Source organism: Candidatus Sulfotelmatobacter sp. (assembly GCA_035504415.1).
Taxonomy (GTDB): Bacteria; Vulcanimicrobiota; Vulcanimicrobiia; order Vulcanimicrobiales; family Vulcanimicrobiaceae; genus Vulcanimicrobium.
On the sequence record DATJRY010000007.1, the window covers coordinates 1 to 114114 of the forward strand.

Genomic DNA, 114114 nt, shown 5'->3' on the forward strand with positions numbered 1-114114 from the left:
CGCGTCCGCTTCGCGGGGACGCTGCCCCGCGAGCGGCTCCCCGACGTCTACGCCTCGGCCGACGCCTTCGTCTTCCCCTCGACGACCGAGACGCAGGGTCTGGTCCTCGCCGAAGCGCTCGCCGCCGGCCTCCCGGTCGTCGCCGCCGACAGCGAGGCCTCGCGCGACGTGCTGGCCGGCGCCGGGCGGATCGCCGCCGCCGACCCCGCCGCCTTCGCCGCGGCGTTGCAGGCCGCGATCGCGTGCGGACGCGATCAGAGTGCCGTACATTTGGCATTCTCGCGGTTTACCGTCGGGATGCACGCGCGGCGAATTCTCGCCCTCTACCGGGAGGTGCTCGGCGCGCGGGCAGCTTGACTCGAACACATGTTCGATATAGGATGAACGCACGAGCCATGACGCAGCAGAAGATCCGCCACCGTTCCGCCGACGTCGCCGTCGGCTACGCCGTGACCCCGGCGGGCCGGGGGATCGCCTACGCGACGATCGCGACCGGAACCGGGCGGACCCTCGCCAAGGTGCCGTTCGGGGCGGTCCCGCTGGGCGCGCTCGACGGGCGGGAGTTCGGCTACGCGGCGCTGACCGCCGTCGCCGGCTACCTGCGGACCAACGGCTTCACCCGCGTGCGGATCCGGCTGGGCGACGGGCGCACCGTCGACGACCTGGCCGCCCGAACCAGCGTCCCGCCCGCCCTGACGATGGCGTACGTCAAGGCACGCTGCGCACTGCACGGCTTCGCGCTCGCGCGCGTCGAACGGGCGGAACCGGTTGAAACGAACGAGCTCGAAGCGCGCGCCCGCGCCGACATCGCCCAGCGCCCCGCCGCCGCCGCCTGAGCTCGCCCTCGGCCGGCGGGTGGGTCGCGACGACCTGCCCCTGGAGATCATCGCGCTCTCGCGCGCGCTGATCGGCCTGCTGCTGGTCCGTGTCTACGAGGGTGAGCCGCTGGTCGGGCGGATCGTCGAGACCGAAGCGTACATGCCCGGCGATCCGGCCTCGCACGCGTTTCGCGGGCGAACCGCGCGCAACGGCACGATGTTCGGCGACGCGCTGCACGCCTACGTCTACTTCATCTACGGCGTGAACTGGTGCCTCAACGTGACGGCCGAAGCGCCCGGAATCGCGGCGGCCGCGCTGATCCGCGCCGCCGAGCCGGTGGCGGGGGTGTCGCGCATGCGCGCGCTGCGCGGGCGGCCCGACCTGCGCGACCGCGATCTGGCGCGCGGGCCGGGCAACCTCTGCCGGGCGATGGCGATCGGCCCCGAGTTCGACGGCGTCGACTTGGCGGACGACCCGCTGTTGCGGCTCTACGACGACGGCGTGCGCCCCGAGATCGGGACCAGCGTTCGCATCGGTTTGACCCACGGTGCCGACCGGCCGCTCCGCTTCTACGCGCGCGGCAACCCGAGCGTCAGTGGACGGCGCGCCTTGTCGCCATGAGGTCGGGTGTGGTAGACTCCGAGCGTCGCGCGGTCCCGCATCGCGTCGGCCTTCCCGTTCCTCTCGCGCCTCGCGACGACGCGCAGCCCCGGCAGCCTCGCCGGTAGGACACCGTCCCGCGGAGCGCTCGTCTCCCCGAGGGAGCAGTTCGCTGCAGTTCGACAACCGACCCCAGAACAACGGCCGCCCCGAAGGCGGAGGTCGTCGCCGTCGCTCGCGACGCAATCGACAGCGCTACAACGACGGCGGTCCCGCGCCGGCGCAGAGCGACGTCTTCACCCAACCCGAGTTTCCGCAGCCCGTCGGGCCGCCGCTGCTCTCCGCCGAGCAGCTCGCCGAGATGAGCAAAGCCGAGCTCAACGAGCTGGCCAAGACCTTCGAGATCGAGAACCCGACCAAGATCAAGAAGGACGACCTCGTCGCGCAGATCCTCGAGATCCAAGCGCAGCGCAGCGGCCTGGAGAAGGCCAACGGCGTCCTCGACGTCCTGCCCGAAGGCTACGGGTTCTTGCGCCGCGAGGGCTATCTGGTCGGCACGGACGACATCTACATCTCGCAGTCGCAGATCCGCCGCTTCGAGCTGCGCCGCGGCGATCTGGTCGCCGGCCAAGTGCGCCGGCCCAAAGAGAACGAGAAGTACTACGGCATCGTCAAGGTCGAGACGATCAACGGCCGTTCGCCCGAAGCGATCCAGAACCGGCCGGTGTTCGAGCAGCTCGGCGCCGAGCCACCGGAGCACCGCTTCACGCTCGAGACGCGCGGCGACCTGACGACGCGAGCCATCGATTTGTTCGCACCGCTCGGCAAGGGACAGCGCGCGCTGCTGCTGGCGCCTCCGCGCACGAACGAGAGCGCGCTGTTGGCGCGGATCGCGCGCGCCTTGGGCACCAACGCGCCCGACGCGCACGTCATCGTGCTGTTGGTCGACGAACGGCCCGAAGCGGTCACGCACCTGCAACGCTCGCTCGACGTCGAAGTCGTCGCGACGACGTTCGAGGATCATCCGGACAGCCACGTCACGACCGCCGAGCTCGTCTTCGAGCGCGCCAAGCGGCTGGCGGAGCTCGGCGGCGACGCCGTCGTGCTGATCTCCTCGTTCACACGCCTGGTCCGCGCGTACGCGGCCGGCGCGCACTCCAAAGGCAACCTCGACGCCGCGGCCCTGACCCGGCCCAAGCGCCTGTTCGGCGCGGCGCGCGCGATCGAGGGCGGCGGTTCGCTGACCGTGCTGGCCGCGATCGGGAACGGCAGCTCGCCGTTCGACGCGCTGCTGATCGACGAGTTCGCGCCGGCCGCCAACGCCGAGCTGGTGCTGGCGCGCGAGCTGGCCGAAGCGCGGGCCTATCCGCCGATCGACCTGCTGCGCAGCGGCAACGTCTACGAAGAGCAGCTGCTCAGCGAGATCGCGTGCCACAAGATCGGCGATCTGCGCCGCGCGCTGGCCGGCGTGCCGACGGTCGAAGCCTCGGAGCGGATCTACGCGGCGTTGGCTCGGACGCAGACGAACGACGAGTTCATCACCGCGTTCGATCTGAAGAAGGTCTGAGGCTCCAGAAGTTCCTCGCGGCGGCCGGCATCGCGTCGCGCCGCCGCGCGGAAGAGCTGATCGTGGCCGGCCGCGTGCGCGTCGACGGCGCGCTCGTGCGCGAGCTCGGCACGCAGGTCGGCGAGGACGCGCGGGTCGAGGTCGACGGCAAGCCGGTGCGCGTCAGCGAGACGCGCACCTACCGCGTCGTGCACAAGCCGGTCGGCGTCGTCACGACGTTGCGCGACCCCGAAGGCCGGCGCACGATCGCCGAGCTGGTGCGCGGCGCCGGGGTGACCGCCCGCGTCGTTCCGGTCGGCCGGCTCGACTACGACACCAGCGGCGTCCTGTTGGTCACCGACGACGGCGCGCTCGCGCACGTCCTGACCCATCCGCGGTTCGGCGTCGAGAAGACGTACCGCGCGACGGTACGCGGCCGGCTCGAGCCGGGCGACGTCGAGAAGGTCTTGCAGGGCGTGCGGCTCGAGGAGGGCCGCGCCGCGCCGGCCCAGGTGCGCGTGGTCGCCGTGCGCCGTGACGTCTCGCTGGTCGACCTCACGCTGCACGAGGGCCGCAACCGTCAAGTGCGGCGCATGTTCGAGACCCTCGGACATCCGGTGCTCGCGCTCACGCGGCTGCGCTTCGGGCCGATCGCGCTGGGCGCGCTGCCGGTCGGCGGGGTCCGCCCGCTCAGCGAGCGGGAGCTCGCGGCGCTGCGTCGCATCGTGGCGGATGCACATACGGACGCGACGCCGGCCCGGACCTGAGCGCCGATGATGCTGCGCGGGATTCGCGGGGCGACGACGGTCGCGCGGGACGAGCCCGCGCTCATCCTCGACGCGACCGAGCGCTTGTTGCGCACGATCGTCGACCGCAACCGGTTCGTCCCCGAGGACGTCGGTTCGGCGCTGTTCACGGTCACGCCGGACTTGGTCTCCGAGTTTCCGGCCGCGGCGGCGCGCCGGATGGGCTGGACGCTGGTGCCGCTGCTCAACTTCACCGAGATCGGCGTCCCCGGCCGGCTGCAGCGCTGCATTCGGGTCATGGTGCACGTCAATACCGAGCTGCGCCAGGACGAGATCGTGCACGTCTACCTCGAGGGAGCGGTCGTGTTGCGCCCCGACTTGGTCAGCCCCGGCGATTCGGAACGGGCCTGACGCGGAAAAAGGTGGCGGACGCGAAGCGGGCCAATCGCCTGCGGTCACCCCTGCGCGTCGCGCCGGCGCTCGCCCGCTCGCGGACCCGCTCCGCCGATCGCCCTGCCGGCGACGCGATGCTCCAGCAACTCACGAGGTAGGATGCTCCGTACGTCATGCCCGCTCGCCTTGGCCGTGTTCGCGACGGCGCTCGCGGCCAGTCCGCTCAGCGCGCTCGCGCAGACCGCGACGTTCTACGTTCCGCCCAAGATCGTCAAGCAAGGAACGGCGTCGAGTGCGATCGCCGGGTCGGGCAAGGTCGAAGTGAAGGTGTTCGTTCACAAGAACGGCTCCGTCGGCAACGTCCAAATCATCAAATCCTCGAATCCCGGCGACAACGCCGCCGCGACCGAGATCGCCAAATCGGCGAGCTACCGCGCCGCGACGCGCGACGGAAAACCAAGTGACGCGTTCTACACCTACGTGCTGACGTTCAACGGCAAGTCGGTCGCGCTCGACGTCTCCGGCGAAGAGGCGATCAACAAGACCGCGACCAGCGGCGAGATGACGAGCATCAACGCGGAGATGGGGAGCGCCAACTACGCCAAGGCGAAGTCGGACTTGCAGGCCTATCTCAACACGCACGCCGGCGATCGCCAAGCCGAGACGCTGCTGGGCGCGGCCAACTTCTACCTCAACGACTTCACCGACGCGGCGGCGGCCTTCGATCAAGCCGGCACCGTGCCGCCGACCTTCGTCGCCGTCGCATACAACTCGTACGCCGGCGCCAGCGACGCTGCGATCAAAGACAAGCAGTACGACGCGGCCGTCGCCGATGCGGGACACGCCGCCGCGCTGCAGCCGCAAAACCCGGTGCCGTACTTCTACCGCGGCACCGCCGAGACGTACGAGAAGAAGTACGCCGATGCGATCGCCGACCTCGAGAAGGCGAAGTCGCTCGAGAACGCGCAGACGCCGCCCGCGACGGTGAACACGATCGACACCGCGCTGGTGCAGGTCTATCTGGCGGGCGGCCAGGTCGACAAAGGGGTGGCGCTCGCGCAGCAGCTGCGCCAACGCGACCCCGGCAACACCCAGGTCGTCACGATCCTGATCAATCACTACGCCGCCGCGGCCAACGAGGCGTCGCAAGCCGGCAACGTCGCCGCAGCGGTCGACGACTACGAGAAGGCCGCCCAGCTCGACACCGCGCACGCCGCGGCGTACTACGTCGGCGCCGCCAGCGTGCTGGGTAATGCAGCCAAGACGAAGGACGACTTCAAGAAGGCCTTCGTCGAGGCGCAGAAGGCCGTCGCGGCCGCTCCGAGCGATGCGGGCGCCAACTACACGGCCGGCGTGTTGGCGGCGAACGCGGGCGACACGGCCTCTGCCACGACGTATCTTCAGAAGGCCAAGGCAAACGTGGGAACCGACGCCTCGCTGGCGGCCAAGATCGACACGGCCTTGAAGAAGATCGGACACTAGTAGGAATGCGCGCCGGGACCGCCAATTCTCCGTACCCGCGCCGGGAGCGACGCCCCGCCGTCTTTCTTATTGCTCCGGCAGCGGCCCCACCGGATTCGATGACCGGCAATCACCCCTCGACGTCTCGGAGGCGTTAGCGGACCTCGTGAATTTCTCAGAATTCTTCAACTTCATCGTCGCGGGCGGCTTCGCGATGTGGGTGCTGCTCTTGCTCTCGGTGGTCGCAGTCGCGATCGTGATCGAGCGGCTGCTCTTCTTCGCGAGCCAGCACTCGGACTCGAAGGGCCTGCTCAAGCAGATCGGCCAGAGAATCGCCGCCGACGACCTGTCGGGCGCGATCAAGATCTGCAAGCAGAACAAGGGCATGCTCCCGAAGATCCTCGAGTTCGGCTTGCAGCGCGGTGAGAAGAACCGCGCCGACATCACCGACGCGCTGTCGATCGCGCTGATGGAGAACCTGAACTCGCTCGAGCGCAACCTCGGCGTCATCGGTACGATCGCCGTCATCGCGCCGTTCGTCGGTCTGTTCGGTACCGTGCTCGGTATCATCCGCGCCTTCCAAGACATCGCCCTCAAGGGCAACTCGACCCCGGCCGTCGTCGCGGCGGGCGTCTCGGAAGCGCTGATCACGACCGCCGCCGGTCTGTTCGTCGCCGTCGTCTCGGTGGTGTTCTTCAACTACTTCAAGACGCGGATCAAGGCGTACAACCAGGAGATGATCGTCGCCTCGAACCAGCTCGCCGAGATGCTGCACTTCCACAACACCGGTGCGGCGATCCCGACCGACCTGTACCAGCCGGCGAAGTAGGGTCTAGGCTGAACCTCCGGACCGAAGGACTCGACTCATGAGCATGGTCTCCTCCCAACAGGACGATCAGGTGATGGCCGAGATCAACATCACGCCGTTCACGGACGTGCTGCTGGTCCTGCTCATCATCTTCATGATCCTGGCCGCCCTGGTCGCGCCGCCCGGCTTCGAGAAGCAGCTGCCCAACAGCGACAACAGCCCCCCGACGCATCAGGCCAAGAAGTCTGACGACATCGAGGTGCTGGTCAACGAGAAGGGCACGATCTTCGTCGATGGCAAGAAGTCGGACGACGTACACATCTACGGCGACATGCAAGCCGTCGAGAAGGCCAAGGGCAACAAGCACGTCTCGCTGACCGCCGACGTGAAGGCGCCGTACGGCACCATCATCCGCATCCTCGACGCCGCGAAGATCGCCGGTCTGAACGACGTCGGCTTCGTCACCTCGTAGTCCCGCAGAAGGAACCCCGCTCACGTGGCCGTTTCCACCGGACAAGGCGAAGAAGAAGTGATGTCGACGATCAACATCACGCCGTTCACGGACGTGCTGTTGGTCTTGCTCATCATCTTCATCATCCTCGCCTCGGTCGTCAAAGAGCCGAAGCTCCCCGACGCCTATAACAAAGAGAAGGTCCATCCGTCGCAGATCGTCGTGCTGGTCGACGACAAGAACCACGTCCAGATCGGCTCCAACATCGTCGACGAGATGCAGGCCAAAGAGCAGTTCGCGGAACTGGTCAAGGCGACGGGCAGCGGTCTGAAGACGGTCATCATCAAGGCGGACCCGCACGCCAGTTTCGGCACGATCCTGCGCGTCATGGACGCCGCGAAGTCGGCCCACCTGGATACCTTCGGCCTTGCCAACCACGTGCAAGGAACGCCGCAAGGACAATCGGGCGGCTAAATGGCGACGACACCGACTCCCCCCAAGCCTACGCCGCCGCCTTCGACGGCAGACCGGGCCAAGAACTTCTTGGCCTACGGGTTCGTCATCTCGGTCATCCTGCATCTGTTGATCGGGCCGTTCATTCAGTTCCACAACACGCAGACGGAAGAAGAAGCGCCGCAAAAGGTGACGGTCGTGCGCGTTCCCACGCCGCCGCCGACGCCGCCGCCGACGCCCAAGCCGACGCCGACGCCCAAACCGACGCCGCCGCCCAAGGTGACGCCGGTGCCGCAGACGCCCGCGCCGCAGCAGCCCAGGATCAAGATCAACACGCTCAAGACCGAGTCGCACAGCGGCGGTCCGAGCGAGGCCGCCAACAAGTACACGACGGGGAACACCCAAGGCATCCCGCAGGGCCAAGGCACCGCGGCGCCGGTCAACGCGCCGGCGGCCACGCCCGCGCCCCCGCCGCCGACCCCGACGCCGGTCCCCACGCCGACGCCGCTGGCGTGCGCGCACCCCAACGTGGCCGCGACGACGATTCGCGCGGTCGAGCCCGACATGCCGCCGATCGCGGCGCAGCAGGGCATCTCCGGCACCGTGCAGGTGCAGGTCTCGCTCGACGACCACAGCCGCGTCACCAGCGTCAAGGTCTACAGCTCGCCCAGCGCGCTGCTCAACAACGCGGCGCTCAGCGCGGCCCGCCAGTCGACGTTCCAAACCGACGTCAAAGACTGCAAGCCGGTCGCCGCCGACTACCTCTTCAGCGTCACCTTCGACAGCCAATAGAGGCTTGGGCGCTCTTGACGAGCGCCCAAGCTGTCGCGTTCGCGGCCTGCGGCCGCGAGCCGCATACGTCGACGAACGGGGTCCGTTGCGGACCCTGTTTGCTTTCTACAGGACGCCGAGGTCGCGGAGTTTGTACATCGTGTCGATGTAGCCGAGCAGGTCTTGGTCCTGCGCGTCGGTGCGATCGGTGAACTCGACGCCGGTTCGGTACTTGCCCAGCGCGGCATCGAAGCGGCACCAGCGCACGGCGCCGCGCAAGCGCAGCGGCGGGCGCGGCTCGCCGCGGAGCTCCAGCTCGAGCTGTAACTCCTGTCCGGCCGGGAGTTCCGTGTCGGAAAGCATCGCCAGGCCGCCCAAGCCGAGGTCGTACGTCTCGGTATGAGCCGCGGCGAACTCGTCGCCGATCGTAAACGAGACCAAGAGGGGAGCGTCGTTGAGCCGGCGGTGCGAGCGTGCTTCACTCACGCGCCGCGCCTTCACGAGCGAGCGGGAAAGCTCCCCCTGCGTGCGAACGGACGCGGTCGTGACGTTCGTGCAAGCGATGCTCCTTGCGGTGCTGCAGGGCGTCAGTGAGCTCTTCCCGATCAGCAGTCTGGGCCACACGGTACTCGTACCGGCTCTGCTCCGCTGGCCGGTCGACGAGGGCTCCGACGCGTTTCTCGCGTTCGTCGTCGCGCTGCACCTGGGGACCGCGCTCGCCTTGCTGGTCTTCTACCGTGGCGATTGGGTGGCGCTGGCGCGCGGCTTCGTCGCCTCGATCGTGCGCGGCCGCGTCGGCGACGATCCCAACGAACGGATCGCTTGGCTCCTGGTCGCCGGGACGATCCCGGTCGCGGTCCTGGGCGTGCTGTTCGAGTCCGCCGTCAAGCGTTTGTTCGCCTCGCCGATCCCGGTGGCGTGCTTCCTGATCGCCAACGGGCTGCTGATGCTGCTCGGCGAGGCCCTTCGCCGCCGCCAGCACGCCGGTGCCGCCGGGCACGCCTACCGCGAGCTGGACCGGCTCCCGCCGCGCGACGGCGTCGCAATCGGCCTGGCGCAGTCGCTGGCGTTGCTGCCGGGGATCTCGCGCTCGGGCTCGGCGATCGTCGCCGGGCTCTTGTGCGATCTGCGCCACGCGGCCGCGGCGCGCTACTCGTTCTTGCTGGCGACGCCGGTGATCTTCGCGGCGAGCGTCCTCGAGCTGCCCAAGCTGTTGGTGCCGGAGGCTCGGCCGGTCCTCGTCGAATCGGTCGCGGGCGCGGTTCTGGCCGGCCTGACCGCCTACGCGTCGGTGGCCTTCCTGACGCGCTGGTTCCGCCACAACGATCTCGCGCCGTTCGCCTGGTACTGTATCCTCGCCGGCGCGCTCGCGCTCGTCCTCTTCACCACGAAAGTCATCGCATGAAGCAGATCGCTCTGATCCTGGCCGTCATCTTCCTGGTCGTCGCCGTCCTGTACTGGACCGGCATCGTCTTGCCGCACCACGTCAAGCACGGCATCCTGGCCTTCGTGCTGGCGCTGCTGTGCCTGGTCTGGTACCGCTTCCAGACCGCGAGCGCGGCTCGTTAACGCGAGCCGATGATGTAGATCTCGTCCTCGTCGGGCGAGACGACTTCGACGTTGGGGCGGTGCGCGGCGACGATGCGTTCGAAGCGCTGCGCTTCGCGCGCGTGCGCCTGCACGATCACGAACGGCGCGCTCTCGGCCGCGATCAGCACTTCGCCGACGGCGCGATCGTAGCTGGCGTCGTCGTTGACCTTGCCGCCGAAGACGGTATCGCGGTAGAGCCGCTCGACGTTCAGGTACGGATCGCCCTGCCACCAGGCTTCCCACATCCACACGCGCGCGTCGATGCGCTTGGCGCCGCTGCGTCCGGGCGGCGCGAAGTAGACCGCGTCCGTGCGCACCGCGCCGAGCGTGGCGTGGAAGTCGCCTCGCCGCACGGTGTTGCGCTTGCCGTTCTCGACCACCCAGCGTTCGGTCTCGCGGATGTAGTGCCAGGCCAGCTCGCTGGGCGGCACGTCGACGAGATCGTCGGGATACTTCGACTTGAGCAGCCAGTGACAGAGCACGTGCCACAGGCCGACGACGGCCAGGCCGGTTTGGCCGTCGCTGCGCAGGCCGTGCACGTTGGCGTGCCACACGCCCAGATACCGGCACTGGTCCTCGCTGAAGAAGACGCCGTCCCACGCGCGGAAGAGCTCGGTCGGGTAGATGCGCCCCGGCAGCATCTCGACGACTTCGGCGACTTCGCTGTCGCGCAAAATCGTGAAGTCGTTGACGACCAGTCCTTCGCCGGCGCGCACGAACCACTCGAGCAGATCGCCGCCGTGGACCGCGATGCCGTGGCGCTTGAGCGCGTTGAGGTGCATCGGCATCCCCATGAAGGGGTCGATCAGGCTGCGGATGCCGCGCGACTGGCACAGGTCGAGCAGTCGGCTCCCGGAGACGCGTCGGGTGCGAGCGGGGAGATCGATCACGTCGGTGCTCCCAGAAAGGCCAGATACGCGCGCGCGACGGCGGGGTGGAACTGCGTCCCGGAGGCGGCGGCGATGCGGCGGGGGGCGTCGATCGGCGGCAGCGACTCGACCGCGATAGCGAGCCCCAGGATGCCGGCCAGCGGCTCGACGCCGCCGTCTTCGTACCAGGCGGCCGAGGACGCCAGGTGGGCCGCGTCGTCGGCGTAGCCGGGCGCCGCGGCGGCGATCGCCGCGGCGCGCTTCGCCTCGAGGATGCGGTGCTCGCGCGCGAAGCGCGAGAGCGGGTCGAAATCGTCGTGGCCGGCGTCCGCCGCCGCCCGGCCGAGCGAGAGCAGCCGCGCCGTGCGGACCGCCTGGCTCACGTCCAGGTCGAGCCGCTGCGCCAGCGTCTGCGCCAGCTGGGCGCGGCGCTCGCTGCGACCGCGCGTGCGCGAGTCGCGGGCGTCCAGCCGCACGCACAGCTCCTCGAGCAGCAGCCCCTCCTCGAGCGGGGCCAGCTCGGGCAGCAGCGGCTCGCTCCAGTCCACCCGCGCGCCGATGTACTCGCGGAATTGGCGAACCAACTCGACGCGGAAGCGGCGGCCGCTCTCGCCGATGATCGCGTAGAGTGCCTCGGCCGGCTGGCGCGGCTCGCGCGGGTCCTCGATCGCGTCCAGGAAGGCGTGGGCGATGCCGAGCGCCGCCGCCTCGGTGGGGACGCCGTCCCAGCGCAGGCCGTCGGGGATGCCGGTTCCGTCGTCGTACTCGCGGTGCCAGCGGATCGTATCGGCCGCGCGGGCAGGCAGGCCGGGGATGCTGTCGACGAAGCGCGCGCCCAACAGCGGTGCGTCGGCCTCGGCGAGGCCCCGCAGCCGTTCGCTGGCCTCGGGCGGGACGACCACCCCGAGCAGGCCGACGTCGGCCAGCGCGCCGGCGACCCAAGCGGCCGCCACGCCGTCGGTGTCGACGCCGCGGTGCGCCGCGAAGCGCGACGCCAGTGACGCGCGCCGCAGCCCGAATCCCAGCGGGCGTCCGGCCAATGCGTCGCCGACGGCGCTGTAAAGGCCGAGCACGCCGTCAGTGGCAGTGGTCATCGCGAACGGACCGTCGCTGGAACAGGAACCGTCATCCTTGTCGTTCCACGTTCACCGCACCGTGCTGAAACCCTCACCTGCGAGCGATCCCGGGATTCGCGAGGGCTTCGTGGGCACGATCGGCCGAACGCCGCTGATCGCGATCCCGAAGCTTTCGGCGGCGCTGGGCCGCACCGTCCTGGGCAAGGCGGAGTTCCTCAATCCCGGCGGTTCGGTCAAAGACCGCGCCGCGCTCGGGATCATCAGCGACTTCGAAGCGCGCGGCGCGCTGCGTCCCGGCGGCGTCGTCGTCGAGGGGACCGCGGGGAATACCGGGATCGGGCTTGCGTTGGTGGGCAACGCACGCGGCTACCGCACGATCATCGTCATGCCCGACGATCAGGCGCCCGAGAAGTACGGACTGCTGCGCACGTTCGGCGCCGAGCTGCACGTCGTCGAGGCCGTGCCGTTCGCGAACGAGCAGAACTACTATCACGTCGCGCGCCGGATCGCGGAGTCGACGCCGGGCGCGGTGTGGGCCAACCAGTTCGAGAACACCGCCAACCGCGACGCGCACGAGCGCACCACCGGCCCCGAGATCCTCGCCCAGACCGGCGGCCGGCTCGACGCGTTCGTCGCCGCCGCGGGAACGGGCGGTACGATCGCGGGCGTGAGCCGCGCCCTCAAAGCCGCCGATCCGTCGATCCGCACCGTGCTCGCCGATCCGTACGGTTCGTCGCTCTACGCGTACGTGAAGACGGGGCAGCTGGCCAGCGAGGGTGACTCGGTCGCCGAGGGGATCGGCATCAAACGGCTGGTGGCGAACTTCGACGGCGCGCCGGTCGACGACGCGGTGCGCGTCGACGACCGCACGATGGTCGCGATGGCGCACTGGCTCCTGCGCGAGGAAGGCCTGTTCGTCGGCGGCTCGGCGGCGCTGAACGTCGCCGCCGCCGCGCGCTACGCGCGCACGCTGCCGGCCGGGAGCCGCGTCGTGACGGTTCTGTGCGACGGCGGCGACCGCTACCGCTCGCGCCTGTACGACGACGCCTGGCTGGCCGAGAACGACCTCACCGTCCAACCCAACGGCCTGGACTTCTTGTGAGCAAACAGCTCTCGCACGTGCGGGCGGACGGGTCGCTCACGATGGTGGACGTCGGGGCGAAGCCGGCGACGGAGCGTGCGGCGCGCGCCGTGGCGCTGGTGTCGATGTCGGCGGACGCGGCGAACGCGCTGCGCAGCGCGACGTTGGCGAAAGGCGACGCGTTCGCGGCGGCGCAGCTGGCGGGGATCATGGCGGCCAAACGCACCGACGAGCTGATCCCGCTCGCGCATCCGCTCGCGATCGGCGCCGTCGACGTGTCGTTCGCGTGGGACGACGCGACGACGCTGCGCATCGAGACGCGCGCCGCCACCGTCGGGCCCACCGGCGTCGAGATGGAAGCGATGGTCGCGGCCAGCGTCGCCGCGCTGACGATCTACGACATGTGCAAGGCCGTCGACAAGGGCATCACGATCCAAGGGGTGCGGTTGCTGGAGAAGAGCGGCGGCAAGTCGGGGACGTGGCGCGCGTGAGCGAGCGCGAACACCCGGTCGCCGTGATCGTGCTCTCCGACCGCGCCGCGGCCGGCACGCGTCCCGACGCGTGCTTGCCGGTCGTGCGCGAGGCGTTGGCCGACACGCCGCTGCGCATCGACGACGAGCGCGTCATGCCGGACGACGCGGCCGCGCTGCAAGCGGCGCTGATCGAGCTGTGCGACGGGCCGACGCGGCTCGTCCTCACCTCGGGCGGCACCGGCGTGGGGCCGCGCGATCGCACGCCGCAAGCGACCGCCGCCGTGCTCGACTACGAGGTGCCCGGGATCGGCGAGGCGATGCGCGCGCGCTCGCTGCAGGTCACGCCGGGCGCGATGCTCTCGCGCGCGCTGGCCGGGGTGCGCAACCGTTCGCTGATCGTCAACCTGCCGGGCAGCCCGAAGGCGGTGCGCGAGACGCTGGCGGCGATTCTGCCGGCGCTCCCGCACGCGCTCGACCTGCTCGCCGGCGACGAAGCCGACCGTCATCCGACCGGGTTGCACGCAGAGTGACCTTCCAGGCGGCGCAGTCCTATCTGCTGGGGCTGATCAACGAGAACGCGTCGGGCCGGATGCCGAACCGGCTCGAGCGTTTCCGCGCGTTCTTGGCGGAACTGGGCGATCCGCAGGACCGCTATCCGACCGTGCACGTCGCCGGGACCAGCGGCAAGGGCTCGACCTCGACGATGCTGGCCGCCGCTCTGCAGGCTTCGGGCAAGCGCACCGGCTTGCACACCAAGCCGCACCTGGAGAGCGTGACCGAGCGCGCGCGCATCGACGGCGTCGCGATCTCGGAAGAAGCGTTCGGCGATCTGGTCGGCGAGCTGCGCGACGCGGCGATGCGCATCGCCTACGAGCACGGCAGCCCGAGCTACTACGAGATGCTGCTGGCGCTGGCGTTTCTGTGGTTTGCGCGCCAAGAGGTCGACGTGGCGGTGATCGAAGCCGGCGTCGGCGGCCGCCTCGACGGTACCAACGTGCTCACGCCGCAGGTCTCGATCATCACCAACGTCGGGCTCGACCACGTCGAGATCCTCGGCTCGACGCTCGAAGAGATCGCTCGCGACAAGGCCGGGATCGCCAAGCCCGGCATCCCGCTGATCAGCGACGTCGCGCGCGGGCCCGCCCGCGAGCAGATCGAGCGCATCTGCGTGCAGGTCGGCGCGCCCTTCGTCTCGGTCGCCGACTCGGTCGTCGTCGAGGCGCGCGGCGACGAGCGCTACGGACAGTCGTTCGCGCTGACGACGCCGGTCGATCGCTACGAGATCGCGCTGCCGGTGCTGGGCGACTTCCAGCAGCGCAACGCCGCGACCGCGGTGCGCGCCCTCGAGCACCTCCCGCCGTCGCTCCGGCCCTCGCGCGAGGCGATCGAGGCCGGCCTCTCGCGCACCGTCATCCCGGGCCGGATGGAGTTCTTCCCCTCGCATCCGGGCGTCGTCTTCGACATCGCGCACAACGCCGACAAAGCCGCCGGGCTGGCGCACGCGCTGACGCGGACGTTTCCCGACCGCCGCTTCACCTTCGTCATCGCGATCGGCGAGTCGAAGGACGCCATCGAGGTGATCCGCCCGTTCGTCGAGCTGGGCGGATCGTTCATCTTCACCAGCTTCTCGGTCCCCGGCCGGCACGCGTCGCGGCCGCAGCGCTTGGCCTCGATGGCCGACGAGCTGGGCGCATGGGGGCGCGCGATCGCCGACCCGGTCGAGGCGTTCGCGGTGGCGCGGCGCAACGCCGAGGCCGACGACGTCATCGTCGTCACCGGCTCGACGTTCGTCGTCGCGACGCTGCGCAGCTGGTGGGTCGCCAACGTCCTCTCCAATGTCTAGGCTCACCGCCGAGTCCGCGCGCGGCGCGCTGCGCGTGCGCGGACGCGTCTTGCCGTGGGGCGCGCGCACCTACGTCATGGCGATCCTCAACGTCTCGCCCGACTCGTTCTCGGGTGACGGGGACCCCGATCCCGCCGCCGCGGCCGAACGGGGGCTGGGTGCGCTGGCCGAGGGCGCCGACATCCTCGACGTCGGGGCCGAGTCGACGCGGCCCGGACACCGTCCCATCGACGAGCGGGTGGAGCGCGCGCGCTTGCTGCCCGCGTTGGCGGCGATCCGCGCCGCGGCGCCGGACGCGATCGTCTCCGTCGACACCTTCAAAGCCGACGTCTTCCGTGACGCGAGCGCGGCCGGCGGCGACGTGCTCAACTCGATCTGGGGCGCGCCGCCGGCGCTGGTCGAGGCGGCGGCCGAGCACGGTGCCCCGATCGTGGTCATGCACAACAAAGCCGTCGCGGTCTACGAGCGCGACGTCGTCGACGAGGTGCTGGCCTTCCTCGAGGCGGCCGCGACGCGGTGCGTGCGCGCGGGCCTGCCCCCCGAGCACGTGATCCTCGACCCCGGGATCGGCTTCGGCAAGCTGCCCGAACACAATCTCGCCGTGCTGCGCGCGCTGCCGCGGCTGGTCGGGCTGGGGTTCCCGACGCTGATCGGTACCTCGCGCAAGTCGACCATCGGCAAGCTGACCGGTCGCGCGGTCGACGCGCGCGAGTTCGGCACGGCCGCGACGGTCGCGCTCGCGATCGCGGCCGGCGTCGACGTCGTGCGCGTCCACGACGTCGGCGGCCAACGCGACGCGGTGCGCGTCGCCGACGCGATCGTGCGCGGTTGGCGGCCCGAGGGCTGGACCGAGAAGCTGCCGTGAGCCTCGACACGATCGAGCTGCGCGGCATTCGCGCGTGGGGCCGCCACGGCGCGAACCCCGGCGAGCAGGACGTCGCGCAGCCGATCGACGTCGAGCTCGCCTTCGAGCTCGATCTGCGCGCGGCGCGGGCGAGCGACGCGCTCGGCGACACGGTCAGCTACGCGGACGTCCAGGCGCTGGTGGTCGGCATCGTCGCGCGCGAGCGCTTCGCGCTGCTCGAACGCCTCGGCGAGGCGATCCTGACCGCGCTGCTGCGCGATCCTCGCATCGTCCGCGCTCGCGTGACGTTGGCCAAGCCGGGTCTGCTCGCGGGCGCGACGCCGGCCGTCACCCTGCACGCCGCGCGGTGACGACTTCCCGCGCCGCGATCGGACTCGGCTCCAACCTCGGCGATTCGCTCGCGATCGTACGCGCGGCGCTCGGGCGGTTGGCGGACGTCGGTCAGGTCGTCGCGCGCTCGGCGCTCTATCACAGCGCTCCCTGGGGTGTGACCGATCAGCCGCCGTTCGTCAACGCCGCCGCGCTGGTCGACACGGCGCTCGCGCCGCACGATCTGTTGGCGGCCCTCCAGCGGATCGAAGCCGAAGCCGGCCGGGTGCGGACGTATCGGTGGGGCCCGCGCGTGCTGGACCTCGACATCCTGACCTACGGCGAGCTCGCGGTCGACGCGCCCGACCTGGTCATCCCGCACCCGCGGCTGGCCGAGCGCGCCTTCGTGCTCGTCCCGCTGGCCGAGATCGACGCTCGCTTCGTCGCACTACGCGATGCGCTGCCGCCCGGAGAGCGCGCACAGGTCGTCGAAGTCGCCCCGCAATGAGACGCCTGGCCGCCGCCGCGCTCGCGTTCGCCTGGGCCTGCGCCGTGCTGCCGTCGGCGGCACGGGCGGACGCGTTCTCGCCCGTCTCGGTCGGCGTCCACCTCAGCACGATCGGCGACGGGATCACGCTCGAGAAGCCGTTTCTGTACGACTTCAGCCTGCGCGTCGAGACCAACTGGCTGAGCACCTCGCAGCAGACGACCTACACGAACACGGGGTTCACCACGACCTCACGGTTCCGCAACGTCGCGGTGCTGGGCGACTTCCGCCCCTACGGCGGACGCTGGCGGATCAGCGGCGGCTTGACCTTCGGCAGCGACGAGGTCGACAACGTCGCGCGCTTGGGCGCGCCGACCGCGCAGGTCGGCAACGACGTCTATCCCGTCAGCGGGATCGGCAACTTGACCTCACGGGTCTCCTTCAGCCGACCCGGCGTCTATCTGGGCGTGGGGACCGGGACCGGGTTGATCCGCGGGCTCGCGCTGACGGTCGACGGGGGCTTGCTGCTGCGCAACGGTTTCGCCACCGCGAATGCCACCGGTCCGCTGGCCGCCGATCCGGCGTTCCGTGCCGACCTGAGCGTGCTCAGCGGCCAACTGCGCACGCGCGTGATCACGCCCGTCGCCTCGGTCGGCCTCGTTTACCGTCCGTAGCGGCGTCGCCGATCCGCCTCAGCTGCGGGAGGCGACGACGGGCTCGTAGACTTTGCGCGCGATGAACAGGTCGAGCAGCTCGCGGTCGATCTTGCCGCGGTCGGCGAACTCTTTGACGAGGATGTCGAGCGCGCGCTCGACGGTGATCGCGGGCTTGTAGGGCCGATCGTTGGCGGTCAGCGCGTCGAAGACGTCGCTGATCGTGAGCAGCCGCACCTGCGGCGCGATCTCGCTGCCGCGCAGTCCGCGCGGATAACCGGTGCCGTCGAGGTGCTCGTGATGCCCGTAGGCCAGCTCGGCGACGTTGCGCCAGGGCGTGCGCATCCACGGGATCTCGCGCAAGAAGTAGAACGATTGGGTGACGTGCTGCTCCATCGCGCGCCGCTCGTCGACCGAGAGCGAGCCGCGCGGAATGCGCAGGAACGCCAGCTCCGCCTCGTCGAGCAGCGGCTTCTCGCCGTCGAGCTCGCGATAGGTCATGCGGGCGAGGGCGTCGAGGACGTCGCCGATCTCGGCGGCGACGACGCGCGGCTCGTTGGCGCCCTCGACCGACGCCAGCAGCTCGCGCAGCTGCGCGCGGCGGTGCTCGTCGGTCGTCTGCTCGATCGCCAGCAAGAAGCGCAGGCGGATCGTGTCGAGCCGCCCGTCGGGCAGCTTCTTGGCCTTCCCGAAGATGTACTCGGGGACGGCGACCTTGCCGAAGTCGTGCAAGAGCGCGGCGTAGCGCATCTCACGCAGCTGGTCGGCGTCGAAGTGCAGGGCCGAGAGCGTGCCGCTGGCGACCGCGTTGATCGCCTCGGCTTGCAGCACCGTCAGCTCGGCGACCCGTTCGGAGTGGCCCTGGGTCGACTTGTCGCGCACCTCGATCGCCTTGACCGACGCCCGGACGAATTGCTCGAAGAGGTCCTGGATGCCGTCGAGCAGCGCCTTGTTCTCGAGCGCGACGCCGGCCTGCGAGGCCAGCGAGCGCAAGACGCGCTCGTCGCGGTCGGTGAACGGCTCGACGACCGCTTCGGTGTGCGCGGGCGACTCGAGCACGACCTCGAACGCCGGCTTGCGGTTGAGCAGCATGATGACGCCGACGATGGTGTTCTCGTGGTCGCGCATCGGCACGGCCAGCACGGACTTGGTGCGATAACCGTTGGCGCGGTCGAAGCTCGGGTTGAACTTGTACTCGGCGTTCTCGGGAATCGTGTACGCGTCGTCGACGCGGACGGTCTCGCCGCTGATCGCGACGTAGCCGGAGATCGAGGTTCGCGAGAGCGGCAGCACGGCGCCCAGATACGTTCCGCGGTCGTGCGGGCCGGTCTGCGCGACCGCGAAACGCAGCACGCGCTCGCCGTCGTCGCCGTCTTCGAGCAGGTAGAGCGAGCCGGAGTCGGCGTGGGTGAGCTCGCGCGCGCTGCGCACGATCGTGCTCTCGAGCTTGACGATGTCGCGCTCGGCCGAGAGTGCCAGACCGATCCGCAGCAGGTGGTCGGCCTCGCCGTGCAGCGCCTGGATCTCGCCGTGCGCCGCCAGCCGCGCGGCGGCTGCGCGCACGGTCGCCACCAGCGCCGCTCCGTCCGGCGGGCTGGTCACCCAGCCCCCGACGTCGGCGCACTCGGCCAGCCACGGCGCGCGGCTGGGTGACTCGGCCAGCACGACGGTGGTCGCGTTCTGGGTGCGGGCGATCAGGGCGAGGGCGCGCTCGACCGCCGGACGCGCCCCCAGCCGCAGCAGCCGGCCCTCGTCGACCAGGTAGACGACGGCCCGGCCGGCGTGCTCGCCGGCGTACGGAAAGGGCGCCGCGCGGTGGACGATCCCGGCGGCGTCGAGGGCGGAGGCGGCCGGCGCCGGCAATGCCAGCCCTTCGGGGTACACGAGGGCCAGCGAGGGAGCGCCTACGATGGTAGACGGAATGAGCACGGACCTCCTCGGTGAGTACTTAGACGCGAGCGCGAATCGCCCCCGGGGGCGGGCCTGCCGGGGCGTCGAACTGCGGGCCGGATGACCGATGACGTGATCGCCACGCGCGCTCGCGCCCTGGCGGGTGCGCTGACGGAGAGCGGGTTCGCCCGGCTGCGGATCCGTGACGGTGAAACTGAGATCGAGCTGCGCCGCTCGGTCCGCGGTGCCGTGGCCGTGGCGCCGGCGGCGGGCGAGGCGCCGGCGAACGGCGCCCCCGCTCCGGCCGAGCGCCGGGCCGACGTCGTCGCCAGCGACGTCGTCGGCGTGGTCCGCTTCCTACGGCCGCCGGTGACCGAAGGCCAGGAGCTCGACACCGACCGCGAGCTGGCCTACGTCGAGACGCTCGGCATCCGTAACCCCGTCCGCTCCCGCGGCACCGGCCGCATCGCCGCCGTCCTGGTCAACGACGGCCAACCCGTCGAGTACGGCCAACCCCTCTTCACGGTAGAACGGTGACAGAAAGCAGCATGATGTTGCGCGCGCCCTCGGGGCACGTTGAACGTACGGACGTGGTGAGCGCGCGCGGTCCATGGGGGCCCCGCGCGCGAAGCGCGTGGGGGGCGCGGAGCCGGGGGCGGAGCGCCGTTTAACTATGTTCAAGAAAGTTCTCATCGCCAATCGTGGCGAGATCGCGCTTCGCATCAACCGCGCTTGCCATGAGTTGGGCGTGGCGACGGTCGCGATCTTCTCCGAAGCCGATCGCAACTCGCTGCACGTGCGCTATGCCGACGAGGCGTTCTGCGTCGGGCCCGGCCCCGTCGTGCGCTCGTATCTCAACGTTCCCAACATCATCAGTGCGGCCTTGATCAGCGGCTGCGACGCAATCCATCCCGGCTACGGTTTCCTGGCCGAGAACGCGCGCTTCGCCGAGATCGCGGCCGACCACGGCCTGACGTTCATCGGGCCCAAGCCCGGCGTCATCGCGGCGATGGGCGACAAGGCGACGGCGCGCCGCATCATGCGCGAGGCCGGCGTTCCGACGACGCCCGGCAGCGACATCGTCGCGTCGGTCGACGAGGCCCGCGGGATCGCCGACGGAATCGGCTACCCGATCCTGCTCAAGGCCACCGCCGGCGGCGGGGGCAAGGGAATGCGCGAGGTCCACCGGCCGGAGGACCTCGCGACCGCCTTCGCGACCGCGCAAGCCGAGGCGGAGGCGTCGTTCAAAGACGGGCGCATGTACGTCGAGAAGCTGATCGTCAATCCGCGCCACATCGAGGTGCAGGTGCTGGCCGACGAGCACGGCGGCGTCGTCCACCTCGGCGAGCGCGACTGTTCGGTGCAGAAGCCCTCGCACCAGAAGCTGATCGAAGAGGCGCCCGCGCCGGACTTCGATCCGGCGCTGCGCGACCGGCTGCACGACATCGCGACGACCGCGACGCGCGCGGTCGGGTACTCGAACGCGGGAACGCTCGAGTTCCTGGTCAGCGGCGAGCAGATCTACTTCATGGAGATGAACACGCGCATCCAGGTCGAGCACCCGGTGACCGAGCTGGTCTACGGCGTCGACTTGGTCAAGGAGCAGGTGCGCATCGCGGCCGGCGAGCCGCTGGGTTTCTCGCAGGACGACATGCACCCGCACGGTCACGCGATCGAAGTGCGCGTCAACGCTGAGGATCCCGACCATAACTTCGCGCCGGCCGCCGGCACGCTGACGACGGTCGTGTTCCCCGGCGGCCCCGGCATTCGCGTCGACACGCACGTCTACGGCGGCGCGCTGGTCCCGCCGTTCTACGACTCGATGCTGGCCAAGATCGTCGCGGTCGGGCGCACGCGCGAGTCGGCGATCCTGCGGATGGAACGCGCGCTGGGCGAAACGCGTATCGAAGGGGTGAAGACCACCGTCGAGTTCTGCCGCGAGGTGCTGGCCGATCCGGAGTTCCGCGCCGGCGGCATCGGCGTGGGTTGGCTGCCGGCCTACCTCACGCGGAGGGCGCAACCGGTCTGATCATGGCCGCCACCTTCTCCCGCCGGCATGCCCGCGAGCTGGCCTTGCAGGCTCTGTACGGCACCGAGATCGGGAAGCGCCAGCCCGACGAGATGCTGACCGAGACGCTGGCGCGCACCGATTCCTCGGAGATCCGCGCCTTCGTGCGCGACTTGGTGCTCGGAACGCTCGAGCACGCGCACGAGTCGGACGCGCTGGTCGCGCCGCTGCTCGAAGGGTGGACCCTCGACCGGCTGCCGACCATCGATCGCATCGTGCTGCGCACGGCCGCCTTCGAGCTGACGCACCGCAAGGAGACCGAGCCGGCCGTCGTCCTCAACGAGGCCGTCGAGCTGGCCAAGAAGTTCTCGACCGAGGACTCCGGCCGCTACGTCAACGGCGTGCTGGCGCGGCTGCTCGAACGGACGTCGGCGACCCCGTGAGCCGAGCCGTCGCGCGACCGCGTGCCCCGGCGCGCCGCCGCAAGCGCGGCGGCCCCGTCAACGCGATGGGGATCCTCAAGACGCTGGGGATCATCGCGCTCTTCGTCGTGCTGCTGTTCGCCGGCATCGTGGCCGGGATCGTCGCCTCGTACTCGCGCAACCTGCCCGACATCAACCGGATGGCGGACTATCAGCCCTCGCGCTCGACCCGCGTCTACGCGCGCAACGGCCTGCTGTTGGCCAACCTGTACCGCGAGAACCGCATCTACGTCACGATCGACCGGGTACCGATCCGCGTGCGCGATGCGTTCATCGCGACCGAGGACGCGCATTTCTACCAGCACCACGGCGTCGATTTCGGCGGGATCATGCGCGCCGCCATCGCCGACTGGCGCCATCAGCAGTTCCAAGGCGCCTCGACGATCACGCAGCAGCTGGCGCGCGGATTGTTCCTGAGCAACGAGGTCTCGTTCTCGCGCAAGATCCAGGAAGCGCTGCTGGCGATCGAGATCGAGCGCTACTACACCAAGGACGAGATCCTCGAGCGCTACCTCAACCTGATCTACTTCGGCTCTGGCGCGTACGGCGTCGATGCCGCGGCGCACACGTATTTCGGCACCGACGTCGGGCGGCTCACGCTGGCGCAAGCGGCGATCTTGGCCGGTCTGCCCGCGGCGCCGTCGGACTACTCGCCGTACGTCGACATGACGCGCGCCAAGGAACGCCAGCGCCACGTGCTCGACCGCATGGTCGACGCCGGCTTCATCACCCAGGCGCAGGCCGACGTGGCGTATCGCGCGCCGCTGGGGCTGATCGGCGAACGCCCGCAGGGCTTGCAGTCGTACCGCTATCCGTACTTCACGACCTACGTCACGCATCTGCTCGAAGGACAGTTCGGCACCCAGGCGACGTTCGAGAGCGGGCTGCAGGTCTACACGACGCTCGATCCGGCCATGCAGCAGGCGGCGGAGGCGGCGGTGTCGTGGGGCATTCGGCAAGCCGCCGCGGAGGGGATCAACGCGCACCAAGGTGCGCTGGTCGCGCTCAAACCGTCGACCGGCGAGATCTTGGCGATGGTCGGCGGGGCGACGCCGTTCTCGGTGACCAATCAGTTCAACCGCGCCTGGCAGGCGCGCCGGCAGCCCGGCTCGTCGTTCAAGATCTACGAGTACACCGCCGAGATCGACGCCGGCCATCCGCCGACGACGATCGTCGACGACTCGCCGATCAGCTTCCCGATGGGGAACGGCACGCGCTGGGCGCCGATGGACGACGACGATCGCTTCGACGGGCCGATGACGCTGCGCACGGCGCTGGCGCAGTCGCGCAACGTCGTCGCGGTCAAGATCGCACAGGACCTGGGGATCGATCGCGTCATCGAGTACGCCAAGCGGATGGGCGTCACCGCGCCGCTCGAGCCGAACCTCTCGCTGGCGCTGGGTTCGTCGGGCGTCTCCCCGCTCGATCAGGCGACCGGCTACGCGACGCTGGCGAACCAAGGCGTGCACATCACGCCCTCGCCGATCCGCATCGTGCGCGACGCGCTCGGCACGCCGGTTCTCGACAACACCTACCCCGAGCAGACCGAGGTCGTCAGCGCCGGCGTCGCCTACGTGATGACCTCGATGCTGGAGTCGGTCATCACCTCGGGGACCGGCTATCCGAACGCCGACATCGGCCGCCCCGCCGCCGGCAAGACCGGCACCACCTCGAGCTTCCGCGACGCGTGGTTCGTCGGGTACACGCCCGACTTGGTCGCGGCGGTGTGGATCGGCAACGACAACTACGCGCGCATGAACGAGTCGTACGGCGGCAACGTGCCGGCACGCATCTGGGCGCGCTTCATGAAAGCCGCGCTGGCGCACACGCCCAAGCACGACTTCACCTTCCCCGGCGGCGAGGTCAAGAAAGTTCGCATGTGCGGCACCGGCAAGGTCGAGGTGTTCCTGACCGGGACCGAGCCGCCCGACATGTGCACGCTCCCGCTCGAGCCGAGCAAAGCGTCGGCGGTGCCGAGTGCGGCACGGCCGGCGGCGATTCCGACCGTCGCGCCGGTGCGTGCCGCGCCGGTACCGCCCGCCGCGGTCGCCCCGGCCGCGCCGACGACCGATACCGTCACCGACGGTCAGAACTCGGTGCCGATCGGCCCCGCCGACGCGACGCCGCCGCCGTGATCTCGCCGCGCGACTGGTCGACCGTGCGGGTCGTCGGCGTGGCGCGCTTGGCGAACTACCTCAAGCGCAAGCTCGAAGCGGACGCGAATCTCGCGCAGCTCGGCGTGCGCGGCGAGATCACCAACCTGCGCGTGCAGACCACCGGCGGCTGGAACTTCGACGTCAAGGACCGCGACGCGGTGCTGGCGTGCTTCGCCTTCGCCGGCGACGCCGCCACCTTTCCCGAAGCGCGCAACGGCGACGCGGTCGTCGTCTACGGCCGCATCTCGAGCTACGAGCGCGCCAGCAAGTATCAGCTGGTCGCGCGCCACCTCGAGCACGAGGGCGTCGGCGCGCTGCACGCGCGGGTCGAAGAGCTGCGCAAGAAGCTCGAGGCCGAGGGGCTGTTCCGGGCCGAGCGCAAGCGCCCGCTGCCGCGCTACCCGTTCCGCGTCGTGCTGGTCGGCTCGCGCACCGGCGACGGCACGCGCGACTTCCTCACCCAGGCCCGCGCGCGCGCGCCGCAGGTGACGGTCGAGCTGGCCGAGACCGCGGTGCAGGGTGACGTCGCGACCCAGATCGTCGCCGCGCTGCGCGCCGCCGCCGCGCGCAAACCGGATCTGATCGTGCTCGCGCGCGGCGGCGGCTCGTTCGAAGACCTGTTCGTGTTCAACGACGAGCGGGTGGTGCGCGCGATCGTCGCCTCGCCGATTCCGGTCGTGACCGCGATCGGCCACGAGTCGAACACCTCGCTGGCCGACTACGCGGCCGATCACCAGGCCCCGACGCCCTCGACCGCGGCTCAGACGGTGCTGCCGCGGCGCGACGATCTGCTGCGCGAGCTGCGCCGTGACCGCGAACGATTGACCGCCGCGCTGCGAACGAAGATCGTGCGCGCGCGCACGACGCTCGAGCGGATCGAGCACCGCACGCCGCTGGCCGATCCGGCGCTGCTGCTGGCCGGCCGCCGGCAACGACTCGACGCCGCCGCGGCCGCGTTGCGCAGCGGGTTGCGAACCGGGCTGCACGCGCGTCGCGCGCGCCTGGTCGCCGTGGAACGTGCGTTCCTGCGCCGCTCGCCCGACGCGCTGCTTGCGGCGCGGCGCGCGCGGCTGGGCGAGCTGCGGGCGCGGCTGGCCCGCGACTTCGTCGCCGCCCGCCGAGCCCGGCGCGACGCCCACGCGCTGCGCCTGGACGACGCGTTTCGGCGGATCGTGGAGCGGGCCGGCCGGCGGGTCGCGGTGGCGGCCGCGCAGCTGGGCGGAGCCGACCCGCGCGCGTTGCTGCGCCGGGGTTACGCCATCGTCGCGCGCGCCGACGGCCACGTCTTGCTCGACCCGGCCGACGCGCCGAGCGGGACGCGCCTGCGCGTCCAGCTCGCTCGCGGAGAGCTGGCCGCCCGCGTCGAATCGGAGATCACGGATGCCGGAGAACAAATCGGCCTCTTTTGAGGCCTCCCTCGCTCGTCTCGGCGAGATCGTGACCGACCTCGAACGCGAAGGCGTCGAGCTCGAACGCGCGGTCGCGCTGTTCGACGAAGGCCGCGCCTTGGTGGCGCAGTGCGAGAAGATGCTCGTGGCCGCCGAAGAGCGCCTGCGCCAAACCGCGGTCCCCGACACCGCCCCGGCCGCCGAAGAACCGCTCGAAGAAGAAGAGATTCCGTTCTAGCGTTCTAGCGTTCTAGTGTTGTCTCACAGTAAGTGCCGAATTTCGGCCACTTAGTGTGAAATGCGGTACTTCTCGTGAAATGGGTGCCGCAGCAGTCGAAAGCCCGCAGAAAACGCCGCGCAAACGCGCGGCGTTTTCTGCATCCCGAACGTAAGAACGGCGCCCAACGCATTTTCTTAGCGCGTTTCGCGTTTCACGATAACTCGCCGCCATTTCACAAGAAGTCGTCGACCATTTCACAGTAACCCGTCGACGAGCGCACCGAGCGTTGATAGAGCGTCAAAAAAGAAGCCTCGGATTGCCTCCGAGGCTTTCTCTTTTTGCTGCGGTCGGAGTGCCGCGCCAGACCGCAACCTTGATCAGAGGCTCGAGCGGCGAGGGGAGGAGGCTTGAAGACGATGGCATCCTGCAGGGAGGCTGCCCGCGCGGCAGCGGACTCAACGTCCGGGTCCTCACCCTCTCGACGCGTTCCCCGCGAAAATGGAACTAGAGGAACCTGTTGCGGGCCTACGTCCAGACCTCGCCGGACATCGCTGTATCGGTCCGACGCGCTTTCGAGAAGATCGGGGCCGAGCGGCCCCGGGGGAAGGCGCATTTGATACGGCGCGGACTTTGGCTGTATGATCGAGCCATCCGCTCACGTCAGACGTACAGTGAGCATTCCCGAGCGGAGAAGAATGCCGACGCCAATGAACTCGACAAAGCGAATCAAAAGTAGTCACGCAATGGATATTCTGCGTGCCTTTATTGTCGCGCAATCACTACTGGTAATGTCGGTACCGGCTGGCGCTGCATCGGTACCGGCTTACGACGACGTACAAAATGCACTTGCCCTCGTTCTCTCCAGCCAGGGCTCAGGAACGGCTTTCTGTATCAAGTCAAACGATCACGAATCCGTACTCATAACCAATCGTCACGTCGTGGGAACCGATACAAATGTCCAATTGATTATCCAAGGGACAACGAACAGGAACCTATACGCACGCGTGGCCCGCGTCGGGACCGGTTCCCTCGACGCAGCAGTGCTCGTAGTTGATTTTCCGAACATCCCACATCTAAACCTATCGAATACTCCGCCGGACCCCGGTACCGCCATCGGCGTCGCGGGCTACCCAAGGACACAACTAAAATTCGCGCTAATGAGGCTTGGCCTATCGCCATCCGTTCATGCTGGCGTGGTGAGCGCTTTGGTCGCAGGCGGCTATTACCTCGAGTTTGATGCGCAAGTCGAGCCCGGCAATAGTGGTGGCCCTCTCTTCGATGCAGACACCGGCCTCGTTTATGGCTTGGTCACGTACAAGGTCGGGGATCGCGAAGCGAATCTGGCGATTGATGCGCCAGATCTAGCGGCGTTTCTGCAAAACGCAGGAGCATCCGAGGCCTACGTCCCTACCTCTCCGGCACCGCGCGAAACACAGACCGCTCTGGAGCCAGCACCGACGCCGGCCAGCAACGCCTCTCATGATACTTACGTGCCCTACGTTGACGGCTGGCATGCAGCGTTCTCTTGCAGCGACGGCTCCCGTCAGACGATCACAATGCGCTCCTTCCCGTTTTGGGGCTGGCCATCTGCCATGCAAGTTCATTACGCAAGAACAGAGACAAACGGAAGGTCAGCAGATTCCGAAAGCCTCGAGGCGGATGACGGTGCTGGCAATGCTATACTGCTCGGCGTTTTTGTGGCGAAAAAACTCGTACCAACAACACCCGTCGTGGTTGTACCCATTGATCCCTCCGCGACTTTCACCAGCACGTCGCCGTTTGGTACGATTAGGATCTATGCCGGAGAGGAAGACTTCGACGCCGGGAACGGTCAATACCCCAAAGCCCACACCTTTCGCGATACCAAGGCGGATGGCACGCCGATAGATGACCTTGTTTTTGCTCGAAATGTAGGCCTTGTCGCGATGTTCTTCCCGTCCAGCGAAGCACAGCACCATGTCGCTTGTCTGCGCATTCAGCAATGACAAGCCAACAACGCGGATGAATCGAGGAGCCGAGAGGTATGGCTGACATACTATGCCTTGACACAGAGCCAGAAACGATCGCGGCACTCAAGGACGCGGGGCATACGGTCTTTCCGGCGTTGTTTGGCTATCGCAACGGGGTTCGATCCCTCCAGCGCGCGCCGCAGGATTTCGATCTAATCGTCTGCGATCTTCGAAAGCCAGCGTGCTTCGATAGCACGCGATGGGGGATGACGGGCAACAGCAACTTCAACTGCACCATCATTCCGGGCGATCAGTTGAATTGGGACTCTCGACTAGCCGCAATCAACGGCGCACCACCAACGCGAGAGGTCGTTCATCGTCTCATCTACGAAACTCAAATCGAGCGAATGAGCGCACCGAGCGCATTCGGGCCGAACGATATACGGCAAGCCATCGCCCTCGCGGGCATTCCCGCCATCATCTTCCTGAATCCGGAATGGGTATTGCGAACGGGAGGCCACGTATTCCCCGCGTTTGTAGGACTCGGATGGGCGACAGGGATGACGGAAGCACGCAAGTTCTCGGTGCTCAATCCGCTCGCAGCTCTGATCTCGTCATGGGATCCTCCACTCGCTATCACCAATCCGATACGCTGCATGCTAAGGAGCGGCCCGGAGATTCCCCTGCGAGCGCGGCAGGGCGATTACTTAGAAGCGCAGTCCATTGTCGTTGACCGCGTCGATTCGGCGCTGGGACAACTCGTCCGTTGCGGCAAAGGCCTCGTGTGGATGATCCCGGCGACGGACGACAACGCCGCGGCGGCGTGTCACTTCGCCGACGACCTCGAGGCCATATCCCGAGGTCCGGCGAGCGCCACACCAGATCGCCCGGCAGAGGATACAACGTCAGCAGGGCAAAGATGGGACCTGTTCATTAACCATGCTTCGGAGGACAAGCAGTTCACCGATCAACTCTACGATGCGCTCAAAGCGGAAGGCGTAGAGGTCTGGTATGACAAGTCCGTCGTCAAGATGGGCGACAGCCTGCGCCAAAAAATCGAGGAAGGGCTCGCGCGGTCACGGTTTGGCGTTGTTGTTCTCAGTCCGAGCTTCCTCAACAAACGGTGGGCTCAGGCTGAACTCAGCGCTCTGTTCGGAATGCAGATGGCAGACGGACGTCCCCGCATACTGCCGATCTGGCACAACATTGACCGAGACGAGGTCGCCCGGTCTTTTCCGCTGCTTCTGGACTTCATGGCATCGCCGTCAGAGCTGGGGCTGGACCAGAACGTGAAAGATATTTTAGCGGCGATAGACTGGCCCTACGGCCGCGTAGCGGTGGTATAGAACAGCATGCAGCACGAGTTAGTCAGGTTCAAGAAAGAAGTCGACTGCGCCAAGTGCGGTATGCGGCTCGCGGAGCGCGGCACGATTCTGCCCGTCCTAGACGGCGACGATCAACCCATCGTGGCTCAGAGCAGCGGCGGATACTCGATGGACGAACTGCAAGAGCGGTACCGCATGGCGTGCGACTGCGGAGAGACGACTCTGTTTCGAACGACAGACGACGCCGTCCCGATCTTCGGTGAACCGAGTGGTCCACCGACGATTAAAGTGCACCGGGTGAGGTGACCCGTCGGAGACGAAGCATTCGGGATGGCTGCTAGGGATGGCCGGTCAAGATGTTGGCGACGATCGAAGCGAGGATCGAGAGGGCGAACGAGAGCACGAGGCGGACGGCGTCCTTGGGCTTGTTATTCATGGTGCTTCTATCATTAACGCTCCGCTCTCCTCAGAGCGCGGTGATTTTCTGAGTCCACGGAGACTTTTGAGGAGATTTCATGGCGGCACCTAGACGGCGCGCGATGGCCGCCGAAGAAGCGGCGGCCTTTCGGGCCTTCCTTCGCGAAGGACTGAGCCAATATCAGACGACGCCGGCGAGGGTCGGTCGGCGGTTCAGGAAGACCCCGACAGCACAGGATCTGCACGCGGTCCGGATCGGCATTCAAAGCGATCACAATCCATTGCGCAATGCGGGCTATCGCACGGCCGCGCAAATCGGGAAGTTGGTTGAGAATTCTCTCGGCCGAGCTGTGCCGGTGGCGACTGCACGCCTTGCCCTTCATGCACTCGAAACTTCCGCAGTCGCGGCGAGCTGGCGTAGAGTCCACGGCTGGGACGCGGACAGGTGGTACGCACGGCTGATCGAGCATCGAAAGGCGACGACTTGGGCCGACTATCCCGAATGGCCCAAAGAGCAAGAAGACCCGCTACTGCGAGCCACTGCGGCTATCCATCCGAACTCCGTCGACATCATCGCGCAAGCCGTCGTTCGCGATCTCTACAACCGCAAGATTCTCAGAGGGCCCCAGAGGCGGGAAGCGGAGCGAATCATTGCTGCCGGTCTCCGAGAGCGACAGTGGCCATGGCTCAAGGGCTTCACCGACTGGCTGCGCATGGGAGGCTCGATGTTCGCGGTCGACGTCGTGGAAGAAAACCATAAGAGCGTTCCCGAGGGCGCGGACTTCCGTCAGGCGACGATTCGGCTGCGGCGGAGGGACGGAGAGCCTGTCGGCCGTCCCGCAACGCACCACGAATTCGTCGAGGGGCTTCTCGGCGATCAGATTCTTCGAAGCGAATCTCAACGAAGAGCAGCCACTCGCCCTCGAACGGGGTCTAAGAGGTAAAGGCCGGCCTATGACGGCGGCTCACCATGCCCGAGGCATTTCTATGGACGACGAAGTCACGTTCGAGTATCTCATCGCGCCCGTCCCGACCCTAGTCCGTAAAGACGGTAAGGGGTTCACGAGTCAGACGACCCGCGTCCGATTTAGGCTGAATCCCGAAGCCAGGGCTTGGGCTCAGGCCTGTCTTGGGACCGGAAAGAAGATCCCGAGGCCGGACAGTAGCGAGATCGAGCGAATCGCGTACTGGCCTCTGGACCACGAGACAGCCATCCTCGAAATCGAACACCGGGCCCTCGACGACGAGTGTCGGCAACTCAGCTATCTGCACCGGTCTGCAGTTGGGGCGGAGGTCTTCGTTTCCCGGGAGTTCCAGGAACAGCCGGAATTCGTGAACAGTAGCGATTTTGACCGCACCGAACCACCGACCTGGCTCGACTTGTCGGGCTGCTAGAGAGCGAGGCAAAAATACAGTATGAAGCCCCACATTGTGAAATGCAGGCGCCCCTGGTCTCAAATTGTGAAATTGACCCCTGACTGTGAGTCAACCCCGTTCTAGCCGTTAGCCGAGCATTTCGGCTTTCACGGAATCGCAACGCGCGATGGCGACGGTGTTGGAGCGGCTGCATGCGCGGCTCGGGACGTTGAGGAAGCGGTCTTCGATCGCACTTCTGCGGACGCTCGTGCCCGCCCTCGGTGAACTCCTCGGCCCAAGGCGCGGCCGGTCCTGGAATGTCACGCATCAAAGAGGTTAGAGGTCGTGGGGTGAGGGCAGCATTAGAGTAGTGCACATTGAAGCCGTGCAGGGTCGCCGTTTGCGCAGGAGGCAGCGCCGCTATGGTGCCTCTTCCACGCCCATCATCGTTCGCATCAAGAGTGGTTGGAGCCGCAATGTCCGAAATCCAAAGCTTTGAAGGCCTAGAAGAGCGCGTTCGCACGACGATTGCGCTAGGTGAAGGACACTTTACCGAATTCAAGAGCGCGCTTCATGGGCCGCCAGAACAAAAGAAGAAGCGCCCGATTAGCGCAATCAGCCATGACATAGCTGAAGCACTAGTCGCGTTTGGGAACAGCGATGGTGGGTCGATTATTATCGGAGTCGAAGATAATCGCGACATAACGGGCCTGCCCGGATTTGCCGAGGACGAAATAGCCGTTCTTCGTCGGGCACCGGTCGAGGGAGTGCTCGCATCTTCGCCGCTTCAAAATGTCCGGGCGGACATGATTAGGATTGACGGCAAGAACGTTTTGTATTTTTCGATCCTTAAGGGGACAGACTTTATTTATCAAACGGCTGATGGCCGAGCTATGAAGAGACGAGAACTTGCGACAATTCCCATTGCCGCAAGCGCGCTTCGCTTTGAGCAACTCGAAATCGCCTCGCGTGAATTTGACCGCGCCTTCGTCGACGGCGCAACAATCCACGATCTCCAAGAGTCGCTCGTCGAGGAGGCTGGATCGAAGCTTCAGGCCGGGATGACTCCTTGGCGGTTCTTGCAGCATTATGGCCTTGCCGAATACTCAAACACTGGGCTACGCCTGCGTCGTGCTGCGCTATTGTTATTCGCAAAGGACATCAATCGCTGGCATCCGCGCTCGCAAATCCGAATTGTTCGCGTTGGTGGAACCGAGCTGCGGTTAGGGGCCGAATACAATGCGATGCCGGATAAGGTCGTTTCGGGTAACATTATAGAGCTCATTCGAGCTTCCTGGGACTCCCTACGCGAATACCTCGTTGTTATGCGGTTGACCCCAGAGGGTACGTTTCAGCCTTCGGCTATCTATCCAGACGCCGCCTGTCAGGAAGCTCTCATCAATGCGGTGGCCCACCGCGATTATGCTCAAGAGGGGCGTGGAATTGAGATCTTTATCTTCCACGACCGGATCGAGATCAAGAGCCCGGGAGCGCTTCTTTCGACGGTGCAGTTAGATGTTCTTCGGTCTGCAAAGGGCATTCACGAAAGTCGAAACACCTTTGTAGCCAAGACGCTCAAACTTCTTGGCTACATGCAGGAGTTGGGAGAGGGCGTGCGCCGCATATTTTCGCTAATGAGCAATAATGAGTTGGCACCGCCAATACTTGAAACAACCGAAACGACGTTCTCAGTAACCTTAAACAACAAGCCCGTGTATTCGGACGACGAACTCCTGTGGCTAGATCGCTACAAGTCCTATGAGCTTTCTCGCGAGGAAAAAGCGGTGTTGCTGCTGGCTCGCGGCGGCCGACTGCTTACCACTAACGAGATCATGCGTGCAGTCGGCTTCACGGATACGTCAGATTTCACTAGTCTTATGAGCCGCTTGGGAAAGCTTGGACTGATTAGATCGGCTCTGAAACAAGCGGCAAGTCGAATTTATAAAGCTGAAAAGGAATATAAATCGCAGGGACGTGCCTCGCTTCGCCATGATGGACAATCTGACTGGAGGATCCGTCGGTCAGCCACGGCCAAGTCCAACGGGGCCAGTGGATACAGTACACCCTGCTAAGCGTAGGCGGCACTAGCGGCGTCCCTCTTGACGTTATCTCGCAATACACGCAGTCGAAAAAGTCTCACGATGCAGGCGTCGACGTGGGCAGTCCCGTGCGCGACCGCGTCAGCCCGTAAGCGGCTCGATTTGGGTACTTACTGTGAAATGCGCAACACCAGACCGGACTTAATGTGAAATTGCCCCTTTGCAGTGAGACAACCCCGTTCTAGCGTCGTCTCGTCGGAAAACAAGAAACCCGGACAGCGCCTCGGCTGCCACGGTGAGCTACGGCGTTAGCAACACCGCCAGTGGATTGCCGACGCCGGTGGAGACGATTGTCGGCGCTCCCGTATACGGCGGCGCGTACTCCGTCACCGTGCTGTTGCCGTAGTTCGCCACGAAGAGATCGTCGGCGCCATCCAATATCAAGGCCGCGGGCGTGTTCACGCCGGTGGAGATCGTCGTCGGGCTCCCCGTATACGGCGGCGCGTACTCCGTCACCGTGTTGCGGCCGTAGTTGGCGACGAAGAGATCGCCGGTGCCGTCCAACGTCACGGCATAGGGCGTGTTCACGCCGTTGGAGATCGTCGTCGGGCTCCCCGAATACGGAGGCGCGTACTCCGTTACCGTGTTGTTGCCGTTGTTTGCGACGAAGAGATCGCCGGCAGTGTCCAACGCCAGGGCGAACGGACCATTCACGCCGTTGGAGATCGTCGTCGGCGTCCCCGTATACGGGGGCGCGTACTCCGCCACCGAGCCGTTACCGGGGCCCAAGTCCGCGACGAAGAGATCGCCGCTGCCGTCGAACGTCACGGCAAAGGGTTCCACGCTGGCGGAGATCGTCGTTGGCGTCCCCGTGTACGGCGGCGTGTACTCCGTCACCGTGTTGTTGCTTCCGTTCGCGACGAAGAGATCGCCGGCCGCGTTCGACGCCAAGGACTGCGGACCGACCACGCCGCTGGAGATCGTCGTCGGCGTCCCGGTATACGGCGATGCGTACTCCGTCACCCTGGAGTTGCCTACGTCTGCGATGAAGAGATCGCCGGCGCCGTTCAACGCCAAGGCGTCGGGAAGGTCCACGCCGCTGGAAGTCGTCGTCGGGGTCCCGGTATACGGCGGCGCGTACTCCGTCACGGTGCTGACGCCTTGGTTCGCAACGAAAAGGGTCTGCACGTCGTTCTCCACGCTGAACGTCGCGCTGCAGACCGCCCCGGAGAGCGAGCAGGTACTGTCCCCGTAAGCGGCCGTCAGCGAGAACACCTCGCTCGACCCGTTCGTCCCGGGTGGCGTCAGCGTCACCGTGTTCGGGCTCGTCGTCGTCGGGTTCGCGATGGTGAACCCGCTCCCGCTCAGCGACGCAACGGTGAACGTTGGCGAGCCGGGACCCACGATCACGTTCCCGTCCGCATCGAGTGCTTCCACGAGTAACGGCCGCGCCGTGATCCCGTAGAGCCTGAAGCCCGCGCTCTGCGTCCCGTGCACCGCGAGCGCGCCGCTGCCCACGTGCAGCGCCGCAGGGATGCCCGAGAGAACGAGCGCGACCGTGTTCGTCTGCCCCTGGGCGATCGTGAAGTCGACGAGCTGCCCCGCGGAGAGCTCGTTCCCGGTCGCGTTCGCTCCGTCGTAGGTCGAGATCGACGCGCTGTACGAGCCCGGATCCAGCGGGAGCGTCAGCGTGCACAGCGTCGAGGCCAGCGTCGAGCTGCAGCCGGTCGAGGTCGTCGTCAGCCCGACGGTTTCGCTCACCACGCTCGTCCCACCGGGGTCCGTCACGACGTTCACGGTCGCGCTCACCGTCGCCGGCGATAGGTAGCGCGGCATTCGTCGCGCGCTCGCCGTTCCGGTCGCCTTCGGGATCGCTATCGTGAAGCGCACTGCGCCGCGCGCGTGCCCCGCCGGCTGCGCCTCCCCGGAAGGCACCGCGCCGCCGCGGCCGCCGCAGCCTGCCAGGAGCACCGCGACGACCACCGCGCGTGAGGACGAGGACGCGAACCGCATGGGCGCTGCTCCCCTCGAGAGTAGGCGTCCTCTCGCCGTTCGTTACGTCCCCCTTGACGACCTCGACGGACCCGCGCTGATCGCAACGCGCAGCACGCCCAGTGGGGTCATCCTCAACACCTACCGGCCTGCCGGCCCTCTTCCAACGACGTGAGGGACCGAAGAGAGAGATGGGAGTCGTCGATGAGCGTACACGTCGGGCAGAAGAGCTACGAGATGCCTCCGCACGAGGGGTTCACCCTCACGTACTTTCTCACCGTCGCCGACGTCGAACGATCGGCCCGCTACTACGAAAAGGTCTTCGGCGGCCGCATTCTGAGCCTGGGCGACAGCAAGGGCGCCTCCGGGCACATTCAGATCGCGAACGCCTGGCTCATCGTCAACGTCGGGGGCGGGCCCACGCCGGACAAGCCGACGGTAACGCTCAGCGTCCCGGCCGCTCCGGACGAGGTCAGCAGCTTCATGAATATCCGCGTCGCGGACATTCACGCGTGCTACGAGCTCTGGAAGAGCCGCGGGGCCGAGTTCATCACCGAGCCGATTCCCAAGTACGGCGAGATTCGCTGCTACATCCGCGATCCCGACGGTTACATCATCGAGGTCGGGCAGAGCACGGACGCGAGCGCTTCTTAAGCTCGTCTTCCTGTGGGCCGGGCGAACGGGCTTGCTAGAATCGGGCGGCCATGACTACCGACGATAGCGACGTTCGCCTCGCGCTCAGTCGCCGTGCGCTGCTCGCCGCCGCCGGGGTGACCCTCGCCGCGACGGCACTCGTCGGCCCTGCGCCCCTGGTCGGCGGTGCGTAACGCCGCGCACGCGTACGGCTTCGCTGCCTTCCGGCTCGCCCCGGGCTCGCGGCCGGGTGGGCCGACGACCCTCACCGTCACCTACTACGACGTCGTCGGTACGGCGGGCCGGCTGGCACCGTTCGAGAGCTTCACGCTGCGGCGCCCTCGGCGCGATTAGTACCGAAGCCTGCCGCGCTTCGCATTTCCCCCCAATTTCGGCGGATATGGACGAGGGCGGACAAACAGGGCAGGCGTGCGTCGGGTCACATGGAGAAGGCAGGTTCCCGGCGGCACGACCGTCGAGGCTGTATCCTGCCTTCAGGAAGTCTTGACGATTTGCTAGTCAGATAGGTCCGGCGAACGCGGGAATCGCGGCGCGGTGCTTCAGCATCGCGCTTACCTTCTGCTCTCGCAAACTTCTCAGTCGCAAGGAGCCAGTCAACGTCATGCGGAGATTCTTTGCCCTGGCCACGATCCTCGCGCTGAGCGCGTGCGGAGGCGGTGGCGGCGGCACCAGCGTGCCGAGCAATCCCGGCGGGACCGCGCCGACGCCGACTCCTGTGCCGACGACGGGGACGCAGTCGACCTACTCGCGGCCGACGTTCACCATCACGATCCCGTCCACGCCGAGCGCGAACGCGAAGAAGAATCCAGCCTTCGTTTCGTCGGGAGCGCTGTCGGTCTCGATCGCGCTCACCAGCGACTCCGCCGGAATCGGGGTTGGCTTGCTCGCCCCCAACCCGGCCGTCACCAACGTCAACGGCTCGACCGGCATCAATTGCAACACGGGCTGCACCGTCAGTGGACCGCCCTCGCCGCCCGGCACCGACGGCTACACGATCACGCTCTACACCCTGGCGAACGCCGGCGGCACCGCGCTCGACACGGGCTCGCAGAGCTACGCGATCGCCGAAGGCTCGAGCAACGCCGAGTCGATGATCCTCGAGGGTATTCCGGCCACGTTGTCGTTCACCGTGCTGCCGACGACCTGGAGCGCAGGGACGGCGAACGGCGGCGGCGCCGGTCTGACGGTTTCCGTTACCGCGGCCGACGCGCTCGGCAACACGATCACCGGCACCTATGTGAACGCCGTCACGCTGACCGATCCCGATACCAACGGCGACGGGACGCGTGTGGTCGCGGCGAGCTGCCCCGGTACCTACCCGACCGGTAACACGGCGATCAGCGCGACGACCGCGACCTTCACCGGAAGCTCGTCGACGGCAGTGTTCTGTTACGGCGGTTTGGCCGAGAACCCGGTCACCCTAACCGCGACGGCGAGCGGTGCAACGAGCGGGACGCGCAGCTTCTCGCCGATCCTGAACCTGCCGGTGTCGGGCACGACGACCGGAGCGTTCGTCGGAACGGATGCGCAGCTCGAGGCGACGAGCGGAACCGGTTCGACGGGCACGATCGCCTGGACCGAGAGCGGCTGGACGAACGCGCCGTACAACCAGACGCTCGCGGTCGACAGCGCGGCCGTGACGTGCAGCCCCGGCGGTCCGCTCAGCACCTTCGCCACCGTCTCGCCGGCCTTCTCGAGCAACACGACGGTCTTCACGGTAACCTCGGCCAGCCCGTACACGCCGGGCAAGTGCACCGTGCCGGTCTACGACGGCGTGACCGGGACGAACGCGTACACGCCGCCGACGTTCTCGGCCTCGTACACATCCTCGGGCTTCACCGTCGACGCCCACAACCGCCACTGACGGTTCGCGCGCAATACCGTCGCGATCGGGCGACGGTATTGCGACGGTCGTCACGGTATGGTAGTGCCGAACTCTCCCCGGAATCCCAAGGAGCTCACCCACGATGCGGAAGTACCTGGCGCTGGCAACGGTCCTCGCGCTGACAGCCTGCGGTGGCGGCGGCGGCGGAAATACGCCGGTTCCCGGTGGCGGCGGCGGTGGACAGCCGACGATCGCGCCGTCGACGGCGCCGTCGTCGACGCCAACCGCGGCGCCCTCGTCGAAGTACGCGACGCCGACCTTCTACATCACGATTCCCAAACGCGCAGCGGCCAAGAAGAACGGGAAGACCCCGCTGGACATCTCGTCCTCGGTAGAGTCGATCAAGATCACGCTGAACACCGTGAACGGGAACCCGCCTGGGAGCATCACGGGCAATCCGGCAGTGGCGAACAAGAATAGCTCGAACTGCGGCAGCGGTTGCACGCTCACCGGTCCGCCTTCGCCGTTCGGCAGTGATTCGTTCACCTTGACGACGTACGACCAGCAGAACGGTGTCGGCAACCAGCTCGACATCGCGACCCAGACCTTCACGATCGTGCAAGGAACGAACAACGCCGAAACGGTGACCCTGCAAGGGATTCCCGTGACGATCACGGTCACCGGGGTCCCGGCACCGGGTGTGGACGCGAGCACGTCGACGGCCGTGGGCGGCCCGAGCAGCGGCGGCATCGCGGTCTCGGAACTCGACGCAGACGGCAACGCGATCACCGGCACCTACATGGAACCGGTGACGTTGGCCGATCCCGATGCGACGCAGTACGGCTCCTACCTCACCACCGGGACCTGTCCGGCAACGAAAACGGGGTATTCGTCGCCCACAGCCGCCGCCACGTCGCTGACGTTCACCTCCGATAGCAGTGCCGGAAACTTCTGCTACGGCGGCATCGGCGAGAATCCCCAGACGCTCACCGGCAGCGCGACCGGAGCGTATACCGTGACCAGCGGTACGGCGAGCTTCCAACCCGTCCTCGCGGTGCCGGTGGAGCTGTCCGGCTCGGCAACGCCGACCGGCGTCGCCACCGACGGCGGCGGCATCGCGCTCTTCGCCACGACCGGGCTCGGAAGCACCGGCAGCATCACGTACACGGAGGCGGGCTGGACCGACGCTCCCTACGGACAGGCGCTCGACGCGTTCGCCAACCTGGCGTGCGCGCCCCCCGGCGGCAGCTTCTCGAACTACGCCACCGTCGCCGGCGCCGCGAACGGCACCAGCGGTACCGTCTTCACGGTCACCGCGGTCGGGTCGCCGACCGCCGGCGCCTGCCCGCTGACGATCAGCGACGCGCTCCTGAGCAACACGACCGACAGCAACGGTCTGGGCGACGGTGTGCCGCTCGTCGAGCTCGACACCTCGTACACGAGCTCGTCGTTCAGCGTGAACGGCAAGACCCGCAAGCACTGAGCCCGGCTCTGCCGCGCTGCGGATGAACGAACGCCGCCCCGGTTTCCGGGGCGACGTTCTTCGTTCCGGGGGCTGCGGCGTGTGCGGATCAGGCCGCGGGCGCTTGCGTCCAGGACGCGGCCGTCGTCGATGCGCGCCAGGTGGCCATCGCGGTGAGCGCGAGGAGCAGCGTCGCGGTGCCGAGCGCGGCGACGGCGCTCACCCGCAGCACCAGCAGCGCGCCGACGAACGCACCCAGGCACATCGAGACGATCCCGGTTATCCGCCGCCAGGGTGAGGGACCATGGCCGCCGGCGAGTGGCGAGTCGGCCACCAGCCCGGTGAACGACATCGTGACGACGGTGGTGGTTAGGTCGGGGACGCCGATGCGGCGCGCGGTGGCGTTCTGCACGCCCATCGCGAGCGCCATGATCACGGTGACCAGGTAGCGCACCGCGTCCAACGCGGGATCGAGCGCGGCGACGCACGTCGCGAGCGCGACCAGCCCGCATTGCACGGACGTCGCCGCGAAGAGAAGCCGCCCGCGATGCGCGCCGTGCCGCACGATCAGTCGTCCGGCGACGACCGCGCCGAGCGCGAAGCACAGCATCGCCAGGATCGAGCCGATCGCGGAGATCCCGGGCGCGCCGGCGGCCGCGAAGCCGAGGAAGACGACGTTGCCGGTCATGTTGGCGACGAAGACGTGACCGAGCCGTAAGAAGCTGACCGCGTCGACGATCCCGCTGACGACGGTGAGCGCAACCAGGAACGCCGGCAGCGGCCCGTGACGCGCGTCGTTGAACATCACGTCCTCCTTCGTGGGCTAGGCGTTTCAGCGGCCCGGCGGCGGTGCCTGCCGCCGGCCGGAACGCGCCCGCGCGAGCAACATCGTGCGCACCGCGACGACCACGCGTTCCGCTGCCGGACGGCGGTAGGCGAACGCCGGATCCGGATCGGCTTCGGGCACGACCATCGTCGCGTTGGCTTCGAAGATCAGCGCGCGGCCCTCGCCGTCGATGCCGAAGTCGATCCCGCCGTAGTCGAGCCCGAGCTCCGAGCGGACGCGCTCGAGCGCCGCCATGACGCGTGGCCCGAGTACGCCCGGCATGTCGGCCAGGAACGCGGCTTCCTGCGCGCGATGGGCGGGCACGTCGGCCATCTCGGCACTGAAGTAGTGCAGGTTCCACTGCCGGCCCAGTGCGAGGTGCAGCGGGTGGAGCACCCCGTCGGCGATCATCACGCGGTACTTGCGCACGAGCCCGTCGGCAGCGCGCGCATCGAGAAACGAGAGCGCCAGCAGCCCGTCTCCCGGTAGCGTATCCAACAGGGTCGGGAGCTCGCCGAGGGCGTCGACCCGCACGAAGTGCCGGCCGCCGTGAAAGCCCGGCGCGCGTAAGAGAAACGGCACCTCCAAACCGTGCGCGCGCAGCGTCGCCGCCACCGTCGGCGCCGCGAGCTGTGCGCGCGTCAACGGCACGATTCTCGGGGTGCGCACGTCCGGGATGCCGCCCAAGCGGCGTGCGACGGCGGTGCGCGTCGTCGCGAGCACGGCCTGCGGCGGGTTGACGATCGGCGCGCTCGTCGCGCGCAACAACAGCCCGGCGGCGTCGAGCTGGCGCGCGCAGACGTCCGCTTCACCGATCACGTTGAAGACGACGTCGTGCGGCGGCAACGCGACGGCCGGATCGTAGTGTTCGACCACCACAACCGAGGTCGCGAAGAGCCGGTCGTCGAGCAAGCGCGTCGTGACGATGTTCCCGTCGGCGGCTGTGCCCAGCAGCAACAGCCGCGTCGGCGCGCCTGCTCCCCGGTACCGCAGCTCCGTCAGCGGCCGGTGGGCCAGGCCGAGCGCACGGTGCCGGCGCGCCGCAGCGTCCTCGCCGAGCCGTTCGAGCACCGTGGCCAAGCCGTGGTGCGCGAGCGCGAGGCGCGGCTCCGCACGCAGCGCCGCCTCGTAATGCGCGCGTGCCGACGCCAGCTCGCCGCGCCGCGCCAGCGTGAAGGCGAGGTTGGCGTGTGAGCTCGCGTCGTCCGGGTGGCACGCCGCGGCGTGCGCGAACACCGACTCGGCGGCCTCGCGATCGCCGCTGCCGAGCAGCAGCACGCCGAACGCGTTCATCGCGCGGACGTGCGCGGGCTCGAGCGCCAAGACCTCGCCATACGCGCGCAGGGCGTCGTCTTCGCGCCCGAGCGCCTCGATGCAGCGCGCCCGGTCGAAGCGCAGCGTGACGTCGTTCGGTGCGCTCGCCAGGCGGATCTCGATCGCGTTGAGCGCCAGCATCAGCGCGATCCGTTCGTCGGCGCCCGACATCGTCAGTCCTCGCCGCGTCGCTCGTGCACGAAGCCGAGGTACGCTTCGTAGAGCGTCGTCATGCTGGTCGGCAGCGTGCGATAGTAGTAGGTGCTCGAGATCATCGGCATGTCGTGCGCCGCGAGCACCGGCCGGCGTTCGCGCGCGAACGCGGCCAGCGCCTGCGCGACCGGCTTCTCGGTACCGTCGGCGCGCACGATCCCGCTCGTCGCACCGGCGCGGTCGCACCACTCCCACCACAGCGCGCCCAACCGGCCGTCGGCGTGCAGCCGCTCGAGTACCTGCGTGCACCAGATCGCCTGCACGTTGTCGGTGAGGCCGGCCGCGCTCAGGCCGGTCACGAAGACCGGCTGGTTCGCGAAGCCCGCCGTCAGCATGGCCAGGAACGGCACCGCTTCGGGGTCGAGGCTGCCGCGCGCCGCCGGCACGTCGGCGCCCGAGCCCTGCATCGAGGCGAACGCGAACGGCGCGCACAACGAGTCGAAGCGCACGCGCCGGTCAGCGGTCAAATCGCCGGCGAAGGTCCCGGCGGTCGCGCCGATCGACGAGCTGTCGCGCAGCGTCTCGCTCAGGCGGCGGCTCCACGCCGCCACGTCGCGCTCGGAGACCGGGACGCTGCCGTGGCCGCCGGTCGAGATCGAGCCGCGCCGCGGTGCGGAGACGTCGGTGAATCGGTGACCGATGTCCCAGGCGCGCACGGCCGGGTGGGCGCGCACCCGCTCGCCGGCGAGCCGCGCGAAGCGCAGCTGCTCGTCGAGCAGCGTGCCGGTGTAGAGGTCGCGGCCGCGCGCCCACGGCGGGAGCAGCAACGCGCCGTCCATCGCGCCGCAGAAGAGCGTCGGAATGGTGCGCAGCCCGGCCTCGCCGGCCAGGTCGACGAAGGTCGCGAATCGCGCCAGCATCGTCGCGTCCGGCGCACCCGGCTGCGGTTGGAAGTCGTCCCACCGCACGAAGAAGCGCAGCGTGTTCAAGCCGAGCGCCGCGACGTGCGCCAGCTCGTCACGCAGCGCGGCGGCGTCGAACTCGCGCCACAGCGCGAGCCCGGTGCCGCGCGGCCAGTAGTCGACGCCGACCGCGAAGCGCGGCGCTACGTCAGCTTGCCGGTCGTCTTTTCGAGCTCGTCCCAGCCCTTGGGGTCGTTCTGATCGCGCCACTGCTTGTAGAGTCCGGCCGCGCGGATCGTCTGCGCGAACGGCTCGGGATTGGGGCGGTTGAAGGCCATCCCGTCCTTGGCCAGCTCGGCTTGCAGGCTGACCTCTTGCGCGGCCATCATCTTCGACGCGCTCTGCGCGGCGGCGTCGAGCTCGCGGTCGAGCAGGTCTTGGACGTTCTTGGGCAGCCGCTGCCACGTGTCGGCGTTGGCGAAGAGCAGATAGGCCAAGCCGATGTGGTTGGTCATCGAGCAGTACTTCACTTGTTCGTAGAACTTGAAGTTGCGGACCGTCGGCAGCGGGACCTCGATTCCGTCGACCAAATGCGTCTGCAGCGAGGTGTAGACCTCGGAGAGGTTGATCGGCGTCGGCGTCGCGCCCAGCGCGCGGAAGGTGGCGACGTCGATCGGGCCGGCCGGGACGCGGAACTTGATCCCCGTCATGTCGGCCGGTTTGTCGATCGGGCGCACGCGGTTCTGCATCTCGAAGAAGCCGCCGTAGAACGCGGTGGAGAACTTGCGGATGCCGACCTTCGCGCCGGCGGCGCCGATGTACGCGCCCAGCGGACCGTCGCACGCGCTGCGATACTGCTCCGCCGAACGAAACGCGAACGGAATGCTCAGCAGCGTCGCCGAGGGGATCACCGAGCCGAGGATGTTGTTGCCGATCTGCAGCAGCGCGATCGCTCCGCTGCGCAGCTGCGTGATCATGCCGGTGTCGGTGCCGAGCACGCTGTTGCCCTGCAGGTTGATGGCGACCTGACCGCCGGACTGATCCTGGATGCGCTTGATAGCCTCGGCCGTCGCGACGTTCATCGGGTGCGTCGGCGTCTGGTCGTTGCCGATCGTGAGGGTGAACTGCGCGGCCTCGCCGGGCCAGCGCAGGATCCCGATCGAGGCGAACGCGCCGGCCGCGGCGCCGCCGGCGAGGATACGTGCGCGAGAGAGCTTCACCGCGCGGCCTTGGCCCGCCGTACGAGGCGGTCCTCCTGGGGAGCACGAAGCCGCTGCGTCGATGGGCTCCCCTAGTCGCGCGCGGGACGCCGCGTGATCGTGTCGCGTGAACGTCCAACCGACGCGCGCCGGCTCGACGCCGTCGTCGCCGCCGAGACCGGATTGACCCGCTCGCAAGCCCGCGGGCTGATCCTGGCCGGCCGCGTCCGCGTCGACGAAGCGCCCGCCACGAAGCCGGGTGCCAACGTACGTCCCGGCGCGCAGGTCGCCGTCGAAGCGGCGCCGCGTTTCGTCAGCCGCGGCGGCGACAAGCTCGAAGGCGCCTTGACGGCGTTCGACCTCGACCCGAGCGGCCTGGAAGCGCTCGACGTCGGCGCGTCGACCGGCGGCTTCACCGACGTGCTCTTGCAGCGCGGGGCGCGCCACGTGACCGCGCTCGACGTCGGTTACGGTCAGCTGGCCTGGTCGCTGCGCACCGACCCGCGCGTCACCGTCGTCGAACGGACCAACTTTCGCACCCTGGCCGACGACGCGTTTCCGGGCGGCTTCGACCTGATCGTGATCGACGCGTCCTTCATCTCGCTGCGCACGATCGTCGCGCGTGCCGTCGCGTACCTGCGCGCCGGCGGCGCGATCGTCGCGTTGGTGAAGCCGCAGTTCGAGGCCGGCCGGGCGCGGCTCGGCGGCGGCGGGGTCGTGCGCGACCCGGCCGTCCACGCGGCCGTGCTGCGCGAAGTGCGCGACGCGATCCAGGCGTTGGGCCTGCACGTGGTCGCCGCGATCCGCTCGCCGCTGCGCGGACCGTCCGGCAACGTCGAGTTCTTCTACGAGCTGCGTCGCGACGGAACCGACGTCGACGACGCGCGCCTGGACGCGCTCGTGGCCGAGGCACACGCACCGTGAAGTCCGTGGCACTCTACGTGAATACCGAGCGGCCGAAGGCGCATGAGACGGCGCTGCGGGTGACGCAGATCGCGCGCGCGCACGGCGTGGCGGTCGGGCTGTGCGGCGCCGAAGGCGACGGGCTCGACTTCATCGAGGACCGGTGCGACCTCGACGTCGCCGATCTGTTGATCACCGTGGGCGGCGACGGGACGCTGCTGCGCGGGACGCGCATGGTCCACGAGCGCGGGATTCCGATCTTGGGCGTCAACACCGGGCGGCTCGGCTTCCTGACCGAGGTCGAAGCGAACGAGGACGGCTTCACCGCGCTGGCGCGCGTCTTCGAGGGCGACGTCGCCTACGACGAGCGGGTCGCGCTGCACGCGCAGGTCGCCGGGCAGCACGAGGTCAGCTTCGCGCTCAACGAGGTCGTCATCCGGCGTACCGCGCAGGCGCGGTTGGCGCCCTACGGCCTGGTGCTCGACGGCGAGCTGGTCGCGCGCTTGCCGGCCGACGGCGTGATGGTCGCGACGCCGACCGGCTCGACGGCGTACTGGCTGAGCGTCGGCGGCCCGATCATCCACCCCGCCGTCGACGCGCTCGGGATCGCGGCGCTGCTGCCGCACACGCTGTTCGCGCGCCCGCTGCTGGTCCCCAGCGATGCGACGATCGAGATCACCTGCGACGGCGAGCTGACCAGCGCCAACCTCGAGACGGACGGCGTCGTCGCGGCGGACTTGCACGCCGGCGACCGGGTGCTGATCCGCCGCGCCGCGATGCCGGTGCGCTTCGCGCGCGTTCGTTCGGGCGCGTTCTTCGAGCGCCTCGAGCAGAAGCTGCAATGGGGCGTCCCGATCAAATCGCGGTGAGCGCGGCATGAGCGCGCTGCTGCGGCTGACGCTCGAAGACGTCGGCTTGATCGCGCGCGCCGAGATCGCGTTCGGCGCCGGCCTGACGGTGATCACCGGCGAGACCGGCTCGGGCAAGACGATGCTGCTCAACGGCCTGGGCCTGGCGCTGGGGGACCGCGCCGAGAGCGACGTCGTGCGCGCCGGCGCGCAGCGGGCGCGTGCGACGCTCGAGATCGTGCCCGACGCGGCGCTGCGCGCGCGCTTGGCCGAAGCCGGCTTCACCCTGGCCGCCGACGACGACCTGATCGTGCAGCGCGAAGTGCTGGCGGCGGGCCGCTCCCAGGCGCGCATCAACGGCACGCCCGCGGCGGCCAGTCAAGTGCGCGAGCTGATCGGCGAGCTGGTCGACGTCGTCTCGCAGCACGAGGCGCAGCGGCTGCTCGGCCAGGCGTTCGCGCTCGACCTGCTCGATCGCTTCGCCGGTGAAGCCGCGCTGGCGGCGCGCGCGCAGGTGGCTCGTTCCTACGACGCGCTGCGCGCGGCGCGCGCCCGCGCCGACGCGCTGCGCGACGCGGACGGCCGCGCGCTGGCGCGCGCCGAGTTCGCGCGCTTCGCGATCGCGGAGATCGACGCGGCGCGTATCGAGGACGAGGGCGAAGACGAGCGGCTGCGCGAGCGGCGCGACCTGTTGGCCAACGCCGAGCGGGTCGTCGCGGGCCTGGCGATCGCCGGCGCGGCCCTCGAGGACGAGCGCGGCGCGGTCGACGCGCTGGGCGCGGCCGAGACCGCGCTGGCCGGGCTGGGACGCGTCGGCGCGCGTTTCGCCGCGCTGGCCGAAGCGGCGGCGGCGTTGCAGTCGGAGGTCAACGAGTTGGCGGCCCGGATCGCGCACGAGCGCGACGCGGTCGAGCTCGATCCCGCCGAGCTGGAGACGATCGGCGCGCGGCTCGACGCGCTGGACCGCCTCAAACGCAAGTACGGCGGCACGCTGGCCGCGGTGCGAGAGCAGCGCGACGCGCTGGCGGCCGAGATCGCCGACGTCGACGAGCGCGACGAGCGGCTCGCCGCAGCCGAGCGCGACGCCGCGGCGCTGGCGGGCGAGCTCGACGCGCGCGCGGCCGAGCTGAGCGCGGCGCGGCGGGCCGCGGCGCAGACGATCGCGAGCGCGGTCGACGCCGAGCTGGCCGCGTTGGCGATGCCGGCCGCGCGCCTGCGCGTCGCGCTCGAACCGGCGCCCGCGATCGGTCCGGGCGGTGCCGAGCGTGCCGAGCTGCGCTTCGCCGCCAACCCCGGCGAACCGGAACGGCCGCTGGCGCGGGTGGCATCGGGCGGCGAGCTCTCGCGCGTCCTGCTCGCGCTGATCGTCGTGTTGGCGGATCGCCGTCCGCGCACCGCGCTCGTGTTCGACGAGATCGACGCCGGCATCGGCGGCGCGACCGCCTCCGCCGTCGGCGCGCGGTTGGCGCGCTTGGCCGAGGACGGGCAGGTGCTGTGCGTGACGCACTTGGCGCAGATCGCCGCCGTGGGCGCCGACCACGTCGCCCTGCGCAAGAGCACCGCGCACGGGACGACCGCGATCACCGCCGTCGCGCTCGACGACGCGGCGCGGCGCGCCGAGATCGCACGAATGCTGGCCGGTGTGGAGCACGGGGTCGCGCTCGACCACGCGGCCGAGCTGCTGGCCGCGCGCCGCCGCTGACGGAGATCGCGCGTACCGGGGCGTAGTCCCGTCTCACCAATGGTCGAGCGACACTTCGCCAGCGACAACAACGCCGGCGCCCATCCCGAGATCCTGGCCGCGCTGGCCGCGTGCAACGCGGGCCACGTGAGCGCCTACGGCGACGACCCGTATACCGAGCGTGCCCAGGCCGCGTTCCACGCGCTGCTCGGCGATCAGGCGCGCGTCTTCTTCGCGTTCAACGGCAGCGGCGCGAACGTGGTGACGCTGGCCGCCGCGCTGCAGCCGTGGCAAGCCGTCATCTGTCCCGCCGGCGCGCACGTCGCGGTCGACGAGTGCGGCGCGTTTGAGCGTTTCCAGGGCGCCAAGCTGATCGACGTTCCGGTCGAGAACGGCAAACTGACGCCCGACGACGTGTTGCGCCAGCTGCACGGGATCGGCGACCAGCATCACGTGCAGCCGGCCGCGATCTCGATCTCGCAGAGCACCGAGGTCGGCACCGTCTACACGCTCGAGGAGCTGCGTGCGCTCGGTGAGGTCTGCCGCGCGCACGGTCTATTCTTTCACCTCGACGGCGCCCGCATCGCCAACGCCGTCGCCGCGCTGGGCTGCGACGTGCGCGCGATGCTGGTCGACACCGGCGTCGACGCCTGCACCTTCGGCGGGACGAAGAACGGCCTGGTGTTCGGCGAGGCCGTCGTCTTTCCGCGCGGTCACGCCGCCGCCGACAACTTCAAATACACTCGTAAGTCGGGCTTGCAGCTACCCTCGAAGATGCGCTACGTCGCGGCGCAGTTCGAGGCGCTGCTGCGCGAGGGACTGTGGCTGCGCAGCGCCGCGCACGCCAACGCGATGGCGAGGCTGCTGGCCGAGCGGCTGCGCGACCTCGACGACGTCGTGCGCTTCGCCTATCCGGTCGAGGCCAACGGCCTGTTTCCGATCTTGCCGCGCGCGGCGATCGCGCCGCTGCAGGCCGAGCGCCGCTTCTACGTCTGGGACGAGGCGCGCGACGTCGTGCGCTGGATGACCTCCTGGGACACCACGCCCGAGGACGTGCACGCGTTCGCCGACGCCGTCTGGCGCATCGCCCCGCGCCCCAAAGCGATTACGACCGCGTAGCCGCTAGTGCGCCGGGAGGCGATGGATCTTGAGGACGTTGGTCCCGCCGGCGCCGACCGGCATGCCGCTGGTGATCGCGATCGTCTCGCCCGGCGCGGCGTGGCCTTCGGCGACCACCCGCGCTTCGGCGATCTCGATCAGCGTCTCGATGTAGCGATAGGTCTGCACGACGACCGAGTCGACGCCCCACACGACGGCCATCTTGCGCGCGACGTCCTCGAGCGGCGTGAGCGCGAGGATCTTCGCCTGCGGGCGGAACGAGGAGATGTGGCGCGCCGTGTTGCCGGTCGTCGTCCCGGTGACGACCAGCCGCAGCCCGAGCGCGTCGGCCGAGCGTACCGCGGCCTCGGCGATCGACATCCCGATGTCCTCGTCGGTGTCGACCTTGCCGCCGTCGATCGAACGGCGCTCGCGCAAGTCCTGGAAGGGATACTTCGACTCGACCTGCATGGCGATGGTGGCCATCGTGCGCACCGCCTCGAGCGGGTAGAGCCCGCGCGCGCTCTCGCCCGAGAGCATGACCGCGTCGGTCCCGTCGAGGATCGCGTTGGCGACGTCGGTGACCTCGGCGCGCGTCGGCCGGGCCGCGGAGATCATCGACTCGAGCATCTGGGTGGCGGTCACGACCGGCTTCGAGGCGCGGTTGGAGCGCGCGATCAGATCCTTCTGCACCAGCGGCACGTCTTCGAGCGGGATCTCGATGCCGAGGTCACCGCGCGCGACCATGATCCCGTCGGCGACGGTGAGGATGTCGTCGATGTGATCGAGCGCCTCGTGCTTCTCGATCTTGGCCATCACCGGGATCGACATTCCGGCCTCGCCGATGTGCGACTTGACGCGCCAGACGTCTTGGGCGGTGCGCACGAACGAGACCGCGACCCAGTCGACGCCCTGCGCGATGCCGAAATCGAGGTGCTCGAGATCGCGGTCGGTGACGGCGTCGAGCTCGAGCGTGCCGTCGGGATAGTTGATGCCCTGTTTCTCGCGCAGCTCGCCGCCGGTCTCGACGATGGTGTGGACGTGCGCGCCGTCGACGGCTTGCACGCGCAGCGCGATCGAGCCGTCGGCCAAGTAGATGCGCTTGCCGATCTCGACGTCGCGCGCCAAGCCGGCGTAGCTGACCGAGACGTGCTCGGCGTCGCCGCCGACGGCGTCGGTACAGAGCACGAACGGCGCGCCTTGCTCGAGCCGCACCGAGCTGGTGCCGTTCGAGAACGTCCCGGTGCGCACTTTGGGACCCGGCAAGTCTTGCAGGATCGCGACGTGGAGCCCGAGCTCTTTGGCGACGCGGCGCACGTCGGCGATCGTCTGCGCGTGCTCTTCGTGGGTGCCGTGCGAGAAGTTGAGTCGAGCGACGTTGACGCCGGCCAAGAAGAGCGAGCGCAGCATCGCCGGATCGCGTGACGCCGGGCCCAGCGTCGCGACGATCTTGGTGCGTTTCGGAGGCGGCTGCACGGCGCGCGGACTTCCGCGACCCCTGTGCTGGTCCTGCGGTATGGGAGAAAGCTCCGCGCTCACACTCCGAGCGAGCAGATCGCTTGCCAGGATGGAGTGCGTGCGGCGCGGGGGAAGTAGCCAGCCGCCGTGTCGGAAGAACGCCCGGAGGCCGACGCACATATCGACCGCCCGTCGCGGCGTCGCGATCTGCTCGCGCTCGGCATCTCGTGCATCCTGCACGCGCTGGCGCTGTTCGTCGGCTTGCTGCTGGCCGTCATCCCGCTGAACGAGAGCGCGTCGCCCGAAGGCGACGTCAACGCCGACATCATCGTCCAAGAGCAAGCGGCCGCGGCGCCGGCGCCGATCAGCTCGCCGGCCCCCGCGCTCGCGGCCAGCGTCGCGCCCGCGCCGGTCGTGACGCCGCCGCCGCCGCGTCCGACCGTTCCGCCGCCGGTGCCGCAGCCGCGCCGCATCGCGGTGCTGCGCCCGCGGCCGGCGCCGCCCCGACCCCGGCCGCCCGCCGCTCGCCGCCCCGAGCTGTCGGTCCAGCGCCCGTCGGCCCCGCCGCAGCCGACCGCGCCGCCCGAACTACCGACGCAGGCCCCGCAGGTCGCGGTCAGCGCACCGCCGGCACCGACCGCGCCGCCGACCGTCGCGGTCGTGGCGATCGCGACGCCGGCGCCCACGCCGTTGCCGACCCGCGTCCCGACGGTGGCGCCGACCGAGCTTCCGACCCGCCCGCCGACGCTGCCGCCGACCGCGCCGCCGACGCCCGCCCCGACGCCGCGTCCGGTGCCGACCGCGCCGCCGGCGACGGCGCGCCCGACCGCGCCGCCGACCCGCACCCCGACCCTGCGCCCGCAGCCGGCCAGTCCCGTCCCGACCGTCGTCCCCGCGACGGCCCGCCCGACGGCGGTCCCGGCCACCGCCCCGCCCGCGACCGCGGCGCCGGCGCCGCCGCATCCGACCGCGGTCGCCGTCGCGAGCGCAGCCCCCGTCGCGCCGCCGACCCGGGCCCCCGCCACCGTCGCGCACGTCCCGGCGCCCGCCAGCGCTCCGCCGGGGACCCCGCGCCCGGCCGCCAGCGGGCCGCCGGCCTCGCCGCGTCCGGCCGGCTCGACCGGCCCGCGTCCGGGTGGCCCCAAGCCGGGTGCCGGCGCGCAGCCAGGCCACGGCGCCGGCTCGCCGCGCCCGGTCCGGGCGGTGACGGCACCCGCCGCACCCGGCACGACGGTCGCGGCGAACCCGGCACCGGCACCGACCGGCAACGACGCCAACGCCAAGCTGAACGCCAAGCTCCGTTCGCTGCTTCCCAGCGGCCCGGTCGACACGATGCACGCCTACGCCGGGACCACCCCCACCAGCGCCGAGGCCAAGACCGTCATTCCGATCCCGGCGCCGATCCTGGCGGCGACCTTCGCCATCATCCGCATCGTGCGCAGCTACTGGCAGCCGGCCAGCCTGACGTACGTCTACGGGCCCCCGCACAAGAATCTGCTCGGCCAGACCGTCTGCCGGGGCTATCGGATCGTCCACCACCCGCTGCCCCCGCCGCCGGCCTATCACGACCCCAACGGAAAGGGGGCGGAGTTCCCCAGCGGCGCTCCCGACCTCAAGCCGGAGATCGACGACCCGGTCGAGGTGCCGTGCAGCGGCCCGAACGTGGTCCGGGTGACGCCGGGCTCGCTCGCGACGCCGCTCCCGCTCGACCCCTAGCCTTGCGGGAATTGCGCCGGCGTCGTATGATGGCGGACGGAAGTTGAACGCTGGAAGCGTGGGCATCGCCCGCGCTTCCCTGCTGTTCAGGGGTCTGAAACAAGCAAGCATGGGCGAGAAAACGAACGGCGCGGAACGACCGGCGCATGCCACCGACGGCATCGCGCTCGATGCCGCTTTTGCGCAGGTCGTCGACCAGCTCCAGCACGAGCCCGCGTTCGCGGGCGTCGAGTTCGTCTCGTCGGCGGCCCGTCGCCACGGCCGCCGGACCGCGCTGCACTTGACGGTCGACCGCGAGGGCGGCGTCGACGTCGTGACCTGTGAGCGGATCGCTGCGCGCGTCAACGACGCACTCGACGCGTTTCCCGATCCGTACACGCTCGAAGTCGAGTCGGCCGGGCTGAACCGTCCGCTGATCAAGCCGGCCGACTACGAGCGCTTCAGCGGACGCGACGTCAAGGTCGTCACCACCCTGGCGATCAAGAACGCCAAGACGCACCGCGGGCGCCTGGACGGCGTGCGCGGCAGCAACGTGATCCTTTCCCGAGCGGACGGCGAGCTGCCGATTCCGCTGGCCGTCATCAAGTCGGCCAACCTGGAGTACGACGTTCGCGCCGACCTCCAGCGCGCCAAGAACCGAGAGAAACACCGATGAACGCAGAGATGATCGCGGCGCTCCGCGAGATCGAGAACGAGCGCAACATCAGCTTCGAGTCGTTGCTCGAAGCGCTGGAGGCCGCGCTGATCTCCGCCTACAAGCGGAATTTCGGCGGTGAAGCCAACGCGATCGTGACCATCGATCGCCAGAGCGGGGACTATCAGGTCTATCACCGCCGCACCGTCGTGCCCGACGGCGAGGTGACCGATCCGAAGCTCGAGATCGCGAAGAGCGAGGCCGGCGCGCGCTACGAGCCGGGCGACTTCTACGACGAAGTCGTCACGCCGCGCGACTTCGGCCGCATCGCCGCGCAGACGGCCAAGCAGGTCATCGTCCAGCGCATCCGCGAGGCCGAGCGCGACACCGTCTACAACACGTACTCCGCCAAGCTGCACGACATCGTGCTGGGCACCGTCCAGCGCTACGAGCAGCGCAACATGTACGTGCTGCTCGACGATCGCAAGACCGAAGCGCTGCTGCCGTTCTCGGAACAGGTTCCGCGCGAGAACTACCGCATCAACGACCGCATCCGGGCCTACGTGCTCGACGTGCGCAAGACCAACAAGGGTCCGCTGGTCGTCCTCTCGCGCGCGGCCGAAGGGCTCGTGCAGCGGCTGATCGAGTTCCAGGTCCCCGAGATCCAGGACGACATCGTGGAGATCATGGCGATCGCTCGCGAGCCGGGCGCGCGCACCAAGGTCGCGGTCACCTCACGGCGCCCGGAAGTCGATCCGGTCGGCGCGTGTCTGGGGCCGAAGTCCACCCGCATCGCCAACGTCTCCGACGAGCTGCGCGGTGAGAAGATCGACGTCATCCGCTGGGCGCCCGACCTGCCGACCTTCATCGCCAACGCCTTGGCGCCGGCCAAGGTACTCGGCGTCGAGCTGTACGAGGAGGAAGGGATCGCGCTGGTCGTCGTCCCCGACCACCAGCTTTCGCTGGCGATCGGCCGCGAGGGGCAGAACGTCCGCCTGGCCGCCCGCTTGAGCGGGTGGCGGCTCGACATCACCAGCGACTCCGAGGCGGCCGAGGCGCGCGAGCGTTACGCGGCCGAGCGGGAGGCCCGTGCCGCCACGGCGGCGGCCGCCACCGCCGAGCCCGAGGAGGAGCTGCTGCCGGTCGAGGGCACCGAGGTCGAGGCCGAGGCCGACGAGGAGGAAGGCGCGGTCGACCAGGACGAGCTGCTGCGCCGGCTCGAGGAGTTCAAGCGGGAGATGTTCACGAACGAATGAGCCCGCAGCGCACCTGCGTGGGCTGCCGGCGGGTTCTGGATCAGGCGGCCCTGCGGCGTTTCGTGCGGAGCGAGGGCCGCTGGATCGCCGACCGCGGTCCGCGCGCCGCGGGGCGCGGCGCATACCTGTGCTCGCGCGCGTGCGCGGAACGCGTCGCAAAGAACAAACGTTTTCCGGGGTTCAGTGTCGAAGCTCTGCTACAATGGTGACTCCGGAACGCGGAGACGTCGGAATGATATAAGGGCGGTGGCGTCCTCGTGGCGCCCTAATCTAGAAGGATTGCATGGCAACCGGTAAGGTCAGAATTTTCGAGCTCGCCAAAGAGCTCGGCATGACGTCGAAGGACCTCGTCGCGCTCTTCGGGCGACTGGGTCTGGAGGCGAAGAACCAACTCAGCGTCGTCGAGCCGAAGGTCGCCGACCTGCTCCGCGCACAGCTCAAGGGGGCGAAAGCCGCTCCCAAGCCGGCTGCCGCGCCGGCCGCCGCCGCGTCGCCCGCGCCCGCTGCGGCCGTCTCCGCCCCGGCGGCCGCGCCGAAGGTCGCCGCGGCGCCGCCCGTCGCGCCGACCCCGCTCGCCGCGGACGCGTCGGATGAGGCCCTCGCGCCCGCCGCCAAGCCGGCCGCGAAGGCCAAGGCCACCGCGAAGCCTGCTAGGGCCGCCGCCGAGAGCCCGGCCGTCGCCGTGACGGCCGAGCCGGTCGCTGCCGTCGAGCCGTCGCCGGTCGCGGCGGTGCCCGAAGCGCCGCCCGAACCGCCGCCAGCGTCCGTCCCGGCCGCCCAACCCGCCCCCGAGCCGACCCCGGTCCCGCAGCTGCGGCCGGTCCCGCCGCCGGCGCCCGCGCGCCGTCCGGCCGCGCCGCAGCCCGGCCCGGCGACCCCGCAGCAGCCCGCCGCGCGTGCCGGCCAGCCGCCGTCCGCCGGCGCGCAGCGCCCCGGCGTCGCCCCGCGTCCCGGTCAGCCGGGCCCGTTGCCGCCCCGTCGCCCGCTGGCACCCAACGAGCCGGTGCCGACCCTGCGTCCGGTCCCCTCCGGTCAGTCGTCGATCCGGCCGCCGCAGCGCCCGCCGCAGCGGCCGCTCAACCCGCCGGCCGCCGGCGGCAACGGCCAGATCCCGGGCCGTCCCGGCGTCGCGCCGCGACCCGGCCAAGGTGGCCCCGGTCAGTACCAGCAGCCGCGCCCGGGCGCTCCCGGCACGCCCGGCGGTCCCGTCCCCGGTCGCCGTCCGGTCGGCAACGGCCCCTTCCGCCCGATCCCGGGCGCCCAAGCACCGGGCCCGCGTCCGTTCGGCCCGCGCCCCGGCGGCGGCGGTCCCCCGCTCACCCCGCAAGGCCCCAATCCGTCCACCGGTGCGCCCGGGGGACGCCCTGCCGCGCGCCGCGGCAGCCGCGAGGATCTCGAGGCCAAGAAGCAGCGCGAACAGGAGATGCTGCTCGAGAAGCGCCAGCGCAAGGGCGGTCCGCGTCTGGACCGCGACGGGCAGCCGGTGCAGAAGCTCGAGTCGATCGAGATCCCGGACGTGCTCACGGTGCAAGAGCTGGCGACCTCGATGATCGTCCCGGCCGCGGACGTCATCCGCGAGCTCATCCGCATGGGCACGATGGCGACGATCAACCAGAACATCAGCTCCGATCAGGCCATCGCGGTCGCGCGCAAGTTCGGGTTCAACGCGATCGTCAAGGAAGCCGGCGAGGAAGTCGTCGTCGAGCAGGAAGAGGACAAGCCGGAGATGCTGCAGCCGCGGCCGCCGGTCGTCACCGTCCTCGGCCACGTCGACCACGGCAAGACCTCGCTGCTCGACAAGATCCGCTCCGCGTCGGTCGCGGCCGGTGAAGCCGGCGGCATCACGCAGAAGATCGGCGCGTACACCGTCTCGCAGAACGGGCGCGAGATCACCTTCATCGACACCCCGGGCCACGAAGCGTTCACGGCGATGCGCGCGCGTGGCGCCAAGGTTACCGACGTCGCGATCCTGGTCGTGGCCGCCGACGACGGCGTCATGCCGCAGACGAAGGAAGCGATCTCGCACATCAAGGCCGCCGGCGTGCCGATCGTCGTCGCCATCAACAAGATGGACAAGGAAGACGCCCAGCCCGACCGCGTCAAGCAGCAGCTCACCGACGAAGGCCTCCAGCCGGTCGAGTGGGGCGGCAAGATCGAGATGGTCCCGGTCTCGGCGCGCACCGGCAACAACATCGATCAGCTGCTCGAGACCGTGCTGCTCGAAGCCGACTTGCGGGAGCTCAAAGCCAACCCGCACCGGCGCGCCGCCGGCGTCGTCATCGAGTCCGCGCTCGACCGCGGTCGCGGTGCGGTCGCGACGGTGCTCGTGCAAAACGGCACGCTGCGCGTCGGTGACGTCGTCGTCGTCGGACCGACCTACGGGAAGATCCGCGCGCTGATCGACGACAAGGGCAAGCAGACGAAGAAGGCCGGTCCCTCGATCCCGGTCGAGATCATGGGCCTGGGCGAAGTCCCGTCCGCCGGCGACACGCTGATGGTCGTCTCCGACGAGAAGTCGGCGCGCGAAGCGGCCGCCAAACGCTCCACCAAGCGTCGCGACGTCCGCATGGCGGTCTCCACCGGCGGCGCGCGCGTCTCGCTCGAGACGTTCATGTCGATGCCGGCCGACGGCGGCCGCAAGACCCTCAACCTCGTGCTCAAGGCCGACGGCCAAGGCTCGGTCGAGGCGTTGCGTGCTCGCGTCGAAGGCCTCTCGACGGCCGAGGTCGACGTCCGCGTCATCCTCGCCGGCGTGGGCGGCATCACCGAGAACGACGTCAACCTCGCTTCGGCGTCGAGCGCGGTGCTGATCGGCTTCAACATTCGTCCCGACGAAGCGGTCAAACGCCTCGCCGAGTCGGAGCAGGTCGACCTGCGCTTCTACCAGGTCATCTACGACGTCGAGAACGACCTCAAGAAGGCCATGGTCGGGATGCTGGCGCCGAAGTTCCGCGAGATCGTGCTCGGTCGCGCGGAAGTGCGCGAGATCTTCAAGGTCTCGAAGGTCGGGACGATCGCCGGTTGCTACGTGCAGTCCGGCAAGATCACGCGCAACGCCAAGGTCCGCGTCCTGCGCGATGCCGCCGTCGTGTTCGACGGGGAGATCGAGTCGCTGCGGCGCTTTAAGGACGACGTTCGCGAGGTTGCCGAAAACTTCGAGTGCGGCATCCAGGTGGCGAAGTTCGGCGACCTCAAGAACGGGGACGTCATCGAGGCGTGGACCTCGGAGCTCGTCGCGCCGGAGTTGCAGCCGGCGTAATGTCCGCGCGAGTGGCGGGCCGGCGCGGGGGCGACGTGCTCCCGCGGGGGACGTCCGCGTTTTCCCATCCCTGGGAAAACGCTACTCCCGCACGGCTCGCTCTCGCCCTCCGGGCTTCGCTCGCCGCTGCGAGGCCCCCGCGGGAGCACGTCGCCCCCGCGCCGGCCTGGCACGATCGGGGTCATACGTGATGGCACGTGCGGGCGTCGTCGACAACGTCGAGTTGCCGGCGGAGTACGAGCGGCTGTTGTTGCCTTCGTGGACGCGTGAGGGCGCGGAGCGCGAGCGCCGCGAGCTCGCCGCGCAGCGTCGGCGTCTGTATGTTGGGATTGCGGGCGCCGCCGGTTGGCCGATCGTTGCGGGCGCGTTGGCGCTGTATTTTCACCAGACGTACGAGCACGCGTTCTCTGCGCTGCACCTCTGGGTGGGAGTCGTTGTGCTGATCGTCAGCGCAGGCGCGTGGAGCTTTACGCGCTGGCGCAAGCGGCTGGCGGGGCCTCGCTGGTATGAGCGTGGCGCGGGGCAAGGGAACAAGGCGACATGAAGCAGCAGCGGCAGGCGCGGATCGATCATGAGATTCAGCGGGCGCTCGCCAAGATCATCAGCGAGGACCTCAAGGATCCGCGGCTGGGATTCGTGACGGTCGTGCGGTGCGAGATCACCCAGGACATGAAGCACTGCAAGGTGTTCGTGTCGATCATCGGCGATCGGCACGTCGCGCGGCAGACGATGGATGCGCTCACGTCGGCGTCGCGGTTCTTGCGCGGGGAGCTGGGGAACGCGATCGACCTTCGGTATACGCCGGAGCTGACGTTCGTCGAGGACCGGACGACGGAGAAGGCGATCGCGCTGCACAAGACGCTCGAGCGCGCCGCGAAGGTGATCGATGAGTAGTACCGCCGGGACGGTGGCTATCTCGAACACCACCGAACAGGTCGTCGCGGAGCTGCGGCGGCGTTCGTCGTTCGTGTTCGTCTCCCACGTGAAGCCCGACGGCGACACGCTTGGAGCGGGGCTCGCGCTCGGACTGGCGCTCAAGCAGCTGGGCAAGCGGATCGGGTACTTTCAGCAGGATCCGGTGCCGCGGAATCTGCGCTTTCTGCCGGATTCGCAGTTCGTGACGCGCGAGGTGCCGGCGGATTTGCCGGCCGACACGCTGTGGGTCTTCTGCGACATGAGCGACTTCACGCGGGCCGGCGAGTTCTTGCCGGCGATCGCGCGGGCGAACATGCTCGACATCGACCATCACCTGGGCAACTCGCACTTCGGCGCGCTCAACTACGTCATCCCGACCGAGGCTTCGACCGGGACCTGCGTGCTGCGGCTGCTGCACGCGCTCGAGGTCGAGATCACGCCGGACATCGCGACCTGCATCCTGACCACGATCATGACCGACACCGGCGCGTTCATGCACACCAACACGACGGCCGACGTGCTGCGGATGTCGGCGGAGATGATCGAGCTGGGGGCGGACAAGCCGCTCATCACCGAGGAGATCTTCGCCAACAAGCGCTTCGCGGCGACCAAGCTGCTCGGGATGGCGCTCGAGCGCGCCGTGCTCGAGCAAGACGGGCGCTACTGCTGGACGTACGTCGACCAGGCGATGCTGACGGCGGCGCACGCCGACGGCGAGGACACGGAAGAGATCGTGCAGCACCTGCGCGCCGTCGAGGGCGTCGAGGCGGCCGCGCTGTTCAAGGACTACGACGGCGCGGTGCGGGTCAGCTTGCGGTCGAGCGGTCGGATCAACGTCCAGGCGGCGGCGGTGACGCTGGGCGGCGGCGGACACTTCATGGCGTCGGGGCTCACCTACGAGGGCGCTTTGCCCGCCGCCATCGACGGCGTGCGCGCGGCGCTGAAAGCGCAGGGTTTGTGACGCGCTGCGCGCGCTGAGCGCACGACGTGCTCGGGTTCGTCAACTTGTTCAAGCCGGCGGGGCCGACGTCGACGCAGTTCGGCGCGCGGCTGCGGCGGCTGTACCGCGACTCGGCGGAAAAGCTCGCCATCGGGCACCTCGGCACGCTCGATCCGCAGGCCTCCGGCGTGCTGCCGATCGCGCTGGGCAAAGCGACGCGGCTGCTGCCGCTCATTCGCGACCGGCGCAAGGCGTACGTCTGCGCGCTGGTGCTCGGGCGGGCGACGACGACCGGCGACGCGACCGGCGAGACGCTGGTCGAGCGCGACGTGCCGCCCGATCTCGACGCGCGGCTGGTCGCGGCGCTCCCGCGATTCACCGGGACGATCGCGCAGATTCCGCCGATGTACTCGGCGCTCAAACGCGACGGTAAGCGGCTCTACGACCTCGCGCGAGCGGGTCAGAGCGTCGAGCGGCCGCCCCGCAACGTGACGCTCTACGCGTTGCAGCTGCTGGGGCGCGAGGGCGACGTCGTCCGCTTGCGCGTCGCGTGCAGCGAGGGGACGTACATTCGCACCTTGTGCGAAGACCTGGCCGCCGCGTGCGGCACGGTTGGGCACATGGGCGCGCTGCTGCGCGAGGCGTCGGGACCGTTCGTCCTCTCCGAGAGCCGGCTGCTCGAGGAGGTCGAGAGCGATCCGGCCGCCGCCCTGGTCTCGCCAGAACGCGTGATCCCGCTGCCCACCGTCGTGCTGGACGGGCGCCAGGCGGCGGACTTTCGGGCCGGACGCGTCGTGCCGCTCGAACAGCTGCCGGCCGAGACGCACGTCTTCGTGCGCGACGGCGCGCGCACGCTGGTCGGCGTCGGCGAGACGGTCGGTGCGCTGCTCGCGCCGCGCAAGGTGTTCGTGTGAGCCCGGCGGAGAAGCAGCCGGCGTGAAGATCCATCACACGCTGCCCGAGCGCGCGCCCGAGCGCGCGCGCGTCGTCGCGGTCGGCTTCTTCGACGGCTTCCATCTCGGCCATCGCGCGATCGTCCGCGAGGCGCTGCGCGAGCGGCGCGCGGGCGAACGCAGCGCGGTACTGACGTTCCGCGAGCACCCCTCGGCCTTCTTGCGGCCCGGTCAGGAGCCGCCGATGATCGCGACGCTCGAAGAGCGTGTCAACGCCTTCGCGCGCGCCGGCGTCGACGAAGCGTACGTGCTGGACTTCGACGCCTCGATCGCCTCGCTCACGCCGGCGCAGTTCCTGGACGACGTGCTGGTGGGGCGCATCGGCGCCCGCGCCATGGTGACCGGTGCCGGCTTTCGCTTCGGCAACAAACGCGCCGGTGACGTCCCGTTCGCGCACGCGCACATGGCCGCGAACGGGCGGCTCGCGATCGGCGTAACCAACACGCTGCTCGACGGCGAGCGCGTCTCCTCGACGCGCATTCGGGCCGCGATCCAGGCCGCCGACCTCGAGACCGCGGACCGGCTGCTGGGCGCGTCGTACACGCTGCGCGGCGCGGTCGCCTTCGGCGCCGGGCGCGGTCACGATCTCGGCTTCCCGACCGCCAACGTCGGCGTGCCGGCCAACAAGTTGTTGCCGCCCGACGGCGTCTATCGCATCACCGGGCGGCACGACGGCCGCGACTACCCGGGGCTGGTGTCGATCGGCACCAACCCGACCTTCGCGGGCACGGGCCGCACCGTCGAGGCGTGGCTGCTCGACTTCAACGGCTCGCTCTACGGCGAGGAGCTGGCCTTGCGCGACCTGCGCTTCGTGCGCGGCCAGCGGCGCTTCGACTCCGTCGACGACCTGGTCGCGCAGATGCGCGAAGACGCCTCGGGCGTCAAGTTCCCGACCGTCGTCTGAGCAGGCGAAGCCCGGCCTTCATCGCCCGTCGATTCGAGCCGGCTCGGGCCAGGGGCCTGCTCGGTCCGACGGCGCAACGCGTTCGCCCGGCGCGGCGTTGTTACGAACGTGCACGTCCGTCGTTTTCTCGGTACCGCGCTGGCCGCGGCCGTCTCGTTTGCTCCCCTCGCCGCGCTCGCGGTGCCCCCGAGTGGGCAGCCCGCGCCCGCCTTCAGCGTGCCGACGCCGCAGGGGAAGAAGCTCGATCTGAGCACCCTGAAGGGCAAGCCCGTCTACCTCAACTTCTTCGCCTCGTGGTGCGGGCCGTGCAACGAGGAGGCGCCATCGATCGCCGACTTGCGCGCGAAGTACGCCAAGAGCGGCGTGCAGTTCGTCGGTATCGACGAGCTCGACGGGAACGGCCAAGGCGCGGCCTTCGAGAAGAAGTATCACGATCCGTACGGCCTGGTCGGCATCGACGACTCGGGCGCGGTCGGCCACAGCTACGGCGCGATCGCGATGCCCGTGCACGTCTTCATCGACCGCAAGGGCAACGTCGTCTACGCCCGTATGGGCGAGATGAACGCGGGCGAGATCGAAGCGCAGATCAAGAACGCGCTGAAGTAGCGCACAGGTCGATGGCGGCCTTGGCGTCCATCTTCGCGTTGAGCCACAGACCGGCCAGGTCTTCCTTTTGCGCGTTGGCGAGCAGATCGTTCGCGCGGCGCGTATCGGGACTGCGTTTGGCGGTGCAGGCGGCGACGGCGCCGCGCGCTTGCGCGACCATCGCGTCGGCGTCGATCTGCGCCATGCTGTTGGCCGGATAGGTGTCGACGCGCGGGTGCTCGTTCGGCACCAGCGGGGCGATGGTCGGGATCGCCGTGGTCTGCGGCGTGTTGGCTTGAATCATCGCGCGGATCGCCGAGGCTTGCGCGCCGTTGAGATCGCCGCTGCCGTAGCGCTGCAGGGCGACGGAGTAGTTCAGCGTGGCGGCCGACGCCGCTTGCGGGTTGGTCGCGGCGGCGCGCGCGATCGACATCATCGCGTTGAAGAGCAGCGTCGCGGTCGAGTTCGTCCCCGGCTGCGGCTGCGGCACGCGCGGGCCGATCGGCACCTGCGCGCCGGCGACGGCGGGCATCGCCAAGGCCAACAGCAACGCGGCGACGGGGCGTCTCATGGTCTCCTTGTACCCTGCAATCAGGCGGCTTCCACCGTGACGGCGGTTCCGTCGTAGTCGACGCGGGCCGTTTGGCCGCCGCCCAGGCGGCCGCGCAGGATGGCCTCGGAGAGCGGGGTCGTGACGTGGCGGGCGATCGTCCGCGCGACGTAACGCGCGCCGCTGCCCTGCGCCATGCTCTCGTCGGCCAGGAAACACCGCGCCGGCTCGGAGAGGTCGAGCCGCATCGCGTGCGCGCCGACCCGATCCGCCAACTGCGCGATCTGCAGCTCGACGATCCGCTCGATCTGCGGGCGGCCCAGCTCGGCGAAGAAGATCAGCTCGTCGATGCGGTCGAGCAGCTCGGGGCGCAACGTTCCCTCGACCTCGTCGCGATCCAGGTTCGACGTGAGCACGACGATCGCGTGGCGGAAGTCGATCGTGCGGCCCTTGGCGTCGGTGACGCGGCCGTCGTCGAGGATCTGCAGCAGGATCGCGGCGACGTCGGGGTGCGCTTTCTCGATCTCGTCGAACAGCACCACCGAATAGGGCCGGCGGCGGATCGGCTCGGTCAGCTGGCCCGCCTCCTCGTGGCCCTGATAGCCGGGCGGCGCGCCCAGCAGCCGCGAGATCGTGTGCGCTTCGGTGTACTCGGAGAGATCGAGGCGCACCAGCGCGTCGTCGGTGCCGAACAGCGCGTGCGCCAGCGCGCGCGCCAGCTCGGTCTTGCCGACGCCGCTGGGCCCGACGAACAAGAAGCCGCCGACCGGTTTGCGCGGGTCCTTGAGGCCGGCGCGCGCGCGTCGAATCGCTTCGGCGACCGCGCGCACCGCTTGGCCTTGCCCGACCACGCGCGCTTCGAGCGCGCCTTCGAGCGCCAGCAGGCCGGCGCGCTGCGCGTCGGTGATCGTCCCTTGCGGGATGCCGGTCCAGCGCGAGACGACGGCCGCGACCCGCTCGACGTCGACGCGCGCCTCGCCGCGCATCGACGCGCCGGCCGCGGCCTCGTCGACGACGTCGATCGCCTTGTCGGGCAGATAGCGGTCGGCGATGTAGCGCGCGGAGAGGGCGGCCGCCGCTTCGAGCGCGTCGTCGTCGATGCGCACGCCGTGGTGCGCGGCGTACTTGGGCCGCAGGCCGCGCAGGATCGTCACCGTCTGTTCAATGGTCGGCTCGTCGACCTGCACCGGCTGGAAGCGCCGTTCCAGCGCGGCGTCGGACTCGACGTACTTGCGGTACTCGTCGAACGTCGTCGCGCCGATGCACTGCAGCTCGCCGCGCGCCAGCTCCGGCTTGATCATCGAGCTCAGATCGAGCGAACCTTCGGCGGCGCCGGCGCCGACCAGCGTGTGCAGCTCGTCGATGAACAGGATCACCTCGCGGCCCGCGCGCTTGACCTCGTCGATGATCTTCTTGACGCGGCCTTCGAACTCGCCGCGATATTTCGTGCCGGCCACCAGCGGACCGAGCGAGAGCGCCAGCACGCGCTTCTCGCGCAGCGCGCTCGGTACGTCGTTGCGCGCGATGCGCTGGGCGAGCCCTTCGACGATCGCCGTCTTACCCACGCCCGGCTCGCCGATCAGCACCGGATTGTTCTTGCTGCGCCGGGCGAGGATCGAGACGACGCGCTCGACCTCGTCGTCGCGTCCGATGACCGGGTCGAGCTCGTTGCGCCGCGCCGCTTCGGTTAGGTCGCGCGAGTACTGGGCCAGCGTCGAGGGACCGGTGAAGACGCGGCCCAGGTCGCGCAGGGTCGGATTGGGCGCGGCCGGCTCGCCCTTCTCGCCCGCGTTGCCGCGGCGGTTGACCGAGTCGATCGCGAAGGCGGCGCCGCCGACCAATGCGGCGGCGGCCGCGGCCGCCCCGAGGATCGCCAGCGGCGTGCGGCGGCGCCGCTTGGCGCAGTCCGCGCAGACCTCGGCCTCGACCCAGCGCCCACCCCGCATGGCGTAGTCGTGGACGCTGGCCGGTTTCTGCCGGCAGACCTCACAAGTGGCGGTCATCGCACCGTACCTACCCGGCCGGTCGCGGCCCGGTTTCGAGCGCCTACGGGGCGATGCGGTAGACGACCGTGACCGTCTGGCGGATCGAGAGGCTGCCGGGCTGGACGTTGGTCGGCACGTTGGCCTGATACGTGTCCGCCATCCGGAACGCGATCGGCTGCGGTTGATAGAAGACCGGCTGGCTGCCGATGGAGGCGATCCCCGTCAGCCGTACGTGGGCAGCCGCCGCGATCGCTTCGGCCTGGGCGGCCGCGTCGGCGACCGCGGCGGCTTGCGCGGTGCGTTCGACCGTCCGTTCGTCGCGGACGGTGAAGGCGACACCGTCGACGTTCGTGACGCCGGCCGCGACGCCGGCGTCGATCAGCGCGCCGACCTGGTTGACGTCGTCGGTCGTGGCCGAGACGTTGCGGGTCACCACGAAGCCGTAACGCTCGCCGGACTGCGGATTCGGCACGGGCGGGCGCGGCTGGAAGGTGATCCCGAACGAGAGCGTACGCAGGCTGGGGCCGCGGACGCCGAGCGCGTCGAGCTTCGCCGCGAGCGCCGCGTAGGCGGCGTTGTTGGCCGAGGTCGCGGCGGCCGCGCGATCGTCGTTGGTGATGATGCCGAAGGTGACGATCGCCCGGTCGGGGGCGCGTTCGACGACGCCGACGCCCGTCACCGAGAGCGTCGGCGCCGGCGGCGGCTCGGCCGCCGGGGCGGCGGCCGGCAGCGCGACGGCGAGCGCCAACGCCGGAACGGCCACGTGTGCGATGCGTGGGAAGCGTTTCATGTTCACCTCAACGGAGCGGGCAGGCGCCTCGTGCCCGTTTCGGGGCCGGGGTGCGGGGAATCCTAAGGAGCACCGGCGCCGATCCAAGCGCCACGAAACTCGAGGAGAAAGGCTACCGCGTCATCATGAGTATCTTGAGCTGGTTGGTCGTCGGCCTGATCGCGGGGTTGCTCGCGAAATGGGTGGTGCCCGGCGAAGGGCCGGGGGGCATCCTGGGCGACATCGTCGTGGGCATCATCGGTGGGTTCATCGGCGGTTGGCTCTTCAACATGTTCGGCCATACCGGGCTGACCGGGATCAACATCTGGAGCATCGTCGTGGCCTTCGTCGGGGCCGTCATCCTGCTGTTCATCCTGCGCGCGATCAGCGGCCGCCGGGCGACCTACTGACCGCGACACCCCTTCCCGCGGCAGGCGCCGCCCGGGCTTCCGGCGCGGCGCCTGCTGCTTTTGTCGGTAGGAGCCGTCCCCCCGGCCGCGCAACCCCTTCGCCCCATGGCGTACGTCATCACCGAACCCTGCATCGGCACCAAGGACAAGTCGTGTGTGGACGTCTGTCCGGTCGATTGCATTCACGGCGATGACGAGGACACGCAGCTGTTCATCGACCCGGAAGTCTGCATCGATTGCGGCGCCTGCGTCTCCGCCTGCCCGGTCGAGGCGATCTATGCCGATTCCGACGTCCCCGAGAAGTGGAAGAACTTCATCGAAGTCAACGCGGAGTGGTACAAGAAGTAGCCCTTTGAGGCGCGCGTGCGCCGCACGGTCGCCCGCGAGCTGATGGACGAGCCCGTCGACGACGTCGACGAGCTCGCCGGGAACCTGCGCGACATCGCGTTCGCGAACCGCCGCTTGGGCGGAGTTGCGCCGGTGCTGCGCGCGTTGCGTGCGCTCGGCGCGCGCAGCGTGCTCGACGTCGGCTCGGGCCTGGCCGACATCCCGCTCGCGGTCGCGCGGGACGCGCGCGAGCGCGGCACTCAGATTCACCTCACGTGTCTGGACCACAGTGAGCAGATGCTCGCGCTGGCCCGAGAGCGCTGCGATCACCACCCGGATCTGACCTTCGTGCGCGCCGAGGGCACGCAACTGCCGTTCGGCGCAGGCTCGTTCGACGTCGTGCTGTGCACGCTGGCGCTGCATCATTTCGACGGCACGGCCGCGCACGCGCTGCTGCGCGAGCTGCGCCGCGTCGCGCGGGTGACGCCGCTGGTCTGCGATCTGCGCCGCTCGCCGGTGGCGCTGGCAGCGACGTGGCTGTGGTCGCGCACGTCGCGCAACCGCCTGACCCGGCACGATGCGCCGCTCTCGGTGCGCCGCGCCTACACGCCCGGCGAAGCGCTGGCGCTGGCGCGCGCGGCGGGCTGGACGACGCCGGTGGTGCGGCGCGAGCCGTTCTTTCGCATGACGCTGGCGGACGCGCGATGAGCGACGAGGTGGTCGTGGTCGGGGCCGGCCCGGCCGGCAGCGCGACGGCGTTGCTGCTGGCGCGGGCGGGCGCGCGCGTGCGCGTCCTGGAGCGCGCGCAGTTTCCGCGCCGCAAGGTGTGCGGCGAGTACCTCAACGCCGGCGCGCTGGCGGCGCTCGACCGGCTGGGCGTCGGCGAGGCGGCCCGCGCCGCCGGCGCGCCGCTGCACGGCGTGCGGCTCGTCGCGCCCGGCGCCGCGCCGGTCGCGCTGCGGTTCGCGCAGCCGGCACTGGCGTGCGCGCGCGATCGCTTGGACGCGCTGCTGCTCGACGCCGCACGCGCGGCCGGCGCGCAGGTCGAACGCGCGCGCGTCGACGAGCTGCTGCACGCGGACGGCCGCTGTGCGGGCGTGCGCGCGCGCGACGAACGCGGCGAGGTCGTCGAGCGCCGGGCGCGGATCGTCGTCGGCGCCGACGGGACCGGCTCGCTGGTCGCGCGCCGGTTGGGCCTCGCGCGGCCGTCGCGCCGCGGCGCACGCTGGGCGGTCGGCGGTCACTACGCCGGCTTCGGCGCGCTGGACGGGTGCGTCGAGATGTACGTCGGCGGCGGCGCGTACTTCGCGCTCAACCCGCTCGACGCCGATGCGGCCAACGTGATGGTGGTCGTACCGCGGAACCGGCTGGCCCGGTGGGCCGACGACCTCGACGCCGGCGTCGGCGCCGCCGCCGCGGCGCTGGCGCACGGCGCGCGCTCCTTCGCCGGCACCACGCGGCTCGGCGCCCGGGTGAGCGTCGGCCCGCTGGCGCACGACGTGCGCGCGGTCGCCGCGCCGGGCGCGCTTCTGGCGGGCGACGCGGCCGGATTCCTGGACCCGTTCACCGGACAAGGCGTCGCGCTGGCGCTGCTCGACGCGGAGCGCGCGGCCGAGACGGCGCTGCGCGCGTTGCGCGCGCCGGCGGACGAGCCGCGTGCGTTCGCCGCCTACGATCGCGACCGGCGCGCGGACCGGCGCCGGCGACGCGGCCTGTGCCGCGCGGTCGCGCTGCTGGTCGACGTGCCGCCGCTCGCGCGGCGCGCCTCGGCGCGGCTGGCGCGTTCGCCCGAGTTGGGCGCGGCGCTGCTCGACGCGCTGGCGGGGACCCTCGCTCCGCGGCGCGCGTTCGGGCCGGGCGTGCTCGTGCGACTGCTGGCATGATCGTCACCCGTACCGCGATCGAGATCGCGGCCTCGCCCGCGGCGATCTTCGCGCTGGCTTCGGCGACCGAACGGTGGCCCGCGATCCTGCCGCACTACCGCTACGTGCGGGTGATCGAGCAGCTCGGCTCGAGCCGGCTGGTCGCGATGGGCGCGCGCCACGACGGCATCCCGATCGGCTGGGTGGCGCGCCAGACGAACGACGCGAGCACGCCGCACATCGCCTTCCATCACCTGCGCGGGTGGACGCGCGGGATGGACGTCGAGTGGATCTTCGAGCCGCACGGCGACCGCACGCGGGTGACGATCGAGCATCGCCTGGCCTTCCGCTTTCCGTTCGCGGCCGACTGGCTCGGCAAGCACGTCGTCTGCGACTACTTCGTCGACGGCGTCGCGAACAAGACGCTGGCGACGATCAAACGTCTGGCCGAGCAGGGCGCGTGACCGCCGCGCATCGGGTCGCGGTGACGGGCCTGGGCGTGGTGACGCCGCTCGGCATCGGGATCGACGCGTTCTGGTCGAGCGTACTGGCCGAACGGGTCGCGGTCGCGCCGTTGACGCGCTTTCCGACCGACGGCTACCGGTCGGCGATCGCGGCGCAGATCGACGACTTCGCGCCCGACGATTTCCTGAGCACCAAGCGCATCCGTTGGACCGACCGCTTCGCGCAGCTGGCGATCGCGGCCGCGCGGCTGGCCCTCTCCGACGCCGCGTTCGATCCGGCGCGCGCGCCCGGCGAGGTCGCGGTTTCGCTGGGCTCGGCGCTCGGCGGCCTAGCCTACGCCGACGAGCAGCACGACATCTTTCGCGCGCAGGGCTTGGACGCCGTCAAGCCGCTGCTGGCGCTCTCGGTGTTCGGCGGTTCGGCGCCGTGCAACGTCGCGCTCGAGTTCGACCTGCGCGGGCCGGTGCTGGCCAACGGCAACTCGTGCGCGGCCGGCGCCGTCGCGATCGGCGAAGCGTTCCGCGCGATCGCGCGCGGCGACGTGCGCGCCGCGCTCGCCGGCGGGGTCGAGGCGCCGCTCTCGCCGCTCGTGTTCGGCGCCTTCACCGTCATCCGCGCGATGTCGACCAACAACGCTGATCCGGCCGGTGCGAGCCGGCCGTTCGATCGCGCGCGCGACGGCTTCGTCATGGCCGAAGGCGCCGGCGTGCTCGTGCTCGAGCGGCTCGACGACGCGCTCGCGCGCGGGGCGCGCGTCTACGCCGAGATCGCCGGCTACGGGTTGACCAACGACGCCTACCACATGTCGGCGCCGCGGCCCGACGGCTCGGCCAACCTGCGCGCGATGCGCGGTGCGCTCGACGAAGCGGGGCTGACGCCGAACGAGCTCGACGTCGTCAACGCGCACGGCAGCGCGACCGTGCTCGGCGACGCGTGCGAGGCGCTGGCGGTGCGCGCGCTGCTCGGCGAGCGCGCGGCGAGCGTGCCGGTGACGGCGACGAAGGGACAGCACGCGCACGCGCTCGGCGCGACCGGTGCCTGGGAAGCGGCGCTGGCCTGCCGCACGATCGAGCGGGGCGTGATCCCGCGCAGCGTCAACGCCGACGATCTCGACCCGGACTGCGGCCTGGCCGTCACGCGCACGCGCCTCGAGCGCCCGGTACGCAGCGTGCTCTCGAGCTCGGCCGGATTCGGCGGCATCAACGCGGCGTTGGTCCTGCGTGCGCTCTGACCGGCGCGGCGCCGAGCCGCCGGTGCTCGCGCGCGCGGTGGTCAAGGAGTACGGCAGCGGGACGGAGATCGTGCGCGCGCTCGACGGCGTCTCGCTGGCGGTCGAGCGCGGCGAGATGGTCGCGCTCGTCGGTCCCAGCGGGTGCGGAAAGACCACGTTGCTCAACCTGATCGGCTGCATCGACGTGCCGAGCAGCGGCGAGGTGCTGGTCGAAGGCGCCTCGACGCTGGCGCTCGGCGACGACGCGCTGACGGCGCTGCGCCGCGAGCGGATCGGCACCGTCTTCCAATTCTTCAACCTGCTACCGGCGATGCGGATCGCCGACAACGTCGGGCTGCCGCTGGCGCTGCAGCGCGTCGAGCGCGCCGAGATCGCCACCCGCGTGCGTGCCGCGTTGGCGCAGGTCGGCTTGAGCGAGAAGGCGCACGCGTTCCCGGCCGATCTCTCCGGCGGTCAGCTGCAGCGCGCCGCGATCGCGCGCGCGATCGTGCACCGCCCGGCGATCGTGCTGGCGGACGAGCCGACCGGAAACCTCGACTCGCAGACCGGCGCCGGCGTGCTGGCGCTGCTGCGCGCGCTGGCCGACGGCGGCGAGACGATCGTGCTGGCCACGCACAGCGCCGAGGCGGCGGCGATCTGCGACCGCACGATCGCGATGCGCGACGGCCGCTTGGCGTGAGCGCGTTGCCGCTGCTGCGCGCGCTGGTGCTCGGGCCGTGGCGCGCGGACCGGCTGCGCTCGCTGGTCACGCTGGTCGCGGTGGCGCTGGCGGTCGCGATCGGGCTGGCGATCGATCTGGCCGACGCGACGGCGATCGCCTCGTTCGCCTCGAGCGTCGACGTCGTCTCGAACCACGTCACGCTGCAGGTGCTCGGCATCGGCAGCGGCTTCGACGAGCGCGCGCTGCTGCGCGTGCAGGCCGTCCCCGGCGTCGAGCTCGCCGCGCCCGCGATCGAGGACACGCTGACGGTCGGCGTGCGGCGCGGCGATCCGTTCGGGGGCGAGGTGCTGCGCGTGCTGGGCGTCGATCTGCTGCGCCCGTTGCCGGGCGTCGCGCCCCCGCCGCAGGCGACGCCGGGATCGCCGGGCGCGACGGCCGTCGATCCGTGGGTGCTGGTGAACGGCCATGGCGCCCTGGTGTCGGCGGCGTTGGCGGCACGCCATCGCTGGCGCGTCGGCCAGACGATCCACGCGCTCGCCGCCGATCGCGCCGTCGTGCTGCGGCTGGCGGGGATCGTGCCCAGCGGCAGCGTGCGGATCGACTCGAGCGTCGTGTTCGTCGACGTCGCGACCGCGCAAGAGGTGTTCGGCAAGATCGGCCTGCTCGACCGGATCGACTGCGTGGTCGCGCCGGCGCGCCTGGCCGCCGTGCAGCGCGCGCTCGAGGCCGTCGTTCCGGCGGGCGCGCGCGTCGTGCGGCCGGCGACGCGCACGCGCGAGATCGAGCGCATGCTGCAGAGCTTCCGCCTCAATCTCGAAGCGCTGGCGTGGATCGCGCTCTTGGTCGGGATGTACCTGGTCTACAACGCGGTCGCGATCTCGGTCGTGCAGCGGCGCGCCGAGATCGGCACGGTGCGCGCGCTCGGCGCGAGCCGCGCGGCCGTGTTCCGCACCTTCGTGGCCGAAGGTGCGCTGCTGGGCGGCGCCGGCTCGCTGGCCGGGCTCGCGCTGGGCGCCGCGCTCGCGACGCTGGCCGTCGGCGCCGTCTCGCGCACCGTCGACTCGCTCTACGTCGCCTCGCACGCCGACCGTGTGCTGTTCACGCCGGGGCCGTTCGTCCTCGCGTTCGCGCTGGGCGTGCTGGCGTCGGTCGTCGCGGCCGCAGTGCCGGCGCTGGACGGCGCCGCGACGCCGCCCGCGATCGCGATGCGCGCGCGGGGCTTTGAGCGCCCGCGGCGGGGGATCGCGCGCCGGGCGACGCTCGTCGCGTTGGGCTGCTTCGGGCTGGCGGCAGCGTGCGCGCGCGTCCCGGCGCTCGACGGCGTGCCGGTGTTCGGCTACGCGGCGGGGCTGCTGCTGATCGCGGGCGGCTCGCTGCTGGCGCCGGCCGGCGTCCTGCTGCTCGCGCGCGCCGGACGCGCGCTCAGCGCGCGCCGTCCGATCGTCGCGCTGGCCGCCGCCAACGTCGGCGGCGCGCCGTTGCGGGTCGCCGTCGCGGTCGCCTCGTTGGCGATCGCGATCGCGATGATGGTCGCGGTCGGCGTCCTGGTCGCCTCGTTCCGCACCACCGTCGTCGCCTGGGCGAACGAGACGCTGCGCGCCGACTTGTTCGTGCGCCCGCTGGCGCTCGGCGACGCTTCGACCGACGCGCGCTTCTCGGCGGGCGTCGTGCGCGCGATCGCGCGCGTTCCGGGCGTCGCATCCGTCTCGACCTTCCGCGCGGTCACGATTCCCTACGGCGGACGGTTGACGACGCTGGGCGCGACGGATCTGGCCCAGCTCGGCCGCAGCGGGCCCCAGCTGCGGCTGCTGGGCGGTGCCCGAGCCGCGCAGCTGGCACGCGCCGTTCCCGGCACGCGCGACGTGCTGATCTCCGAGCCGTTCGCGTCGAAGTTCGGCGTGGGGACCGGGGACCGCATCGCGCTGCCGACGCCGTCGGGCGTCACGTCGTTCACGGTGGCGGCCGTCTACAACGACTACTCGTCGGACGGCGGGGTGGTGCTGCTCGACCGGCGCACCTTCGTGCGGCTCTTTCACGACGACGCCGTCAACTCGATCGCGATCGACGCGTCGCCGGGCGTCGACCTGGACCACTTGCGCACCGCCGTCTACCGGGCGGTCGCGCCGCATCGCGTGCTGGTCGAAACGAACCGCGAGCTGCGCGCGCTGGTCGTGCAGGTCTTCGACCGCACCTTCGCCATCACGTACGCGCTGGACGTCATCGCGATCGCGATCGCCGTGCTGGGCGTCGTCTCGACGCTGTTCGCGCTGGTGCTCGAGCGCCGCCGTGAGTTCGGCATCCTGCGCTATCTGGGGCTCTCGACCGGCGGCGTGCGCGCGACGGTCCTGACCGAAGCGGCCGGCGTCGGTCTACTCGGCGCGGGGCTGGGCGTCGGGCTCGGTTTCGTCCTGTCGCTGCTGCTGATCTTCGTCATCAACCGTCAGGCCTTCGGCTGGCTGATCGAGCTGCACGTGCCGTGGGCGTTCTTGGGCGAGACGGTGCTGCTGGTGCTGGCCGCGGCGGTGCTGGCCGGCCTCGCGCCGGCGCGGATCGCCGCGCGCATCCGCACCGCCGACGCGGTGCGCGGCGAATGATCCGGCTGACGGCGCTGTTCTTGGCCGCGCTCGGTTTCGCGAACGCGCGGCTGCCGTGGCACTTCGTCTTTCCGCGCGATCACGCGGCGCACGTCGCGTACCAGAGCGAGTGGTGGTATTTCACCGGCCACCTGGCGACGCGTGAGGGCCGGCGTTTCGGCTACGAGCTGACGTTCTTCCGCTACGGCCTGCGTCCCGGCGATCCGACGCCGGCGCCGGGTCAATCGCGTTGGCGCGGCAACCAGCTCTATCCGGCGCATCTGGCGCTGACCGACGAGCGCGGACGGCGCTTCGTCTACGACGAGGTGCTCGCGCGCGAAGCGCTGGGGATGGGCCGTGCTTCGACGCGCGCGCTCGACGTCGCCGTCGACGACTGGACGCTGCGCGGCGACGGCCCGTTCCGGTTGCACGCGCGCGGCGCGGGGTTGACGCTCGACCTCGTCCAGAGCGCCGAGAAGCCGCCCGCGATCCACGGCCGGAACGGCGTCTCGCTCAAGGGGGCGTGCGCGACCTGTGCCTCGCACTACTACTCGCTCACGCGGCTGCGCACGCGCGGCACGCTCGTCTACGACGGCGTGCGCAGCGCCGTCGGCGGCCTCTCGTGGATGGATCACGAGTTCGGCTCCGACGAGCTGCAGCCCGACGAAGCCGGTTGGGATTGGTTCGCGATCCAGCTCGACGACCGCCGCGAGATCATGGACTACCGGCTGCGCCGCCGCGACGGGACCGCCGTGCCCGAGTCGAGCGGCTCGCTGGTCGACGCGCGCGGGCGCGTGCATCCGCTCGCACTGGCCGACGTCGCGGTCGGCGCGACCGGGCGCTGGACCAGCCCGCATACGCACGGCGTCTATCCCAGCGGGTGGCGCGTGCGCGTTCCACGCGCGCGGCTCGACCTCGTGCTGACGCCGGTGCTGGCGGATCAGGAGCTGGCCGACGGCGCGGGCGGTGTCGCGTATTGGGAAGGCGACGTCGACGTGTACGATGCGGCGAGCGGACGGCATCTCGGCGTCGGGTACGTCGAGCTGACGGGCTACGCCGGCGCGCTCGCTCTGTAGCAGGCCGTACCCTCGCCCATCTACGCCTACGAGTCGACGTTCTGGGAACCGCTCTTCGCGTCGACCGGCTGTTGCAGTAAGGGTCATCGCGAGAGGGCACCGAAGCCGTCTCGCGATGACGCTTCGCGAAGCGAACGCGCAAGGGTTCATGCACCGCGAGCGCACGCGCTACCGGGCCGGAACCAGCCCGCTGCTCGGCCTCGTGCTCGAGCCGGCGGCGGGCGAGGGCGCGATCGTCGACGTCGCCGACATCGCCGAGCTGCACGCCGTCACGTTCGCGCCCAGCCGGGCGGCGACGATCGGCGCGTTCGCGGCGCCCGCAGCGTTGGCCGACGCGCCGCACCTGTGCCCAGCGGACTTGTCCGCCGCCGGCATTCGCATGCGGCTGGCGCTGCACGACGCGCGCGTCACCGTCTACGGACTCGGTCGCACGCGCACGGTCCCGGTCGACGGACTGACGCTGGCGCCGTACGAGCTGCCGGCGGTGATCGAGGTTCCGGCGCCCAAGCCCGGCCTGGGCGTCGCGGAACGCCGGATCGTGCAGCGCGAAGGCGGCCACGCGATCGCGCTCGGCGTCACCGTCGCGCTGCGCGTCTCGCTGCTGGGCCGGTTCGAGAACGTGCGCATCCTGGTCGACGTCGGCGGCGAGGTGCGACGCGCCGCCGACGCCGAGAAGGCGCTCGAGAAGCAGCGCGTCGAGCGCGATCGCTTCCCCGAGGTCGCGCGGATGGGTGCGAACGCCGTGCCGGGCGCCGACGCGCGCGCCAGCGCGATCCAGCGCGCGGTCGTGCCGCTGACGATGGCCGCGCTGCGCGACGCCTTCGCCGAAGCGCGCGCCGGCGCCTAAATGTGTTCGACGGTGCGGATCTCGGGGACGTCCTCGCGGACGACCGCTTCGATCCCGCCTTTGAGCGTCGCGTTCGAGGCGGGACAGCCGCCGCAAGCTCCGATCATCTGCACGTATGCGACGTCTTCCTTGATGTCGATGAGCCAGACGTCGCCGCCGTCGCGGCGGATCGCCGGCCGAATCCGGTCCAGGGCCGCTTCGACGCGGTCCTGGACCGAGAGGGTCGTCATTCAGTCACCGTAGTTCTTGAGCAGCTCGTGCATGCGGCCGGACATCGCGACCGCGTCGTCCCAGTGGCGCTGCCACATGTTCCGACCGAAGATCAAGCCGACGCAGCCGGCCTCCATCGCCAGGTGCGCCTTCTCGATGGTCGCGTCGTCGCCGAGCTTCGAGCCGCCCGACACGAGCACCAGCGTGCGGCCCGCCGACTTCACGACCTTGCGCAAGCCGTCGAGCTCGCTCATCGTCAGCGTGTTGTACGGCTTGGGCGCCGCGGGCGCGGCCTCTTCGGCGTTCGGCACGTTGAGCTTGACGATGTCGGCGCCGATCTCGCAGGCGACGCGCGCCGCGTAGTCGACCGCGTAGAGCGAGTCCTGACCGCCTTTGGCCTTGATCGCCGAGCCGCGCGGATACGACCACACGATCAGCGGCATGCCGTACTTCTCGCACTCGCGGCGCACCTCGTTGGCCTGCGCGATGTCGATGTCTTGCGACGGCGAGCCGACGTAGAGCGTGTAGCCGACGGCGCTCGCGCCCAGCCGCACCGCGTCCTCGACGCTCGAGGTCATCGACGAGAACGACTCGTCGTCGGGCGGCACGTTGGTCTTCCCGTTGACCTTGAGCACCAGCGGCACTTTGCCGGCGTAGGCTTTGTGATACTTCTCCGCCAGGCCGATGTGGTAGGCGATGCCGGAGAAGTTGCCCGCGACGGCCAGCCGCAGCACCCAGTCGGTGTCGATCGCGTCGGGGTTGTCGAAGAAGTCGACCGGACCGTGCTCGAGCCCTTGGTCGATCGGCAACAGCATCAGCGTCCCGTTGGCCGGGCCGTGCTGGTACATCATCGAGTACAGCCGCGCGCGCTTCCCGGTCGAGAGGTTGAGGTCGTCGAACGTCGGGCGGCGGATCGAAGCGAGCATGTCGTGCGGTTCCCCTTGGTAATCGAGTGCGTCGGCCGCACCGCTTCGCGCGGCCGGACTCCCGTCCATTGTGCCCCGCCGGCCCGGCGCGCGCAACGACGCCGGTCGCCGCCGCCGGGCGCTCAGCGGGCCCCGGCGGTCAGCCCGAAGGCCAGCGCCAGCCCGCTCGCCGTGGTCGCGTAGAAGGCCACCCCGCCCAGCGCGACGCGCGCCGGCCGCCAGTCGCCGCGCGCGCACAGGACCAGGCCGACCGCGCAGGCCAGCGCCGGCAAGCCGAGGGCCGCGACGGCCGGCGAGCCGCCGGCGCGCACCAGCGCCCACGCGGTCGCCAGGACGGCGCCCGCCAGGACCAGCGGCAGTCGAACGAAGGTCGTCGCCGGCCCCCAGCGGACGACCCAGGTCCGCTTCCCGCCACCGGCGTCCTCGCCGCAGTCGGGCAGCTCGACGCACAGCATCATCGCCACCATCGCCAGCAGGGGGCCGGTCAGCACCGGCAGCAGCACCGGGTCGAGCCGGCCGGCGAAGGCGGCATCGGCCGCCGCCGGCACCAGGCCGGCCACGACCAGCGCGGCGTCCACCTCGCCCAGGCCACGCGCGGCCAACCGCAGCGGCGGCGCTGAGTAGAGCCACCCCCCGGCCAGGATCGCCGCGCCGAGCACCGCGACCAGCGGGTCGCCCACCAGCGCGAAGCGGGCCGCCGCCAGCGCGCCCAGGGCCGCGCACGCGAGGGCCGCGCGCAGGGCGACCACCGGCGCGAGCGCGCCGCCGGCCGCGACGACGCCGCTGCCGCCCGACCAGGCGGTTCGGCGCGCGCCCGCGTCGGTCTCGCGGTCGAAGTAGTCGTTCGCGTAGTGGACCATCAGGTGGAACGCGCTGACCATCGCCTGGACCCACAGATAGGTCGCGAGCGTGACGGCATGGCCGCTCCACGCCGCCACGGCCGCGCCCAGACCGACGCCGGCGATGCCACCGAAGAGAAAGAGCGGGCGCGAGAGGCGGACGAACGCGATCAACGCGCGGGCGGATCGGGCGAAGCCCGAACGCGACGGCTTCGGCGCAGCCGAAGCCACTAGAAGAGTGCGGCGAAGAGGGCTTCGTCGTCGTCGGGTGCGGCGTTCGGCGTCGTCAGCAGCTTCTCGCCGGTGAAGACCGAGTTCGCGCCGGCCATGAACGCCAGCGCCTGTATCCCCGCGCCCAGCTCCTTGCGGCCGGCCGACAAACGCACGCGCGCGCGCGGCATCGCGATGCGCGCGACCGCGACCGCGCGGACGACTTCGAACCCGTCGACCGCCGGCCGGCCGCCCAGCGGCGTGCCCGCGACGCTGACCAGCGCGTTGATGGGCACGCTCTCGGGGTGCGGGTCGCGGCGCGCCAAGACGCCGAGCATCGCGACCCGGTCGGCGCGCGTCTCGCCCATTCCGACGATGCCGCCGCAGCACACGCCGATCCCGGCCGCCTCGACCGCGTCGAGCGTGCGCAGCCGGTCCTCGTAGGTCCGCGTGTGGATGATCCGCGGATAGAAGTCGGGGCCGCTGTCGAGGTTGTGGTTGTACGCGGTCAAGCCGGCCTCGGCCAGCGCGCGCGCCTGGTGCGGCTCGAGCATCCCCAGCGTGACGCAGGCTTCCATCCCCAACGCGCGCACCCCGCGAACCATCGCCAGGACCGCGTCGAACTGCGGGCCGTCCTTGACGCTGCGCCAGGCCGCGCCCATGCAGAAACGCGACGCGCCGTCGTCTTTCGCCGCGCGGGCCGCGGCCAGCACGACCTCGACGTCGAGCAGCGCTTCGGCCTGCACGCCGGTCGCGTAGCGTGCCGACTGCGGGCAGTACGCGCAGTCCTCGGGGCAGCCGCCGGTCTTGACGCTCAGCAGCGTCGCGCGCTGCACGTCGGCCGGATCGTGGCACGCGCGGTGCACGCCAGCAGCGCGGTAGACCAAGTCGAGCAACGGCAGGTCGGCGAGTGCTTGCAGCTCCGCGTCGGTCCAATCGTGACGGATCGGCGCGGGGTGCGGACGGAGCTCGGTGCTGGCGGGCATCGTGCCCGAGCTTCGCGGGGGAGCGCGGACGACCTTGACGGAAGGGCGGCGCGTGAGCAAGCACGTCGGCGTGGTCGGTATCGGTGCGATGGGCGAGCCGATGGCGGCATCGCTCCTGCGCGCGGGGTTCGCGGTCAGCGTGTGCGCGCATCGCAATCGCGAGCCGCTCGCGCGGCTGGTCGCGCTCGGCGCGAGCGACGGCGGCGATCCGGCCGGCGTCGCCGCCGCGAGCGAGGTCGTCGTCACGTGCGTACCGGACGCGCCGCAGGTCGACGAGACGCTGTTCGGCGAGCGCGGGGTCCTCGCCGGTGCCAAGCGCGGGACGCTGGTCATCGACATGTCGACCATCTCGCCGGTCGCGACGCGCGCCTTCGACGAGCGCCTGCGCGCGGCCGGACTGCGCTTCGTCGACGCGCCGGTTTCCGGCGGTCCGGCGCGCGCGACCACCGGCACGCTGACCATCATGGTCGGCGCGTCCGACGCCGATTTCGCCGACGCCGAACCGGTGCTGCGCGGGATGGGAACACCCAACCACCTGGGCCCCGTCGGCATGGGCGAGGTCGTCAAGCTCGTCAACCAGATCATCATCTCGAACGTGATGATCGCCAACGTCGAAGCGTTCGTGTTCGCGGCCAAGGCCGGCGCCGACGTGCAGAAGGTGCGCGAGGTGATCCTGACCGCGACGGGCCAGAACTACCTGCTGCAGAACTGGTTGCCGCAGAGCTGGCTGGCCGGTTCGCTCAAGCCGGGCTTCATGCTCGACCTGCTGCGCAAGGACCTCGCCGCCGCGCTCGACTCGGCCCGCGCGCTGGGTACGACCATGCCGGCCTCCGCGCTCGCCTATCAGCTCTACACCGCGAGCTCGGGTGAAGGGCACGGGCGCGACGACTACTCGAGCGTCGCCACCATCTACGAGCGCGCGGCCGGCGTACGGGTCGCGCAGCCGGCCGAAGCTCCCGTCTAGTCGCGTCGTTTCGAGCGCTCCGATGCTCTTCGGTGCCATCGACGTCGGCACGAACTCGATCCACCTGATCGTCGTCGAGCTCGACGCCGCGTTCGACACCTCGCGCGTGGTCTACAAAGCGCGCGAGATGGTGCGGCTGGGCAGCGACGACGCGCTGGTCAGCGGCCGGCTCTCGCGCAAGGCGATGGAGCGCGGGGTCGAAGCGATCGCGCGCTTCGTCGAAGCGGCGCACGTCCGCGGTGCCGAGCGCATTCGCGCGGTCGCGACGTCGGCCGTGCGCGAGACCGAGAACGGCGAGGAGTTCCGGGCGCTGGTCGAGGCGCGCACCGGCGTTCCGCTGGAGATCCTCGACGGCGACGAGGAGGCGCGGCTCATTCACTTGGGCGTCGCCAGCGGCTTCCCGATCTACGACCGCGTCGCGTGCATCGTCGACATCGGCGGCGGTTCGACCGAGCTGGTCGTCGCCGACGGCGAGCGTCCGTATCTGGTCGACTCGGTCAAGCTCGGCAGCCTGCGTCTGTACGACGCGTTCTTGCGCGGGCGCAGCGATCCGCTGCGCGCGGCGCAGCGATTGGACGCGTACGTCGCGGACGTCGTCGGCCCGGTCGCCGAGCGCGTGCGGCACTACCAGCTCGATCTCGCGCTGGGGACGTCCGGCACCATCATGGGGCTGGCCTCGCTCGACGCGGCGGCGCGGGGCCTAGCGATCAAACGCGTTCACGGCTACACGCTGCGGCGCTCGCGTCTGGAGGCGCTGCAGCGGCTGATGCTGCCGATGAGCGAAGCCGAGCGGCGGCGCATGCCGGGGATGAACCCGCGCCGCGCCGACATCATCGTCGCCGGCAACGCGGTGCTGATCGGCGTTCTGCAGCTGCTGGGCCGCGAGGAGCTCATCGTCTGCGAGCGCGCGCTGCGCGACGGCGTCGTGGTCGACTTGGCGCGCCGCGACCGCGAGCTGGCGGACCGGCTCGGCGACGCGCGCGCGCGCCGGCTGGCCGCGGTCGAACGGATGGCCTCGCGCTACGAGCATTTGGGCGGCCATCAACGGCTGGTGGCGCGCCTGGCGCTCGAGCTGTTCGAACGGCTGGCGCCGCTGCACGGGTTGGCACCACCGGACCGCGACCTGTTGTGGGCCGCGGCGATGCTGCACGGGATCGGACGCTTCATCGCCGAGAGCGGGCATCACAAGCACGCCGCCTACCTGATCCGCAACACGCCGCTCGAGGGCTGGCGTGACGAAGAGCTGCAGCTGGTGGCGTTGATCGCGCGCTATTACCGCAAGTCGATGCCCAAGCCGACGCACCCGGAGTTCATGGCCCTCGCGCCGACGGACCGCCGCCGGGTCGAGATGCTGGCCTCCCTGCTGCGGATCGCCGACGCCCTGGACGTCCGGCATCTGGGCGTGGTGACGGAAGTCGCAGCCGTCCAGCAGATCGGCCGGGTCGTCATCGCGGCGCAGGCCGACGGCGACGTGGCGGGCGAAGTGAGCAAAGCGATGGAGAGAGCCGACTTGTTCGAGCGGACCTTTGGCGTCCGCATCGCCGTCGAGGCGCTCGAAGGGGCTCGCGCATGACCGCCTTGCTGGCACCGCGGAAGAAGATTCTCCTGGTCGACGACGAGGCCGCGATCGTCCATTCCCTGCGCTACAACCTCGAGAAGAACGGCTACGCGGTGACGACTGCCGGCGACGGCCGGACCGCGATCGCGTTGGCGCAGTCCGAGCACCCCGACCTGGTCGTGCTCGACATCATGCTCCCGCTGCTCGACGGAATCGAGGCTTGCAAGGAGATCCGCAAGACGTCGACCGTGCCGATCATCATGCTCACCGCGAAGGACCAAGAGTTCGACAAGGTCCTCGCGCTCGAGCTCGGCGCCGACGACTACGTCACCAAGCCATTCTCGCTGGGCGAGATCATGGCGCGCATCAAGGCGCGGCTGCGCCGCGTCGAGGTCGACGCCGACGAGCGCGACGAGTCGATCACCGCCGGCACGATCACCATTGACCCGGCACGGCAACGGCTGGTCGTGCGCGAGCACGAGGTCGCGCTGGCGCCGAAAGAGTTCCGGCTGCTGCACGTGCTGATGGAGAACCGCGGCCGGATCGTCACCCGCCAGATGCTGCTCGAGAAGGTCTGGGGCTACGACTTCGAGGGCGAGCACCAGACGATCAGCGTCCACATCCGCTGGCTGCGCGAGAAGATCGAGATCGACCCCAACAATCCGCGGCACATCATCACCGTGCGCAGCCGCGGCTACATGTTCAAGGAGTGATCGGCGTCGACGTCGTCGCCGGCCTGATCGGAGCGCTCGCCGGCGCCGCCGTCACCATCCTCGCGGGGCGCGCGCTGGGCCGCCGCAGCGAGCCGCAGCGCGCGCCGCAAGCGCACGACGTACAGGACGGTGAGCCCGCGGTGCGCCTGGTGCGGGTGCTGCCGTTTCCCGCCTTCCTGGCCGATCCGCGCGGGCGGGTGCGCGTTTTCAACGCCGCCGCCGGCGAGCTGTTCGGCGTCGATCCCGAGCGCGCGGTCGGCCGCGCGCTGATCGAGGTCATCCCCTCGGTGCTGCTCGAGCGCATGCTGCACGCCGCGCTGCTCGGCGAGACGCGCACGCGCGACGTCGCCTTCGGCAGCGGCGCGCGCGAGCGGTTCGTCGCCGTCACCGTGCAGCCGTACGAGGGCGGCGCGATGGCGATCGCGACCGACCGGACCGCGCTGATCGCCGCCGAACGCGTGCGGCACGAGTTCATCAGCGACGTCTCGCACGAGCTGCGCACGCCGCTCTCGGCGATGAAGCTGATGCTCGAGACGGTCCTGTTGGCCGACGACGACGCCGAAGCGCGGGCGCTGTTCTTGCCGCAGATCGCCGACGAGGTCGAGCGGATGGTGCGGCTGGTCGAAGATCTGCTCGAGCTGGCGCGTTCGGAGTCGGGAACGGTCCCGCTGCGGCGCGAGCGCTTCGACTTGGGCGAGATCGCGACCAGCGCGCTCAACACCTTCACCCAGCGTGCCGACGCGCTCGAAGTCGAGCTGGACCTGGACGCCCCCGAACGCGTCGAGGTCGAGGCCGATCGCGGGCGCCTGATCCAAGTCGCGATGAACCTGGTCGACAACGCACTGCGCCATACGCCCGCGCTGGGCAAGGTCACGGTCGAAGTCACGCGCGCGGGCGAGCACGCGCTGCTGATCGTGCGCGATACCGGCGCGGGGATCCCGTACGCGGACCTGCCGCGCATCTTCGAGCGCTTCTACGTCGTCGACCGCTCGCGTTCGCGCGAACGGGGCGGGACGGGCCTGGGACTGTCGATCGCCCGCAACCTGGTCGAGGCCCACGGAGGAACCCTGACGGCCGAGTCGATCTATGGTCACGGAGCGACCTTCACCATGCGTTTACCGTCCGGCGGAGCAGCCGAGCCGAGCATTAAGGCGCCTTAATATTACCTTAAGGTCGGCTTACGATGGGCTTGGGACGATGCGTCTGGGCCACTCGTAAGCCAGTCGGCCCTCGTCCTCATGCCTAGCCATCGGAGGTTCATTCACGTGAAGCGGAACGCTGCGCTCGCAGCACTGCTCGTTGGTTGCTCGGCCGCCGCGCTCGCCGCGCCGGCGTTCGCCGCGACCAACATCACCATCGCCGGTTCGACGGCGCTCTTGCCGCTCGTCAAAGACGCCTCGGAGGCGTACCAGAAGGCGCATCCCGACGTGCAGATCAGCGTTTCGGGCGGCGGTTCCGGCACGGGGATCAATCAGGTCGCGGCCAAGGCGATCGACATCGGCGACTCGGACATCCAGGCTCCCGGCCATCCCGAGCTGCACGACAACCGCGTCGCGGTCATCGGCTTCGCCGTCGTGACGAACCCCGACGTCAAGATCAAGAACCTGAGCAAGGCGCAGCTGCAGGCCATCTTCTCGGGCAAAGCCACCACCTGGAAGCAGTTCGGCGGTCCGGACGAAAAGATCGTCGTCATCAACCGTCCGCGCAACTCGGGGACGCGCGCGGTCTTCACCAAGACCATCATGGGCTCGACGCCGGTCAACGAGAGCGGTTTGGTCGAGGACGCGACGGGAACGGTCGTCAGCGTCGTCAAGACGACGCCGGGCGCCATCTCGTACGCCGCGTTCAGCGGCACGCGCAACTCGGGGCTGAACGAGCTGTCGATCGACGGCGTGGCGCCGACCGACGACAACATTCGCTCCGGCAAGTACCCGGACTGGTCGTACGAGCACATGTTCACCCAGGGTGAGCCGACCGGCGAGATCGCCAAGTTCATCGATTTCGTGGCGAGCTCGAAGGATCTCGTCGAGAAGGACGGATTCATCCTCATCGGCTCGATGAAGGTCAAAGAAACCGACCGCTGATCGGTTTCGCAACCTGAAGGCTTCGGAAGGGCGGCCGGCGCAGTCGCCCTTCCGGTCTTTCTTCCGGAGCAACGTCGCCGCGTGATCGCCGTCCAAGCCCGCCGCTCGCATCGCACCGAGCGCATCGCCGTCATCGGCCTGCGTCTCGCTGCCGGCTTCGTCATCATCGCGATGGCGGCACTCCTGCTGTACCTCGCGTGGGAGGGGACGAAGACGTTCTACGTCGACAAGTTCCCGCTCTGGAAGTTCCTGTTCACGACCTCGTTCGACCCGGACAACAAGCAGGTCGGTGCCGGCGTCTTCATCGTCGGCACGATCACGGTCACGCTGTTCGCGATCTTGGTCGGCGGCCCGTTCGGCATCGCGGTCGGCGTGTTTCTCTCCGAGATCGCGCCGCGGCGGATGACCCAAGTTCTCAAGCCCGCCATCGAAGTGATGGTCGGGATTCCGTCGGTCGTCTACGGCTGGCTGGGCCTCACGCTGCTGGTGCCGCTGATCCGCACCCGCACCAGCTCGCCGAGCGGCTTCGGGCTGGCGGCGGCGGGCATCGTGCTCGCGATCATGATCTTGCCGACCGTCATCACGCTGAGCGAGGACGCGTTTCGCTCGCTGCCGGGTTCGTTGAAGGAAGGCTCGCTCGCACTGGGGGCGACCCGCTTCCAGACGATCGTGCGCGTGCTGCTGCCCAGCGCGTCGAGCGGTCTGGCGGTCGCGCTGATCCTGGGCATCGCACGCGCGATCGGTGAGACGCTGGCGATCCAGATGGTGATCGGGAACGCGACGCAGCTGCCGCTGGGGATCTTCTCGCCGACGGCCGCGCTGACGACCGAGATCGTCACCGACATGCCCGGCGCCACCGAGGGCACGCTGCTCGAGCACGCGCTGTTCTCGATGGCGTTCCTGCTGCTGCTGATCGCGATGCTGTTGATCGTGTTCGTACGGCTGGCCCTGCGGAAGCGCACCTGATGGCCGCCGTCACGACGATCGCGCCGCGCAGCGTCTCCGCGACCGGCAGCGTCCGCAACCGGCGCATCGCCGACATGACCGCGACGGTCGTGCTGTGGGTGATGGCATCGAGCATCATCGTGATGCTGGCCGCTTTCATCATCTACATGGTCTATCTGGGGTGGAGCGCGCTGACGCCCTCGTTCATCTTCGGCGTGCCGCAAGAGACCACGGCCGGCGGCGGCATCGGGCCCGAGATCTACAACTCGTTCTACATCCTGATCCTCACGCTGGTCTTCACCGTGCCGATCGCCGTCGCTGCCGGCATCTACTTGCAGGAGTACTCGCAGCCCGGACGCTTCCGCGGCGTCGTGCAGTTCAGTGCCGAGTCGCTGGCGACGATCCCATCGGTCGTGATGGGGCTCTTCGGCCTGTTGGTGTTCGTCTATCTCTTCAAGTGGCACTTCACGGCGCTCGGCGGCGCGCTGACGCTGACGCTCTTGAACCTGCCGGCGCTCATGCGCGTCACGCAGGAAGCGCTCTCGAGCGTCCCCGACACGCTGCGCGAGGCGTCGATGGGGATGGGCGGGACGAAGTGGCAGACGATCACGCGAGTCGTCTTGCCGAGCGCGATCGGTCGCATGACGACCGGCGTCGTCTTGATCGCCGGCCGCATCTTCGGCGAGACCGCGGCCTTGATCTTCACCGCCGGGCTGAGCGTGCCGTACAACAACCCGTACAGCCTGAGCCCGTGGCGCCCCGCCGAAACCCTCGCCGTTCACTTGTGGTACTCACACTCCGAGTCGATCGTCCCCGATGTCGCGCGCATCGGCAACGGCTCCGCGCTCGTGCTGCTGATCATGGTGCTCTTGTTCAACCTCTCGGCGCGCATCGTCGGGCGCCAGCTGACCAAACGATTCACCGGGAGAGCGGAATGATCGAGATGACCGAATCGGCTGCCGCGACCACCAACAAGCTCGTCGCCTCGGACGTGGACGTCTACTACGGCAACTTCCGGGCCATCAAGAGCGCGTCGCTGGCGATGAAGGCGCAGAAGGTCACCGCCCTGATCGGACCGTCCGGCTGCGGCAAATCGACCTTCCTGCGCGCGCTCGACCGCATGCACGATCTCACGCCCGGCGCCCGCGTCGAAGGCCAGATCCTGCTCGACGGCGAGGACATCTACGGCCCCGACGCCGATCCGGTCGTCATCCGCCATCGCATCGGAATGGTCTTCCAGCGCCCCAACCCGTTCCCCAAGACGATTTTCGAGAACGTCATCTACGGCCCGCGCATCCACGGCGAGCGCAATCGCACCAAGCTGCAGGAGATCGCCGAGCACGCGCTGCGCGGCGCGGCGTTGTGGGACGAGGTGAAGGATCGCATGCAGCGTTCGGCGCTCGACCTTTCCGGCGGTCAACAGCAGCGTCTGTGCATCGCCCGCGCGATCGCGCTCAACCCCGAAGTGCTGCTGATGGACGAGCCGGCCTCGGCGCTCGACCCGATCGCGACCTCCAAGATCGAAGACCTGATCGGCGAGCTCAAGGAGCACTATACCGTCGTCATCGTCACGCACTCGATGCAGCAAGCGGCACGCATCTCCGACGACACCGCGTTCTTCCACCTGGGTGAGATCGTCGAGGTCGGGCCGACCAGCCGGATCTTCACCCACCCCAAGGAAAAGCGCACCGAGGACTACATCACCGGCCGCTTCGGGTGATCCGCAGGCGCCGCTGAGCGGGCGGCGCGAAGATCGGCGGGATGACCGTTCCGACCACTGCCGAGCGCCCGGGCGCGACGTCGGCGATCCCCGCGACCATGCGCGCGCTGCGCAAGACGACCGCCGCCGCCGGCTTCAGCCTCGAGCACGTCCCCGTCCCCGCGATCGGGCCGACCGACGTCCTGATCCGCGTCGGCACGGTCGGCTTGTGCGGCACCGACCTGCACATCTACGGCTGGGACCATTGGGCCAAGCGGCGGGTCAAGCTGGGAACGACGATCGGTCACGAGTTCATGGGCACGGTCGCGGCGGTCGGCAGCGCGGTGACCGCCTTCGCGGTCGGCGACCGCGTCTCGGCCGAAGGCCACCTCGCCTGCGGGATCTGCTCGCTCTGCCGCACCGGTCAGGCCCACATCTGCGAACACGTGCAGATCATCGGCGTCGACACCGACGGCGCGTTCGCGGACTACATCCGCATGCCGGAGTCGAACGTGTGGAAGCTCGACCCGTCGATCCCCGACAGTTGGGCGGCCGTCTTCGATCCGCTCGGCAACGCCGTCCACACGGTCATGGCGGCCGACGTCTCGGTGAAGTCGGTCGTCATCACCGGCGTCGGCTCGATCGGGTTGATGGCGATTCCGGTCGCGCGGGCCGCCGGCGCGGCGAAGGTCTTCGCGATCGACGTCAACCCGCAGAAGCTCGAGCTGGCCAAGCGCGTCGGCGCCGACGCGACGTTCTCGGCGACGATGCCGGGCCTGGTCGAGGAGATCGTCGCGCGTACCGGCGGCGACGGCGTCGACGTGCTGCTCGAGATGTCGGGCTCGGGTTCGGCGATCGACAACGGTTTGGCGATGGTCCGCAACGGCGGCGTGGCCGCGTTGCTGGGCATCCCGTCCGACGACGTCGAGATCAACCTGGCCGAGCGCATCATCTTCAAAGGGCTGACGGTGCTCGGCATCAACGGCCGCAAGATGTTCGAGACCTGGTATCAGACGCAGGCGCTGGTGACCAGCGGCCGGGTCGATCTGGGGCCGATCATCACCCACGAGCTGGACTTCGAGGACTACGACCGTGCCTTCGGCCTGATGCGCAGCGGTGAGGCGGCCAAGATCGTTCTCAGGCTGTAGCGGTATTGGTGTCTGCGTGACCTTGCCCGAGGCCTTGGCCGATTTTCACGCGCGAGCGGCCGCGCGTGATCGCGAGGCCGCGGTTCGCGCAGCCGAGACGATCCGGGCAGACTGGCCCGAGGAGGCCCGCGCCCTCGACCTCGTCGGCGCCGCGCTGTTCGCGTTGGGTGCGACGGACGCGGCGCTGGCCTGCGTCGATCAAGCCTGCCGCTCGCCCCAGGCACATGCCGGCCATCACACGCGCCGCGCCATCCTCTACCGCCAGGTCGGCAACCTCGACGAGGCGCTGGGCTCGGCCCGCACCGCGGCCGCGATCGCGCCGGGCGAGGCGCCGTTGCAGGCCCAATTGGCGCAGCTCTTGACCGCGACCGGCGCGTTCGAAGAGGCGGCGGCGGCGTACGAGGCGGCGATCGAGGCCGACCCCGCGCTGCCGGCAGCGCGCGTCGGCGCGGCACTGCTGCTGATGACGCTCGGCCGCCACGAGCGGGCGTTGGCGCACGCGCGGCGCGCGCTCGAGCTCGACGACAACCTCCCCGCCGCGGCCTCGCTGGTCGCGATGATCGAAGGCGTCTTGCACGGCCCCGATCGTGCGGTGGCGCTGTTGGCCGACGTCGCCGCGCGTCACCCGGGCGACGTGACCGCGAACGTCGCGTACGCGCGCAGCTTGCTCAAGGTCGAGCGCTTCGCCGACGCGCTCGCGGTGGCCGAGCGGGCTGTCGCGATCGCGCCACGCGAACACGTGCCGCTCGAGCTGCTGGCGGTCTGCCAGCAGTCCCTCGGCCGGCATGAAGACGCGTTGGCGACCTTGGCGCACGCGCAAGCGCTCGCGCCGCGAGCCGCCAGCCTGGCCGCCAAGCGGGGCGCCGTTCTCGTCGAGCTGGGCCGCATCGCGGAGGCGGCCGTCGCATACGACCAAGCACTCGCGCTCGAGCCGGACAACGCCGCGGCCTGGTACGGCCGGGCCGATCTCTCCGTCGTCCTCGGTGACGAGGAGATCGCCGCGATGGAGCGGGCGCTGGCGACCTCGCCGCGCCTGCGCGCGTACGACGACCGGCTCGCCATGCACTTCGCGATCGCGCGCTCCGCGTTGCGGCTCGGCGACGAAGAGCGCGCGTTCGGCCACTTCGCGGAAGGCAACCGCATGAAGCGCTCGACGTTGCGCTACGACGTGGCCAACGACGAGCGCGTCATGCGCGAGATCGCGGCGACCGTCACGCCGGCATTTCTCGCCAGCCAGCACTCGCGCGAGCGCTCCGAGGTGCCGATGTTCGTGGTCGGTATGCCACGCTCGGGGACGACGCTGGTCGAGCAGATCTTGGGCGCGCACCCGGCGGTGCATCCTGCCGGCGAGCTGACGGCGCTGCCGAACGCCATCGCCGGACTGTTGGCGATGCCCGAGCCGCGCGAGCTCGCCACGGCCGCCCGCGCCTATCTGGACACGATCCGGCCGTTGGCGCCGCACGCGCAGCGCATCGTCGACAAGCTGCCGGCGAACTTCTTGCGGGCCGGCGTCATCCACGCGATGCTGCCGGGCGCGCGCATCGTGCACGTGCGGCGCGCGCCGCTCGACACCTGTCTGTCGTGCTACACGACGTTGTTCGAAGGGCGCCAAGATTTCAGCTACGATCTGGTCGAGCTGGGACGGTTCTACCGCGGTTACGATCAGCTGATGGAACATTGGCGCGCCGTGCTGCCGCCCGAGCGCTTCTTCGAGATCGACTACGAGACGATCGTCGAGGATCTCGAGGGTTCGGCCCGCGCGCTGGTCGCGTTCGCCGGCTTGCCGTGGGACGCGGCCTCGCTGCGTTTCAACGAGGTCGTGCGACCGATCCGCACCGCGAGCAAAACGCAGGTGCGCCGGCCGATCTATCGCAGCAGCATCGGCCGCGGCGAGCGGCTGCGCTCCTATCTGGAGCCGCTGATCGCCGTGCTCGAGGGCTGACCGTTCAGGTCTGCAGGACGCGCAGGTCGACGCGCACGAGCTCTTTCACGTGCGCGATCGGGACGTGTTCGAGCGCCAGCGTTCGCTCGCCGGCGCGCGCCACCAGGTCGTACATCCCCGGTCGCACGCCGTTGAGCACGAAGGCACCGATCTTGTCGGTGCGGGTCGTGTAGGCGGTGCGGCCGTCGCTCGAGTTGACGTGGATCGAAACGTTGCCGAGCGTCTGCCCGACCCGGTCGCGGACGTAGCCGGCGATGGCCGTCGAGGGCTCGCCTTCGAGCGTCTGTCCCTCGCCGGGGATCAGGCCGCGCAGGATGTCTTGCCGGTACCCGCCCAGGATGCCGATGCCGCGCACCGAGAGCGAGAGGTAGTGCCGCGCCGAGATCACCAGGTCGTAGACACCCTCCGGCAGCTGCGCGGTGAAGACGCCCTCCTCGTCGGTCGTGTGGACGGAGACCCGCTCGGCGCGCGAGATGCAGGTCACCCGGGCGCCGGCGAGCGGGATGCTCGAACGGCGGTCCAGGAGCGTGCAGTGCAGCAGTCCGAAGGTGGTGTCCACCTCAACCTCATCGGCCCGGACGCGCCCTGAGTTGACATTTCCATGGAGTCTTGATGAACGCCGCCTTCGAAGCCCGCCTCACCGCCGACCTGGACGCGCTGCGCGCCGCCGGAACGTATAAGACCCTGCGCCACCTCACCGGCCCGATGGGGGCGGAAGTCCACATGGAAGAGGCCGGCGACGTCATCGTCCTCTCCTCGAACAACTACCTGGGCCTGGCGGATCATCCCGACGTCGTCGCCGCCGGGATCGCGGGCTTGCGGCAGTACGGCGCCGGGACCGCGTCGGTGCGTTTCATCTGCGGCACCTTCGACGTCCACCGCCGGCTCGAAGACGCGGTCGCACGCCTGGTGCGCACGGAGGCGGCGCTCTCCTACGTCTCGTGCTGGACCGCCAACGAAGGGCTGATCCCGACGATCGCCACCGCCGGCAACACGATCATCAGCGACGAGCTCAACCACGCCTCGATCATCGACGGCTGCCGGCTGGCCGGCGCGAAGCGCACGCGCTACAAGCACGGCGACATGGCGGACCTCGAGCGCCAACTGCAGGCGGCCGAGGGGACCGCGTTCGTCATCACCGACGGCGTGTTCTCGATGGAGGGCTCGATCGCGAAGCTGCCCGAGATCGTCGCGCTGGCCAAACGCTACGGCGCGGTGACGATCGTCGACGACTCGCACGGCACCGGCGTCATGGGCGCGAGCGGCCGCGGGACGATCGAGCACTTCGGCCTCGAAGGAGAGGTCGACGTCGTCACCGGCACGCTCGGCAAAGCCCTGGGCGGCGCGGCGGGCGGCTTCGTCGCCGGCTCGCGTGCGCTGATCGACACGCTGGTGCAGCGCTCCCGCACGCAGCTGTTCTCGAACGCGTTGCCGGCGACGGTGGCGTCGAGCGCGCTGGCGGCGATCGAGCTGCTGGAACGCTCGCCCGAGCTGGTCGAACGGCAGCGCGAGAACACGCGCTACTTCCGCGCCGGCCTGACCCGACTCGGCTTCACCCCGCTCGACGGCCCCAGCGCGATCGTGCCGATCATCGTCGGCGACACCGCGTTCGCGATCGCGATGAGCGACCGGCTGTTGCAGGAGGGCGTCTTCGTCACGGGCTTCGGCTTCCCGGTCGTCCCGGAGGGGACGGCGCGCGTGCGCGTGCAGATGTCGAGCGCGCATACCCGTCCCGAGCTCGACCGGGCGCTGGCCGCGTTCGAGAAGGTCGGCACCGAGCTGGGCGTCATCGGACCCGCCGCCGCGCGCCGATGACGCTGCCCGATCGGCTGCGGCTGCCGCTGCGTTTCGCGCCCGAGGCGCTGGCGGCCGATGCGCGCGCGTTCGGCGCGGAGCGCTGGGAGCGCCACTTCAACACCGGCGTCTACGAGGGTGATTGGAGCGGCATCGCGCTGCGCTCGACCGGCGGCGCGGTCTCGCTCTACTCCGATCCGGCCGCCGGCGCCGGCGGCTTCCGCGACACGCCCGCGCTCGACGAGGCGCCCGCGCTGCGGGCGGCGCTGGCCGCGTTCGCCGCGCCGCTGACCTCGGCGCGGCTGCTGCGGCTGGGCGCGGGGGCGCGCATTCGCGAGCACCGCGACTACAACATCGGCCCCGACTTCGGCGAGGTCAGGGTGCACGTTCCGATCGTCACCGGTCCCGGCGTCGAGTTTCTGCTGGGCGGTCGTCCGCTGCACATGCGGCCGGGCGAAGCCTGGTACGTCGACGTCACGCAGCCGCACCAGGTCTGGAATCCCGGACCGGATGCGCGCATCCACCTGGTCGTCGATTGCGTCCTCGACGACGGCCTGCGCGCGCTGTTGGCGCGGGCCGCCGCGCAACCCGCCTCCGCCTAGCCCCGAGGCGAACGGCAGCGGGTTGCGAACGCGTTCGCCCGTTGTCGTATCGGGACGGCGCGGCATGTTGCGTTCGCCCGGTGCGCCCGCGCCGGCGCCACGATAGGCTGCTCCCATGAAACGCGCACCGCTTCGCGCGGCGTCGCTGGCAGCGATCGCCGCGCTCGTTCCGCTCGGCGCCTTCGCCGTTACCAAGCCGTTCGCCGGCCCGACGGGGTGGGATCACGTCGTCGCCGCGACGGCCACGCCCCAAACGCCACGCGCGCAGGAGATCTGGAAGAAGAGCGACGGCGAGACGCTGGTCTATCTCGAGGATCAGGGCTTGACCTACGACGACGTCATCGGGCTGATCCACAAGAACATCACCGACAACGCGATCCACGCCAGCGTCGATCGGGACCGGACGTGCGACGCGCGCCGCGCGCACGAGGTCGAGATGACGCTCGGGACGACGGTCGTGCACCAGATCGTCGTCGACGACGCGCCCGGCGTCACCAAGCTGACCTACATGCACGCGCAAGGCGCGGCGACCTCGCCCGAAGTTCTCGCGACGCTGACGGCCTACTGCGGCGGCTAACCGACCCGTCGGCGTCCAAGGGGGATCGGTACGGCGCGTCCAACAGCCTGCCGCCGATGTCCAGCGCGGAGTTCGCCCGTTTTCGCACCCGCGTCCTCACCGATGTCGCGTTGCGCGAGGCGTTCTGGGCGGAGCCGAACCTCGACGCGTTCGTCGCTCTGGCCCTGCGGCTCGGCGGCGCCCAGGGATTCACGTTCTCGGCGAACGACGTGCACGCGGCGCTGGCCGGCGAGCGCGGGTCGGAGGACCTGCTGCCGCCCGAACGCGCGGAGTTGCTCGACGGGTTCGTTCCCACCGCCGTGCAGTGGCGCCGCGGGGCGGGCGTGGTCGAGTGGTGCCGCTTCGACACGCGACGCTTCGTCGAGCCGTTCTTCGACCAGACGATCCGCGCGGCGCAGCGGCACCCGTTCAATCGTGCCTTCACGCCGCGCACGTCGCTCGACGACCTGGTCGCGCGCAGCGCGCGGCGGCCCGGCGTGCCACCCGCAGGTTTCGTGTTCCACGTCTCGCGCTGCGGCTCGACGCTGGTCGCGCAAACGTTCGCGGCGCTCGCGCGGCTGCTCGTCCTCTCCGAACCGACGCCGCTCGACACGATCGTGCGCGCGCACGAGCAGCTCCCGGAGCTGGACCGGCCTCTCCAAGTGGCGTGGCTGCGCGCGATGCTCGCCGCGCTCACGCAGCGGCGCGGCGCCGAGCAGCAGGCGATCGTCAAGCTCGACGCGTGGCACGCCTCGTATCTCCCGCTGATCGAAGCGGCGTTTCCGGGCGTCCCGTGGGTGTTTCTGGTGCGTGAGCCGCTCGAGGTGCTGGTCTCGCACCGCCGGCAAGTCAGCTGGATGATGGCGGCCCTCAACGCGCCCTCACTGCTGGGCTGCACGCCGCAGGAGGCCGTCCTCATGCAGCCCGACGAGTACCGCGCGCAAGTGTTGGGGCGCATTCTGTCCGCGATGGTCGAGCACGGCGCGGCGGACCGAACGATCGACTACCGCGCGCTGCCGGACGCGATCTGGGACGAGCTGGCGCCGCGCTTCGGGCTCGCGCTCTCCGCCGCCGAACGCGCGCTGCTGTACGAGACCGCGAAACGCGACGCCAAGACGCCCGTGCGTTCGTTCGTCGCGGACGCCGAGGAGAAGCGCGGCGCGACCGACGCGGTGCTCGAGGACTGCGTCGAGCGATGGATGGCTCGGCCTTACGCCTCGCTCATGCCAGTGCGGCCAGCGCCTGGGCCATGCTCGTCGTGACGGTGAGCTTCTCGGCGATGTCGAGGGCGGCGAAGACGCGCGTGAGCGGCCCCTCCTCTTCGATCAGCACGGCGAGGGGCGCGCGCTGGCGCCGACGGAGGAGCAGGAGCTCGGTCAGGAAGATCGCGTCGACGCCCGACGCGGCGCGCAGGTCGAGCAACGTGGGCCGCCCGGGCGGCGTGGCCTCGAACGCGGCCCGGAACTCCGGGTACCGCGCGATGTCCAGGTAACCGGCCAGCTCGATGACGTGAACCGCGCGCTCCATCTGCCTCCGCGTGTAAAGTTCGGTACGTGGTCGTACCAACAGACGGTTCGTTGCTCCTCGTACCGCGCGGATGAGATTTTGTGAAGGACGGGAGGGGCGGGTCGCTCGCTTGACGAGAGTTTCTGCGCGTGAGCCGCGTGCTGCGTATGCCGCCCGAAGGTAGGAGGCTGACCGGAAACCGCTTCGTCGACGCGTTGCCGCGCGAGGCGGCCGACCAGATCGGCCGTATGGCGAATTTGCGCGTCTACGGTGAGGGAGCCGAGCTCGGCACCGCCGGTGCGCGGATCGCCGAAGTCTGCTTTCCCATCGCGGGGGCCATTGCACACATCGAAGAGATGTACGACGGCGAGACGCTCGAGGTCCTGACGGTCGGGAGCCAGGGCGTTAGCCAGTTCGAGCTCATTCTGGGCGAGCCGCGCGCGCAGTACCGCCGCATCGCGCCGGTCCCGGTCTCCGCCTTCGTGCTCAGCGCGCACACCATGCTCGACTTGGCCGAGCGCTGGCCCGAGGTCCGCGCGCTCGCCGCTCGCTACGCGGTCGCGGTCATCCGTGCCGCGGGTCTGGCCGGCGCGTGCGCTCGGCACGACCGCATCGAAGCGCGACTAGCCGGTTGGCTGCTCGGCGTGCACGACTATGCGCAGACGCCGGCGCTCTCGATCACGCACGACCGCATCGCGGCACTGCTCGGCGTGCGACGGGCCGGGATCACCGACGCCTTCTCGGCGCTCACGCGTGCGGGCGCGGTGCGGGTCGCGCGGCAGCACATCACGATCGCCGATCTCGCGGTGCTGGAGCGCTTCGCCTGTGGCTGCCGCCGCGAGGCCAAGGCCGCGCTCGACGCGGTGTACGAGGACGTCGCGGTTCAGAACGAACGCGGCATCCCCAACACGTGCTGGCCGATGTAGGAGAGGATCAGGTTGTTCGCAACCGGCGCGGTGATGTAGAGCCGCGTCTCGCGGAATTTGCGCTCGACGTCGTATTCCTCGGCGAAGCCATAGCCGCCGTGGGCGTCGAGGGCCGCGTTGGCGGCCTGCCATGAGGCCTCCGAGGCCAGCAGCTTCGCGGTGTTGGCCTCGCCGCCGCACGGACGACCGGCGTCGAACAGCGCGGCCGCCTGGCGGCGCACCAGATCCGCGGCCAGCAGGGCCGCGTGCGCGCGCGCGAGCGGGAACTGCACGCCCTGGTTCTGACCGATCGGGCGGCCGAAGACGACGCGTTCGCCGACGTACTTCACCGCACGCTCGATGAAGAACGTCCCGTCGCCGACGCACTCGGCGGCGATCAGGATACGTTCGGCGTTCATGCCGTCGAGGATGTAGCGAAAGCCGCGTCCTTCCTCGCCGATCAGGTTCTCGGCCGGCACTTCGAGGTCGCGAAAGAAGACCTCGTTCGTCTCGTGGTTCATCATGGTGCGGATCGGGCGCACGTCGATCGTTCCCGGCGGCGCGCTGCGCAGATCGACCAGCAGCGTCGAGAGCCCGAACGTCTTGCCCCCGGGACCCGGCGGCGAGGTGCGCGCGAGCAGCAGCATGAGGTCGCTGTGCTGCACGCGCGAGGTCCAGACTTTCTGCCCGTTGACGACGTAGACGTCGCCGCGCCGCACCGCGCTGGTCGTGATCTGCGTCGTGTCGCTGCCGGCGGTCGGCTCGGTGACGCCGAACGCTTGCAGCCGCAGCTCGCCGCGCGCGATCGCCGGCAGGTAGCGCTGCTTCTGCTCGGGGCTGCCGTGGCGCAGGACGGTGCCCATGATGTACATCTGCGCGTGGCACGCCGCGGCGTTGCCGCCCGACCGGTTCACCTCTTCGAGGATGATGCAGGCCTCCGCGATGCCCAGGCCCGCGCCGCCGTACGCTTCGGGGATCAGTGCCGCCAAATAGCCGGCCTGCGTCAGCGCGCCGATGAACGCGTCGGGGTAGCCGCGCTCGGCGTCGAGCGCGCGCCAGTAGGCGTCCGGAAAGGTCGCGCACAGCTCGCGCACGCCGGCGCGCAGCGCGCGCTGCTCGGCGGTCGGTTCGAGTCCGACCGCCGGCTGGTCAGCGCTCACGCGTCGCCCCTAGGCGCCGTAGATGATGTACGTGACGCACAGCGCGCCGCCGACGGCGTACGGACCTTTGCCGGACTTGTCGATCGCGCTTTGATTCAGATGGATCGGGTCGATCCATCCCTGCGGCGTGCCGGTTGGATCGTATCCGCTCCCCAGCGGTACGCGATTGCGGAAGTCGGGCAGCGCAAACGTGAGACGGCCGTCGCCGCCGTAGGTCGTGCCGAGCACCGTGAAGAGTCTCATGTGCGGCTCGATCGGAAGTGTGCGCCCGTCGCACGGCAGCCAGCCCGGCGGCGCGACGGTGCCCGCGAACAGACGGATCTCCCCAACCAGCGGATCGGCCACGACACCCTCCCTTGCGACGGCAACGAGCAGCTCGTCGCGTCTTCCGGCGCGATGAGCGCCGTTTCCCGCCGCGCCGCCGCTCACGTCCAGGCTCGCGCGCATCGAGGGTACGTTCGGCACGATGCGAGGCGCATATGCAGTGATACCTGCCACGCTCACGCCAATCCACGCTTTCCATTCGTCGCCGCGCAGCGGGCGAATCGCGTACCCGTCGCTCAGAAGAAGCTCGCCGGCTCCGTCGGGAACGTGATCGGCCGCGTCCCCTCGAAGTGCGGGCGCGCGTGCGAGAGCACGTAGGCCGACACGTCCACCGCTTCTTGATCGCTCAGCGTGCCGCCGCGCCCGAGCGGCATGTTCGCCTTCACGAAGGCCGGCATCTTCGTGTTCATACCGGCACCGTCGTTGAACGAGGTCGGTCCCCACAGCGGCGGAAACTTCGCCGCCGCGTTGCCGGCCCCGTCGGCGCCGTGACATGCGCTGCACTGCGCCGCGTAGATCTTCGCGCCGTTCGCCGCGTCGGGCGGCTTGGGTGCGTCGACGGTGACGAAGCCTTGATCGGGGAAGCCTCTCCCAATCACCGCGCCTTGCGAGAGCCAGGTGACGTACGCGCTCAGCGCGATGATCTCGCGGCTGTTGGGCGGCGGCGGCGTGCCGTTCATGCTGTAGAGGAAGCATTCGTCGAGCCGGTCTTGCAGCGTGATGAAGCGTTTCGCGCGCTTGTTCCATTGCGGAAAGTTCGCCGCGATGCCGAGCAGCGAGCCGCCGTGCGGCTTGGTCCCCGCGTCGAGGTGGCACGCGTCGCACGACATCCCGGCGCGGACGTACGGCCCTGCGTTGGCCTGCGTGTCGGTCAGCAGCGCGCGCCCGTAGCGGATGAGCTCGCCCTGCGGTCCGGGCGGAATCGTCGCACGGGCCGCGGCGGCGGCCGGGTCCTCGACGGCGCTCGCCGCGTGAGCGTGGACGAACGCGCCGATCACCAGTGCGGCGAGCGCGCCGAGTGCGAGTGTGCGCGGAAAACCTTGCATGGGCAACCTCGTCGAAGCGCCGTCGGGTTCGGTCAACCGGCCGACGAGTCCTCGCCTGCTCCGACGCGACCCGGACGATCGGCCCGTTCGATTTGTCGGTGCTGATGTCCGTGGTAGCGCGTGCTCCGGACCGCTACCATCGCGTTGGGTGTGGGCACGTCTTTCGGTTCGCGGTTCCGACGATCGCGCCGCCGTCCTCTCCGTGCCTCCGTGCAGTCCGCCTTTGACGACACTATCGTCTCCGAAGGAGTGTGCATCATGGCACAGACCGACTCCACCACGACGATCGCCGGCGAAACGCTCGTCGGCAGCGTCGACCTCACGGTGCCGAATCCGATCGGCACGCAAGCGCAGTACGTCCAAGATCAGCTCGGCAATCAGAGCGCGCTGGCCGTCGGCGCGAAGGCCGTCGGCATCGGAACGAGCTCGCCGACGACCGCGTTGACCGTGCAGGGTGGCGGTTCGCCGCCGTTGACGGTGCGCGGCAGCTCGCTGAACTACGCGATGCTGGGGTTGTGGGGCGACGGCGCGCCCGACCAGTGGCAGCTGCAAGCCACCAACCAGAACCCGCCGGTGTTCCGCATCGCGTATCCGCAGAACAACCCGTGGTTCGTCATCCAGGCCGGCGGCTACGTCGGCATCGGGACGCAGACGCCGCAGGCGAAGCTCGACGTCAACGGCACCGTGCGCGCTACCGGCCTGCAGATCAACGGTCCGCTGGCGCTGCAGGCGAACCAGGTGACGCTGACCGGTCTCACGACGCCGCCGCCCGGCGTGACGACGGTCGACGTCGTGGTCGATCCCGCCACCGGCAAGCTCTACCGGCAGAACTGACCGTTCCCGACGTAGCAGAACGGCCCGGCAGGAGTGTTCCTGCCGGGCCGTTCGTGTTGGTTGCGGGGGCGAGATTTGAACTCGCGACCTTCGGGTTATGAGCCCGACGAGCTACCGGACTGCTCCACCCCGCGACGGCGACGGTCATCATACCCTAGGCGTCGAAGGGCGTCAAGGTGCCCGCTCTCGATCTCCTCGCGCTCCCGAAGGTCCAGCTTCACTGCCACCTCGAGGGGACCGTCCGCGCGGAGACCTTTCGCGCACTGGCGGCCAAGTACGGCGTCGACCTGGGCGAGCGGGCCGACCCGGCCCGGACGTATGCCTTCACGACGTTTCGCGAGTTCCTGCTGCTGTTCGCGAGGGTCGCACAGGTGCTGCGCGCGCCCGACGACTTCGCGCGCATCGCGCGCGACTACGTCGTCGACGCCGCGGCCCAGGGCGTCCGGTACGCCGAAGTGTTCATCTCGCCGTCGGTGTGGACGTACTTCCACCACGAGCTCGACGTGCGCGCCACGGTCGAAGCGATGCGCGCGGCGCTGGACGAGCACGGCGCACCGTTGGGCATCGAGGTCGCCCTGATCGCCGACCTGACGCGCAACTTCGGCGTCGAGCGGGCGGAGGAATGGGCGGCGCGGGCGATCGGTTTGCGCGACCTCGGCGTGATTGGTGTCGGCCTGGGCGGTGACGAGGCGAATTGGCCGCCGGAGCTCTACGAGCGGGCCTACGCGATCGCGCGCGAGGGTGGTCTGCACGGGGTCGTGCACGCCGGCGAAGCGGCCGGCCCCGAGAGCGTGCGCAACGCGGTCGAGGTGCTGCGGGCCGAGCGGATCGGCCATGGCGTGCGGGCGATCGAGGATCCGGCGGTGGTCGCGCTGCTGGCCGAGCGTCGCGTCCCGCTCGAGGTCTGCCCGACCTCGAACCGGCTGACCGGCGCGGCGCCGGCCGACACCGCCCACCCGCTGGGCGCGCTCGACGCCGCCGGCTGCGTCATCACCATCGACGCCGACGATCCGGCGCTGTTCGGCACCACGCTGCTCGACGAGTATGGCTTCGTCGCCGACCGCTTCGGCGAGGAAGCGCTCCTTCGGTTTGTTCGCAACGCGATCGACGCATCGTTCGCGCCGGCGCCGACGAAGGCGCGACTGCACCGGGAGTACGACCTTTCGCGGAACCCGGCGGCCGCGGGGCGAAGTATCTAGCGACGATGCCCGGCCACACCCACTTCGACGAATCCACCGAAGAGTATCTCGAGGCCGTCTATCGACTCGAGCGCGAAGGCCCCGGCGTCACGACCTCCGGCCTGGCCGCCGATCTCGGCGTCGCGCCGGCCTCGGTCTCGGGGATGCTCAAGAAGCTGGCGTCGGAGGGGTACCTCACCTACGAGGCGCGCGGCCACGCCAGCCTGACCGAGAAGGGCCTGGGCGTTGCCGTCCGCGTCATCCGTCGCAATCGGTTGGCCGAAGTGTTCTTGCACGACGTGCTCGGGATGCCGTGGGACGAGGTGCACGCCGAAGCGTGCCGGCTCGAGCACGCCATTTCGGATCGCGTCGAGGGGCGGCTGGTCGCCGTGCTCGGCGATCCGAAGGTCTGCCCGCACGGGTTGCCGATCCCGCCGGCGGACCTGAGCGCGCCGCCGCGCGTCGGCGAGCGGCTGGCGGACGCGCAGCCGAACACGACCGTGCGGATCGTCGAAGTCGTCGAGGACGTCCCCGAGACGCTGCGCTATCTCGACCAGGTCGGGCTGCGCCCGGGGCAGGTGATCGACGTCGTCGAGCGCGGCCCAATGGGCGGCCCGATCACGGTGCAGAGCGCCGCCGGTCGCACCGCGATCTCGATGGAGCTGGCGCGATCGATCGCGGTCGCGGCGGAGGCCGGCTCGGCGCTGCGGGCGTGAGCCTCACCAACCTCCTCATCCTCATCAACGTCCTGGCGTTCGTCGGCGAGTTCCTGACGGGGTCGTTCACCGGCTCGCCCAACGGGACGCTCGAGCGCGACGCGCTGCTCGGGAGCGCCGTGCTGCAGGACGGTTCGTGGTGGCGGATCGTGACCGGCGCGTTTCTGCACGTCAACCTGCTGCATATCGGCGTCAACATGATCGCGCTCTTCCAGGTCGGCACGATCGTCGAGATGCTGTTCGGGCGCGTGCGCTACGCGCTGCTGTACGTCCTCGCCATGCTCGGCTCGGGGCTGCTCGTCGTCTTCGCGACGCCGGATCTGCCGACCGTCGGCGCCAGCGGCGCGATCTTCGGCTTGTTCGGTGCGCTGCTCGCCGCGGGCTTGCGCCTAGGACCGCGCGGGCGGCTCTTGATCCGCAACGTCATCCCGGTCATCGTGCTGAACTTGGTCATCACGTTCACCGTGCCGTCGATCTCGTGGGCCGCGCACGTCGGCGGTCTGGTGACCGGTTTCGTGGCCGGCTTCCTGCTGTTCATGCTGCCCTCGCGCGCGCGCTCGAACGCGTACGCGTACGCCTTCGAACCGACCGCCGACGCGGGCCGCGTCCAGACGATCGAGCAAGCACCGCACGAGCCGCCGGCGTGAAGCTGGTCGACGCGGCGTTCGCCCCCGGGGGGCCGATCGCGCACGCGTTACCGGGCTTCGAGCCGCGCGAGGGCCAAGTGCGCATGGCGCGGCTGATCGAGCGCGGCTTTCTCGAGAACGTGCACACGATCGTCGAAGCCGGCACCGGGGTCGGCAAATCGCTGGCCTATCTCGTCCCCGCGCTGCGCGCGGGCGCGCGCGTCGTCGTCTCGACCGGCACGATCGCGCTGCAAGAGCAGTTGGTCCGCAAGGATATCCCGCTGGTCACCAAGGCGTTGGGCATCGACGCCCGCGTCGTGTTGCTCAAAGGGCGCAATCACTACTTGTGCCGGGCCAAGTTCGCCAAGGAGAGCGGTGCGCGATTGGTCGCGCCCTCGCTCGCGCTCGAGCGCCTATGGGCCTGGGCCGAGCGCACCGAGACCGGCGACCGGGCCGAGCTGGACTTCACGCCGCGCGCGGACGACTGGGAGACGCTCGACGCCGACGCCGACGACTGCGTGGGCGAGTACTGCGATCGCTTCAGCGATTGCTTTTTCTTCCGCCAGCGCGACGCGGCGCGCTTTGCCGACGTGGTCGTCGTCAACCACGCGCTGTTTTTCCTCGACCTGGCCGCCGGCGGCAGCTTGTTGCCCGCCTACGACTTCGCCGTCCTCGACGAGGCGCACCAGGCGGAGCGTTACGCGACCGCCGCGCTGACCGCGACGCTCTCGCCCATCTCGGTGCAGCGCATGATGCGCAAGCTGCACCGCACCTACGCGGTGCCCGGCGCGTACGACGCCGAGCTCGACGAAGGGATGCGGCGCTTGCAGCAGACGCTGGCGCGCGTTCCGGGCGACCGCTATCCGGTTGCCGCCAACGAGGGTGTCCCCGACGTGCTGCCGGTGCTGCGCGAGTCGTTCTACCGGCTGGAGAACTGGCTGCACGCACACTGGCAGGATGCGCTGCGCCGGCCGACCGACAACGAGGCCGAAGCCGAACGGCGCCGCGATTTGGCGCTGCGCGCCGTCTCGGCGCACGTCGCGACCTGCGACCGCATCGAGGGCGCGGCGATGCAAGCGGCCAGCGGCGCCGTCGCGGCCGACGAGATCGATGCGGTCGCGTGGGTCGAGCGCGGCGAAGGCGAGGGGCGCTACGAGCTCAACGCCGCGCCGTTCTCGGTCGCCGAGTTCCTGCGCGCGACGCTGTTCGCGCGTACGCGCAGCGTCGTGCTGACCAGCGCGACGATCTCGACCGGCGGCTCGTTCGACTTCCTGCGCGCGTCGCTGGGGATCGAGCAGGCGCAGGAGCTGGTGGCGCCTTCACCGTTCGACTACGCGCGCCAAGCGCGACTGTACGTCGCGCCACCGCGGCTCAACCCGAAAGCGGCCGACTTCGCTCAGCGCGCGGCGCCGTTGATCGAAGAGATCCTCGATCGCAGCGGCGGACGCGCGTTCGTGCTGTTCACCTCGTACGCGCGCTTGCGCGAGGTCTACGGGCTGCTGCGCGAGCGGCTCGCGTTCCCCGCCAAAGTGCAGGGTGAGCTGCCGCGCGGCGCGCTGCTCGACTGGTTTCGCACCACACCGAACGCGGTGCTGTTCGCCACCGGTACGTTCTGGGAGGGAATCGACGTCGTCGGCGACGCGCTCTCGTGCGTGGTCATCGACCGGCTGCCGTTTCCTTCACCCGCCGAGCCGCTGGTCGCGGCGCGCATCGCGGCGCTCGAGGCGCGCGGGCTGTCGGGCTTCGAGCACTACATGATCCCCAGCGCGATCGTGCGGCTCAAGCAGGGCTTTGGCCGGCTCATCCGGTCGACGACCGACCGGGGCGTCGTCGCGCTCCTCGACGGACGCGCCGCGTCGATGCGCTACGGCGCGACGATCGTCGCCGCGTTGCCGCCGGCGACGCGCATCGACGACCTCGCTCAATTGAACGCTCTCTTCGACGAGGTGTGATCCGGCACGCTGGTCGCAACGCGACGCCGTGACGTTACTTAGGACATGACCAAGAGTCCGCAGCGGGTGTCCCTGTATTCCGAAGATCCACCCAAACACGACGCTCGCTGCTGGCACTGCGGTCGCGAGGTGCAAGGACGGCGCGTCGTGCGCTACCTCTATCCGTCGGACCGTCCACGCACCGCGATCGTCGAGGACTGGTATCGCTGCGCGTGCGGCGCGTACCAAAACGTGCGCCGGCCCACACGGATCGAGGTCGAGTCGCTGCAGCGGACCTAGCGGGGACCGTCCGGCGGCGCCGAAGGGGCCCGGCATGCGCCTTCGTCCGACGTTCGCTTTCCTCTGCGCCGCCCTCGTCGCGGCGCCGCTGCCCGCCCTGGCCTGGGGCGCGCAGGGCCACCAGATGATCAACGGCGCCGCGATGGCGACGCTGCCCGACAGCCTCCCGCCGTTCCTGCGCACGCGGGCGGCGCACGACGAGGTCGAGCTGCTCGGGCCCGAGCCCGACCGCCTCAAGGGCGACCAGCCCTTCGACGCCGACGAGAGCCCGGGCCACTACGTCGACGTCTCCGACGACGACACGATCGACGGGATCCCGCTGGCCGCGCTGCCGCGCGACCGCCGCGCGTACGACACCGCGCTGCGCGCCGCCACGCCGCCCAGCGACCAGTACGGCATGGGCTTCCTCCCCTACTCGATCGCCGACGGCTACGAGCGCGTGCTGCGCGACCTCGCGTACTGGCGCGTCGACACGGTCGGGATGACCAAGGCGCCGACGCAGGCCGAGCGCGATTTCTTCGCCTACGATCGCTCGGTGCGCGAGCAGGTGACCCTGCGCGACATCGGCGTGTGGGGGCACTTCGTCGGCGACGCCTCGCAGCCGCTGCACGTGACCGTGCACTTCAACGGCTGGAACTCGCCGCGCACCCATTACCCCAATCCGAAGGACTACAGCGACTCGAATACCGTCCACGCGCGCTGGGAGACCGACCTGGTCCGCGCCGTCGCGACCGAACCGCTGGTGCGCGCGCGCGTCGCGCCCGTGCAGACGCCGGCGACGCCGATCCTCGCGCAGGTCGGCGCGTACCTGACGGCGTCGGCGAGCTTCGTCCCGGCGGTTTACGAGCTGGAGGCGGCCGGCGGCATCGACGGGCGCAGCCCGGCCGCGACGAGCCTGGTGCTCGACCGGCTCGCGGCCGGCGCCTCCGAGCTGCGCGATCTGATCGTCGAGGCCTGGGTCAACAGCGCGAACGAGAAGATCGGCTACCCCGGCATCTCCGTGCACGACGTCGAGGCCGGCACCGTGGTTCCGACCCGCGCGAGCGTCGGACTGGGCGACTAGGCTTCGCTTTCGGAGCGCGGCCCAGCGAGGACCGGGAAGGCTTCGGCGCAGCCGAAGCCACTAGTCCTCGGTCGGGCTTTCCTTGGCGCGCTTTTGGAGCTCGGCGACGACGCTCGAATCGGCGAGCGTCGTCGTATCGCCGAGCATGCGGCCTTCCGAGATGTCGCGCAGCAACCGCCGCATGATCTTCCCCGAGCGCGTCTTGGGCAGCTCTTGCGTGAACGTGAGGTACTTGGGCCGGCAGAACTTGCCGAGCTTCTCGGCGACGTGGTCGCGCAGCGCGTCGGCCAGCTCGGTCGAGCCGGACGCGTGGCTCTTGAGGGTGACGAACGCGCAGATTGCCTGACCGGTGATCTCGTCGTTCTTGCCGGTGACCGCGGCTTCCGCGACGGCGGGATGGTCGACCAGCGCCGACTCGACCTCGGTCGTCGAGATGCGGTGACCGCTGACGTTCATGACGTCGTCGATGCGGCCCATGAACCAGTAGTCGCCGTCCTCGTCGCGCTTGCAGCCGTCGCCGGCCAGGTACATGTGCGGGAACTTCGACCAATACGTCTGCACGTAGCGGTCGTCGTCGCCGTAGATGCCGCGCAGCATCGAGGGCCACGGCCGGCGCAGCACGATGTAGCCGCCCCCGCCGAGCGGGACCGAGTTGCCCTTCTCGTCGACGATGTCGGCTTGCACGCCCGGGAACGGTTTGGTCGCCGAACCCGGCTTGAGCGTCGTGATCCCCGGCAGCGGCGTGATCATGATGGCGCCGGTTTCTGTCTGCCACCAGGTGTCGACCACCGGGCAGCGGCCGCCGCCGATGTGCTCGTAGTACCAGATCCACGCTTCGGGGTTGATCGGTTCGCCGACGCTGCCCAGCACGCGCAGCGAGCGCATGTCGTGCTTGGCGGGAAACTCGGTGCCCCACTTCATGAAGGTGCGAATCGCCGTCGGCGCCGTGTAGAGGATCGAGACCTTGTAGCGCTCGACGATCTCCCAGAGGCGGTCCCGCTCGGGGTAGTCCGGCGTGCCTTCGTAGATGACGCTGGTCGCGCCGTTGCAGAGCGGACCGTAGACGATGTACGAGTGGCCGGTCACCCAGCCGATGTCGGCCGCGCACCAGTAGACGTCGGTGTCTTCCTTGAGATCGAAGACCAGCTTGTGCGTGGCGGTCACGCCCGTCAGGTAGCCCGCCGTCGTGTGCTTGATGCCCTTCGGCTTCGCCGTCGTGCCGGACGTGTACAGCAGGTAGAGCAAGTCCTCGGCGTTCATCGGCTCGGGTTCGCACGTCGCGGGCTGGTCGCGCACCGCGTCATCCCACCACACGTCGCGACCGGCGATCATCTCGACCGGATCGCCGACGCGCTTGGCGACGACGACGTGCTTGAGCGAGGGCATGCCCTTGACGATCGCCTCGTCGACGTTCTGCTTGAGCGGCACCTTGTTGCCGCGGCGCCAGCCCTGGTCGGCGGTGATCAGCGCGACGCACTGCGAGTCGTTCACGCGATCGACGATCGCGTCCGGCGAGAAGCCGCCGAAGATGACCGAGTGCGCGGCGCCGATGCGCGCGCAGGCCAGCATCGCGACCGGCAGCTCGACGATCATCGGCATGTAGATCGCGACCCGGTCGCCCTTCTTGACGCCGAGCGCGCGCAGGGCGTTCGCGAACTGACAGACCTTGTCGAGCAGCTCGCCGTAGGTCACCGTCCAGCGGTCGCCGGGCTCGCCTTCGTAGTAGTAGGCGATCTTGGCGGCTTTGCCGGCGCGCACGTGGCGGTCGAGCGCGTTGACCGACGCGTTGAGCGTCCCGTCGGCGAACCAGCGCGCGAACGGCTCGTTCCATTCGAGCGTCTTGGTCGGCGGGGTCATCCACTCGAGCCGGTCGGCCCACGATTTCCACCAGGCCAGATAGTCGCGCTCGGCGTCCTCGTAGACGCCGGGCTTGGCGTTGGCCTGGGCGGCGAAAGCGGGGGGCGGCGGGAAGCGGCGCGCCTCCGTGAAGAGCGACTCGATTTGATCGCTGGTCTGCTGCACGGGGCATTTGTTGGACGCCGTGGGCCAGGGACCTAGGGAACCGTCCTCGTGCTGCCGATTCTTCGAGGGAGATGGTGCGCTGGATCGACGGGCTGGTCGGCGGGCTCGTGGCGGGTCTGACGAGCATGGTGTTCTTCGTGCTCGTCGGCGTGGTGTGGCTGCACGAGACGACCTGCGGCGACTTCTTCCTGCAAGCGACGCGGCTCTTTCCGTCGCTGCGCGGCGCGCCGGCCTCGCCGCAGATGACCGTGCTGGGCTCGATTTTGTACCTGGCGCTCGCGGCGCTGCTCGGACTGGTCTACGGGCTGCTGGCCCACTCGCGGCCCTCGATGCGCCGGCTGCCGACCTCGCTCTATTGGGGGACGTTCTACGGGATAGCGGTCTGGCTGCTGCTGCACGACGTGCTGGTGATCTGGACCGGGGTCGTCGACATCCAGCCCCTTTGGGAGGGGCTGGTCGGCTGCGTCCTGTTCGGGCTGGTTCTCTCGGAGGTCAGCGCCGTGGCCGCCCGCCGTGTGGCGCTCAACAGCCAGAACCTCGAATCGCTCGCTCTGCCCAGCATGCCGCCGGGCTGAAGCGGCCGCCGCGCCTTGACCCCCGCGAGCCAGGGTGATACGCTGCGAGGAAGGCCTGGCACTCGTCTGCGCCGACTGCTAGTACTGACCCCCTGTGAACGATAAGCACGATCTGGACAAGCGAAAGTCTTTCATCCTGGCGACCGTGGTGTACGAGTACATCAACACGGCGGAGCCGGTCGGGTCCGTCACGCTTACACAGAAGTACAACCTGGGCGTCTCGTCGGCGACCATTCGCAACGAGATGGCGGAGTTGGAAGCGGGCGGCTACCTGGTGCAGCCCCATACCTCGGCCGGTCGGGTTCCCTCGGATGCCGGGTACCGGACCTACGTGGACCGGCTCATGCAGCCCGAGGCCCTGACCAAGGACGACACCCGGCGCATCCGTGACGAGTTCCGCGAAGCCTCGCGTGAGCTCTCGGACGTCATCGAGCAGACCACGCGTCTGCTTTCCGGCCTGTCGGGAAACCTGGCGATCGCCATCGCGCCCTCCCGCGACTCGCACGCGTTCAAGCACGTGCAGCTGCTGTGGCTCTCCGCGCGCACGAGCATGGTCGTCGTGGTCACCTCGGCCGGCGTCGCGGCGCAGCGCGCCTTCGAGTGGGGCACCGACGTCAACGCCGACGAGCTGACGCGGCTCTCGAACGCGCTCAACTCGCGGCTGGGCGGCAAGGTGATGGAAGACATCACCACGGCCGACCTCACGCGCGTGTGCGAGGAGCTGGGCGTGGCGAGCGAGATCGCCGACGCGGTGCGGGCGTCGTTCAGCGAAGCGCGCCGCACCGGTGAGCCCGAGCTGGCAGCGGCCGGCGCGCAGAACCTGCTCGATCAGCCGGAGTTCCACGACTTGCGCAAGCTGCGCGCGATCCTGCGCATCGTCGAGGAGCAGCGTACGCTCTACGATCTGATCGCCGACGAGCTGGCCGCCGAACCGCGCGACCAGCAGCCGCACGCGCGCATCGGTGCCGAGATCGGCGCCGACGAGCTGGCGGAGTGCAGCGTGGTGACCGTCCCCTATCGCTTCGGCGACCGCGGCGTCGGTCTGCTCGCCATCCTGGGACCCCGCCGCATGCCGTACGGACGACTCTTCGCTCTCGCGTCCGGAACGGCGCGCTCGCTGGGCGACCACTTGAACGCGCTCGAGATTCGCTGACGTGCCGGCCGATTATTACGACGTGCTCGGCGTCGCCCGCGACGCCGACGAGACCGCGATCAAGCGCGCATACCGCCAGCTGGCGCGCAAGTACCATCCCGACGTGGCCGAGGACAAGGCCGCCGCGGAGAACCACTTCAAGGAGATCAACGAAGCCTACGAAGTGCTCTCCGACGCGCGCAAGCGGTCGAACTACGACCGTTTCGGCCACGCCGGCGTCAACGGCGAAGGCGGCGGCGGCTTCGGTGGCTTCGGGACCGAAGGCTTCGGCGACATCTTCGACATGTTCTTCGGTGCCGCGCGCGGCGGCGCGCAGCAAGCGCGGCGCAACGGTCCGGCGCGCGGCAGCGACCTGCGCTACGACGTCGAGATCACGCTCGAGGAAGCCTACGCGGGGACGACGCGCGAGATCACCTTCCGGCACTTGGCGACCTGCGGCACGTGCCGCGGCACCGGCGCCGAGCCGAACACGCTGGTCGTGCCCTGCGACCGTTGCAGCGGCAGCGGGATCCAGCGTCAGGTGCGACAGACGCCGCTGGGCCAGTTCGTCACCCAGACGACCTGCACCAAGTGCGGCGGCGACGGCCAGATCGTCCAGACGCCGTGCACCACGTGCCGCGGTCGCGGTCGCGTCGAGCAGGAGAAGACGCTGCAGGTCCGCATCCCGGCCGGCGTCGACGACGGCTCGCGCATCCGCATCAGCGGCAGCGGCGAGGCCGGCATGCGCGGCGGTCCGGACGGCGACCTATACGTCTACCTGAGCGTCGCGCGCCACGCGCTGTTCCGCCGCGACGGGCTCGACGTGCTGCTCGACGTGCCGATCGCGTTTCCGCAAGCCGCGCTCGGCGGCGAGCTGACGGTGCCCTCACTCGAAGGCGAGCAGGTGCTGAATCTCAACCCCGGCACGCAGACCGGCTCGACGTACCGCTTGCGCGGGCGCGGGATGCCCAGCGTGCGCGGCGGCGCGAAGGGCGACCAGCTCGTCACCGTACACGTCGTCGTGCCGACGAAGCTCGGTAAGCGCGAGCGCGAGCTGCTCGAAGAGTACGCGCGCGCGGGCGGCGATCAGATCGAGGAGAAGTCGTTCTTCGACCGCGTCAAAGACGCGTTCCGCGCCGAGTAGGCAACTTCTCTCCGCTCGCCGCGGTCGCAGCGAGCATGACGGGACTCGAACTCCGCTCCAAGATCACCTCCGCCGGCGAGCTGCAGCTGTGGCTCGAAGAGGTCGCGGTGCCGGAGCCGGGGCCCGACCAGGTCGTGCTGCGCGTCGAAGCCGCACCGATCAACCCGTCCGACCTCGGCTTGCTGCTCGGGCCCGCCGATCTCGCGACGCTGCGCGCCGGCGGCACGCCGGAGCGGCCGACGATCACCGCGTCGGTACCGCACGCGCGGCTGGCGTTGGTCGAAGGGCGGCTCGATCAAGCGATGCCGGTCGGCAACGAAGGCGCGGGCGTCGTCGTCACGGCCGGCGGCAACGCGCAGACGCTGCTCGGCCGCACGCTGGCGGCGCGCGCCGGCGGGATGTACGCGCAGTACCGTCTGGTCAACACCGCCGACACGATCCCGCTGCCGGAGGGAACGCGCGCGCGCGACGGCGCCTCGGCGTTCGTCAACCCGCTGACCGCGCTCGGCATGCTCGAGACGATGCGCCGCGAAGGACATCGCGCGCTCGTTCACACCGCGGCGGCATCGAACCTGGGCCAGATGTTGGTGCGCCTGTGCCGCGCCGACGACGTGCCGCTCGTCAACATCGTGCGCAGCAAGCACCAAGAGACGCTGCTGCGCGAGCTGGGTGCCACGCACGTCGTCGACAGCAGCAGCCCGACCTTCGTCGACGATCTGACCGACGCGGTGGCGGAGACGGGCGCGACGCTCGCGTTCGACGCCATCGGCGGGGGCACGCTGGCCTCGACGATCCTGACCTGCATGGAGCGCGTCGCCGGCCGCCGCGAAACCGTCTACAGCCGGTACGGCTCGACTGTGCACAAGCAGGTCTATCTCTACGGCTCGCTCGACGTCGGCCCGACGGTGCTCAACCGGAACTACGGCATGGCTTGGGGCGTCGGCGGCTGGCTGGTGTTCTCGTATCTCGGCAAGCTCGGCGCGGAAACGTTCCAGCGCTTGCGCGACCGCGTCGCCGCCGAGCTGACGACGACCTTCGCCAGCCGCTACACCGACGAGATCTCGCTCACGCAAGCGCTCGATCCCGCCGTCATCGCCGCCTACTCCAAACGCGCCACCGGCGAGAAGTACTTGGTCACGCCCACCAAGGGCGCGTAGTTCAGCCCGCTTGCGGCGCCGCCGTGGTCACGCCGGCGCGGCGGAGCTCGGGTTCGAGCGTGCCGGTCAGCATCCCGAAGCACATCCGGTAGTCGCCGGCCAGCGAGCGGAGCGGAGCGCTGAACGTCTCGGGCTTGTTGCGCTCGATGAACGCGTGCGAGTACCAGGCCGGACCGTATCCGCAAAGCAGCGCGGCGCCGAAGAGCCACGGGTTGCGGCGCGCGAGCGCGGTGGCGGCGACGCCGGTCGCCAGCAGCGTCCCGGTGCAGTGCAGAGAACGGGTGCGTGGGTCGGCGTGCGCCCGCAGGTAGCGGAGCCAGAAGGCGTCGTCCATGTGCGGGCCTTCCGGCGCTTCCGGCGAAGCGCCTGCCGCGATGCGTGACCGGTTCTTCGTCGAAGGCGTCCACGCGGTCGGCGACCGGGTGCGGTTCGCCGCCGACGACGAGCGCAAGCTGACGGCGGTGCTGCGCAAGCGCACCGGCGACCGCGTGCAGGTCGTCGATTCAGGCGGTGCCGCGTACGCGGCCACGCTGGCCGTCGACGGCCGGGTCGTGCACGGGACGCTCGACGCCGCGCTCGAGCGCGCCGGGGTCGAGACCGCGCTGCAGGTCACCATCGCGCAGGCGGTCCCCAAGGGCCAGAAGATGGACCTGGTCGTCGAGAAGGCGACCGAGCTGGGCGCCTACGCGATCGTGCCGGTGCGCAGCGCGCGCGTGATCGGCCACGCGACGAGTCCTGCCAAGGTCGAGCGCTGGCGGCGCATCGCACGCAGTGCGGCGCAGCAGTCGGGCCGCGTGCGCGTTCCCGACCTCGGCGACGTACTCGACTGGGACGCGCTGCTGGCGAGCTTCGAGCGCTACGATCGCGTCTATCTGCCGTGGGAGCTGACCGATCCGGCCCCGCTGCGCGAGGTGTTCGAGCGCGAGCTGCCCGGCGCGCGCAGCGTGCTGATCGTCATCGGTCCCGAAGGCGGCTTTGCCGCCGACGAGGTCGTGCGCGCGCAGGCCGCCGGCGCCCGCGCGATCTCGCTGGGCGCGCGGATTCTGCGCACCGAAACGGCGGCATTGGCCGTCCTGGCGGCCGCGCTCTACGCGACCGGCGAGCTGTGATCCGTCAGGGGCTCGGGACGACCTGGAACAACCGCGGCGTCTGCGTCCAGGTGCCGGGACCGCTCGTGAAGCGGAAGATCGCTGTCTTCGACGACGGACCGGTGACCGCCAGCGCGTCGCCGTGCGCTTCGTGGACGACGCGAGCCGAGAGGCTGCACGGAGTGCGCACCGAGAGCGTCGAGAGCGGCATCTCCATCGCCGCATCGAAGAACAGGACGTCGATCCGGCCGGTGCCGCAGCGGCCGCCGGCGGTGTCGTGGCTGGCGATCGCGACCTGTTGGACGCCGGCGCCCATGAACTCGCCGATGGCGGCGATCGAGGCGCTCGTCACCGTCGGGCCGCCGGGCGGAAACGGAACGTCGCCGCTGGGCGAGCGATACTTCAAGCGATACGTCGTGTCGTCGATCGCGTAGATCGAGAGGTACCACTGGGCGTGCAGCCGGCTGAGAACGGCGCGCCACTGCGAGTGCATCGCCTCGCCCGCCAAGTACACGACCTGGCTCGCGATCAGCGTACCGGGTGGCGCCGGCGCGTAGGTGAAGTGCGGCGGCTCCTCCGCGAGCGCGCGCAGCGGGAGCGCGAGCAGCACACAAGCCAACCCGGCCGAACGAAGTCCTCGCATGGCGTCTACGCTACGCGAACGCGGCGTGGCTGTCCATTAAAAGCAGGTTCCGATCTTCCCCGACGACGTCACCGTGCTCGAGCCGATGCCCGTTCCACCGTGGCTGCCGCAGACGCCCGTCGCGTCGCCGACCACGCCGAGCACCGTGCCGAAAGCCCAGATCTGAAGCGTCAGCGAGGTGACGTTGCGCGCTTGGGCGCTCGACGGCCCCTCCGGGATCGGGGTTGCGAAGTTGAAGTACTCGTTGCTGACGCTCAAGCTGTTCGAGCCGGACGAGGTCGTGCAGACCCACGGAATCCAGCCATCCTTCCAGCAGAACGACGAGCTTTGCTCGAAACCGCCCTTCGTCTGCTGCGTCGTGCTTCCGACCGCGTAGTACAGGAAGAGGTTGGTCACGAACGAGGTGTTCTTCGCGCACGCACCTTGACTGCAGGTGTCGACTTCGCTCGGCGGGTTCGCGGCCAGCAGGATCGGATCGGCGCGGCGGCGCGCCTTGGTGCGCAGCGCCGGCGGCTGCGGTCGGCTCAGATCGTACACCTTGGTCCCGATCCGGACTTGCCCGGTCGTGCCCGCGATCTGGGCCAGGATTGGGTCGTCCTGCTCGACCAGGGCGTGCGTCTTCGGGTCGACGCTGTAGGCGTGGTCGCGGATGATGCTGACGCCGGCGACGCCGATCAGGTTGCCCTTGGCGTCGTTGATCGCTTTGCCGTGGAACGCGGTCACGCAGTATTGGACGAAGGCCGCAAGGGTCGGGAAGGTGCGGGTCGCGCTCGGGATCGTGATGACGTGGTGGCCGGCCGACGCGTCGATCAGCAGCGTGTTCGGCGCCACCGTCGTGATCTTCACGGTTTGTTCGATCGTCGCGGCGCGCGCGGCGAGCGGGACGGCAGCGAGGACGACGAGGGCAGCGAGCCTGCGTAGGTGGTGCATAGTCGGTTCCTCCGTTCGGTACGGGCTACGTCGGCACGGCCGGCGCGACGACGAAGAGGTTGGCGTCGATGCCGATCGCCGAGAGCTGGCTCGACGCTTCGAGCGCGCCGGCGTACGGCAGGATCATCGAGGGGCCCGCGCCCATCGTTTGCGTCGCGTTCAACGAAGCGACGTTGGCGTTGGCGACGCTGTTCCACAGGCCCAGCCAACCGCCGGCGGGCGCGGTCGTGAGGTCGAGGCCCGAACCGAGATGCTCTTGCCAGAGGCTTTGCCGCAGGGCCGCGACGTTGCCGGTGGCCGGCGCGCCGGCGATGCCGTCGTACAGCACCGCGTTGAGCTCGACGTTGCGCCAGCTCTTCGCGGCGCTGAAGCAGAACGCGGGCGCCGGTAGGAACTCGAACATGTGGCCGGTCGAGGCGCCGTCGAGATTCGCCGAGCCGACGGTGCCCCAGAGGTCGTCGACGACCGAGACCTTCGCCTCCAGATAGCACTGCATGATCTCGGTCATCCCGTTGGAAGCCGCGCCGGTGCGCCAGAGGCTGAACGTGCCGATCTGCGCGCCCGGGACCGCCTGCAGCGTGCTCAGCAACGCGTTCTGCCAGAACTTGTAGGTGGGCATATCGGGGTTCTCGTTGAGCAGCACGATCAGCTGGAGCGCCGGCCGCGCGCGCAATGCGGCGACGAGCGCGTTGCCGACGACCGGCGAGTTGAAGTACTGCTCCTCGATGTAGATGAAGCGCTGTGCGTTGTTGATCGCCCGCAGGTAGGCTTCGAGGACGCCCGTCTCTCCGCTGGGGAGACCGGCCGCCGGCAGCGGAGGCGCCGTGCGGACGATCTGAATCGTTTGTCGTCCGCTGCCGGCGACCGGCGTCGGCGCGGCGACCTGGTCGGAACTCACGGAGTTCCACAGCGCGATGAAGGTCGCGTCGACGTCGGCCGCGCCGGCTCCGACGAGCTGCAGCGAGACCGTGTGGACCGGCTTGTTGCCGACGCCGTTCCCGACGTTGCCCAGGACCGGGACGTCCCCGCCGGCTCCCGAGCCGCGCCGACTCGGCTTGCACGGGTCGAAGACGGGATGGAGCTGCGTGTCCCAGTAGCCCTGGTCCAGCGGCAGTCCCAGCGTGAACGCCGTCGCCGTGTCGACGATCAGGGCCTTCGCGTGCATCATCTCGGGAAAGACGTGCAGGCCCGCGACTTCGATCGTGTTCGGCTGGTGACGCTGCAGGAAGCTCGTCACGCTCGAGGTCGTGTCGCTGAACGCGTTCTTGTTGAGCAGGATGCGAACGGCGACGCCGCGCGCGTTTGCCGCCAGCAACGCGGCCATCAGCGTCGTGCCCGGCATGCAGGCGTTGACCGCGTCGTCCTGGCCGGTGAACGTCGCGATGAACGCCGGATCGAAGTCCAGCTCCAACAGGTGGATGCGCGTGGTGGCCGCGGCGATTGCGGCGACCATGCTTTCGCAGGCGAGCTGACCGTCGGGCAGCACCGTGACCTCGTTGCCCTGCGAGACGTGCGGCGGGGTGCTGCCGCCGAGCGTGACCATCCAACCGCCGTCGGGCGGCGTCGCGCTCTCCATCTGCGATGGGCACGGCACGAAGATGCAGACCAGCCACGCCAGCACGATGACGATCAGCACGAGCACGGCGATCAGCACCGCGGCGAGGACGCTGAGGATGACGCACACCAGCGTCACGACCAGCACGAGGATCTGGACGATCACCGAGACCAGCGTGCAGACCACGCTCGTCACCCAGTTGCAGATGAAGCTGAACCAGCCCCAGGAACTGCACGACTGCTGGCTCGAGGTGATGCACTGGTTCTGCCACTGCTGAACCGACTGCAAGACCTGCGTCGAGACGTTCGCGCACTGTTGCACCAGCCACGTGATGAACCCGACCGTCCACAGCACGAGCTGCTCGGTGATGCGCCAGGTGGTTTGAAAGCACGTCGTCATAGCGCGCCCGCGCGGGCCGCGCGACCGCCGCGGCGCCGCTCGTGACGGCGGATCGCGGCTACGATGCACACCAGGCGCAGCCGCGCCCAGCTCAGGCCCGCGATCTTCCCGGCGGCGGCGCCGGCCACCAGGACCAGGAGCGCGCGCCACCAGAAGGCGTGCCCGTCGAGCGTGCGGGCATGGCCGATGCCCCAGCAGAGCAGGGCCGCCAGGGCGAGTAGCGCGCCCAGGGAACCCTCGGCGCAGCCACAGGCCCGCAACGACGCGTTGAGGCCGCGCTCCCAGCGCGCGGCCCGGGCCGGCGCGAGGGACGGAATGCGCAGGGCCGCCCGCAGCATGAAGCGCGGATGTGCCGGGCGCAGCAAGCGCGCGGCGTCGGCAGCCGATTCGATGCGAACGAGCACGCGGTGGCCCTCGCCGGTCTCGGACGTGACGCGAGCGGGGGTTCCAGGCGCCAAACCCTAGGTTATGTTTGGCTAGTATAGCAAGACGAGCGGCAACGTCAAGCACGGTCGCCCAGCATCCCCCGGCGACCGCGGGGTGGTTGGTAGCGGCGTGAATGCCGTCGTCGTCGATCGCTCCGCGCCGGGTGGACTCATCGTCGCCGGCCTCCCCGAGCCGCAACCGCGCGCCGACGAGGCGCTGGTGCGCGTGCATGCGCTCAGCCTGAACCTCGGCGAGATCCGGCGCGCGCGCGCCGCCGACGACGGCTGGCGGCCTGGGTGGGACTTCGCCGGCGTCGTCGAGCGCGCCGCGGCCGGCGGCGGCCCGCCGGCCGGCGCGCGCGTCGTGGGGATGATGCCGGGCAGCGGCGCCTGGGCCGAGCGCATCGCGGCGCCGGTGCGGCACCTCGCGGTGCTCCCGGCGACGGTCTCGTTCGAACGAGCCGCGACGCTGCCGGTCGCGGGCCTGACCGCGCTCTACGCGCTCGACAAGCGCGGCTCGCTGCTCGGCAAGCGCGTGCTGGTGACCGGTGCGTCGGGCGGCGTGGGCGTCTTCGCGGTGCAGCTGGCACGCATCGCCGGCGCGCATGCGACCGGGCTCGTCCATCGCCCCGAAAAGCGCGGCACGGTGGAAGGCTTCGCCGATTGCGTCGTCGTCGGCGAGACGGCCGACTGCGCGCACGACACCGGCCCGTTCGACCTGATCCTCGAGTCCGTCGGCGGCGACGTTTTCGCCAGCGCCTTGCGAGAGCTGGCGGTCGGCGGATTGTTGGTCACCTACGGCACCTCGGCCAACCGCACCGCGACCGTCGAGGTGGCCTCGTTCTACGCGGCGGGCGGTCAGTCGATCTACGGCTTCATCTTGTTCCACGAGCTGGAGAGCCAACCGGCGGGCGACGGCTTGGCGCGCTTGGCATCGTTGCTCGACGCCGGATCGCTGAACGTCCACATCGACGACGTGCTGCCGTTCGCCCAGATCGGCACGGCGGCCGACCGCTTGTGGTCGCGCGGGGTCACCGGGAAGCTCGTCGTTACGCTTTGATGAGGGCCGGCTTTGAGGCCGGTGAGAATTCGCCCCGCGCGCTTGCGCTCAAGCATGTTGTGAGCTTCGCGCGCTATCGTGTGAACAGAAAGCCGGCGACGCAGTCACCGGACGAAACGAGGAGACCACACGATCATGTTGACTGGAATCATTCGCTCCGCTCGGAGCAACATCGGGAAGATCGTCGTCACCGCCGGCGCGGTGGCAACCGTCGGTGTCGGCGCGATGCTGCCGCGACCGGCCTCCGCGAATACGACCGACACCGCGATCACCGCGGCGGCCATCCTCGGCGGGATCGCACTCATCGCCGGCGCCACCAGCCAGCCGTCGTATCCGGTCTGCGGTTACTACGACGAGCCGTGCCCGGCGTACGGCGGCCCCGTCTACGGCCCCGGCTGGCGCGCTCCGCGCACGATCTACGTTCCGCAGCGCGGCGGCTACCGCGGCAGCTACGACGGCGGT

The 114114-nt window shown here is 69.9% G+C and carries 118 protein-coding genes and 1 tRNA gene (1 of these 119 only partly in view); 90 read left to right on the top strand and 29 right to left on the bottom strand.

The genetic code is table 11. From position 1 onward, the window contains the following. The 11 genes from VMD91_03175 to VMD91_03225 all read left to right on the top strand — a co-directional run. A partial coding sequence (locus tag VMD91_03175; GenBank protein HTW83055.1) for a glycosyltransferase occupies window positions 1-357 on the top strand: 357 nt, incomplete at its 5' end. 38 nt (window positions 358-395) lie between these two features. Next, a complete protein-coding gene (locus VMD91_03180; protein HTW83056.1) occupies window positions 396-836 on the top strand; it encodes a hypothetical protein in 441 nt (146 codons plus the stop codon). 19 nt (window positions 837-855) lie between these two features. After that, the gene (locus tag VMD91_03185; protein HTW83057.1) at window positions 856-1440 is read left to right on the top strand and encodes a DNA-3-methyladenine glycosylase; all 585 of its coding nucleotides are present in this window, start codon (window positions 856-858) and stop codon (window positions 1438-1440) included. Then, window positions 1415-2986 carry a transcription termination factor Rho gene (gene rho, locus VMD91_03190; protein HTW83058.1) on the top strand — a complete coding sequence of 524 codons (1572 nt, stop codon included), beginning with the start codon at window positions 1415-1417 and terminating at the stop codon, window positions 2984-2986. The genes VMD91_03185 and rho overlap by 26 nt, the downstream gene beginning before the upstream one ends. After that, window positions 2983-3732: a pseudouridine synthase gene (locus VMD91_03195; protein ID HTW83059.1), complete on the top strand. Its 750-nt coding sequence runs from the start codon at window positions 2983-2985 to the stop codon at window positions 3730-3732. The genes rho and VMD91_03195 overlap by 4 nt, the downstream gene beginning before the upstream one ends. A 9-nt stretch (window positions 3733-3741) precedes the next feature. Next, window positions 3742-4122 (top strand): chorismate mutase, encoded by a 381-nt coding sequence (gene aroH, locus VMD91_03200; protein HTW83060.1) that lies wholly within the window; start codon window positions 3742-3744, stop codon window positions 4120-4122. 141 nt (window positions 4123-4263) lie between these two features. Next, window positions 4264-5586: a TonB family protein gene (locus VMD91_03205; GenBank protein ID HTW83061.1), complete on the top strand. Its 1323-nt coding sequence runs from the start codon at window positions 4264-4266 to the stop codon at window positions 5584-5586. 145 nt (window positions 5587-5731) lie between these two features. After that, window positions 5732-6394: a MotA/TolQ/ExbB proton channel family protein gene (locus VMD91_03210; protein HTW83062.1), complete on the top strand. Its 663-nt coding sequence runs from the start codon at window positions 5732-5734 to the stop codon at window positions 6392-6394. Window positions 6395-6431: 37 nt separating this feature from the next. Beyond that, the gene (locus VMD91_03215) at window positions 6432-6845 is read left to right on the top strand and encodes a biopolymer transporter ExbD (protein ID HTW83063.1); all 414 of its coding nucleotides are present in this window, start codon (window positions 6432-6434) and stop codon (window positions 6843-6845) included. A gap of 24 nt (window positions 6846-6869) precedes the next feature. Next, entirely contained in the window at window positions 6870-7298 is a 429-nt protein-coding gene (locus VMD91_03220) for a biopolymer transporter ExbD (GenBank protein ID HTW83064.1), read from the top strand. A gap of 69 nt (window positions 7299-7367) precedes the next feature. Then, a complete protein-coding gene (locus VMD91_03225; GenBank protein HTW83065.1) occupies window positions 7368-8069 on the top strand; it encodes an energy transducer TonB in 702 nt (233 codons plus the stop codon). 105 nt (window positions 8070-8174) lie between these two features. Here the strand turns inward: VMD91_03225 and VMD91_03230 are convergent, their stop codons facing one another. Beyond that, window positions 8175-8534 (bottom strand): PilZ domain-containing protein, encoded by a 360-nt coding sequence (locus VMD91_03230; protein ID HTW83066.1) that lies wholly within the window; start codon window positions 8532-8534, stop codon window positions 8175-8177. Window positions 8535-8574: 40 nt separating this feature from the next. Here VMD91_03230 and VMD91_03235 point away from each other — a divergent pair, with 40 nt between their 5' ends. Further along, window positions 8575-9453, top strand: a complete 879-nt coding sequence (locus VMD91_03235) for an undecaprenyl-diphosphate phosphatase (protein HTW83067.1) — start codon at window positions 8575-8577, stop codon at window positions 9451-9453. Beyond that, window positions 9450-9617, top strand: coding sequence for a hypothetical protein (locus VMD91_03240; GenBank protein ID HTW83068.1), 168 nt, complete (start codon window positions 9450-9452; stop codon window positions 9615-9617). The genes VMD91_03235 and VMD91_03240 overlap by 4 nt, the downstream gene beginning before the upstream one ends. On the opposite strand, the gene VMD91_03245 is transcribed toward VMD91_03240, so the two are convergent. Beyond that, a complete protein-coding gene (locus tag VMD91_03245; GenBank protein HTW83069.1) occupies window positions 9614-10528 on the bottom strand; it encodes a hypothetical protein in 915 nt (304 codons plus the stop codon). The two genes, VMD91_03240 and VMD91_03245, sit on opposite strands and share 4 nt — an antisense overlap. Next, window positions 10525-11601 (bottom strand): HD domain-containing phosphohydrolase, encoded by a 1077-nt coding sequence (locus VMD91_03250; protein HTW83070.1) that lies wholly within the window; start codon window positions 11599-11601, stop codon window positions 10525-10527. Before VMD91_03250 ends, VMD91_03245 begins: the two co-directional genes overlap by 4 nt. A 37-nt stretch (window positions 11602-11638) precedes the next feature. Between VMD91_03250 and VMD91_03255 the strand changes: the two genes are divergently transcribed. Genes VMD91_03255 through VMD91_03290 form a run of 8 tightly spaced genes read left to right on the top strand, consistent with a single transcriptional unit; the run spans window position 11639 to window position 17315 of the window. Continuing rightward, window positions 11639-12685 carry a cysteine synthase A gene (locus VMD91_03255; GenBank protein ID HTW83071.1) on the top strand — a complete coding sequence of 349 codons (1047 nt, stop codon included), beginning with the start codon at window positions 11639-11641 and terminating at the stop codon, window positions 12683-12685. Continuing rightward, the gene (moaC, locus tag VMD91_03260; GenBank protein HTW83072.1) at window positions 12682-13155 is read left to right on the top strand and encodes a cyclic pyranopterin monophosphate synthase MoaC; all 474 of its coding nucleotides are present in this window, start codon (window positions 12682-12684) and stop codon (window positions 13153-13155) included. Before VMD91_03255 ends, moaC begins: the two co-directional genes overlap by 4 nt. Next, a complete protein-coding gene (locus tag VMD91_03265) occupies window positions 13152-13667 on the top strand; it encodes a MogA/MoaB family molybdenum cofactor biosynthesis protein (GenBank protein HTW83073.1) in 516 nt (171 codons plus the stop codon). Before moaC ends, VMD91_03265 begins: the two co-directional genes overlap by 4 nt. After that, window positions 13664-14980, top strand: coding sequence for a folylpolyglutamate synthase/dihydrofolate synthase family protein (locus VMD91_03270; protein HTW83074.1), 1317 nt, complete (start codon window positions 13664-13666; stop codon window positions 14978-14980). Before VMD91_03265 ends, VMD91_03270 begins: the two co-directional genes overlap by 4 nt. Next, window positions 14973-15845, top strand: a complete 873-nt coding sequence (gene folP, locus VMD91_03275) for a dihydropteroate synthase (GenBank protein HTW83075.1) — start codon at window positions 14973-14975, stop codon at window positions 15843-15845. The genes VMD91_03270 and folP overlap by 8 nt, the downstream gene beginning before the upstream one ends. Continuing rightward, complete coding sequence (locus VMD91_03280) at window positions 15842-16195, top strand: dihydroneopterin aldolase (GenBank protein HTW83076.1); 354 nt, start codon at window positions 15842-15844, stop codon at window positions 16193-16195. Before folP ends, VMD91_03280 begins: the two co-directional genes overlap by 4 nt. Continuing rightward, window positions 16192-16662, top strand: coding sequence for a 2-amino-4-hydroxy-6-hydroxymethyldihydropteridine diphosphokinase (gene folK / locus VMD91_03285; GenBank protein HTW83077.1), 471 nt, complete (start codon window positions 16192-16194; stop codon window positions 16660-16662). Before VMD91_03280 ends, folK begins: the two co-directional genes overlap by 4 nt. Further along, on the top strand, window positions 16659-17315 hold the full coding sequence (locus VMD91_03290) for a hypothetical protein (protein HTW83078.1): 657 nt from the start codon (window positions 16659-16661) through the stop codon (window positions 17313-17315). Before folK ends, VMD91_03290 begins: the two co-directional genes overlap by 4 nt. An 18-nt stretch (window positions 17316-17333) precedes the next feature. Here VMD91_03290 and VMD91_03295 read toward each other — a convergent pair whose 3' ends face one another. Then, window positions 17334-19223, bottom strand: coding sequence for an HD domain-containing phosphohydrolase (locus tag VMD91_03295; GenBank protein ID HTW83079.1), 1890 nt, complete (start codon window positions 19221-19223; stop codon window positions 17334-17336). An 81-nt stretch (window positions 19224-19304) separates the two neighbouring features. Here VMD91_03295 and VMD91_03300 point away from each other — a divergent pair, with 81 nt between their 5' ends. The 11 genes from VMD91_03300 to VMD91_03350 all read left to right on the top strand — a co-directional run bounded on the left by VMD91_03300 (window position 19305) and on the right by VMD91_03350 (window position 32557). Then, the gene (locus VMD91_03300; GenBank protein ID HTW83080.1) at window positions 19305-19721 is read left to right on the top strand and encodes a biotin/lipoyl-containing protein; all 417 of its coding nucleotides are present in this window, start codon (window positions 19305-19307) and stop codon (window positions 19719-19721) included. 136 nt (window positions 19722-19857) lie between these two features. Continuing rightward, window positions 19858-21213, top strand: coding sequence for an acetyl-CoA carboxylase biotin carboxylase subunit (gene accC, locus VMD91_03305; protein ID HTW83081.1), 1356 nt, complete (start codon window positions 19858-19860; stop codon window positions 21211-21213). A gap of 2 nt (window positions 21214-21215) precedes the next feature. Then, window positions 21216-21635 (top strand): transcription antitermination factor NusB, encoded by a 420-nt coding sequence (nusB, locus tag VMD91_03310; GenBank protein ID HTW83082.1) that lies wholly within the window; start codon window positions 21216-21218, stop codon window positions 21633-21635. Next, the gene (locus tag VMD91_03315; protein HTW83083.1) at window positions 21632-23809 is read left to right on the top strand and encodes a PBP1A family penicillin-binding protein; all 2178 of its coding nucleotides are present in this window, start codon (window positions 21632-21634) and stop codon (window positions 23807-23809) included. The genes nusB and VMD91_03315 overlap by 4 nt, the downstream gene beginning before the upstream one ends. Beyond that, window positions 23806-25239 (top strand): exodeoxyribonuclease VII large subunit, encoded by a 1434-nt coding sequence (xseA, locus tag VMD91_03320; protein HTW83084.1) that lies wholly within the window; start codon window positions 23806-23808, stop codon window positions 25237-25239. Before VMD91_03315 ends, xseA begins: the two co-directional genes overlap by 4 nt. A gap of 28 nt (window positions 25240-25267) precedes the next feature. Next, window positions 25268-25456: an exodeoxyribonuclease VII small subunit gene (gene xseB / locus VMD91_03325; GenBank protein ID HTW83085.1), complete on the top strand. Its 189-nt coding sequence runs from the start codon at window positions 25268-25270 to the stop codon at window positions 25454-25456. 725 nt (window positions 25457-26181) lie between these two features. Further along, complete coding sequence (locus tag VMD91_03330) at window positions 26182-27423, top strand: serine protease (GenBank protein HTW83086.1); 1242 nt, start codon at window positions 26182-26184, stop codon at window positions 27421-27423. A gap of 38 nt (window positions 27424-27461) precedes the next feature. Further along, window positions 27462-28733, top strand: coding sequence for a toll/interleukin-1 receptor domain-containing protein (locus VMD91_03335; GenBank protein HTW83087.1), 1272 nt, complete (start codon window positions 27462-27464; stop codon window positions 28731-28733). A gap of 518 nt (window positions 28734-29251) precedes the next feature. Continuing rightward, window positions 29252-30073 carry a hypothetical protein gene (locus tag VMD91_03340; GenBank protein ID HTW83088.1) on the top strand — a complete coding sequence of 274 codons (822 nt, stop codon included), beginning with the start codon at window positions 29252-29254 and terminating at the stop codon, window positions 30071-30073. Between the two features lie 43 nt (window positions 30074-30116). After that, on the top strand, window positions 30117-30524 hold the full coding sequence (locus VMD91_03345; protein HTW83089.1) for a hypothetical protein: 408 nt from the start codon (window positions 30117-30119) through the stop codon (window positions 30522-30524). Window positions 30525-30961: 437 nt separating this feature from the next. Then, the gene (locus VMD91_03350; protein HTW83090.1) at window positions 30962-32557 is read left to right on the top strand and encodes an ATP-binding protein; all 1596 of its coding nucleotides are present in this window, start codon (window positions 30962-30964) and stop codon (window positions 32555-32557) included. 267 nt (window positions 32558-32824) lie between these two features. Here the strand turns inward: VMD91_03350 and VMD91_03355 are convergent, their stop codons facing one another. Continuing rightward, window positions 32825-34537 carry a hypothetical protein gene (locus VMD91_03355; protein ID HTW83091.1) on the bottom strand — a complete coding sequence of 571 codons (1713 nt, stop codon included), beginning with the start codon at window positions 34535-34537 and terminating at the stop codon, window positions 32825-32827. Window positions 34538-34720: 183 nt separating this feature from the next. Between VMD91_03355 and VMD91_03360 the strand changes: the two genes are divergently transcribed. From VMD91_03360 to VMD91_03380, 5 genes are all read left to right on the top strand, one after another. Beyond that, window positions 34721-35170: a VOC family protein gene (locus VMD91_03360; GenBank protein HTW83092.1), complete on the top strand. Its 450-nt coding sequence runs from the start codon at window positions 34721-34723 to the stop codon at window positions 35168-35170. A 50-nt stretch (window positions 35171-35220) separates the two neighbouring features. Further along, a complete protein-coding gene (locus VMD91_03365; GenBank protein ID HTW83093.1) occupies window positions 35221-35343 on the top strand; it encodes a hypothetical protein in 123 nt (40 codons plus the stop codon). After that, a complete protein-coding gene (locus VMD91_03370; GenBank protein HTW83094.1) occupies window positions 35336-35503 on the top strand; it encodes a hypothetical protein in 168 nt (55 codons plus the stop codon). Before VMD91_03365 ends, VMD91_03370 begins: the two co-directional genes overlap by 8 nt. A gap of 268 nt (window positions 35504-35771) precedes the next feature. Continuing rightward, complete coding sequence (locus VMD91_03375) at window positions 35772-37034, top strand: hypothetical protein (GenBank protein ID HTW83095.1); 1263 nt, start codon at window positions 35772-35774, stop codon at window positions 37032-37034. Window positions 37035-37137: 103 nt separating this feature from the next. Further along, window positions 37138-38478, top strand: a complete 1341-nt coding sequence (locus VMD91_03380; GenBank protein HTW83096.1) for a hypothetical protein — start codon at window positions 37138-37140, stop codon at window positions 38476-38478. Between the two features lie 88 nt (window positions 38479-38566). Here VMD91_03380 and VMD91_03385 read toward each other — a convergent pair whose 3' ends face one another. From VMD91_03385 to VMD91_03400, 4 genes are read right to left on the bottom strand one after another with little or no spacing between them, the layout of a single operon-like run. After that, the gene (locus VMD91_03385; protein ID HTW83097.1) at window positions 38567-39262 is read right to left on the bottom strand and encodes a YoaK family protein; all 696 of its coding nucleotides are present in this window, start codon (window positions 39260-39262) and stop codon (window positions 38567-38569) included. Window positions 39263-39289: 27 nt separating this feature from the next. Next, window positions 39290-40768 (bottom strand): tetratricopeptide repeat protein, encoded by a 1479-nt coding sequence (locus VMD91_03390; GenBank protein ID HTW83098.1) that lies wholly within the window; start codon window positions 40766-40768, stop codon window positions 39290-39292. Window positions 40769-40770: 2 nt separating this feature from the next. After that, window positions 40771-41922: a hypothetical protein gene (locus VMD91_03395; protein HTW83099.1), complete on the bottom strand. Its 1152-nt coding sequence runs from the start codon at window positions 41920-41922 to the stop codon at window positions 40771-40773. Further along, the gene (locus VMD91_03400) at window positions 41856-42872 is read right to left on the bottom strand and encodes a TRAP transporter substrate-binding protein (GenBank protein HTW83100.1); all 1017 of its coding nucleotides are present in this window, start codon (window positions 42870-42872) and stop codon (window positions 41856-41858) included. The genes VMD91_03395 and VMD91_03400 overlap by 67 nt, the downstream gene beginning before the upstream one ends. 93 nt (window positions 42873-42965) lie before the next feature. Here VMD91_03400 and VMD91_03405 point away from each other — a divergent pair, with 93 nt between their 5' ends. From VMD91_03405 to VMD91_03420, 4 genes are read left to right on the top strand one after another with little or no spacing between them, the layout of a single operon-like run. Then, window positions 42966-43775, top strand: coding sequence for a TlyA family RNA methyltransferase (locus VMD91_03405; protein ID HTW83101.1), 810 nt, complete (start codon window positions 42966-42968; stop codon window positions 43773-43775). Further along, a complete protein-coding gene (locus VMD91_03410; protein ID HTW83102.1) occupies window positions 43772-44623 on the top strand; it encodes an NAD(+)/NADH kinase in 852 nt (283 codons plus the stop codon). Before VMD91_03405 ends, VMD91_03410 begins: the two co-directional genes overlap by 4 nt. A 7-nt stretch (window positions 44624-44630) precedes the next feature. Beyond that, entirely contained in the window at window positions 44631-46304 is a 1674-nt protein-coding gene (gene recN / locus VMD91_03415) for a DNA repair protein RecN (protein ID HTW83103.1), read from the top strand. A gap of 39 nt (window positions 46305-46343) precedes the next feature. Next, on the top strand, window positions 46344-47402 hold the full coding sequence (locus VMD91_03420) for a low specificity L-threonine aldolase (GenBank protein HTW83104.1): 1059 nt from the start codon (window positions 46344-46346) through the stop codon (window positions 47400-47402). Between the two features lie 3 nt (window positions 47403-47405). Here the strand turns inward: VMD91_03420 and pyk are convergent, their stop codons facing one another. Further along, on the bottom strand, window positions 47406-48857 hold the full coding sequence (gene pyk / locus VMD91_03425) for a pyruvate kinase (protein HTW83105.1): 1452 nt from the start codon (window positions 48855-48857) through the stop codon (window positions 47406-47408). 129 nt (window positions 48858-48986) lie between these two features. Here pyk and VMD91_03430 point away from each other — a divergent pair, with 129 nt between their 5' ends. The 10 genes from VMD91_03430 (at window position 48987) to VMD91_03475 (ending at window position 60022) form a co-directional block, all read left to right on the top strand. Further along, on the top strand, window positions 48987-50555 hold the full coding sequence (locus VMD91_03430; protein ID HTW83106.1) for a hypothetical protein: 1569 nt from the start codon (window positions 48987-48989) through the stop codon (window positions 50553-50555). 109 nt (window positions 50556-50664) lie between these two features. Further along, window positions 50665-51210, top strand: coding sequence for a hypothetical protein (locus VMD91_03435; protein HTW83107.1), 546 nt, complete (start codon window positions 50665-50667; stop codon window positions 51208-51210). Continuing rightward, entirely contained in the window at window positions 51207-52445 is a 1239-nt protein-coding gene (gene nusA, locus VMD91_03440; protein HTW83108.1) for a transcription termination factor NusA, read from the top strand. Before VMD91_03435 ends, nusA begins: the two co-directional genes overlap by 4 nt. Window positions 52446-52728: 283 nt before the next feature. Further along, entirely contained in the window at window positions 52729-55704 is a 2976-nt protein-coding gene (gene infB, locus VMD91_03445; protein ID HTW83109.1) for a translation initiation factor IF-2, read from the top strand. Between the two features lie 187 nt (window positions 55705-55891). Beyond that, window positions 55892-56248, top strand: coding sequence for a hypothetical protein (locus tag VMD91_03450; protein ID HTW83110.1), 357 nt, complete (start codon window positions 55892-55894; stop codon window positions 56246-56248). Then, window positions 56245-56598, top strand: a complete 354-nt coding sequence (rbfA, locus tag VMD91_03455; protein HTW83111.1) for a 30S ribosome-binding factor RbfA — start codon at window positions 56245-56247, stop codon at window positions 56596-56598. Before VMD91_03450 ends, rbfA begins: the two co-directional genes overlap by 4 nt. Then, window positions 56591-57580 (top strand): DHH family phosphoesterase, encoded by a 990-nt coding sequence (locus VMD91_03460; protein ID HTW83112.1) that lies wholly within the window; start codon window positions 56591-56593, stop codon window positions 57578-57580. Before rbfA ends, VMD91_03460 begins: the two co-directional genes overlap by 8 nt. 26 nt (window positions 57581-57606) lie before the next feature. Then, on the top strand, window positions 57607-58473 hold the full coding sequence (truB, locus tag VMD91_03465) for a tRNA pseudouridine(55) synthase TruB (GenBank protein ID HTW83113.1): 867 nt from the start codon (window positions 57607-57609) through the stop codon (window positions 58471-58473). A gap of 22 nt (window positions 58474-58495) precedes the next feature. Then, window positions 58496-59416 (top strand): riboflavin biosynthesis protein RibF, encoded by a 921-nt coding sequence (gene ribF, locus VMD91_03470; GenBank protein HTW83114.1) that lies wholly within the window; start codon window positions 58496-58498, stop codon window positions 59414-59416. 108 nt (window positions 59417-59524) lie between these two features. Further along, entirely contained in the window at window positions 59525-60022 is a 498-nt protein-coding gene (locus VMD91_03475) for a TlpA disulfide reductase family protein (GenBank protein ID HTW83115.1), read from the top strand. Here the strand turns inward: VMD91_03475 and VMD91_03480 are convergent. The 3 genes from VMD91_03480 to VMD91_03490 are packed head-to-tail and all read right to left on the bottom strand — an operon-like array spanning window position 60003 to window position 63326. After that, complete coding sequence (locus VMD91_03480; GenBank protein ID HTW83116.1) at window positions 60003-60572, bottom strand: hypothetical protein; 570 nt, start codon at window positions 60570-60572, stop codon at window positions 60003-60005. The two genes, VMD91_03475 and VMD91_03480, sit on opposite strands and share 20 nt — an antisense overlap. Before the next feature lie 20 nt (window positions 60573-60592). Continuing rightward, on the bottom strand, window positions 60593-62554 hold the full coding sequence (locus VMD91_03485) for an ATP-dependent Clp protease ATP-binding subunit (protein ID HTW83117.1): 1962 nt from the start codon (window positions 62552-62554) through the stop codon (window positions 60593-60595). Window positions 62555-62597: 43 nt separating this feature from the next. Continuing rightward, a complete protein-coding gene (locus VMD91_03490) occupies window positions 62598-63326 on the bottom strand; it encodes an SIMPL domain-containing protein (GenBank protein HTW83118.1) in 729 nt (242 codons plus the stop codon). Between the two features lie 125 nt (window positions 63327-63451). Between VMD91_03490 and VMD91_03495 the strand changes: the two genes are divergently transcribed. The 10 genes from VMD91_03495 to VMD91_03540 all read left to right on the top strand — a co-directional run bounded on the left by VMD91_03495 (window position 63452) and on the right by VMD91_03540 (window position 72757). Next, the gene (locus VMD91_03495; protein ID HTW83119.1) at window positions 63452-63715 is read left to right on the top strand and encodes a GlsB/YeaQ/YmgE family stress response membrane protein; all 264 of its coding nucleotides are present in this window, start codon (window positions 63452-63454) and stop codon (window positions 63713-63715) included. Between the two features lie 105 nt (window positions 63716-63820). Further along, window positions 63821-64063: a 4Fe-4S binding protein gene (locus tag VMD91_03500; GenBank protein HTW83120.1), complete on the top strand. Its 243-nt coding sequence runs from the start codon at window positions 63821-63823 to the stop codon at window positions 64061-64063. A 15-nt stretch (window positions 64064-64078) separates the two neighbouring features. Continuing rightward, window positions 64079-64750, top strand: a complete 672-nt coding sequence (locus tag VMD91_03505) for a methyltransferase domain-containing protein (protein ID HTW83121.1) — start codon at window positions 64079-64081, stop codon at window positions 64748-64750. Continuing rightward, window positions 64747-65925 (top strand): NAD(P)/FAD-dependent oxidoreductase, encoded by a 1179-nt coding sequence (locus tag VMD91_03510; protein HTW83122.1) that lies wholly within the window; start codon window positions 64747-64749, stop codon window positions 65923-65925. Before VMD91_03505 ends, VMD91_03510 begins: the two co-directional genes overlap by 4 nt. Further along, window positions 65922-66368, top strand: a complete 447-nt coding sequence (locus tag VMD91_03515) for an SRPBCC family protein (protein HTW83123.1) — start codon at window positions 65922-65924, stop codon at window positions 66366-66368. Before VMD91_03510 ends, VMD91_03515 begins: the two co-directional genes overlap by 4 nt. Continuing rightward, window positions 66365-67600, top strand: coding sequence for a beta-ketoacyl-[acyl-carrier-protein] synthase family protein (locus VMD91_03520; GenBank protein HTW83124.1), 1236 nt, complete (start codon window positions 66365-66367; stop codon window positions 67598-67600). The genes VMD91_03515 and VMD91_03520 overlap by 4 nt, the downstream gene beginning before the upstream one ends. Beyond that, window positions 67590-68279, top strand: a complete 690-nt coding sequence (locus VMD91_03525) for an ABC transporter ATP-binding protein (protein HTW83125.1) — start codon at window positions 67590-67592, stop codon at window positions 68277-68279. Before VMD91_03520 ends, VMD91_03525 begins: the two co-directional genes overlap by 11 nt. Continuing rightward, window positions 68276-70855 carry an FtsX-like permease family protein gene (locus VMD91_03530; protein ID HTW83126.1) on the top strand — a complete coding sequence of 860 codons (2580 nt, stop codon included), beginning with the start codon at window positions 68276-68278 and terminating at the stop codon, window positions 70853-70855. Before VMD91_03525 ends, VMD91_03530 begins: the two co-directional genes overlap by 4 nt. Further along, window positions 70852-71910 carry a lipocalin-like domain-containing protein gene (locus VMD91_03535; protein ID HTW83127.1) on the top strand — a complete coding sequence of 353 codons (1059 nt, stop codon included), beginning with the start codon at window positions 70852-70854 and terminating at the stop codon, window positions 71908-71910. The genes VMD91_03530 and VMD91_03535 overlap by 4 nt, the downstream gene beginning before the upstream one ends. Before the next feature lie 115 nt (window positions 71911-72025). Continuing rightward, on the top strand, window positions 72026-72757 hold the full coding sequence (locus VMD91_03540; protein HTW83128.1) for a hypothetical protein: 732 nt from the start codon (window positions 72026-72028) through the stop codon (window positions 72755-72757). Here the strand turns inward: VMD91_03540 and VMD91_03545 are convergent. From VMD91_03545 to bioB, 4 genes are all read right to left on the bottom strand, one after another. Then, window positions 72754-72987 (bottom strand): NifU family protein, encoded by a 234-nt coding sequence (locus VMD91_03545; GenBank protein HTW83129.1) that lies wholly within the window; start codon window positions 72985-72987, stop codon window positions 72754-72756. The two genes, VMD91_03540 and VMD91_03545, sit on opposite strands and share 4 nt — an antisense overlap. Beyond that, window positions 72988-73893 (bottom strand): hypothetical protein, encoded by a 906-nt coding sequence (locus VMD91_03550; protein HTW83130.1) that lies wholly within the window; start codon window positions 73891-73893, stop codon window positions 72988-72990. It abuts the gene before it with no gap. 122 nt (window positions 73894-74015) lie between these two features. After that, window positions 74016-74906: a prenyltransferase gene (locus VMD91_03555; protein HTW83131.1), complete on the bottom strand. Its 891-nt coding sequence runs from the start codon at window positions 74904-74906 to the stop codon at window positions 74016-74018. Between the two features lie 56 nt (window positions 74907-74962). Then, a complete protein-coding gene (bioB, locus tag VMD91_03560; GenBank protein ID HTW83132.1) occupies window positions 74963-75928 on the bottom strand; it encodes a biotin synthase BioB in 966 nt (321 codons plus the stop codon). 52 nt (window positions 75929-75980) lie between these two features. On the opposite strand from bioB, the gene VMD91_03565 reads away from it, so the two are divergent. The 10 genes from VMD91_03565 to VMD91_03610 all read left to right on the top strand — a co-directional run bounded on the left by VMD91_03565 (window position 75981) and on the right by VMD91_03610 (window position 86981). After that, entirely contained in the window at window positions 75981-76892 is a 912-nt protein-coding gene (locus tag VMD91_03565) for an NAD(P)-dependent oxidoreductase (GenBank protein HTW83133.1), read from the top strand. Window positions 76893-76914: 22 nt separating this feature from the next. Next, complete coding sequence (locus VMD91_03570; protein ID HTW83134.1) at window positions 76915-78465, top strand: Ppx/GppA phosphatase family protein; 1551 nt, start codon at window positions 76915-76917, stop codon at window positions 78463-78465. Continuing rightward, a complete protein-coding gene (locus tag VMD91_03575) occupies window positions 78462-79163 on the top strand; it encodes a response regulator transcription factor (GenBank protein ID HTW83135.1) in 702 nt (233 codons plus the stop codon). The genes VMD91_03570 and VMD91_03575 overlap by 4 nt, the downstream gene beginning before the upstream one ends. Next, the gene (locus VMD91_03580; GenBank protein HTW83136.1) at window positions 79160-80323 is read left to right on the top strand and encodes an ATP-binding protein; all 1164 of its coding nucleotides are present in this window, start codon (window positions 79160-79162) and stop codon (window positions 80321-80323) included. The genes VMD91_03575 and VMD91_03580 overlap by 4 nt, the downstream gene beginning before the upstream one ends. 105 nt (window positions 80324-80428) lie before the next feature. Next, window positions 80429-81247, top strand: a complete 819-nt coding sequence (locus VMD91_03585) for a phosphate ABC transporter substrate-binding protein (protein HTW83137.1) — start codon at window positions 80429-80431, stop codon at window positions 81245-81247. An 81-nt stretch (window positions 81248-81328) separates the two neighbouring features. Next, window positions 81329-82213 carry a phosphate ABC transporter permease subunit PstC gene (gene pstC, locus VMD91_03590; GenBank protein HTW83138.1) on the top strand — a complete coding sequence of 295 codons (885 nt, stop codon included), beginning with the start codon at window positions 81329-81331 and terminating at the stop codon, window positions 82211-82213. After that, window positions 82213-83130: a phosphate ABC transporter permease PstA gene (pstA, locus tag VMD91_03595; GenBank protein ID HTW83139.1), complete on the top strand. Its 918-nt coding sequence runs from the start codon at window positions 82213-82215 to the stop codon at window positions 83128-83130. Before pstC ends, pstA begins: the two co-directional genes overlap by 1 nt. 5 nt (window positions 83131-83135) lie before the next feature. After that, window positions 83136-83912, top strand: coding sequence for a phosphate ABC transporter ATP-binding protein PstB (pstB, locus tag VMD91_03600; protein ID HTW83140.1), 777 nt, complete (start codon window positions 83136-83138; stop codon window positions 83910-83912). A 41-nt stretch (window positions 83913-83953) separates the two neighbouring features. Continuing rightward, complete coding sequence (gene tdh, locus VMD91_03605) at window positions 83954-85039, top strand: L-threonine 3-dehydrogenase (protein ID HTW83141.1); 1086 nt, start codon at window positions 83954-83956, stop codon at window positions 85037-85039. 16 nt (window positions 85040-85055) lie between these two features. Beyond that, complete coding sequence (locus VMD91_03610; protein ID HTW83142.1) at window positions 85056-86981, top strand: sulfotransferase; 1926 nt, start codon at window positions 85056-85058, stop codon at window positions 86979-86981. 4 nt (window positions 86982-86985) lie between these two features. Here the strand turns inward: VMD91_03610 and VMD91_03615 are convergent, their stop codons facing one another. Continuing rightward, a complete protein-coding gene (locus tag VMD91_03615) occupies window positions 86986-87540 on the bottom strand; it encodes a carboxypeptidase-like regulatory domain-containing protein (GenBank protein ID HTW83143.1) in 555 nt (184 codons plus the stop codon). Window positions 87541-87593: 53 nt separating this feature from the next. Between VMD91_03615 and VMD91_03620 the strand changes: the two genes are divergently transcribed. The 4 genes from VMD91_03620 to VMD91_03635 all read left to right on the top strand — a co-directional run bounded on the left by VMD91_03620 (window position 87594) and on the right by VMD91_03635 (window position 91195). Continuing rightward, on the top strand, window positions 87594-88796 hold the full coding sequence (locus VMD91_03620) for a glycine C-acetyltransferase (protein HTW83144.1): 1203 nt from the start codon (window positions 87594-87596) through the stop codon (window positions 88794-88796). Continuing rightward, window positions 88793-89377, top strand: coding sequence for an aspartyl/asparaginyl beta-hydroxylase domain-containing protein (locus tag VMD91_03625; GenBank protein ID HTW83145.1), 585 nt, complete (start codon window positions 88793-88795; stop codon window positions 89375-89377). The genes VMD91_03620 and VMD91_03625 overlap by 4 nt, the downstream gene beginning before the upstream one ends. 115 nt (window positions 89378-89492) lie before the next feature. Then, the gene (locus VMD91_03630) at window positions 89493-89954 is read left to right on the top strand and encodes a hypothetical protein (GenBank protein ID HTW83146.1); all 462 of its coding nucleotides are present in this window, start codon (window positions 89493-89495) and stop codon (window positions 89952-89954) included. A 56-nt stretch (window positions 89955-90010) separates the two neighbouring features. Further along, the gene (locus VMD91_03635; GenBank protein ID HTW83147.1) at window positions 90011-91195 is read left to right on the top strand and encodes a Nif11-like leader peptide family natural product precursor; all 1185 of its coding nucleotides are present in this window, start codon (window positions 90011-90013) and stop codon (window positions 91193-91195) included. Here the strand turns inward: VMD91_03635 and VMD91_03640 are convergent. Then, the gene (locus VMD91_03640) at window positions 91155-91460 is read right to left on the bottom strand and encodes a hypothetical protein (GenBank protein HTW83148.1); all 306 of its coding nucleotides are present in this window, start codon (window positions 91458-91460) and stop codon (window positions 91155-91157) included. The two genes, VMD91_03635 and VMD91_03640, sit on opposite strands and share 41 nt — an antisense overlap. A gap of 128 nt (window positions 91461-91588) precedes the next feature. Between VMD91_03640 and VMD91_03645 the strand changes: the two genes are divergently transcribed. Further along, the gene (locus tag VMD91_03645; protein HTW83149.1) at window positions 91589-92365 is read left to right on the top strand and encodes a Crp/Fnr family transcriptional regulator; all 777 of its coding nucleotides are present in this window, start codon (window positions 91589-91591) and stop codon (window positions 92363-92365) included. On the opposite strand, the gene VMD91_03650 is transcribed toward VMD91_03645, so the two are convergent. The 3 genes from VMD91_03650 to VMD91_03660 form a co-directional block, all read right to left on the bottom strand. Next, a complete protein-coding gene (locus tag VMD91_03650; GenBank protein ID HTW83150.1) occupies window positions 92323-93504 on the bottom strand; it encodes an acyl-CoA dehydrogenase family protein in 1182 nt (393 codons plus the stop codon). The two genes, VMD91_03645 and VMD91_03650, sit on opposite strands and share 43 nt — an antisense overlap. 9 nt (window positions 93505-93513) lie before the next feature. After that, the gene (locus VMD91_03655; GenBank protein ID HTW83151.1) at window positions 93514-93951 is read right to left on the bottom strand and encodes a tail fiber protein; all 438 of its coding nucleotides are present in this window, start codon (window positions 93949-93951) and stop codon (window positions 93514-93516) included. A 113-nt stretch (window positions 93952-94064) separates the two neighbouring features. Continuing rightward, window positions 94065-94874: a c-type cytochrome gene (locus VMD91_03660; protein ID HTW83152.1), complete on the bottom strand. Its 810-nt coding sequence runs from the start codon at window positions 94872-94874 to the stop codon at window positions 94065-94067. A gap of 258 nt (window positions 94875-95132) precedes the next feature. Here VMD91_03660 and VMD91_03665 point away from each other — a divergent pair, with 258 nt between their 5' ends. Continuing rightward, window positions 95133-95708 (top strand): hypothetical protein, encoded by a 576-nt coding sequence (locus tag VMD91_03665; protein ID HTW83153.1) that lies wholly within the window; start codon window positions 95133-95135, stop codon window positions 95706-95708. Window positions 95709-95765: 57 nt separating this feature from the next. Here the strand turns inward: VMD91_03665 and VMD91_03670 are convergent. Continuing rightward, window positions 95766-95842 (bottom strand) — tRNA-Met (locus VMD91_03670). 42 nt (window positions 95843-95884) lie between these two features. Between VMD91_03670 and add the strand changes: the two genes are divergently transcribed. The 6 genes from add to VMD91_03700 all read left to right on the top strand — a co-directional run bounded on the left by add (window position 95885) and on the right by VMD91_03700 (window position 101522). Next, a complete protein-coding gene (gene add, locus VMD91_03675; protein ID HTW83154.1) occupies window positions 95885-96907 on the top strand; it encodes an adenosine deaminase in 1023 nt (340 codons plus the stop codon). 5 nt (window positions 96908-96912) lie between these two features. Then, complete coding sequence (locus VMD91_03680; protein HTW83155.1) at window positions 96913-97602, top strand: metal-dependent transcriptional regulator; 690 nt, start codon at window positions 96913-96915, stop codon at window positions 97600-97602. Beyond that, a complete protein-coding gene (locus VMD91_03685) occupies window positions 97599-98249 on the top strand; it encodes a rhomboid family intramembrane serine protease (GenBank protein HTW83156.1) in 651 nt (216 codons plus the stop codon). Before VMD91_03680 ends, VMD91_03685 begins: the two co-directional genes overlap by 4 nt. After that, window positions 98246-100180 carry a helicase C-terminal domain-containing protein gene (locus VMD91_03690; protein HTW83157.1) on the top strand — a complete coding sequence of 645 codons (1935 nt, stop codon included), beginning with the start codon at window positions 98246-98248 and terminating at the stop codon, window positions 100178-100180. The genes VMD91_03685 and VMD91_03690 overlap by 4 nt, the downstream gene beginning before the upstream one ends. A gap of 129 nt (window positions 100181-100309) precedes the next feature. Beyond that, on the top strand, window positions 100310-100459 hold the full coding sequence (locus VMD91_03695; GenBank protein HTW83158.1) for a hypothetical protein: 150 nt from the start codon (window positions 100310-100312) through the stop codon (window positions 100457-100459). Between the two features lie 34 nt (window positions 100460-100493). Continuing rightward, a complete protein-coding gene (locus VMD91_03700) occupies window positions 100494-101522 on the top strand; it encodes a hypothetical protein (protein HTW83159.1) in 1029 nt (342 codons plus the stop codon). 60 nt (window positions 101523-101582) lie between these two features. On the opposite strand, the gene acs is transcribed toward VMD91_03700, so the two are convergent. Further along, window positions 101583-103544, bottom strand: a complete 1962-nt coding sequence (gene acs / locus VMD91_03705) for an acetate--CoA ligase (protein HTW83160.1) — start codon at window positions 103542-103544, stop codon at window positions 101583-101585. Between the two features lie 71 nt (window positions 103545-103615). Here acs and VMD91_03710 point away from each other — a divergent pair, with 71 nt between their 5' ends. The 4 genes from VMD91_03710 to VMD91_03725 all read left to right on the top strand — a co-directional run bounded on the left by VMD91_03710 (window position 103616) and on the right by VMD91_03725 (window position 107552). Next, window positions 103616-104119, top strand: a complete 504-nt coding sequence (locus VMD91_03710) for a hypothetical protein (GenBank protein HTW83161.1) — start codon at window positions 103616-103618, stop codon at window positions 104117-104119. Between the two features lie 94 nt (window positions 104120-104213). Further along, complete coding sequence (gene hrcA / locus VMD91_03715) at window positions 104214-105272, top strand: heat-inducible transcriptional repressor HrcA (protein HTW83162.1); 1059 nt, start codon at window positions 104214-104216, stop codon at window positions 105270-105272. A 1-nt stretch (window position 105273) separates the two neighbouring features. Further along, window positions 105274-106395, top strand: coding sequence for a molecular chaperone DnaJ (dnaJ, locus tag VMD91_03720; GenBank protein ID HTW83163.1), 1122 nt, complete (start codon window positions 105274-105276; stop codon window positions 106393-106395). Window positions 106396-106430: 35 nt separating this feature from the next. Further along, on the top strand, window positions 106431-107552 hold the full coding sequence (locus VMD91_03725; GenBank protein HTW83164.1) for a zinc-binding dehydrogenase: 1122 nt from the start codon (window positions 106431-106433) through the stop codon (window positions 107550-107552). A gap of 1 nt (window position 107553) precedes the next feature. Here the strand turns inward: VMD91_03725 and VMD91_03730 are convergent, their stop codons facing one another. Next, complete coding sequence (locus VMD91_03730; GenBank protein ID HTW83165.1) at window positions 107554-107886, bottom strand: DUF962 domain-containing protein; 333 nt, start codon at window positions 107884-107886, stop codon at window positions 107554-107556. A 40-nt stretch (window positions 107887-107926) separates the two neighbouring features. Between VMD91_03730 and VMD91_03735 the strand changes: the two genes are divergently transcribed. Continuing rightward, window positions 107927-108661: an RsmE family RNA methyltransferase gene (locus VMD91_03735; protein HTW83166.1), complete on the top strand. Its 735-nt coding sequence runs from the start codon at window positions 107927-107929 to the stop codon at window positions 108659-108661. A 4-nt stretch (window positions 108662-108665) separates the two neighbouring features. On the opposite strand, the gene VMD91_03740 is transcribed toward VMD91_03735, so the two are convergent. From VMD91_03740 to VMD91_03755, 4 genes are read right to left on the bottom strand one after another with little or no spacing between them, the layout of a single operon-like run. Next, complete coding sequence (locus VMD91_03740; protein ID HTW83167.1) at window positions 108666-109283, bottom strand: hypothetical protein; 618 nt, start codon at window positions 109281-109283, stop codon at window positions 108666-108668. A 36-nt stretch (window positions 109284-109319) separates the two neighbouring features. Beyond that, entirely contained in the window at window positions 109320-110213 is an 894-nt protein-coding gene (locus VMD91_03745) for a hypothetical protein (protein ID HTW83168.1), read from the bottom strand. Window positions 110214-110238: 25 nt separating this feature from the next. Next, a complete protein-coding gene (locus tag VMD91_03750; protein HTW83169.1) occupies window positions 110239-112167 on the bottom strand; it encodes a phospholipase D-like domain-containing protein in 1929 nt (642 codons plus the stop codon). Continuing rightward, complete coding sequence (locus VMD91_03755) at window positions 112164-112571, bottom strand: hypothetical protein (protein HTW83170.1); 408 nt, start codon at window positions 112569-112571, stop codon at window positions 112164-112166. The genes VMD91_03750 and VMD91_03755 overlap by 4 nt, the downstream gene beginning before the upstream one ends. A 151-nt stretch (window positions 112572-112722) precedes the next feature. Here VMD91_03755 and VMD91_03760 point away from each other — a divergent pair, with 151 nt between their 5' ends. Continuing rightward, window positions 112723-113652 carry a zinc-binding dehydrogenase gene (locus VMD91_03760; GenBank protein HTW83171.1) on the top strand — a complete coding sequence of 310 codons (930 nt, stop codon included), beginning with the start codon at window positions 112723-112725 and terminating at the stop codon, window positions 113650-113652. Between the two features lie 135 nt (window positions 113653-113787). Next, on the top strand, window positions 113788-114114 hold the 5' portion of the coding sequence (locus VMD91_03765) for a hypothetical protein (protein ID HTW83172.1). It continues 33 nt past the right edge of the window; the window shows 327 of its 360 coding nt (coding positions 1-327); it begins with the start codon at window positions 113788-113790; the stop codon falls past the right edge of the window.

What these genes read in the sequence shown, in the direction of transcription:
- recN (HTW83103.1), top strand. Translation starts at nt 44,631, where the DNA reads ATGAGCGCGCTGCTGCGGCTGACGCTCGAAGACGTCGGCTTGATCGCG.
- VMD91_03700 (HTW83159.1), top strand. Translation starts at nt 100,494, where the DNA reads ATGCGCCTTCGTCCGACGTTCGCTTTCCTCTGCGCCGCCCTCGTCGCG.
- VMD91_03365 (HTW83093.1), top strand. Translation starts at nt 35,221, where the DNA reads ATGACTACCGACGATAGCGACGTTCGCCTCGCGCTCAGTCGCCGTGCG.
- VMD91_03735 (HTW83166.1), top strand. Translation starts at nt 107,927, where the DNA reads ATGCGTGACCGGTTCTTCGTCGAAGGCGTCCACGCGGTCGGCGACCGG.
- VMD91_03710 (HTW83161.1), top strand. Translation starts at nt 103,616, where the DNA reads ATGGTGCGCTGGATCGACGGGCTGGTCGGCGGGCTCGTGGCGGGTCTG.
- VMD91_03250 (HTW83070.1), bottom strand. Translation starts at nt 11,601, where the DNA reads ATGACCACTGCCACTGACGGCGTGCTCGGCCTTTACAGCGCCGTCGGC.
- VMD91_03350 (HTW83090.1), top strand. Translation starts at nt 30,962, where the DNA reads ATGTCCGAAATCCAAAGCTTTGAAGGCCTAGAAGAGCGCGTTCGCACG.
- folP (HTW83075.1), top strand. Translation starts at nt 14,973, where the DNA reads ATGTCTAGGCTCACCGCCGAGTCCGCGCGCGGCGCGCTGCGCGTGCGC.
- VMD91_03515 (HTW83123.1), top strand. Translation starts at nt 65,922, where the DNA reads ATGATCGTCACCCGTACCGCGATCGAGATCGCGGCCTCGCCCGCGGCG.
- VMD91_03460 (HTW83112.1), top strand. Translation starts at nt 56,591, where the DNA reads ATGAGTAGTACCGCCGGGACGGTGGCTATCTCGAACACCACCGAACAG.
- VMD91_03330 (HTW83086.1), top strand. Translation starts at nt 26,182, where the DNA reads ATGGATATTCTGCGTGCCTTTATTGTCGCGCAATCACTACTGGTAATG.
- VMD91_03730 (HTW83165.1), bottom strand. Translation starts at nt 107,886, where the DNA reads ATGGACGACGCCTTCTGGCTCCGCTACCTGCGGGCGCACGCCGACCCA.
- VMD91_03640 (HTW83148.1), bottom strand. Translation starts at nt 91,460, where the DNA reads ATGGAGCGCGCGGTTCACGTCATCGAGCTGGCCGGTTACCTGGACATC.
- VMD91_03360 (HTW83092.1), top strand. Translation starts at nt 34,721, where the DNA reads ATGAGCGTACACGTCGGGCAGAAGAGCTACGAGATGCCTCCGCACGAG.
- bioB (HTW83132.1), bottom strand. Translation starts at nt 75,928, where the DNA reads ATGCCCGCCAGCACCGAGCTCCGTCCGCACCCCGCGCCGATCCGTCAC.
- VMD91_03635 (HTW83147.1), top strand. Translation starts at nt 90,011, where the DNA reads ATGTCCAGCGCGGAGTTCGCCCGTTTTCGCACCCGCGTCCTCACCGAT.
- VMD91_03540 (HTW83128.1), top strand. Translation starts at nt 72,026, where the DNA reads ATGACGCTTCGCGAAGCGAACGCGCAAGGGTTCATGCACCGCGAGCGC.
- VMD91_03500 (HTW83120.1), top strand. Translation starts at nt 63,821, where the DNA reads ATGGCGTACGTCATCACCGAACCCTGCATCGGCACCAAGGACAAGTCG.
- VMD91_03510 (HTW83122.1), top strand. Translation starts at nt 64,747, where the DNA reads ATGAGCGACGAGGTGGTCGTGGTCGGGGCCGGCCCGGCCGGCAGCGCG.
- VMD91_03180 (HTW83056.1), top strand. Translation starts at nt 396, where the DNA reads ATGACGCAGCAGAAGATCCGCCACCGTTCCGCCGACGTCGCCGTCGGC.
- VMD91_03345 (HTW83089.1), top strand. Translation starts at nt 30,117, where the DNA reads ATGGACGACGAAGTCACGTTCGAGTATCTCATCGCGCCCGTCCCGACC.
- pstB (HTW83140.1), top strand. Translation starts at nt 83,136, where the DNA reads ATGACCGAATCGGCTGCCGCGACCACCAACAAGCTCGTCGCCTCGGAC.
- VMD91_03240 (HTW83068.1), top strand. Translation starts at nt 9,450, where the DNA reads ATGAAGCAGATCGCTCTGATCCTGGCCGTCATCTTCCTGGTCGTCGCC.
- infB (HTW83109.1), top strand. Translation starts at nt 52,729, where the DNA reads ATGGCAACCGGTAAGGTCAGAATTTTCGAGCTCGCCAAAGAGCTCGGC.
- VMD91_03215 (HTW83063.1), top strand. Translation starts at nt 6,432, where the DNA reads ATGAGCATGGTCTCCTCCCAACAGGACGATCAGGTGATGGCCGAGATC.
- VMD91_03570 (HTW83134.1), top strand. Translation starts at nt 76,915, where the DNA reads ATGCTCTTCGGTGCCATCGACGTCGGCACGAACTCGATCCACCTGATC.
- aroH (HTW83060.1), top strand. Translation starts at nt 3,742, where the DNA reads ATGCTGCGCGGGATTCGCGGGGCGACGACGGTCGCGCGGGACGAGCCC.
- VMD91_03375 (HTW83095.1), top strand. Translation starts at nt 35,772, where the DNA reads ATGCGGAGATTCTTTGCCCTGGCCACGATCCTCGCGCTGAGCGCGTGC.
- VMD91_03290 (HTW83078.1), top strand. Translation starts at nt 16,659, where the DNA reads ATGAGACGCCTGGCCGCCGCCGCGCTCGCGTTCGCCTGGGCCTGCGCC.
- VMD91_03205 (HTW83061.1), top strand. Translation starts at nt 4,264, where the DNA reads ATGCTCCGTACGTCATGCCCGCTCGCCTTGGCCGTGTTCGCGACGGCG.
- VMD91_03355 (HTW83091.1), bottom strand. Translation starts at nt 34,537, where the DNA reads ATGCGGTTCGCGTCCTCGTCCTCACGCGCGGTGGTCGTCGCGGTGCTC.
- VMD91_03435 (HTW83107.1), top strand. Translation starts at nt 50,665, where the DNA reads ATGGGCGAGAAAACGAACGGCGCGGAACGACCGGCGCATGCCACCGAC.
- VMD91_03750 (HTW83169.1), bottom strand. Translation starts at nt 112,167, where the DNA reads ATGACGACGTGCTTTCAAACCACCTGGCGCATCACCGAGCAGCTCGTG.
- VMD91_03545 (HTW83129.1), bottom strand. Translation starts at nt 72,987, where the DNA reads ATGACGACCCTCTCGGTCCAGGACCGCGTCGAAGCGGCCCTGGACCGG.
- VMD91_03335 (HTW83087.1), top strand. Translation starts at nt 27,462, where the DNA reads ATGGCTGACATACTATGCCTTGACACAGAGCCAGAAACGATCGCGGCA.
- VMD91_03575 (HTW83135.1), top strand. Translation starts at nt 78,462, where the DNA reads ATGACCGCCTTGCTGGCACCGCGGAAGAAGATTCTCCTGGTCGACGAC.
- VMD91_03485 (HTW83117.1), bottom strand. Translation starts at nt 62,554, where the DNA reads ATGACCGCCACTTGTGAGGTCTGCCGGCAGAAACCGGCCAGCGTCCAC.
- VMD91_03380 (HTW83096.1), top strand. Translation starts at nt 37,138, where the DNA reads ATGCGGAAGTACCTGGCGCTGGCAACGGTCCTCGCGCTGACAGCCTGC.
- VMD91_03680 (HTW83155.1), top strand. Translation starts at nt 96,913, where the DNA reads ATGCCCGGCCACACCCACTTCGACGAATCCACCGAAGAGTATCTCGAG.
- nusA (HTW83108.1), top strand. Translation starts at nt 51,207, where the DNA reads ATGAACGCAGAGATGATCGCGGCGCTCCGCGAGATCGAGAACGAGCGC.
- VMD91_03300 (HTW83080.1), top strand. Translation starts at nt 19,305, where the DNA reads ATGACCGATGACGTGATCGCCACGCGCGCTCGCGCCCTGGCGGGTGCG.
- VMD91_03490 (HTW83118.1), bottom strand. Translation starts at nt 63,326, where the DNA reads ATGAAACGCTTCCCACGCATCGCACACGTGGCCGTTCCGGCGTTGGCG.
- VMD91_03665 (HTW83153.1), top strand. Translation starts at nt 95,133, where the DNA reads ATGGCACAGACCGACTCCACCACGACGATCGCCGGCGAAACGCTCGTC.
- VMD91_03385 (HTW83097.1), bottom strand. Translation starts at nt 39,262, where the DNA reads ATGTTCAACGACGCGCGTCACGGGCCGCTGCCGGCGTTCCTGGTTGCG.
- VMD91_03340 (HTW83088.1), top strand. Translation starts at nt 29,252, where the DNA reads ATGGCCGCCGAAGAAGCGGCGGCCTTTCGGGCCTTCCTTCGCGAAGGA.
- VMD91_03535 (HTW83127.1), top strand. Translation starts at nt 70,852, where the DNA reads ATGATCCGGCTGACGGCGCTGTTCTTGGCCGCGCTCGGTTTCGCGAAC.
- tdh (HTW83141.1), top strand. Translation starts at nt 83,954, where the DNA reads ATGACCGTTCCGACCACTGCCGAGCGCCCGGGCGCGACGTCGGCGATC.
- VMD91_03625 (HTW83145.1), top strand. Translation starts at nt 88,793, where the DNA reads ATGACGCTGCCCGATCGGCTGCGGCTGCCGCTGCGTTTCGCGCCCGAG.
- VMD91_03740 (HTW83167.1), bottom strand. Translation starts at nt 109,283, where the DNA reads ATGCGAGGACTTCGTTCGGCCGGGTTGGCTTGTGTGCTGCTCGCGCTC.
- VMD91_03620 (HTW83144.1), top strand. Translation starts at nt 87,594, where the DNA reads ATGAACGCCGCCTTCGAAGCCCGCCTCACCGCCGACCTGGACGCGCTG.
- VMD91_03420 (HTW83104.1), top strand. Translation starts at nt 46,344, where the DNA reads ATGGTCGAGCGACACTTCGCCAGCGACAACAACGCCGGCGCCCATCCC.
- rbfA (HTW83111.1), top strand. Translation starts at nt 56,245, where the DNA reads ATGAAGCAGCAGCGGCAGGCGCGGATCGATCATGAGATTCAGCGGGCG.
- VMD91_03655 (HTW83151.1), bottom strand. Translation starts at nt 93,951, where the DNA reads ATGCGCGCGAGCCTGGACGTGAGCGGCGGCGCGGCGGGAAACGGCGCT.
- VMD91_03660 (HTW83152.1), bottom strand. Translation starts at nt 94,874, where the DNA reads ATGCAAGGTTTTCCGCGCACACTCGCACTCGGCGCGCTCGCCGCACTG.
- VMD91_03550 (HTW83130.1), bottom strand. Translation starts at nt 73,893, where the DNA reads ATGCTCGCTTCGATCCGCCGCCCGACGTTCGACGACCTCAACCTCTCG.
- VMD91_03630 (HTW83146.1), top strand. Translation starts at nt 89,493, where the DNA reads ATGAAACGCGCACCGCTTCGCGCGGCGTCGCTGGCAGCGATCGCCGCG.
- VMD91_03495 (HTW83119.1), top strand. Translation starts at nt 63,452, where the DNA reads ATGAGTATCTTGAGCTGGTTGGTCGTCGGCCTGATCGCGGGGTTGCTC.
- nusB (HTW83082.1), top strand. Translation starts at nt 21,216, where the DNA reads ATGGCCGCCACCTTCTCCCGCCGGCATGCCCGCGAGCTGGCCTTGCAG.
- VMD91_03725 (HTW83164.1), top strand. Translation starts at nt 106,431, where the DNA reads ATGACGGGACTCGAACTCCGCTCCAAGATCACCTCCGCCGGCGAGCTG.
- VMD91_03480 (HTW83116.1), bottom strand. Translation starts at nt 60,572, where the DNA reads ATGAGACGCCCCGTCGCCGCGTTGCTGTTGGCCTTGGCGATGCCCGCC.
- accC (HTW83081.1), top strand. Translation starts at nt 19,858, where the DNA reads ATGTTCAAGAAAGTTCTCATCGCCAATCGTGGCGAGATCGCGCTTCGC.
- VMD91_03390 (HTW83098.1), bottom strand. Translation starts at nt 40,768, where the DNA reads ATGTCGGGCGCCGACGAACGGATCGCGCTGATGCTGGCGCTCAACGCG.
- VMD91_03745 (HTW83168.1), bottom strand. Translation starts at nt 110,213, where the DNA reads ATGCACCACCTACGCAGGCTCGCTGCCCTCGTCGTCCTCGCTGCCGTC.
- pstA (HTW83139.1), top strand. Translation starts at nt 82,213, where the DNA reads ATGGCCGCCGTCACGACGATCGCGCCGCGCAGCGTCTCCGCGACCGGC.